This is a genomic window from Glaciihabitans sp. UYNi722, from assembly GCF_040549465.1.
Lineage (GTDB): Bacteria > Actinomycetota > Actinomycetes > Actinomycetales > Microbacteriaceae > Lacisediminihabitans.
This window is the reverse complement of the sequence record NZ_JBEPTL010000006.1, coordinates 56,616-167,259: the sequence shown is the minus strand read 5'-3', so window position 1 is coordinate 167,259 and position 110,644 is coordinate 56,616. Positions and strand designations below refer to the sequence as shown.

At 62.7% G+C, this 110,644-nt stretch carries 116 protein-coding genes, 3 tRNA genes and 3 pseudogenes (2 of these 122 only partly in view); 49 read left to right on the top strand and 73 right to left on the bottom strand.

Annotated features, from left to right (window positions below):
* The 3 genes from ABIB56_RS06600 to ABIB56_RS06590 form a co-directional block, all read right to left on the bottom strand.
* A protein-coding gene (locus tag ABIB56_RS06600; protein ID WP_354568281.1) for an ABC transporter permease crosses the window boundary here: on the bottom strand, positions 1 to 76 show its beginning. 938 nt of this gene lie to the left of the window's left edge; only the first 76 of its 1,014 coding nucleotides appear in the window; it begins with the start codon at positions 74 to 76; its stop codon lies beyond the left edge, outside the window.
* Positions 73 to 1,581: a sugar ABC transporter ATP-binding protein gene (locus ABIB56_RS06595; RefSeq protein ID WP_354568280.1), complete on the bottom strand. Its 1,509-nt coding sequence runs from the start codon at positions 1,579 to 1,581 to the stop codon at positions 73 to 75. The genes ABIB56_RS06600 and ABIB56_RS06595 overlap by 4 nt, the downstream gene beginning before the upstream one ends.
* A gap of 108 nt (positions 1,582 to 1,689) precedes the next feature.
* Positions 1,690 to 2,727, bottom strand: coding sequence for a sugar ABC transporter substrate-binding protein (locus tag ABIB56_RS06590; protein WP_354568279.1), 1,038 nt, complete (start codon positions 2,725 to 2,727; stop codon positions 1,690 to 1,692).
* A gap of 225 nt (positions 2,728 to 2,952) precedes the next feature.
* On the opposite strand from ABIB56_RS06590, the gene ABIB56_RS06585 reads away from it, so the two are divergent.
* Positions 2,953 to 3,672: a GntR family transcriptional regulator gene (locus tag ABIB56_RS06585; protein WP_354568278.1), complete on the top strand. Its 720-nt coding sequence runs from the start codon at positions 2,953 to 2,955 to the stop codon at positions 3,670 to 3,672.
* A gap of 32 nt (positions 3,673 to 3,704) precedes the next feature.
* Here ABIB56_RS06585 and ABIB56_RS06580 read toward each other — a convergent pair whose 3' ends face one another.
* The 4 genes from ABIB56_RS06580 to ABIB56_RS06565 all read right to left on the bottom strand — a co-directional run bounded on the left by ABIB56_RS06580 (position 3,705) and on the right by ABIB56_RS06565 (position 8,696).
* Entirely contained in the window at positions 3,705 to 4,706 is a 1,002-nt protein-coding gene (locus ABIB56_RS06580; RefSeq protein ID WP_354568277.1) for an NAD(P)-dependent oxidoreductase, read from the bottom strand.
* A 209-nt stretch (positions 4,707 to 4,915) separates the two neighbouring features.
* A complete protein-coding gene (rbsD, locus tag ABIB56_RS06575; protein ID WP_354568276.1) occupies positions 4,916 to 5,299 on the bottom strand; it encodes a D-ribose pyranase in 384 nt (127 codons plus the stop codon).
* An 85-nt stretch (positions 5,300 to 5,384) separates the two neighbouring features.
* Complete coding sequence (gene mtnK / locus ABIB56_RS06570) at positions 5,385 to 6,548, bottom strand: S-methyl-5-thioribose kinase (RefSeq protein ID WP_354568274.1); 1,164 nt, start codon at positions 6,546 to 6,548, stop codon at positions 5,385 to 5,387.
* 141 nt (positions 6,549 to 6,689) lie between these two features.
* Positions 6,690 to 8,696, bottom strand: a complete 2,007-nt coding sequence (locus tag ABIB56_RS06565) for a bifunctional aldolase/short-chain dehydrogenase (protein WP_354568273.1) — start codon at positions 8,694 to 8,696, stop codon at positions 6,690 to 6,692.
* Between the two features lie 173 nt (positions 8,697 to 8,869).
* Here ABIB56_RS06565 and mtnA point away from each other — a divergent pair, with 173 nt between their 5' ends.
* A complete protein-coding gene (mtnA, locus tag ABIB56_RS06560; RefSeq protein WP_354568272.1) occupies positions 8,870 to 9,874 on the top strand; it encodes an S-methyl-5-thioribose-1-phosphate isomerase in 1,005 nt (334 codons plus the stop codon).
* 745 nt (positions 9,875 to 10,619) lie between these two features.
* Entirely contained in the window at positions 10,620 to 11,816 is a 1,197-nt protein-coding gene (locus tag ABIB56_RS06550; protein WP_354568270.1) for an IS701 family transposase, read from the top strand.
* Positions 11,817 to 11,918: 102 nt separating this feature from the next.
* Here ABIB56_RS06550 and ABIB56_RS06545 read toward each other — a convergent pair whose 3' ends face one another.
* On the bottom strand, positions 11,919 to 12,401 hold the full coding sequence (locus ABIB56_RS06545; protein WP_354568269.1) for a hypothetical protein: 483 nt from the start codon (positions 12,399 to 12,401) through the stop codon (positions 11,919 to 11,921).
* Between the two features lie 67 nt (positions 12,402 to 12,468).
* Here ABIB56_RS06545 and ABIB56_RS06540 point away from each other — a divergent pair, with 67 nt between their 5' ends.
* The 5 genes from ABIB56_RS06540 to ABIB56_RS06520 all read left to right on the top strand — a co-directional run bounded on the left by ABIB56_RS06540 (position 12,469) and on the right by ABIB56_RS06520 (position 18,123).
* The gene (locus ABIB56_RS06540; RefSeq protein ID WP_354568268.1) at positions 12,469 to 13,644 is read left to right on the top strand and encodes an ice-binding family protein; all 1,176 of its coding nucleotides are present in this window, start codon (positions 12,469 to 12,471) and stop codon (positions 13,642 to 13,644) included.
* A gap of 450 nt (positions 13,645 to 14,094) precedes the next feature.
* Positions 14,095 to 14,970 carry a GAF domain-containing protein gene (locus ABIB56_RS06535; RefSeq protein WP_354568267.1) on the top strand — a complete coding sequence of 292 codons (876 nt, stop codon included), beginning with the start codon at positions 14,095 to 14,097 and terminating at the stop codon, positions 14,968 to 14,970.
* Between the two features lie 281 nt (positions 14,971 to 15,251).
* Positions 15,252 to 16,262, top strand: coding sequence for a hypothetical protein (locus ABIB56_RS06530; protein ID WP_354568266.1), 1,011 nt, complete (start codon positions 15,252 to 15,254; stop codon positions 16,260 to 16,262).
* A gap of 97 nt (positions 16,263 to 16,359) precedes the next feature.
* On the top strand, positions 16,360 to 17,094 hold the full coding sequence (locus ABIB56_RS06525) for a L,D-transpeptidase family protein (RefSeq protein WP_354568265.1): 735 nt from the start codon (positions 16,360 to 16,362) through the stop codon (positions 17,092 to 17,094).
* A gap of 110 nt (positions 17,095 to 17,204) precedes the next feature.
* A protein-coding gene (locus ABIB56_RS06520; RefSeq protein WP_502917570.1) for an IS5 family transposase occupies positions 17,205 to 18,123 on the top strand; the annotation gives its coding sequence in 2 pieces (ribosomal slippage) (positions 17,205 to 17,576 and positions 17,578 to 18,123; 918 coding nt in all).
* 37 nt (positions 18,124 to 18,160) lie between these two features.
* Here the strand turns inward: ABIB56_RS06520 and ABIB56_RS06515 are convergent.
* The 6 genes and pseudogenes from ABIB56_RS06515 to ABIB56_RS06490 form a co-directional block, all read right to left on the bottom strand.
* Positions 18,161 to 19,449 (bottom strand): IS3 family transposase gene (locus tag ABIB56_RS06515; protein WP_354568263.1). Its coding sequence is split into 2 segments (ribosomal slippage): positions 18,161 to 19,176 and positions 19,176 to 19,449, totalling 1,290 coding nucleotides; the frame shifts between segments, so codons are not numbered across the junction.
* 49 nt (positions 19,450 to 19,498) lie between these two features.
* Positions 19,499 to 19,615, bottom strand: coding sequence for a helix-turn-helix domain-containing protein (locus tag ABIB56_RS06510; RefSeq protein WP_354568261.1), 117 nt, complete (start codon positions 19,613 to 19,615; stop codon positions 19,499 to 19,501).
* Entirely contained in the window at positions 19,612 to 19,764 is a 153-nt protein-coding gene (locus ABIB56_RS06505; protein WP_354568260.1) for a helix-turn-helix domain-containing protein, read from the bottom strand. The genes ABIB56_RS06510 and ABIB56_RS06505 overlap by 4 nt, the downstream gene beginning before the upstream one ends.
* A gap of 341 nt (positions 19,765 to 20,105) precedes the next feature.
* Positions 20,106 to 20,654, bottom strand: coding sequence for a transposase (locus ABIB56_RS06500; RefSeq protein WP_354568258.1), 549 nt, complete (start codon positions 20,652 to 20,654; stop codon positions 20,106 to 20,108).
* A 69-nt stretch (positions 20,655 to 20,723) separates the two neighbouring features.
* Positions 20,724 to 21,833: pseudogene (locus ABIB56_RS06495) on the bottom strand (IS4 family transposase); the annotation flags it as partial.
* A 663-nt stretch (positions 21,834 to 22,496) separates the two neighbouring features.
* Positions 22,497 to 22,751, bottom strand: coding sequence for an SDR family NAD(P)-dependent oxidoreductase (locus ABIB56_RS06490; RefSeq protein WP_354568257.1), 255 nt, complete (start codon positions 22,749 to 22,751; stop codon positions 22,497 to 22,499).
* Between the two features lie 324 nt (positions 22,752 to 23,075).
* On the opposite strand from ABIB56_RS06490, the gene ABIB56_RS06485 reads away from it, so the two are divergent.
* From ABIB56_RS06485 to ABIB56_RS06470, 4 genes and pseudogenes are all read left to right on the top strand, one after another.
* Positions 23,076 to 24,008, top strand: a complete 933-nt coding sequence (locus tag ABIB56_RS06485) for a LysR family transcriptional regulator (RefSeq protein ID WP_354568256.1) — start codon at positions 23,076 to 23,078, stop codon at positions 24,006 to 24,008.
* Between the two features lie 167 nt (positions 24,009 to 24,175).
* Complete coding sequence (locus ABIB56_RS06480; protein WP_354568255.1) at positions 24,176 to 25,651, top strand: APC family permease; 1,476 nt, start codon at positions 24,176 to 24,178, stop codon at positions 25,649 to 25,651.
* Positions 25,651 to 26,478, top strand: a complete 828-nt coding sequence (locus ABIB56_RS06475) for a nitrilase-related carbon-nitrogen hydrolase (protein ID WP_354568254.1) — start codon at positions 25,651 to 25,653, stop codon at positions 26,476 to 26,478. Before ABIB56_RS06480 ends, ABIB56_RS06475 begins: the two co-directional genes overlap by 1 nt.
* Before the next feature lie 102 nt (positions 26,479 to 26,580).
* A pseudogene (locus tag ABIB56_RS06470) lies at positions 26,581 to 26,739 on the top strand (IS3 family transposase); the annotation flags it as partial.
* 76 nt (positions 26,740 to 26,815) lie between these two features.
* Here the strand turns inward: ABIB56_RS06470 and ABIB56_RS06465 are convergent.
* The 6 genes from ABIB56_RS06465 to hisD form a co-directional block, all read right to left on the bottom strand.
* Positions 26,816 to 28,468, bottom strand: a complete 1,653-nt coding sequence (locus tag ABIB56_RS06465) for a glycoside hydrolase family 13 protein (protein WP_354568253.1) — start codon at positions 28,466 to 28,468, stop codon at positions 26,816 to 26,818.
* A gap of 188 nt (positions 28,469 to 28,656) precedes the next feature.
* Positions 28,657 to 29,331, bottom strand: a complete 675-nt coding sequence (locus ABIB56_RS06460; protein WP_354568294.1) for a nitrilase-related carbon-nitrogen hydrolase — start codon at positions 29,329 to 29,331, stop codon at positions 28,657 to 28,659.
* A complete protein-coding gene (locus tag ABIB56_RS06455) occupies positions 29,331 to 30,134 on the bottom strand; it encodes a carbohydrate ABC transporter permease (RefSeq protein WP_354568252.1) in 804 nt (267 codons plus the stop codon). The genes ABIB56_RS06460 and ABIB56_RS06455 overlap by 1 nt, the downstream gene beginning before the upstream one ends.
* Positions 30,131 to 30,961: a carbohydrate ABC transporter permease gene (locus ABIB56_RS06450; protein WP_354568251.1), complete on the bottom strand. Its 831-nt coding sequence runs from the start codon at positions 30,959 to 30,961 to the stop codon at positions 30,131 to 30,133. Before ABIB56_RS06450 ends, ABIB56_RS06455 begins: the two co-directional genes overlap by 4 nt.
* Before the next feature lie 152 nt (positions 30,962 to 31,113).
* On the bottom strand, positions 31,114 to 32,448 hold the full coding sequence (locus tag ABIB56_RS06445) for an ABC transporter substrate-binding protein (protein WP_354568249.1): 1,335 nt from the start codon (positions 32,446 to 32,448) through the stop codon (positions 31,114 to 31,116).
* A 63-nt stretch (positions 32,449 to 32,511) separates the two neighbouring features.
* Positions 32,512 to 33,831 (bottom strand): histidinol dehydrogenase, encoded by a 1,320-nt coding sequence (hisD, locus tag ABIB56_RS06440; RefSeq protein ID WP_354568247.1) that lies wholly within the window; start codon positions 33,829 to 33,831, stop codon positions 32,512 to 32,514.
* Between the two features lie 82 nt (positions 33,832 to 33,913).
* On the opposite strand from hisD, the gene ABIB56_RS06435 reads away from it, so the two are divergent.
* From ABIB56_RS06435 to ABIB56_RS06425, 3 genes are all read left to right on the top strand, one after another.
* Complete coding sequence (locus ABIB56_RS06435) at positions 33,914 to 34,129, top strand: LysR family transcriptional regulator (protein WP_354568292.1); 216 nt, start codon at positions 33,914 to 33,916, stop codon at positions 34,127 to 34,129.
* Positions 34,130 to 34,202: 73 nt separating this feature from the next.
* Entirely contained in the window at positions 34,203 to 34,376 is a 174-nt protein-coding gene (locus tag ABIB56_RS06430; RefSeq protein ID WP_354568246.1) for an SDR family NAD(P)-dependent oxidoreductase, read from the top strand.
* Between the two features lie 20 nt (positions 34,377 to 34,396).
* Positions 34,397 to 34,588, top strand: a complete 192-nt coding sequence (locus ABIB56_RS06425; protein WP_354568244.1) for a Rossmann-fold NAD(P)-binding domain-containing protein — start codon at positions 34,397 to 34,399, stop codon at positions 34,586 to 34,588.
* A 1,538-nt stretch (positions 34,589 to 36,126) separates the two neighbouring features.
* Here the strand turns inward: ABIB56_RS06425 and ABIB56_RS06420 are convergent.
* A tRNA-Arg gene (locus tag ABIB56_RS06420) sits at positions 36,127 to 36,201 on the bottom strand.
* Positions 36,202 to 36,405: 204 nt separating this feature from the next.
* On the opposite strand from ABIB56_RS06420, the gene ABIB56_RS06415 reads away from it, so the two are divergent.
* Entirely contained in the window at positions 36,406 to 37,380 is a 975-nt protein-coding gene (locus ABIB56_RS06415; protein WP_354568242.1) for an alpha/beta fold hydrolase, read from the top strand.
* 6 nt (positions 37,381 to 37,386) lie between these two features.
* On the opposite strand, the gene ABIB56_RS06410 is transcribed toward ABIB56_RS06415, so the two are convergent.
* Together ABIB56_RS06410 and ABIB56_RS06405 are read right to left on the bottom strand one after the other, a co-directional pair.
* On the bottom strand, positions 37,387 to 37,884 hold the full coding sequence (locus tag ABIB56_RS06410) for an HNH endonuclease (RefSeq protein ID WP_354568240.1): 498 nt from the start codon (positions 37,882 to 37,884) through the stop codon (positions 37,387 to 37,389).
* A gap of 320 nt (positions 37,885 to 38,204) precedes the next feature.
* Positions 38,205 to 38,897: an iron-dependent transcriptional repressor DtxR gene (locus ABIB56_RS06405; RefSeq protein WP_354568238.1), complete on the bottom strand. Its 693-nt coding sequence runs from the start codon at positions 38,895 to 38,897 to the stop codon at positions 38,205 to 38,207.
* Positions 38,898 to 39,003: 106 nt separating this feature from the next.
* Between ABIB56_RS06405 and serC the strand changes: the two genes are divergently transcribed.
* Together serC and ABIB56_RS06395 are read left to right on the top strand one after the other, a co-directional pair.
* A complete protein-coding gene (serC, locus tag ABIB56_RS06400; RefSeq protein ID WP_354568237.1) occupies positions 39,004 to 40,131 on the top strand; it encodes a phosphoserine transaminase in 1,128 nt (375 codons plus the stop codon).
* Positions 40,132 to 40,134: 3 nt separating this feature from the next.
* A pseudogene (locus ABIB56_RS06395) lies at positions 40,135 to 40,302 on the top strand (DUF2530 domain-containing protein); the annotation flags it as partial.
* Here ABIB56_RS06395 and ABIB56_RS06390 read toward each other — a convergent pair.
* Both ABIB56_RS06390 and ABIB56_RS06385 read right to left on the bottom strand, forming a co-directional pair.
* Positions 40,231 to 40,953 (bottom strand): DUF3027 domain-containing protein, encoded by a 723-nt coding sequence (locus tag ABIB56_RS06390; RefSeq protein WP_354568236.1) that lies wholly within the window; start codon positions 40,951 to 40,953, stop codon positions 40,231 to 40,233. The pseudogene ABIB56_RS06395 and the gene ABIB56_RS06390 overlap by 72 nt on opposite strands.
* Positions 40,946 to 41,326 carry a cold-shock protein gene (locus ABIB56_RS06385; protein WP_354568235.1) on the bottom strand — a complete coding sequence of 127 codons (381 nt, stop codon included), beginning with the start codon at positions 41,324 to 41,326 and terminating at the stop codon, positions 40,946 to 40,948. Before ABIB56_RS06385 ends, ABIB56_RS06390 begins: the two co-directional genes overlap by 8 nt.
* Before the next feature lie 88 nt (positions 41,327 to 41,414).
* On the opposite strand from ABIB56_RS06385, the gene ABIB56_RS06380 reads away from it, so the two are divergent.
* The 3 genes from ABIB56_RS06380 (at position 41,415) to ABIB56_RS06370 (ending at position 45,418) form a co-directional block, all read left to right on the top strand.
* Entirely contained in the window at positions 41,415 to 41,714 is a 300-nt protein-coding gene (locus tag ABIB56_RS06380; RefSeq protein ID WP_354568233.1) for a multidrug ABC transporter ATPase, read from the top strand.
* A 46-nt stretch (positions 41,715 to 41,760) separates the two neighbouring features.
* Positions 41,761 to 43,635 carry a helicase-associated domain-containing protein gene (locus ABIB56_RS06375; protein ID WP_354568232.1) on the top strand — a complete coding sequence of 625 codons (1,875 nt, stop codon included), beginning with the start codon at positions 41,761 to 41,763 and terminating at the stop codon, positions 43,633 to 43,635.
* 118 nt (positions 43,636 to 43,753) lie between these two features.
* Positions 43,754 to 45,418, top strand: coding sequence for a DNA repair helicase XPB (locus ABIB56_RS06370; protein WP_354568291.1), 1,665 nt, complete (start codon positions 43,754 to 43,756; stop codon positions 45,416 to 45,418).
* Between the two features lie 196 nt (positions 45,419 to 45,614).
* Here ABIB56_RS06370 and ABIB56_RS06365 read toward each other — a convergent pair whose 3' ends face one another.
* The 4 genes from ABIB56_RS06365 to ABIB56_RS06350 are packed head-to-tail and all read right to left on the bottom strand — an operon-like array spanning position 45,615 to position 48,631.
* Positions 45,615 to 46,364, bottom strand: coding sequence for a pyrimidine reductase family protein (locus tag ABIB56_RS06365; protein WP_354568231.1), 750 nt, complete (start codon positions 46,362 to 46,364; stop codon positions 45,615 to 45,617).
* A gap of 2 nt (positions 46,365 to 46,366) precedes the next feature.
* Positions 46,367 to 47,173, bottom strand: a complete 807-nt coding sequence (gene folP, locus ABIB56_RS06360; RefSeq protein ID WP_502917572.1) for a dihydropteroate synthase — start codon at positions 47,171 to 47,173, stop codon at positions 46,367 to 46,369.
* Between the two features lie 56 nt (positions 47,174 to 47,229).
* Positions 47,230 to 48,459, bottom strand: a complete 1,230-nt coding sequence (locus ABIB56_RS06355; RefSeq protein ID WP_354568228.1) for an NAD(P)/FAD-dependent oxidoreductase — start codon at positions 48,457 to 48,459, stop codon at positions 47,230 to 47,232.
* A 22-nt stretch (positions 48,460 to 48,481) separates the two neighbouring features.
* On the bottom strand, positions 48,482 to 48,631 hold the full coding sequence (locus ABIB56_RS06350; RefSeq protein ID WP_354568227.1) for a hypothetical protein: 150 nt from the start codon (positions 48,629 to 48,631) through the stop codon (positions 48,482 to 48,484).
* A gap of 121 nt (positions 48,632 to 48,752) precedes the next feature.
* Between ABIB56_RS06350 and ABIB56_RS06345 the strand changes: the two genes are divergently transcribed.
* From ABIB56_RS06345 to ABIB56_RS06335, 3 genes are all read left to right on the top strand, one after another.
* Positions 48,753 to 49,445, top strand: coding sequence for a response regulator transcription factor (locus ABIB56_RS06345; protein ID WP_354568226.1), 693 nt, complete (start codon positions 48,753 to 48,755; stop codon positions 49,443 to 49,445).
* A 45-nt stretch (positions 49,446 to 49,490) separates the two neighbouring features.
* Positions 49,491 to 51,134, top strand: a complete 1,644-nt coding sequence (locus tag ABIB56_RS06340; protein ID WP_354568224.1) for a sensor histidine kinase — start codon at positions 49,491 to 49,493, stop codon at positions 51,132 to 51,134.
* A gap of 86 nt (positions 51,135 to 51,220) precedes the next feature.
* Positions 51,221 to 51,511 (top strand): WXG100 family type VII secretion target, encoded by a 291-nt coding sequence (locus tag ABIB56_RS06335; RefSeq protein WP_354568223.1) that lies wholly within the window; start codon positions 51,221 to 51,223, stop codon positions 51,509 to 51,511.
* 91 nt (positions 51,512 to 51,602) lie between these two features.
* On the opposite strand, the gene groL is transcribed toward ABIB56_RS06335, so the two are convergent.
* The 6 genes from groL to ABIB56_RS06305 all read right to left on the bottom strand — a co-directional run bounded on the left by groL (position 51,603) and on the right by ABIB56_RS06305 (position 56,034).
* Positions 51,603 to 53,231 carry a chaperonin GroEL gene (gene groL, locus ABIB56_RS06330; protein WP_354568222.1) on the bottom strand — a complete coding sequence of 543 codons (1,629 nt, stop codon included), beginning with the start codon at positions 53,229 to 53,231 and terminating at the stop codon, positions 51,603 to 51,605.
* Positions 53,232 to 53,285: 54 nt separating this feature from the next.
* On the bottom strand, positions 53,286 to 53,477 hold the full coding sequence (locus ABIB56_RS06325) for a hypothetical protein (protein WP_354568221.1): 192 nt from the start codon (positions 53,475 to 53,477) through the stop codon (positions 53,286 to 53,288).
* Positions 53,478 to 53,569: 92 nt separating this feature from the next.
* Positions 53,570 to 54,130: a LytR C-terminal domain-containing protein gene (locus tag ABIB56_RS06320; RefSeq protein ID WP_354568219.1), complete on the bottom strand. Its 561-nt coding sequence runs from the start codon at positions 54,128 to 54,130 to the stop codon at positions 53,570 to 53,572.
* Between the two features lie 37 nt (positions 54,131 to 54,167).
* Positions 54,168 to 54,488: a DUF3263 domain-containing protein gene (locus ABIB56_RS06315; RefSeq protein ID WP_354568218.1), complete on the bottom strand. Its 321-nt coding sequence runs from the start codon at positions 54,486 to 54,488 to the stop codon at positions 54,168 to 54,170.
* Positions 54,489 to 54,604: 116 nt separating this feature from the next.
* A complete protein-coding gene (locus ABIB56_RS06310; protein WP_354568217.1) occupies positions 54,605 to 55,564 on the bottom strand; it encodes a DUF2332 domain-containing protein in 960 nt (319 codons plus the stop codon).
* Positions 55,561 to 56,034, bottom strand: a complete 474-nt coding sequence (locus ABIB56_RS06305; RefSeq protein ID WP_354568216.1) for a GNAT family N-acetyltransferase — start codon at positions 56,032 to 56,034, stop codon at positions 55,561 to 55,563. The genes ABIB56_RS06310 and ABIB56_RS06305 overlap by 4 nt, the downstream gene beginning before the upstream one ends.
* A 53-nt stretch (positions 56,035 to 56,087) precedes the next feature.
* Here ABIB56_RS06305 and msrB point away from each other — a divergent pair, with 53 nt between their 5' ends.
* Positions 56,088 to 56,510: a peptide-methionine (R)-S-oxide reductase MsrB gene (gene msrB / locus ABIB56_RS06300; protein WP_354568215.1), complete on the top strand. Its 423-nt coding sequence runs from the start codon at positions 56,088 to 56,090 to the stop codon at positions 56,508 to 56,510.
* A 13-nt stretch (positions 56,511 to 56,523) separates the two neighbouring features.
* A complete protein-coding gene (locus ABIB56_RS06295) occupies positions 56,524 to 57,063 on the top strand; it encodes a nitroreductase family protein (RefSeq protein WP_354568214.1) in 540 nt (179 codons plus the stop codon).
* Here the strand turns inward: ABIB56_RS06295 and ABIB56_RS06290 are convergent.
* Entirely contained in the window at positions 57,032 to 58,021 is a 990-nt protein-coding gene (locus tag ABIB56_RS06290) for a DMT family transporter (RefSeq protein ID WP_354568212.1), read from the bottom strand. The two genes, ABIB56_RS06295 and ABIB56_RS06290, sit on opposite strands and share 32 nt — an antisense overlap.
* 95 nt (positions 58,022 to 58,116) lie before the next feature.
* On the opposite strand from ABIB56_RS06290, the gene ABIB56_RS06285 reads away from it, so the two are divergent.
* Positions 58,117 to 58,190: transfer RNA gene (locus tag ABIB56_RS06285), tRNA-Thr, on the top strand.
* A gap of 17 nt (positions 58,191 to 58,207) precedes the next feature.
* On the opposite strand, the gene ABIB56_RS06280 is transcribed toward ABIB56_RS06285, so the two are convergent.
* Positions 58,208 to 58,915 (bottom strand): TetR/AcrR family transcriptional regulator, encoded by a 708-nt coding sequence (locus ABIB56_RS06280; RefSeq protein WP_354568211.1) that lies wholly within the window; start codon positions 58,913 to 58,915, stop codon positions 58,208 to 58,210.
* 86 nt (positions 58,916 to 59,001) lie between these two features.
* Between ABIB56_RS06280 and ABIB56_RS06275 the strand changes: the two genes are divergently transcribed.
* Positions 59,002 to 59,859, top strand: a complete 858-nt coding sequence (locus ABIB56_RS06275; RefSeq protein ID WP_354568210.1) for an NAD(P)H-binding protein — start codon at positions 59,002 to 59,004, stop codon at positions 59,857 to 59,859.
* A 395-nt stretch (positions 59,860 to 60,254) separates the two neighbouring features.
* On the opposite strand, the gene ABIB56_RS06270 is transcribed toward ABIB56_RS06275, so the two are convergent.
* Positions 60,255 to 60,662 carry a hypothetical protein gene (locus tag ABIB56_RS06270; protein WP_354568209.1) on the bottom strand — a complete coding sequence of 136 codons (408 nt, stop codon included), beginning with the start codon at positions 60,660 to 60,662 and terminating at the stop codon, positions 60,255 to 60,257.
* Positions 60,663 to 60,859: 197 nt separating this feature from the next.
* Here ABIB56_RS06270 and ABIB56_RS06265 point away from each other — a divergent pair, with 197 nt between their 5' ends.
* On the top strand, positions 60,860 to 61,654 hold the full coding sequence (locus ABIB56_RS06265) for an SDR family NAD(P)-dependent oxidoreductase (RefSeq protein WP_354568208.1): 795 nt from the start codon (positions 60,860 to 60,862) through the stop codon (positions 61,652 to 61,654).
* Between the two features lie 153 nt (positions 61,655 to 61,807).
* On the opposite strand, the gene ABIB56_RS06260 is transcribed toward ABIB56_RS06265, so the two are convergent.
* On the bottom strand, positions 61,808 to 62,524 hold the full coding sequence (locus ABIB56_RS06260) for a response regulator transcription factor (RefSeq protein ID WP_354568207.1): 717 nt from the start codon (positions 62,522 to 62,524) through the stop codon (positions 61,808 to 61,810).
* Positions 62,525 to 62,591: 67 nt separating this feature from the next.
* The gene (locus ABIB56_RS06255; RefSeq protein ID WP_354568206.1) at positions 62,592 to 63,503 is read right to left on the bottom strand and encodes a DsbA family protein; all 912 of its coding nucleotides are present in this window, start codon (positions 63,501 to 63,503) and stop codon (positions 62,592 to 62,594) included.
* 245 nt (positions 63,504 to 63,748) lie between these two features.
* Here ABIB56_RS06255 and ABIB56_RS06250 point away from each other — a divergent pair, with 245 nt between their 5' ends.
* Positions 63,749 to 64,843, top strand: coding sequence for an ABC transporter ATP-binding protein (locus ABIB56_RS06250; protein ID WP_354568205.1), 1,095 nt, complete (start codon positions 63,749 to 63,751; stop codon positions 64,841 to 64,843).
* Positions 64,844 to 64,930: 87 nt separating this feature from the next.
* Positions 64,931 to 66,211 carry a DUF4032 domain-containing protein gene (locus ABIB56_RS06245; protein ID WP_354568204.1) on the top strand — a complete coding sequence of 427 codons (1,281 nt, stop codon included), beginning with the start codon at positions 64,931 to 64,933 and terminating at the stop codon, positions 66,209 to 66,211.
* Between the two features lie 37 nt (positions 66,212 to 66,248).
* Here ABIB56_RS06245 and rlmB read toward each other — a convergent pair whose 3' ends face one another.
* The 4 genes from rlmB to ABIB56_RS06225 are packed head-to-tail and all read right to left on the bottom strand — an operon-like array spanning position 66,249 to position 70,377.
* On the bottom strand, positions 66,249 to 67,271 hold the full coding sequence (gene rlmB / locus ABIB56_RS06240; RefSeq protein WP_354568203.1) for a 23S rRNA (guanosine(2251)-2'-O)-methyltransferase RlmB: 1,023 nt from the start codon (positions 67,269 to 67,271) through the stop codon (positions 66,249 to 66,251).
* Positions 67,271 to 68,716: a cysteine--tRNA ligase gene (gene cysS, locus ABIB56_RS06235; protein ID WP_354568202.1), complete on the bottom strand. Its 1,446-nt coding sequence runs from the start codon at positions 68,714 to 68,716 to the stop codon at positions 67,271 to 67,273. Before cysS ends, rlmB begins: the two co-directional genes overlap by 1 nt.
* Before the next feature lie 10 nt (positions 68,717 to 68,726).
* The gene (ispD, locus tag ABIB56_RS06230) at positions 68,727 to 69,905 is read right to left on the bottom strand and encodes a 2-C-methyl-D-erythritol 4-phosphate cytidylyltransferase (RefSeq protein WP_354568201.1); all 1,179 of its coding nucleotides are present in this window, start codon (positions 69,903 to 69,905) and stop codon (positions 68,727 to 68,729) included.
* On the bottom strand, positions 69,895 to 70,377 hold the full coding sequence (locus ABIB56_RS06225) for a CarD family transcriptional regulator (protein WP_354568200.1): 483 nt from the start codon (positions 70,375 to 70,377) through the stop codon (positions 69,895 to 69,897). Before ABIB56_RS06225 ends, ispD begins: the two co-directional genes overlap by 11 nt.
* Before the next feature lie 160 nt (positions 70,378 to 70,537).
* Here ABIB56_RS06225 and ABIB56_RS06220 point away from each other — a divergent pair, with 160 nt between their 5' ends.
* The gene (locus ABIB56_RS06220) at positions 70,538 to 71,092 is read left to right on the top strand and encodes a hypothetical protein (protein WP_354568199.1); all 555 of its coding nucleotides are present in this window, start codon (positions 70,538 to 70,540) and stop codon (positions 71,090 to 71,092) included.
* Between the two features lie 29 nt (positions 71,093 to 71,121).
* Here ABIB56_RS06220 and ABIB56_RS06215 read toward each other — a convergent pair whose 3' ends face one another.
* Positions 71,122 to 71,802, bottom strand: a complete 681-nt coding sequence (locus ABIB56_RS06215) for a winged helix-turn-helix domain-containing protein (RefSeq protein WP_354568198.1) — start codon at positions 71,800 to 71,802, stop codon at positions 71,122 to 71,124.
* Positions 71,803 to 71,834: 32 nt separating this feature from the next.
* Complete coding sequence (locus tag ABIB56_RS06210; protein ID WP_354568197.1) at positions 71,835 to 72,986, bottom strand: sensor histidine kinase; 1,152 nt, start codon at positions 72,984 to 72,986, stop codon at positions 71,835 to 71,837.
* Between the two features lie 165 nt (positions 72,987 to 73,151).
* Here ABIB56_RS06210 and phoU point away from each other — a divergent pair, with 165 nt between their 5' ends.
* Positions 73,152 to 73,805 carry a phosphate signaling complex protein PhoU gene (phoU, locus tag ABIB56_RS06205; RefSeq protein WP_354568196.1) on the top strand — a complete coding sequence of 218 codons (654 nt, stop codon included), beginning with the start codon at positions 73,152 to 73,154 and terminating at the stop codon, positions 73,803 to 73,805.
* A gap of 133 nt (positions 73,806 to 73,938) precedes the next feature.
* Here phoU and ABIB56_RS06200 read toward each other — a convergent pair whose 3' ends face one another.
* On the bottom strand, positions 73,939 to 74,685 hold the full coding sequence (locus ABIB56_RS06200; protein ID WP_354568195.1) for a phosphoglyceromutase: 747 nt from the start codon (positions 74,683 to 74,685) through the stop codon (positions 73,939 to 73,941).
* Positions 74,686 to 74,710: 25 nt separating this feature from the next.
* Here ABIB56_RS06200 and ABIB56_RS06195 point away from each other — a divergent pair, with 25 nt between their 5' ends.
* On the top strand, positions 74,711 to 75,538 hold the full coding sequence (locus ABIB56_RS06195; protein WP_354568194.1) for a class I SAM-dependent methyltransferase: 828 nt from the start codon (positions 74,711 to 74,713) through the stop codon (positions 75,536 to 75,538).
* Positions 75,539 to 75,604: 66 nt separating this feature from the next.
* Here the strand turns inward: ABIB56_RS06195 and ygfZ are convergent, their stop codons facing one another.
* The 3 genes from ygfZ to ABIB56_RS06180 form a co-directional block, all read right to left on the bottom strand.
* The gene (gene ygfZ / locus ABIB56_RS06190) at positions 75,605 to 76,711 is read right to left on the bottom strand and encodes a CAF17-like 4Fe-4S cluster assembly/insertion protein YgfZ (RefSeq protein ID WP_354568193.1); all 1,107 of its coding nucleotides are present in this window, start codon (positions 76,709 to 76,711) and stop codon (positions 75,605 to 75,607) included.
* Positions 76,680 to 77,276, bottom strand: a complete 597-nt coding sequence (locus ABIB56_RS06185; protein WP_354568192.1) for a heme-binding beta-barrel domain-containing protein — start codon at positions 77,274 to 77,276, stop codon at positions 76,680 to 76,682. Before ABIB56_RS06185 ends, ygfZ begins: the two co-directional genes overlap by 32 nt.
* 148 nt (positions 77,277 to 77,424) lie before the next feature.
* Positions 77,425 to 77,715, bottom strand: coding sequence for a hypothetical protein (locus ABIB56_RS06180; RefSeq protein ID WP_354568191.1), 291 nt, complete (start codon positions 77,713 to 77,715; stop codon positions 77,425 to 77,427).
* Positions 77,716 to 77,791: 76 nt separating this feature from the next.
* Between ABIB56_RS06180 and ABIB56_RS06175 the strand changes: the two genes are divergently transcribed.
* The 8 genes from ABIB56_RS06175 (at position 77,792) to pstB (ending at position 86,997) form a co-directional block, all read left to right on the top strand.
* Positions 77,792 to 78,481 carry a response regulator transcription factor gene (locus ABIB56_RS06175; protein ID WP_354568190.1) on the top strand — a complete coding sequence of 230 codons (690 nt, stop codon included), beginning with the start codon at positions 77,792 to 77,794 and terminating at the stop codon, positions 78,479 to 78,481.
* Positions 78,462 to 79,280 carry a mycothiol synthase gene (mshD, locus tag ABIB56_RS06170; protein ID WP_354568189.1) on the top strand — a complete coding sequence of 273 codons (819 nt, stop codon included), beginning with the start codon at positions 78,462 to 78,464 and terminating at the stop codon, positions 79,278 to 79,280. The genes ABIB56_RS06175 and mshD overlap by 20 nt, the downstream gene beginning before the upstream one ends.
* A 165-nt stretch (positions 79,281 to 79,445) precedes the next feature.
* Entirely contained in the window at positions 79,446 to 81,620 is a 2,175-nt protein-coding gene (locus ABIB56_RS06165; protein WP_354568290.1) for an RNA degradosome polyphosphate kinase, read from the top strand.
* Positions 81,617 to 82,567 carry an NUDIX hydrolase gene (locus ABIB56_RS06160; RefSeq protein ID WP_354568188.1) on the top strand — a complete coding sequence of 317 codons (951 nt, stop codon included), beginning with the start codon at positions 81,617 to 81,619 and terminating at the stop codon, positions 82,565 to 82,567. The genes ABIB56_RS06165 and ABIB56_RS06160 overlap by 4 nt, the downstream gene beginning before the upstream one ends.
* Before the next feature lie 159 nt (positions 82,568 to 82,726).
* Positions 82,727 to 83,854: a phosphate ABC transporter substrate-binding protein PstS gene (locus ABIB56_RS06155; RefSeq protein ID WP_354568187.1), complete on the top strand. Its 1,128-nt coding sequence runs from the start codon at positions 82,727 to 82,729 to the stop codon at positions 83,852 to 83,854.
* 67 nt (positions 83,855 to 83,921) lie between these two features.
* Positions 83,922 to 85,088: a phosphate ABC transporter permease subunit PstC gene (pstC, locus tag ABIB56_RS06150; RefSeq protein WP_502917566.1), complete on the top strand. Its 1,167-nt coding sequence runs from the start codon at positions 83,922 to 83,924 to the stop codon at positions 85,086 to 85,088.
* Positions 85,089 to 85,129: 41 nt separating this feature from the next.
* Positions 85,130 to 86,191 carry a phosphate ABC transporter permease PstA gene (gene pstA, locus ABIB56_RS06145; protein ID WP_354568287.1) on the top strand — a complete coding sequence of 354 codons (1,062 nt, stop codon included), beginning with the start codon at positions 85,130 to 85,132 and terminating at the stop codon, positions 86,189 to 86,191.
* Between the two features lie 26 nt (positions 86,192 to 86,217).
* Positions 86,218 to 86,997, top strand: a complete 780-nt coding sequence (gene pstB / locus ABIB56_RS06140; RefSeq protein WP_354568186.1) for a phosphate ABC transporter ATP-binding protein PstB — start codon at positions 86,218 to 86,220, stop codon at positions 86,995 to 86,997.
* Between the two features lie 62 nt (positions 86,998 to 87,059).
* Here the strand turns inward: pstB and ABIB56_RS06135 are convergent, their stop codons facing one another.
* The 3 genes from ABIB56_RS06135 to ABIB56_RS06125 all read right to left on the bottom strand — a co-directional run bounded on the left by ABIB56_RS06135 (position 87,060) and on the right by ABIB56_RS06125 (position 89,461).
* A complete protein-coding gene (locus ABIB56_RS06135; protein WP_354568185.1) occupies positions 87,060 to 87,872 on the bottom strand; it encodes an anti-sigma factor in 813 nt (270 codons plus the stop codon).
* A complete protein-coding gene (locus ABIB56_RS06130; RefSeq protein WP_354568184.1) occupies positions 87,869 to 88,474 on the bottom strand; it encodes a sigma-70 family RNA polymerase sigma factor in 606 nt (201 codons plus the stop codon). Before ABIB56_RS06130 ends, ABIB56_RS06135 begins: the two co-directional genes overlap by 4 nt.
* Positions 88,475 to 88,831: 357 nt before the next feature.
* Positions 88,832 to 89,461 (bottom strand): DNA-directed RNA polymerase subunit beta, encoded by a 630-nt coding sequence (locus ABIB56_RS06125; protein WP_354568183.1) that lies wholly within the window; start codon positions 89,459 to 89,461, stop codon positions 88,832 to 88,834.
* Between the two features lie 105 nt (positions 89,462 to 89,566).
* On the opposite strand from ABIB56_RS06125, the gene ABIB56_RS06120 reads away from it, so the two are divergent.
* Both ABIB56_RS06120 and ABIB56_RS06115 read left to right on the top strand, forming a co-directional pair.
* Positions 89,567 to 89,728, top strand: a complete 162-nt coding sequence (locus ABIB56_RS06120) for a hypothetical protein (RefSeq protein WP_354568182.1) — start codon at positions 89,567 to 89,569, stop codon at positions 89,726 to 89,728.
* 81 nt (positions 89,729 to 89,809) lie between these two features.
* Positions 89,810 to 89,882, top strand: a tRNA-Lys gene (locus ABIB56_RS06115).
* A gap of 77 nt (positions 89,883 to 89,959) precedes the next feature.
* On the opposite strand, the gene ABIB56_RS06110 is transcribed toward ABIB56_RS06115, so the two are convergent.
* The 16 genes from ABIB56_RS06110 to ABIB56_RS06035 form a co-directional block, all read right to left on the bottom strand.
* Positions 89,960 to 91,225: a DUF6575 domain-containing protein gene (locus ABIB56_RS06110; protein WP_354568180.1), complete on the bottom strand. Its 1,266-nt coding sequence runs from the start codon at positions 91,223 to 91,225 to the stop codon at positions 89,960 to 89,962.
* 457 nt (positions 91,226 to 91,682) lie between these two features.
* Positions 91,683 to 92,822: a tyrosine-type recombinase/integrase gene (locus ABIB56_RS06105; protein WP_354568179.1), complete on the bottom strand. Its 1,140-nt coding sequence runs from the start codon at positions 92,820 to 92,822 to the stop codon at positions 91,683 to 91,685.
* Positions 92,822 to 93,076, bottom strand: coding sequence for a hypothetical protein (locus ABIB56_RS06100; RefSeq protein ID WP_354568178.1), 255 nt, complete (start codon positions 93,074 to 93,076; stop codon positions 92,822 to 92,824). Before ABIB56_RS06100 ends, ABIB56_RS06105 begins: the two co-directional genes overlap by 1 nt.
* Positions 93,077 to 93,310: 234 nt before the next feature.
* Positions 93,311 to 93,964, bottom strand: coding sequence for a recombinase family protein (locus ABIB56_RS06095; protein ID WP_354568177.1), 654 nt, complete (start codon positions 93,962 to 93,964; stop codon positions 93,311 to 93,313).
* Positions 93,964 to 94,290: a hypothetical protein gene (locus ABIB56_RS06090; RefSeq protein ID WP_354568175.1), complete on the bottom strand. Its 327-nt coding sequence runs from the start codon at positions 94,288 to 94,290 to the stop codon at positions 93,964 to 93,966. Before ABIB56_RS06090 ends, ABIB56_RS06095 begins: the two co-directional genes overlap by 1 nt.
* Positions 94,291 to 94,491: 201 nt before the next feature.
* Positions 94,492 to 95,172: a hypothetical protein gene (locus tag ABIB56_RS06085; protein ID WP_354568174.1), complete on the bottom strand. Its 681-nt coding sequence runs from the start codon at positions 95,170 to 95,172 to the stop codon at positions 94,492 to 94,494.
* Positions 95,173 to 95,255: 83 nt separating this feature from the next.
* Positions 95,256 to 95,684, bottom strand: a complete 429-nt coding sequence (locus ABIB56_RS06080; protein ID WP_354568173.1) for a hypothetical protein — start codon at positions 95,682 to 95,684, stop codon at positions 95,256 to 95,258.
* 197 nt (positions 95,685 to 95,881) lie between these two features.
* Positions 95,882 to 96,241: a hypothetical protein gene (locus ABIB56_RS06075; RefSeq protein ID WP_354568172.1), complete on the bottom strand. Its 360-nt coding sequence runs from the start codon at positions 96,239 to 96,241 to the stop codon at positions 95,882 to 95,884.
* Positions 96,238 to 97,449 (bottom strand): AAA family ATPase, encoded by a 1,212-nt coding sequence (locus ABIB56_RS06070; RefSeq protein ID WP_354568170.1) that lies wholly within the window; start codon positions 97,447 to 97,449, stop codon positions 96,238 to 96,240. Before ABIB56_RS06070 ends, ABIB56_RS06075 begins: the two co-directional genes overlap by 4 nt.
* The gene (locus ABIB56_RS06065) at positions 97,446 to 98,285 is read right to left on the bottom strand and encodes a toprim domain-containing protein (RefSeq protein ID WP_354568169.1); all 840 of its coding nucleotides are present in this window, start codon (positions 98,283 to 98,285) and stop codon (positions 97,446 to 97,448) included. The genes ABIB56_RS06070 and ABIB56_RS06065 overlap by 4 nt, the downstream gene beginning before the upstream one ends.
* 41 nt (positions 98,286 to 98,326) lie before the next feature.
* Positions 98,327 to 98,527 carry a helix-turn-helix domain-containing protein gene (locus ABIB56_RS06060; protein WP_354568168.1) on the bottom strand — a complete coding sequence of 67 codons (201 nt, stop codon included), beginning with the start codon at positions 98,525 to 98,527 and terminating at the stop codon, positions 98,327 to 98,329.
* Positions 98,528 to 98,579: 52 nt separating this feature from the next.
* Positions 98,580 to 98,951 (bottom strand): hypothetical protein, encoded by a 372-nt coding sequence (locus ABIB56_RS06055; protein WP_354568167.1) that lies wholly within the window; start codon positions 98,949 to 98,951, stop codon positions 98,580 to 98,582.
* Positions 98,952 to 99,160: 209 nt separating this feature from the next.
* The gene (locus ABIB56_RS06050; protein WP_354568166.1) at positions 99,161 to 99,622 is read right to left on the bottom strand and encodes a hypothetical protein; all 462 of its coding nucleotides are present in this window, start codon (positions 99,620 to 99,622) and stop codon (positions 99,161 to 99,163) included.
* A gap of 61 nt (positions 99,623 to 99,683) precedes the next feature.
* Entirely contained in the window at positions 99,684 to 100,109 is a 426-nt protein-coding gene (locus ABIB56_RS06045) for a hypothetical protein (RefSeq protein ID WP_354568165.1), read from the bottom strand.
* On the bottom strand, positions 100,109 to 100,345 hold the full coding sequence (locus tag ABIB56_RS06040) for a hypothetical protein (RefSeq protein ID WP_354568164.1): 237 nt from the start codon (positions 100,343 to 100,345) through the stop codon (positions 100,109 to 100,111). Before ABIB56_RS06040 ends, ABIB56_RS06045 begins: the two co-directional genes overlap by 1 nt.
* 13 nt (positions 100,346 to 100,358) lie before the next feature.
* Positions 100,359 to 100,607, bottom strand: a complete 249-nt coding sequence (locus tag ABIB56_RS06035) for a hypothetical protein (RefSeq protein WP_354568163.1) — start codon at positions 100,605 to 100,607, stop codon at positions 100,359 to 100,361.
* A 184-nt stretch (positions 100,608 to 100,791) separates the two neighbouring features.
* Between ABIB56_RS06035 and ABIB56_RS06030 the strand changes: the two genes are divergently transcribed.
* Complete coding sequence (locus ABIB56_RS06030) at positions 100,792 to 101,010, top strand: hypothetical protein (RefSeq protein WP_354568162.1); 219 nt, start codon at positions 100,792 to 100,794, stop codon at positions 101,008 to 101,010.
* A 154-nt stretch (positions 101,011 to 101,164) separates the two neighbouring features.
* Positions 101,165 to 101,878 carry a PASTA domain-containing protein gene (locus tag ABIB56_RS06025; protein ID WP_354568161.1) on the top strand — a complete coding sequence of 238 codons (714 nt, stop codon included), beginning with the start codon at positions 101,165 to 101,167 and terminating at the stop codon, positions 101,876 to 101,878.
* Positions 101,879 to 102,284: 406 nt separating this feature from the next.
* On the opposite strand, the gene ABIB56_RS06020 is transcribed toward ABIB56_RS06025, so the two are convergent.
* From ABIB56_RS06020 to ABIB56_RS06010, 3 genes are all read right to left on the bottom strand, one after another.
* Positions 102,285 to 103,376 carry an ABC transporter substrate-binding protein gene (locus tag ABIB56_RS06020; RefSeq protein ID WP_354568159.1) on the bottom strand — a complete coding sequence of 364 codons (1,092 nt, stop codon included), beginning with the start codon at positions 103,374 to 103,376 and terminating at the stop codon, positions 102,285 to 102,287.
* Positions 103,377 to 103,437: 61 nt separating this feature from the next.
* A complete protein-coding gene (locus ABIB56_RS06015) occupies positions 103,438 to 104,334 on the bottom strand; it encodes an ABC transporter permease (RefSeq protein WP_354568158.1) in 897 nt (298 codons plus the stop codon).
* Positions 104,331 to 105,191: an ABC transporter ATP-binding protein gene (locus tag ABIB56_RS06010; protein WP_354568156.1), complete on the bottom strand. Its 861-nt coding sequence runs from the start codon at positions 105,189 to 105,191 to the stop codon at positions 104,331 to 104,333. The genes ABIB56_RS06015 and ABIB56_RS06010 overlap by 4 nt, the downstream gene beginning before the upstream one ends.
* Before the next feature lie 163 nt (positions 105,192 to 105,354).
* On the opposite strand from ABIB56_RS06010, the gene ABIB56_RS06005 reads away from it, so the two are divergent.
* On the top strand, positions 105,355 to 106,962 hold the full coding sequence (locus tag ABIB56_RS06005; protein WP_354568154.1) for an ATP-binding protein: 1,608 nt from the start codon (positions 105,355 to 105,357) through the stop codon (positions 106,960 to 106,962).
* Positions 106,959 to 107,663: a response regulator gene (locus ABIB56_RS06000; RefSeq protein ID WP_354568152.1), complete on the top strand. Its 705-nt coding sequence runs from the start codon at positions 106,959 to 106,961 to the stop codon at positions 107,661 to 107,663. The genes ABIB56_RS06005 and ABIB56_RS06000 overlap by 4 nt, the downstream gene beginning before the upstream one ends.
* 48 nt (positions 107,664 to 107,711) lie before the next feature.
* On the opposite strand, the gene ABIB56_RS05995 is transcribed toward ABIB56_RS06000, so the two are convergent.
* Positions 107,712 to 110,234 (bottom strand): CDP-glycerol glycerophosphotransferase family protein, encoded by a 2,523-nt coding sequence (locus ABIB56_RS05995; RefSeq protein WP_354568150.1) that lies wholly within the window; start codon positions 110,232 to 110,234, stop codon positions 107,712 to 107,714.
* 342 nt (positions 110,235 to 110,576) lie between these two features.
* Here ABIB56_RS05995 and ABIB56_RS05990 point away from each other — a divergent pair, with 342 nt between their 5' ends.
* On the top strand, positions 110,577 to 110,644 hold the start of the coding sequence (locus tag ABIB56_RS05990) for a glycosyltransferase family 39 protein (RefSeq protein ID WP_354568148.1). The gene runs 1,483 nt beyond the window's last position; only the first 68 of its 1,551 coding nucleotides appear in the window; it begins with the start codon at positions 110,577 to 110,579; its stop codon lies beyond the right edge, outside the window.

Below are 110,644 nucleotides of genomic sequence, written 5' to 3'. Positions count from 1 at the left end.
TGAGAGTAGCTAAGTAGGCCCTGCGCCCGTTTGTGGTTTTGGTCGACTCATCAATGGTCGCTGTTGTCCTAATCATGATTCCAATCCCATTCCCGTTGTGGCCCAGTGCGTAACTATTTCTGAAGTTGCCTGATCCCGCGGGAGATCAGCAACCGTACGGCCGCGGAACATGACCACGACGCGGTCGCTCATTCCCAGCAGTTCAGGGAGCTCGCTTGAGACCATGACGATGGCTGCACCTTCGCGGGCCATGGTGATCATGTGACCATAAATCTCGGCCTTGGCGCCTACATCAATGCCTCGTGTGGGCTCGTCTAACAGGATGATGCGAGGGTGAGAGGCGGTTGCTCGGCCCAAAATCACTTTCTGTTGATTGCCGCCTGAGAGCGTCCCAGCCATCTGCCCGATACTGGTCGTCCTTACGCCGAAGCGCTTTACGGCGGCGTTGGCGAGAGCCTTCTTTTTGGCCGCGTTTACAAACCCCCACCGAGAAATTCGTCGAAGGTTAGATAGAGCGATGTTTTCACTTATCGATGCCTCCATAACCAAGCCCTCCAGTTTGCGGTCTTCAGGCACGTAGATCACACCGTTCGCGAGAGCGTCAGTAGGCGATTTCAATTTGCGTGCGCTGCCTCCCACTCGTACTTGACCAGCTGAATATGATTCGGCGGCCGAAATTGCTTTCAAAAAGTCAGTACGTCCCGCCCCAGCGATGCCGCCGACGCCGACAATTTCTCCTGCCCGCACTACCAAGCTCGCATCCCGGACAAGCGGGGCACTGACCAGGCCCGATACCTCAAGGACAATCTCACCAATTTCCCGTTCCTTCCATGGAAAGAAATCGTCGAGATCTCGATCTACCATTGCCCTCACCATCGCGGCCTCATCCCAATCCGCGATTGGACGCGACGCGACCGCGGAACCATCCCGCATGACCACTGCAGAATCTGCAAGTTCGAACACCTCTTCAAGGTGGTGTGAGATCAGAACAATGGCCAGATTGCGCTTCTTGAGAGCCTTGACAACTTTGTAGAGGTTTTCCACGTCCTGGCTTTGTAAGGCGGCCGTGGGTTCATCCATGACAAGAATCCGGGCATCCCTGACGAGAGCCTTTGCTAACTCGACGAGCTGACGTTTATTCAGCGGCAAGTCACCTACGCGAGTGTCTGGGTCGACTGCAGCCAGCCCCACCTCCGAAAGAGCTTCACGCGCTCGGTCTCGAGCGAGCCCGCGCCGTAGGAATCCAGCCTTCGAGGGAACTCGACCGAGAAAAAGGTTCTCCATAACGCTCATGTCGTTCACCAAGCTCAATTCTTGGTAGATCACCGCGATGCCAGCACTAATCGCTGCGCTGGTGCCGGCTGGCAGCTCTTTCCCTTCTACTAAAATCACCCCTTTATCGGCGTCATAGGCTCCAGATAGAACTTTCATCAACGTCGATTTGCCGGCACCATTTTCTCCGACCAGCCCGAGCACGTGGCCGGCAGGAACTTGAAGGTCGACCCCACGTAAAGCTTTAACGCCGGGAAAGGATTTTTCGATCCCACGCATCTCGAGCAGCACATCACCTTCAACAGCCATAACTTGCCCCGAATTCATAAGCGTTCCTTTGCAAATATTGAGGTGGCACCAGTTCAACCTGCGCAAACTGGTGCCACCATCACAGTGCCTCGCTCGAGTTCACTCTTACTACTTGATTTCAGCAGACCAAAGGCCGTAGGCCTTCGCCTCTGGGCCGTCGATGTTCTTGGAGTCGAGCAAGAAGGTTGGCCAGGCGTAGGTCGCCGGGACAGTTTTCCCCGCAACGTACTCGGAGACGAAAGTCAGCGACTTTTCTGCCATCTTGATTGGGTTTTGTGAGATGGTGGCGTCCTGCTTACCTGCGCGAATTGCGCTCAGAGCCTGCGCCGTGCCGTCGATTCCGATGATCGCGATGTGGCCAGGGTCACCAATTGGCTTGAAGCGATTCGCACCATCAATTGCGCGCTCCGCTCCGACGGTGTTGTCATCGTTTGCGCCGAAGACAGCATCAATTTGAGAGTTTGCCTGAAGGATGTTCGTCATGGCGTTCAACGATTTTTCTTGGTCGAAACCACCTTCTTGCTCAGCAACGATCTTGATTCCTGGATAAGCTTTAAGGCCTTCTTTGAAGCCTTTGTCACGATCCGTAGCAGCAGTTGTTCCAACCAGCCCCACGAGGTTGACGACGTTACCTTTCGCAGAGCCGTTTTTTGCAGTCAGCGTCTTGGCAATCCAATCGGCCGCTGTTTTCCCGGCCGCGACGTTATCACTGGCAACGAAGGACGTGATGGTCCCTCCGTCACTTCCACGGTCCAGCGTAAATACTGGGATCTTCGCAGCGTTGGCTTGCTTCACGGCAGGCGTGATGGCCTTCGCGTCGATCGGGCTAAGGATGAGAACATCGATTCCCCGGCTGAGCAGGTTCGTCGCATCATTGAACTGCTGGCTGGCGTCGCCGTTTGCGTTCGTGGAAATGAGCTTATAGCCAAGCTTTTTTGTCCCCTCGGAAATGCCTTGATTGAGGCCGACAAAAAACGCGTTGGTCAGAGTTGGACCGGCGTAACCGATGACAATCTGATGATTGGGCTTGGCACTGGACCCAGTGCCAGTGCCTGACACCGAGGCGCAACCTGAAAGCGCCAATACGACAGCGACCGCAGAAATGCCACCCTTGATTAGAGGTCGGCTCCACTTGTGAAACTGCATTTAATTCTCCTTTGAACTTTCTTGGTGAAAGGTGCATGCGTGTTAGCCCTTACAACTCGAACCTCTTCGCATAAAGTGCATCTATATGCTGCTAATTGCCCCTTTGAACATCCTGGTTGTCAGATATCCGACCGCCGCTGGCCAGCTATTATCTCGGAATCAAAAGGACCGGTCCCGCACTCGCACTATGTTGTATGACAACGTCTGAAATGTCAAGGAGAAGATATGCCGGGTAAAAAGCCAGGACTTTCCGGTGGAATTGCTGCGTCGATCAAGTCGGTGATTCGTGCAGGCGAGTGGCAGCCGGGAGATAAACTCCCTACCGAGGCAGCGCTCGGGGAGACCTACGGCGTATCCCGGCCAACCGTGCGGACAGCGCTGAAGGAGCTCGAGGTACTGGGGCTAGTCCGGACCCAACATGGAATCGGTACTTTTGTCGTGTCGCGACCGAAAATTCGCTCAGGTATCGAGAGACTCGCCTCGATCACCGATTCAGTTAGAGAATCCGGCAAGTTACCGGGCATGATTTATGGCAGACGTACGATTCGCCCCGTCACGCTGGACGAAGCGGAGAAAATGTCCCTCCCAAGTAACACAGATGTGTTGGAACTTCGGCGCCAAGTTACCGCTGACGGGGAGACAGTCGCATACACCTACGATCTCATACCAATGCATGTGTTCCCACAAGACTTCGAAAGCTCAGAACTTCAGGGCTCAGTCTTTCACTACTTTGAAACAAAACTGGGCGTCCACGCCACATGGAGCGTGGCAGAGATCCACGCAATCGAATCGAGCCATGTTGGCTGGGGACCGGATGCTGATAAGCGCCGTTTGTATGTCCTGCTCGACCAACTTCAGTATGACCAAAACGACCGATTGGTGATGTACACACGCGCCTACTTCATTGAGGGCCGTTACGCCTTCACGCTCATTCGACGAGCGTAATCACAGAACGGAACGGCCCTGCACGGCCAAAATTATTCCCGAAGATCCACGCCAGCGTCCTCGGCGATCACTTTGATGAAGGCAGACGCATTCTCGCTGGCGTAGCCGGCCTCCACGGCGCGTTGGATGACATTACGGGTAGCGCTTGCTGCCGGAATCCGGACACCCACGCGATCGGCAAAATCACGAATGAGGTTCGCATCTTTAAGCATGAGATCCAACGCGAAGTCTGGGCTATAGTCCCCTGCAAGAACATTGGCGCCCACGCCGTCGTAAATGGGCGAGCGGAAATCGGCAACATGAATGACACCAAGTACGTCTGACAAGCGAAGGCCAGCTTTCTTAGCGAGCGAGAGTGCTTCGCCGAGTGACTCCAGCTGCGCCGCCACCAAGAGATTCCCAACCAATTTCATTCGCACGCCGCTTCCAGCCTTACCCATGTAGTGCAGGGTTTCGCTGAGAGGCTCGAGAACTACACGCGCGGACTCAAAGACCTCCTCATCACCGCCGATGACGATCCACAAGCCTCCGCTGGCAGCCTCGCCACGTGTTCCGAAGACTGGTGCGTCGAGGAAGCGAATGCCGAGGCGAGAGTACTCTGCCGCTTCGTCTGCACTCGTATTCGTGTCGATCGTAGAGAGGTCGATCACGATGGTGTCCGAAGAAGCGTTCGCTGCGATTCCGTCTGCGCCGAACACCACTGCTTTGACAGCTTCGTCATTAGAAAGGCAGTAGAGCACAAATTCGGCCCCTTGAACCGCTTCGGCGATAGATGACGCACGTTTCGCTCCCGATCTCTCAAGGTCAGCGCCCGCGCTCTGAGTACGGTTCCAAAAGGTAACCGAATGACCGCTTTTTAACAGATTGGCTGCCATCCCGCTGCCCATCGTCCCGAGTCCTATAAATGTAGCGTTCGCCATGAATGTCTCTCCTATTAGATGTCGCTTGTTGTCGTACAACGATTGTCCTTCTGCCGGATAGGCAGGATCGGATGAGCTAGATACTTTGCTTTCCGATAAAATGATGTCATACAACTGCACCTATTTGTGATATTCGAAACGAATAAGGACTACCGCGAAAGAATCGACCCAACGTCGGCACTTTGTAATTCACCAAAACACTGAGATTCCCAATCGCCCATTTGACGTCATGCTCGAAATGCAAGTCGAGTCCGATGAACACTGCACGCTGGGACCTCTTTGTAAGAATCGACCCGGTTCTGGAGCGATGCTCATCAGCTGAGTCAGAATGGCACGCCGCAGGTCAGCGCGGCGTTGGCATACGCCGTCGCCTCGCCTGTCCGAATAAACACGCGGGCACTGGTAGCCATTTGCTTGAGATCGGCATGGCTGATGAACTGAATTTCGCCAAATCGTGCTGACAGCCAGCTCTCAGCTTCTGTTCCCCTGATCTCAGTGGCTGCGACGCAAGCCTCAAACACCACTTCTCCAAGTAAAGCGTCGAGCACCTGCTCGAAGCGGGGGACACCGTGCACAAGCGCCAGGTCCACCACCGTTACCCCCCGAGGTATCGGGAGCCCGCAGTCGGCGACGATAACGATGTCCCCATGACCAAGTCGACTGATCGCGCTGTTCAACCCGGCGTTTAAGATTCCGCCCTTTTTCATTCTGCGACCTCCGACAGTCGATAGGTAAGAAAAGAAGCAAGAAAGCAAGTGCTGGCCGCCCCGTTAAATCAATGGTGTTGTCTTTTTACAAAGCGTCCTTCCGTGTTGCGCGAAGCCAAAGGTCCTCGGCGCTGCCAACTGGAAGCCCGAGCGTGAGTAGCCGCGCACTGTCAAGAACGCGCTGACGTGCCACAAACCGTTCGTTGAGTGGCAATGTGTCAATATCGTTTACATGTGCGAGTCCCACCATGCGCCGTATCATCTCCATCGCGGCAAAGTCAGCTGAATCCTGGACAAGCGAGACCAAGAAAGATTCACGCCATGGCTCGGTCGCCGGCCAAAGGCTTCGCACTTCTTCGACAAAGGTGGACCAAAACTCGCTCGCATACTCATCGACTTGGGCGACAAAGAAATCGTTTCCGAGTAGTTCATGTCTGAGGCGAGCAAAAGCAAGATTTGCGAATAGATTGCCGATGTCGTAACCCATTGGTCCAAAGAAGGCGAATTCCGGATCCATAACTCGAGGATCGTCCTCGGCCACCATAATTGACCCTGTATGAAGGTCCCCGTGGATGACGGCCTCGGCGCGTGTCTTGAAAAGAAACCGCAAGTAGCTTGCCTTCTGTTGGAGCGTGCGGTCCCGTCGAAGCTGCTCAGCGATGGGAATCGCCGCCTCATCGAGAATGTTCGACTCAGCGTCGATGTAAGGGGCGGTAAAGACGAGGTCTTCGCTAATGGCGCACAGATCTGGATTCACGAAGCGCATCGAAAGCGCCTTGCGTTCGGCAGACGGCATCAGGATGTGGCTCGTGCCGAGCAGGGTCCGGGCACAGTATCGTCCAATACCGGCGGCTATCCCTGCAACGTGCTTCCCTCCAACAAGCGAGGTCCGCCATACGGTGTGCCCCACCAGATCTTCCAGTATCAGCAAGTGCATCGATTCATCGCGAAGACGCACCACGGGAGTAAGCCCAGGAGCAAGACGTCCGTGCAATTCGAGCGCTTCGGCTTCAATTCGGCTGCGGTCGAGAGTGAGTGGCCAGCCTTCGCCTGCTGCCCGGAGATAAGGGACAGCCTGCTTTACGATTATGCTTGACGGCTGCTGGTTCGCACGCCCGTGAACCCGGAACACCAAATTCAGGTTCCCGTCACCGATTTCCTCGGAACAATCCGGCTCAAACTCGGGTCGCCACCGACGCACGTATTCACATACGCTCTCTCCATCGAGGGCCCGGTACTGGGTAGACATTGAATTGCTGACCCTTTCTCGAACTCATGTTTAATCGCGGGATTGGAAGTGGTCGTCACGGGTTCAACCAGTCTCTACCGGTTGCTAGGGTCGAAATGGAGTAAGGCTCGCAGCGGGCGGGTTCCTTCTCATTTCACCTGGCTAGACCACGCGCTGATTGCCACCGTCGATCGGTATATTCGCCCCAGTCGTTGCACGGAAGGTATTCGAGCACAGCTCCGCGACGGCCCGTCCAACGTCGAGGCTTGTGATTTCGAGGTGAAGGAGATTGCGGCGCTTGTAGCTGTCTACTGTCATTCCATAATTTGCAGCACGCTCCTCGAGAAGTGCGGGTGTCCAAAGCCCTGTATCAAATACAGCGTCAGGGTGCACAAGGTTGACGCGAATCCCATCGGGCGCCCATTCCAGGGCCGCTACTCGGGCGAGTTGAGCGGCAGCCGCTTTACTGGCGGAGTAAGCCGAAGCTCCCGGGCCGGGGGCCGTGATGTTCTTACTGGCTATCAATACGACTCGTCCACCATTGGGTGCGAGGGCAAGATAGGGATGCACTATTGTGAAAAGCCTTGCCACTGCGCTGACGTTCACATTGAAGCTCTGCAGCCATACCGATTCGTCGAGTGAAGCTATGGGCGCGCTTGCACCGAACACACCTGCCGCAGGCACCAGAATATCGATCCCACCGAACCGGCGAACAGCTTGGCTGATCGAACTGCGAAGTTGATCGACGTCAGAGACGTCGGTTTGAACGCCAAGCCATGCATCGTTAGCGAAGCAGTCGACTATCGTCGGGCTCAAATCGAGGCCAATTACGGCAGCTCCTTGCTCCAGCAGGATCTCGGCGCAAGCACGCCCAATCCCGGAAGCGGCGCCTGTCACGACCGCGACCTCACCTTGAAACCGCTTGCGCGATGCTCCCCGACGTAATTTGGCCTGTTCAAGCTCCCAATATTCGACGTCGAAGACGTCACCTGCAGGAAGAGCACGATAGCCGGATTGCCTCTCGGCCGCGTCAATGATGTCAATGGTGTGTAGATAGAGATCGGCGGTAATTTTGGCGTCCCCAGCCGAATCGCCAAAAGTGATGAGACCCCACTCTGCATCGAGCACTACCCGGGGCGCTGCATCTAGTTGCTCGATCTTCGATCCGCGTCGATAGCGATTCTGCTCAAAGTACTCGCCATAATCCCGCGCATATTTCTCTAGATCGCGACCTATCATCGGCAGTCGCTTCGTGCGAAGGACATGGTCGGGCGTGGCCGGTCCAAGCATCGCCTTACTCGATACATCCTGCGAAGCAGCGAAAAGTCGCGAACGCGAGGAGGGACTCTGGGCTGCGATCAGCGCGCGACCTGCGATGACGCTCGCATCGAGGCGAAATTTCGCCAGCTCCAGCGGAGTCCCCGGTTGGTTAGGGTCATTTGGGTCCTTTCCCACAGGGAAGGCCGCATATTCCTCGGCCATTCCGATAAGTTCGATGTGACGAACGTAGGTCCCTTCGGCATTCACGCCAAATGTGAATAAACCGTGATGCAGTAGGACTACGCCTTCGGTGCGAGACGTCACCAACTTTGGCCAAAGTTCAGCAGCAAGATGAGCTAGGTCGAATCCAGGCATTACGTATGGAAGCACTAGTACTCGATCCCCATAGAGTTCCTCGACGCGGGCTCTTCCGTCGGTCTGATTCATGACAGCTAGCAATGCATCGGCGTGCGAGTGGAGCACAACGCGTGCTGGGATCAGAGCATGCAGTAGGGACTCCACAGAGGGGTCTGGTGCCGCCGCATCGAGCCTGGATTGTCGGAGTTCGTTCATCATTTCGCTGTCGCTCATTTGTCCCACGCGAAGCAATTGCGCGAGCCGAGACTGCCTCAGCGGCGTGAAACCCGAGTTTTCGATTGTGGCAAGATCTGACCCGCTCCCTTTGACATAAAGCACATCTACTAGTTCGCCTGTGATGTCAATGATGTGATCTTTAATCGACGTGTTTCCACCCCCGTGAAGTACAAGGGCCGGATCCGATCCGAGCAGCCGAGAGACGTAGGTAAGTTCGTCAAGCGAACTGGCGAACGGTTGAGTGTCGTGAAGCCAGCGGTTCAGCATATTTTTTTCCTGATGTCGATCGGCGCGCAGGTACCTGTTGTCTGACAAGCATGGCTTATGGAATGATTAATGCAAGGTTCTTCGGCCGAAAAACTTTGGAAACCCTTCCTGTTGGCACAGCGTTCTCGGCGGTTCGCCTTGGGCAACAGCGAGTTTCGCGGGCCAGGGGAAGGTTATTCTTTCGTTTACGCTCAATTAGTCATACGACAACCGGGATATAAATGCGAACAATTGACTGGATTGATGGTGCGATTGAGATCATCGATCAAACCGCGCTTCCTGACAAACTCTCGATGCTCCGACTAGAGAGCCATATCGAGCTGATATCGGCGATTCAAAGACTTGCTGTGAGAGGCGCGCCTGCACTCGGCGTCGCTGGGGCGATGGGAGTCGCCCTAATTGCAGCCGACTCGCGATATACAAGCGACGAAGAGCTAATCCGATCGGCGGCGAAATCGCTCCTCGAAGCCAGGCCAACCGCCGTAAACCTGTCCTGGGGGGTCGAACGGGCCCTCCGCGAGATTCCTCATGGTCCCGAAGCTGTGCTACGAACAGCTCTCGAGATCCGAGACGCCGAACTGGCCAACAGCCTCGCTATGGGGGCTCGTGGAAGTGATTTCATCCAGGATCTTATCCAGGGTCCGGTTAACGTCATGACAATCTGCAACACAGGCGGTCTAGCGGCCGTCGAGTACGGCACGGCCTTGAGCGTAGTTCGATCACTGTTCGACGATGGTGCGCTTGGGACGGTCCTGACATTGGAGACGAGACCATTACTTCAGGGCGCGCGACTCACTGCTTGGGAGTTGAAACAGCTTGACATTCCCTTCCACCTCATAGTGGACTCGGCTGGGCCATTTCTTCTCAGTCGGGGTGCGGCGAACATCGTTCTTATCGGGGCTGACCGGATTGCAGCGAACGGAGATACCGCCAACAAGATCGGAAGCTATTCACTGGCCTCTGCGGCGGCGCGCCTAGCCATTCCATTCATTGTCGTTGCCCCCGAATCCACCGTGGATATGAGCACCGCGACCGGGGAGGAAATTGAAATCGAAGATCGAGGTTCTTCAGAGATAACATCATTTTCCGATAGGCGTACAACGCCCGAAGGCGTCGAAACCATGAACCCTGCATTCGATGTCACCCCCGTGGAATTGATTACCGCCCTCATCACGGAAAGCCGGGTAGTGCGGTTTGATATGGGTGAAAGCCTCGGAGTGAATTAGAGCCTCGAGCCGCGGATCGATCTCTACGTTTATCCCCTTCGAGTCGCTACACGAATCACTGAAGCGGGCCTGCTTACCAAACGGACAGCGGGCCGCCGGGTCGATGGGCCGCGCGGGCGTCCGCGGTGATGACGCTGCAATATTTCGCGAACAACGCAGTCAGTTCTGGTTCTTGGGACTCTGACGACTAACTTGCGTTCCCCCGGCGACGGCTCGCTCAATGATCGATTGTCGGATGTCTGAGGAAGAGTAAGAATGCCACAGCCGTTGTCGGGCCAGCGGGAGTGCCGTGTTGACGGTTGCGCTCGATGGACGGATCGTCTTTCGAGTATCGGAATCTCAGATGCCATTGTCGTCCAACGAGCGCAAGTCCTACCGGATCTATGCCCTCGTTGATCCCAGCACAAATGTTGCCTATTACGTCGGCCAAACCGCGGGCACGCTCGGCTATCGCCGGCTTGACCATGTACGACTGAACTCGGCACGACTCCCGGCACTGTGCACCACCGACTCAACCGAATGGGCATATCGCGTCGGCCGTTTAGCATGACTTGCGAGCAAATCGAGCAAGCGGTTGGACTTCGGAAGCAAGGAACGTCGGTGCAGAAGATCGCTGCGGAACTTGGGTTCTCCTACAACACGGTTCGTAAAGAATTGATCCTCCACGGAATGCAGTAACTAGTGGTACTTGGTTAGGTCGGTGTGTGGGCTTTTAATTCTGGATGGATCCTGTTAATTTTTTGGCATGGATTCTGGTGAATTGACTCAGATTCGCGCCGAGCTCGACGAGTTTGTTGATGAGGTGTTCGCGTCGTTGCCGCGGAAGGACCAACGCGGCAAGGGCGGCCTGTATCTGCAAGGCTTGATGTTGGAGGGCTGCCGGAAGTCGATGCAGCCGATGGGCGACCGACTCGGCGTCGATTACCAGCAGTTGCAGCAGTTCGTGTCCTCGTCGCCGTGGCCGGTCGAACCGGTGCGGCGGGTCCTGGCCCGCAAGGCGATCGGTGTGATCGGGCCTGAAGCGTGGGTGATCGATGACACCGGATTCAAGAAGGACGGCACCGCCTCCCCGTGCGTGGCCCGCCAGTATTCTGGCACTCTGGGCAAGATCGGCAACTGCCAGATCGGAGTATCTGTCCACGCGGTCACCGACGACGCCTCATGCCCGCTGGACTGGCGGCTGTTCGTGCCGGAATCCTGGGACGATACCTGCGCCGAGACCAATGAACAGGCCGACGCCATCGCGGCGCGCCGCCGCAAGACTCAGATTCCCGACAGCGTGCGGCACCGCACGAAGTGGGAACTCGCGCTGGAAATGCTCGACGAGCTCGCCGTCTGGAGTCACCGGCCGCCGCTGATCTGCGCCGACGCCGGCTATGGCGAGATCACCGATTTCCGGCTGTCGCTGACCGAGCTGATGGACTACACCGGGCGTGGACCCAGGCCGCGCACAATCCGCTACCAGCAGGCACCCGTCCAGGTCAAAGAACTCATCACAAGCCTCGGCGAAGGCGCCCTCACCGACCTCATCTGGCGGCACGGCACCCGCACCAGTCCCGGTAACCCGCAGGCCGCCATGTCGAGCCGGTTCACTGCCGTCCGGGTGCGGCCCGCGAACCGGAACATCCCTCGCCAGCCAAACGGGACGCTGCCCGCGTGCTGGCTGATCGCCGAATGGCCCCAGAACGCGACCGAGCCCACCGACTACTGGCTCTCCACCCTCCCGGAGAACACCTCACTGGCCGAGTTAGTCCGGCTCGCGAAGATCCGCTGGCGAATCGAGCACGACTACCGCGAACGGAAACAAGGCCTCGGCCTGGCCCACTTCGAAGGCCGCACCTGGCTCGGCTGGCACCACCACGTCACCCTCGTCACCGCCGCCCAACTCTTCGTCACCAGCCTGCGTCTGGCCGCCGACCCAAAAGCAGCCGGGGCAGCCTGAGCTTCCACGGAATCCTCCGCGAACTCCAGATCGCGGTCATCCAGATCCTCGGACACTGCCCCTACTGCCAACAACGCGCCGGACCAACCCAACCAAGTACTACTAGTCGTCTCGGCGTTTGAAGTTCAACAGAATCTGCACCATCTTTGCCGGATCCATTACCGGATGAACTTCGCTGAATATGTAGATTCGCTTCTTTGCGTTCTTTGCGTTCTTTGCGTTCTTTGCGTTCTTTGCGTTCTTTGCGTTCTTTGCGTTCCTAGCACGAGGCATGACGTTCACCTGCTCTCGATATTCCTCGAGCCGTTTGCTTGCGGCCCGGAGCTTAGACAGGGCTCGGCCGGCGCGCTGTGGAAGTGAAGGATCGAAGGAGGAGATGTCCTCACGGTGCATGATGAGCTCTTTATCGGTGAGCTTCTCATTCGGAGCGAAGTACGTGAAGAGTGTCCACTGCTCGGTCGGCGTCAGGAGGAAGAAGGCATTCTCTGACGCATCACGCCAGTGATCACGAAGTTGGTGACACAGAGTCAACCAAACCGACAGGAGACCCTTTCGTAGGTGTTTGCGGGCCGGCGTGGTAGACATCGTCTGCGGGGATTGTGTCGATGCGGGGTGTCGACGGGTTGGTCCGCCTAGTCGGACGGGGTTGCTGATGATCAGTCGTAGATCGATTTCACGTTTTTGGGTGCTTTCGGGCGTGGGGGTGGTGTGCGCCTCTGTGGTCGTGCTCGGGGCCGGCGCCGCCGAGGGTGCAATGGCGCTAGCGGGCCCCGTGAACTTGGGTACCGCTAGCACCTATGGGGTGCTCGGGGCGAGCACGGTGACGAATACCGGTCCGACGGTAGTGGACGGGGACGTTGGGCTCTCTCCCGGGACGAGCATGGCCGGTTTCACTGGCGCCCCCAATGGCTCCTTCACGGGCACGTTGCATCAGACGGATGCCGCTGCCAGGCAGGCGCAAGCCGATATGACGACCGCCTTTAACGCGGCAGCCGGTCTCACGCCGACGACGTCAGGTTTGGCGGAGTTGAACGGCTTGTCGTTGACGCCAGGGGTGTATGCGGGCGGCGCGTTGAAGTTGGCTGATACAGGCGCGTTGACGTTGGCCGGGAATGCGACGTCAGTGTGGGTGTTCCAGGCAGCCAGCACTTTGACAATCGGTTCGGGGACACGGATCACGATCACCGGGGGCGCGACTGCGTGCAACGTGTTTTGGGAGGTAGGTTCCTCCGCCACTGTGGGCACGGCTGCGCAGTTCCAGGGCACGGTCCTGGCGAAGGATTCGATCACGGCCACGACTGGTGCGACGGTGGTGGGGCGCCTGCTGGCGAACACAGGAGCGGTGACTCTTGACACGAACACGATCACGGTCCCGGCGGGCTGCCCCCCGGTATCGACAAGCCCGGTGATCACCTCCGGAACGCCGGCGAACGGTATGGTGGGGACACCATATTCGTTCACGGTGACAGCTACCGGCAGCCCCGCACCAACTTTCGCTGTGACATTGGGGACTCTTCCTGCAGGATTAGTCCTGAACGCGACGACGGGCGCGATGACGGGCACACCGACGATGCCCCAGTCCTCGACCTTCACGATCACCGCCTCGAACGGGGTGACGCCGAACACGTCTGTGGTCTACACGACGGTGATAACACCCACCGCGCCTGCCGCGACACCGGTTCCCACGCCCCGCGTGGGGTCAAGCGGCACGGGAGCTGAAACACTCGCGTCCACGGGCAACGACCCCACCCTTGCACTCACGGGTGCCGCGGCGTTGCTGCTGGGCGGAACGGCACTGATGGTTTCCGGTCGCCGCCGACGTGCCTGAGCTCACACGTTCCCGGTCGCTGCGGCGGTCGACACCAATGCTAGGGCAGGGGCTATCTTGGCACGGGTGGGCTGGCTGGGCCCGGTCGATGTGTGAGACGGCGTGAGAATGCGTGGGTCGGGGCAGTGACACGATGACGGCAGATTTTCTCCTTCACCCGTTCCTTCGGCCCGTGATCGGCGCGTGGCTGCGAAGCAGTCGGTATTCGTGGTGGCGGTCACCCATCGCTGATGACTCCCCCCCACGCTCACGCACCGGGTACCGACCCGGACCGGATCCTTCTGACGGGGGACGGGGTCTCCGCTGGACGGGGGGTCCTCACCCACGACCTCGGGCTGCCCGGTTTCCTGGCGCGCGCGTTGACCCGCTTGACAGGCCGGGCCACCGACGTCGACGTCCTCGTCGCACCGCAGATGATGATTTCCGGATGTTTTTCAGGCGATGAAGATCATGAAACTCCGCCGGTTTGACGCGATCGTGTTGTCCCTCGGCGCGAATGACGTGCTGGCGTTGAAGCCCGTCAGCGGGTGGGAGCGGACGCTGTCCGCGCTCCTTGACCTCATCGAGGCCGACACCGCCGGTGAGACGAAAACGTTTATCCTCTCCGTCCCGCTTTTCCAACAAAACCCCCACTTTCCGAGGGTTCTGGGCCGCATGGTGGACCGTCACGTGCACCGGCTGAATTCGGCGACGCAAGCGGTGATCGCCGGAAGACCCAACGTGGTGTTCGTACCATTGACCGAAGGTGCCCGTCAGGCGGAGGGTTCTCATGCGTATCAACGGTGGGCCAAGGAGTTGGCGCCACGAATATCGCTCGAACTGGACGCCCCAATACCCCGCGGCGGCTCGCGAGACCACGTCCCCGAGGAGGCGGCCCGCCAAGACGCAGCCCACCTGCGGATCCTCGCCCATCCGACGGGCGACGCCGCCCTGAACAGGTTGACCGAGAGTGTAAGAACCATGTTCGGCACGGCGGCCGCAGCGATCACTCTGATCGGCTCCGTCACCCAGGTCACCGTCGCCGCCACCTGCATCGCTCACGCCACAATCCCACGGTCCGACGCTTTCTGCGACCTCACGATCCGCCACGACGAGCGCTTCGTCGTCCAAGACACCCGCGCCGACCCGCTCTTCGCCGACAACCCTTCGGTGACCGGGCCGCCGGGAATCCGGTTTTACGCCGGCTACCCAATCGAATCACCTGACGGTTTCCGCGTCGGAGCCCTGTGGATCATGGACACAAAACCGCGCCTATTCACCAGTGAAGACGCCGCGATTCTCCGCATCCTTGCCCAACAAGCCCAAGAACAACTCTGGACTGGATAACCACGCACCTGGCCGCCGTCCTGTTCCAGGTCACAGGATCATGGCTGCGTCGGTGTCACCGGTTCGAAGTGCCGCCAAGTGGTGTGGAAGATCTTGTTAGCGATGTGGCATTCCAGGCTGCGCCTGATGTCGCGGTCGAAGTTTCCACAACACCGCCACCTGCGGTATAGCCCCCCTTTTGTGGGGGCGCCAAGACTCCCCGGCAGGTCTAGTGTGACGAGGAGGTAGGGGATCCTTGAGTTCTTCGTGCCTCAACTATTCCTTCAACAATTGGACATCCCATGCAACACCGCACCCGCGTCCGCTTCGCCGCTATCGCTTCCACGTCCGCCCTTATCGCTGGCAGCGCGTTCGTCGCCGTCGCTCCGGCCAACGCCGCCACGGCGAGCTGCTCGACCGCGCAGGCGACGTTCACGGCTGACGTCACCGCTCTTGGTAACAACCAGGCGACCCCCGCGCAGTTGCAAACAGCTTTGGCAAATGTGCTCACCGCGCAGGCGAACCTGGACGTGCTCGTCAACGCGGTGAACCCGGCGACGGTCGCAACGGCACGGGCGAACCTCGCCGCGGCCATCACCGCCCAAAACGCGGCTCAAGCGACCCTGAACGCAGATACGGCAGCCGGCGCCCGCGTGCCTGCTGACACTGCAGCTCTGGCTACCGCGAACGCCACCCTGACAGCGGACCAGGCCACACTCACCACCGACACTGCCACCGCGAACGCCGATGCTGCCGCTCTGGTGACCGCGCAGACCAACCTGACGAACGCGCAAGCAGCTTTGGCTGCGGGAACTGGCACTCAAGCGCAGGTCGATGCGGCCCAGGCCACGGTTAACACTGCGACCACGGCGAACACCACAGCGCAGCTCGCCGTCACCAACGACACCGCCGCGGTCACCGCAGCGACCACGGCCCGCGACACCGCACAGGCCAACCTCACCGCCGATACCGCAGCTGCGGGGAACGTCGCCGCGGACCAGACCGCCTTGAACACGGCAACGGTCGCCGTCACCACGGCGCAGACCAACCTGGACGTGGCACTGAACACGAACGCCATCCTCGCCGCGCAGGTGACCCTGGCCAACGACCTCAACACGGCCCAGACCCTCGCCTCGAACGCGGCACTCACCGCCAGCATCGCCACCTTGAAGGCCGACTACGCCACCATGATCAACGCCTGCGGCGTCAACGTCAGCATCACCACCACCCCGGGGACCGGGGCGGGGGCAGCAACGCTGCCCGTTGCGACCGTGTCTAACCCGGTCAACCGCGCCGCCACCTTCACCGGCTGACCCGCCCACACCTCGGGCCGGGAACTGTCGCGCAACACGCGACCACTCCCGGCCCGAGCGCTGCCCACCCCAGCACAACCACTCGACAGGAGACCCCATGCGACGCTCCCGCATCGCCGTGACAACGACCATCCTTGGGCTCGCCGTCATGCTCCTCACCGGTTGCGCCACCACCAGCACCACACCGCCCAACCCGGTCGCCACTGGGCCAAACACAAGCACACCCACCGAATCCCCCGCACCCTCTGTCGGTACCGCCGCGACCGCACGTATCAGCACTGTGCCCATCTACAACCACCCGGACGGCAAAACGACAGGAAATTTCTCCAACCCACAACCCACCGGGGCGCCCCTCACCTTCCTCGTAGTCGACTCCCAGCCCGGCTGGATCAAGGTCGACCTTCCCCAACGCCCGAACGGGTCAACCGGATGGGTCAGCGCTGCCACTGTCACCCTGAACCGACTGATCTATCGACTTGTCGTGTCCACCGAGACCAACACCCTCGTCCTGTACAAAAATAGCGCCCCGATCAGCACTTTCACCGTCGCCACCGGCACCGGCGGCACACCCACACCCCACGGAAACTTTTACCTCACCGAGCTGCTGCGCCCCACGAACACCGGATACGGCCCCTACGCATTCGGCCTCTCCGCCTACTCCGACGTCCTCAGCAGCTTCGGCGGCGGCCTCGGACAAATCGGCCTCCACGGAACCAACGAAGCCTCCAGCATCGGCAAAGCCGCCAGCCACGGATGCATCCGCATGAACAACACCGAAATCACCACCCTCGCCACCCTCCTACCGCTCGGCACCCCCATCACAATCAACTAGGTAACCCACCCAGTAGCGGCCCCGCAGCAGGAACGCCGAGACGACTAGGGCGTGTCTCCCATATGGGGGGGTGTTAACGCGCGAAACTGTTGGTCGTGTCTTCTGTTTCGGTGTCTCGGTCTCGTGTGCTCAGTGATTCGCAGTGGGATCTGATCAGGCCTTTGTTGCCCTCGAACGTGGGCAGTCGGGGTCACCCGTTCGGGGATGACCGTCAGATCGTTGACGGGATTATCTACCGGTTCCGCACCTCGGTGCCGTGGCGGGATGTGCCGCGGGGCGAGTTCGGGCCGTGGCAGACGGTCTGGAAACGGCACCGCCGTTACGCGGGCGATGGCACGTGGGACCGGGTGCTGCACGCACTGCTGGCCCGTGCGGACGCGGTGGGGCTGATCGATGGGAACGTGTCGGTGGACGGGACGATCGCTCGCGCGCATCAGCATGCGACGAACACGACTCGCCCCGATCAGGACACAGGGGGCACGATCGAATCACAAGAATCTGCGACTGAGTGAAGGTGAACCGCCCGGTCACGGGGTCGGCCGGTCCCGCGGTGGATTGACCACGAAGATCCATCATGCCGTCGACGGGAACGGGCTTCCGTTGGCGATCGTCGTCACCGGCGGGCAGCGCAACGATGGTGCGATGCTCGAGCAGGTTCTGGACGACATCCGGGTGCCGCGTATCGGCGGCGGCCGGCCACGCACCCGCCCGGACCAGGTTGCCGCTGACAAGGCCTACGCCAGCGGCGTGAACCGGCGCATGCTCAGTGCTCGCGCGATCACCGCCGTGATCCCGGAGAAAAGCGACCAGATCGCCTCCCGCAAACGCAAAGGCAGCACCGGCGGCAGGCCACCCGCGTTCAACTCCGACGCATACAAAGACCGCAACGTCGTCGAACGCTCCTTCGCACTGGTCAAGCAATGGCGCGGGATCGCGACCCGTTACGACAAACTCGCCATCACCTACCGTGCCGGCGCAGTCCTCCACGCCTGCCTCACCTGGGCAACCCTATTGGGAGACACGCCCTAGTTATCGCATCCCTCGGAGCATTGAATCGTCCCGGGTTTCATGCCGCTGTTTTGTTGGTGGCTTCGTCGGCTGACGGGCCGGTTATATCAGCGTAATAGTTACGCTCGTATTCCTCGGGGGGGATGTTGCCGAGGAAGCTGTGGAGCCGGTCGTTGTTGTACCAGCTGACCCAGTCGAAGACGATCTCCTCGACCTCTGGCAGGCCTTTCAGCGGTCCGGTGCGGAAGGGCGAGCTCTTACTGATTGCTTCGTTCTTGAACAGCCCCATGACCGTCTCGGCGGCTGCGTTGTCGTATGCGTCGCCGACGGATCCGATCGATGCGGTCAGGCCTTCGAGTGCGACGGTCTCGGTGAAGCGGATGGATGTGTATTGGGATCCGGCGTCGCTGTGATGAATCATTCCTGGCTCGATCGGACGGCCGGTGTGGTCGCGACGCCACAACGCCATTCGCAGGCATGCCTCCACGAAGCTGGTGTCTTTCACCATCGAGGCCTGCCAACCCACGATCGCTCGAGAGAATAAATCGATGGCGAACGCGACATAGACGAACCCTGCCCAGGTGGCGACATAGGTGAAATCGGTCACCCAGGTGTGGTTTGGCCGCGGGGCGGTGAACTGCCGGTTCAGCATGTCGCCGGCACGAAGACCGTTCTTGGCGGGGATCGTGGTGACAGTCTTCCGCCCACGAACGAGTCCGTTCATGCCCTCGTCACGCATGAGACGGTCGACGCTGTGTTTGGACACGCCCGGGAATCCCGACCTGGCCAGCCATGCCGTCATCTTCCGCCGACCATACAACACCTCGGGACGTTGCCGGCCCCGACCGTCACGTTCCCGAAGGGCGCGCAGGACCGCGACCAGGGCAGCGTCGTCGATAGTCCGCGCTGATGGGGCGCGTCGTCTCCAGGCCCGATACGACCGTGGGGCGACGGCCACGCCCTGCTGATGCAGGACGTGACACGTCGACTCGATCCGGTGGCCGCAGGCTTTCATCTCATCAATGAACTGGACGATCAGCGGCGGCGAGGGTCGAGCTCCCCCGCGAAGAAAATTGATGCCGCTTTCAGTATTTCGTTCGCTTCTCGAAGATCACGGTTCTCGCTCTTCAGCTTCTTGATTTCTTCCAGCTCCGCACTGGTCGGGCCGACCTTCGCTCCGGTATCAATTTGTGCTTGCACCACCCACCTTCGGAGCGTCTCGACCCCGACATCCAACTTCGGGGCCAACGCTTTGCAGGCAGCGAACATCGTCGGATACTCCGACAGGCGATCCAGGGTCATCCGAACGGCTCGATCGCGAACCTCGGGAGGGAATTTCTTAGGCATGAAACGCATCCTTTCACCAGAAAGAAAGCGGCACGAAACCCGGGACGGTTCACATCAACTCCTTACGTACCGTGTTGTACGAAAAGCCAAGTCTCGCAGCGATCTTCTGCACCGACGTTCCTTGCTCGCGGAGTGCGGCGGCTTCCTCGATTTGATCGTGAGTCATGCCAAGAGGCCGACGTGCAACACCATCCGATTGAGTCGATGATGCACGGTGCCGGGAGTCGTGCCGAGTTCGGTAGCTATTTGACTTGGGGTGAATCCAGCCTCGTAAAATGCAGCTATCTGCTCGTTTTGCTGCTGGGTTAGGCGCAATACCGTTCAGTTAAGTGTGAGGATGTGGATTTGTGGCCCGTGCAGGGGTTGCGGCCAGTGGCTGTGGTGCTCGCGTTTGGCGGCCCATTTGAGGACTTTGCGTTTGACGACGCGCGGGTTTGAGCGTTTCCGGCGGGCGGGATTGAGTCGCTTGGCCAACCTGCGGATCGCTTGACGCCAGGCGGTTTCTGCCCGGTCAGGGTGTTGAGGGGGAAAAAGCGCCCTGCTCGGTTGATCGGCGGGCGATGCGCAGGGCTTTGATGAAGGAGACCCGGTCCGGATCGCGCCCGGCGTGGGCTGAGCTGCTGCGGGGATTTCGGACAGCGGATTTGATTGATTTTCTACGCTGCCGTGACCGGCTGTTGGTAAGCGTAGTGGACTTCGTTGGGGCGGCGGTAGCCGAGGCCGGAGTGCCGGCGGCGACTGTTGTAGAACCCCTCGATGTAGCGGATGATGTCGCTGCGCGCCTGCGTCTTGGTGGCGTAAACAGTCCGGTAGACGCGTTCGTTTTTGAGCATCGAGAAGAACGATTCCGCCATGCTGTTATCCCAGCACACACCCGTCCTGCCCATCGAGGAACGCATCCCCAGGCTGGTCACCAGGGTGCGGAAATCGGACGAGGTGTAAACGTCTTTTTTCAGAAACGCGGTCTCCGCCTTCAGCTCCTGATTTTCCCGCTCCAACTCCTTCAGACGGACCCGCTCCGACACCGTCAACTCGGTCTCGGTGCCGCCGTTAGCCTCCCGGTACTTGATCAGCCAGTTGCGGAGAGTCTCGGGGCCGACACCGTAAGCGAGCGCGACGTCCTTGATCGGTTTCGAGGTGGAGATCACCTCACGGCATAACTCGTCTTTGAACTCCTGAGTGAATCGCCTACGTGATGCGGACAAGCTGCTCTCTCTTCCAGTAGCGCCCTCATCATAAGAGGGCCCACCGTCCGAAATCCCCGCAGCAGCTCAGGCCGTATCGGCCATCAGCGTGTGGATCGCGTAATGGCAGCAGAGGTGTCCCCAGATTTCCTGTTGGACAAGGTCAGGGGACTTGGAACGCAGCACGGCCCGGGCTCCGCGCTGGTGGGTTTTCAGCTCGTCAAAGGTGTTCTCGATCTCCCACCGTTGCCCATAGACGGCCGCGAGGTCCTCGGCGTTGGCGACTTCCGGGTCAAGAATCGTCGTCAGCAGTCGATACTGCTCCGGGTTGTCGCGGCCGTCATCGATCGTGTAGTCGATCACCCTCACGAGCAGGGGCTCGGTGCTCTGGCGATTCGTGCCCGACGTGGGAACGATCCGCGCCAGCCAGGACCCGTCCTCGAGGGTCTCCAGGTACTTCGGCCGGAGATTTGCCTTCACCCGCCAGAGCAGGTCCGCTCCGGTGTCGGCCGCCTGTTTCCAGAGGGGGAACCCGTAGAACCCGCGGTCGCTCAGCACCAGCATCCCCGGTTGCAGCCGAACGACCAGCTCCCGCGCCAGCTGAACCTCCGACGTGCGGCTGGGCCCAACCTCAGCGTCGAGGATCGCATGGGTGCCGCACTCCGCCAATGCCACCACCCGGGCCTGCGGGAAAGCGGACTTCTCGCCCCGGCTTGAGCTGGGGCGGCCGAAGAACTCGTCATTGCCCGGCGTATTTGCCAAGTCCAGGACTGTCCCGTCGATCGCGACCAGGCGCCTGCCCGCCAACCACGATCCCGGCGTGTCCGGGCCCGCCAGGGGCCGCGCCACCCGCTGGAACAGGTTCCGCACTGGCTCGAACCCCAACCGGGCCCGAGCCTGGAAGATCGCCGACTTCGACGGCGGCGACCATGTTTCCGCCCACCCCGACGACCACGACAGCCCATCCGTCAACTGTTCGAACACATCCTCATACGAGCCCTCGGAATGCAACGCCATCCCGATCGAGAAGTACGCCATCACCCGCGCCGGCAACGCCCGATGCCGCACCTCCGTGCGCCCAGCCGCCGCGATAACCTCATCAACGACATTCGCAGGGAACACCCGCGTCAACAGGCCCACCGACACGAGATCAGACAAGCGACGATCGGACTCCGGCTTTCTCCAACCAGTACGAGGCATACCCCAACAATACCGCCCGAAACCTTAACTGAACGGTATTGGGGTTAGGCGCGACGGCCCACGAACGCTGGACACGGGCAGTCGTTTGACCCGATCACCACTGGCCCGTTTACAGAGGTCACGAATCTCCTCCACCTCTGTTTCTGAATTCAAGTAGCGTCCCAGCAGGCGCACAATGTGATGTCTCAGGACATTGTGAACGGCTGAACCCGGGACGGTTCAGCACCCCGGCCCGCGACATTCACCGCGGACTGCGCTCCTTCACCCGCACCACCATGGCCAACCTGCCCACCTGGAGCACTGGCATGGAGTTCGCCACCCACATGCTCACCCACGCCCACCATCAGCACCTACGCATCACCGAAACCCCCATCACCCTCCCCCCGGCCCCAGGACGACGCTCCAACCTGCACCCACTACGCGACGGACTTCGCCACCTCGCCGCCATTGCCCGGGAAAGCCTCCGCAGACGCACTCCGCACAAACCCACATCAACGGTCTGAAAACCCGGTGGAATTCGGGCAGATGAAGCGGTGACTTCGTCGAGGAAGGCCTCAGCGGCAGCGCGGCCGGATTGAGTTTCTCTTGGCCGGCAGTCGCAACCGCCGGGGGAATCAGCTCGGTAACTTCGACGCCAGTGCCGGCGAGGTGGGCACGAAGCGATTAGCTGTATGCGTGCACGCCGGCCTTCGATGCGCCGTAGGTGGGCATGAGCGGGTACGGTAGGAATCCGATGCCGGAGGTGACGGTCACAATGTCACCGCTTCCGCGTGCGATCAGGTGCGCGGTGAACGCGTCGATCACCCTGGTCGTGCCGAGGAGGTGGAGGTTGATGGTCGTTCTGACGTGGAGGCCTTCGACGCTGACTTCCTCCCAGACGGCCGTCTCAAAGCCTTCATGGTCGTAAACATTGGGCATCCGGGAGAGGGCGCGTTCCGCAACCGCCTCCCCACAAGTCGTCGACTTCGTCTAACTAACTGCTCTCGAAAGGTGAGTGTGCGATCTCGACTTAAATCCGCCGTGTTGTCAATTCGCGTTTCGTGAGCTGATCCGTCAACAACCATAGGCACGCCATAACACCCCAAATCGATCAGCGCATCCTACGGACTCCAAGTCGAGGCCCCAGAACGGTAACGGCGCCGATTAGCCTGAAACACCCATAACTAAACGGTATTGAGGCTACGAGGCGGGGCTGCTCTGAGGCAACGAGGAGTTCGCCTGTCGAATCGATAGGGTAAGCCTATGACCCTGAACCAGCTCAGAGCCTTCCTCGCGGTCCACCGCCTCGGTTCCTTCTCGGCGGCGGCCGTCGAACTAGGAATGACTCAGCCGTCGATCTCGGAACTCGTCCGACGGCTCGAAGAAGAGTACCGACTCAAGCTCTTCGTGCGCGGGTCTCGCCGACTCGGCACGACCCCCGCTGGGCAGAATCTGCTGCCGCTGGCGGAGCAGGCGGTGCAGGCCGCAGACCAGGCCCACCGCACGCTGCGATCCGTCTCCTCGCTAACCGGCGGCGTCGCCATCTTTGGTCTTCTCCGCAACGCGAACTATTACTTTCTGTCGCAGCTAGTCGAGACGTTCCACGTGCGTCACCCCGATGTGCGCCTCAGAATCGTCGGCCTGAACTCGGTCGAGGTAGCCGACGCGGTCTCGTCCGGTGACCTCGAAGCGGGTCTAGTGGTCCTTCCCATCGACAACGAAGGACTCCACGTCACCCCCCTCATCCGCAGTGAGGTTCTGTTCGCCTCGGCGAATCCGGCGCGGGTCGCGCATCCGGTCACGATTAAAGATGTCGCAGCGAACCCCCTAGTTCTCTACGACGCACACTACGGCTGGCGTGACCCCACTCGCCGCCAGCTCTGGGAACGAGGCCAGCTGGCCGGAGTCGAGTTTGATGTCTCGGTGGAGGTCGAACATGTCGAGTCGGCGCTCGGAGTTGTTGCCCTCGGATCGGCGGACACGATCGTCTCCAAGGCGATCGTGCAGAGCGACACGTTCCCGAACGGCCTGTTCACAGCCCGCTTCGCCGAACCGCTCTTCGACACGATCGCGCTCGTCCGGCGCAATGATGCCGTGCTCTCCCCGGCTACTCGCGAGATCGCGCGCGTCGCTCGCTCGATCCTGCTGGAGCATACTGACCCCGCCGACAGGGTCAGCGACCTGGTAGAACTATAGGCGAACCCAATGGCTGAGCAAAGACATTTCCTACTTGTCATGGAGCAACGCCGGTCCCTAGCGTGTGACTACGCCTTCTGACAGGCGCGCGTCGCCCCGCCGTGCGAACTGCGCCCCACCCCGACAATCACCCAGCAGCCATCGGCCGCCCCACCTGAGGAGCCAGCATGACAACGGAACAGACGAAGACAACGACCGGCGGATTGAAGCGGGAGCTCAAGGTTGCCGATGCCGCCGCGTTCTCGGTCGGCCTCATCGGGCCGGTAGGCGTGATGGCATTGCTCGGCGCGGGAGCGGCCAGCATTCTCGGCGGTGGCGCCACCTGGGCGTTCATCTTCGCGCTCGTCGCGGTCGCTCTTGTGGCGTACGGCTTCGTGAAGCTGTCGCGCCACATCTCGCACACCGGATCTGTCTACGCGACGGTCGGCCTCACTCTGGGTGCGCGCTCAGGTTTCATTGCCGGATGGTGTCTTTTTCTGGCCTATGTCACCATTGGGGTCGGCTCGGGAATCGAGATCGGGCTGTTCGTGCAACAGCTATTCAAAGACCTGGGCTCCTCGTTCGAACCAGACTGGATTTGGGTCACGATCATCGCTCTCGTGCTGGTCGTGCTGCTGGGCCGGCGGGAGGTGCACGTCATCACGCGCATCCTGCTCTACGCGGAACTGATCGGCGCAGTCTTCGTCACGATCCTCGACGTCATCATTCTGGTTCGCGTTGGCACCAACACCGCGCCTGGTGGACAGACTTTCTCGTTGAAGTTCTTGGAGCTGCCTGCCGGCACTGACATCGGCGTGATCGCGGCGGCGGCCGTCTTCGGATTCCTCGCATTCGCCGGATTCGAGGGCGCAGCAACGCTCGGCGAGGAGACGTCGAACCCAAAGCGCGACATCCCTCGCGCATTCAAGATCGCCCTCACGGTAGTCGGCGCCTTCTACCTGCTGTCGATCATCGCGCAGTCGCTCGGCTACGGACTGGACGCTGCGGGTATCAAGAAGTTCAGCGGATCGAGCGCACCCTACGGCGAGCTCGCAAGCGCGTACGTTGGCAACTGGCTGGCCGACATCCTGACCCTGGCAGCGACCATAAGCCTCTTCGCCATTTTCGTGGGCACACTGTCGGGCGCGGCCAGAGTACTCTTCGCCCTGACCCGCGATTCCGGCGGTGGGAACAACCCGCTCGCCAAAACGGCCAAGAACGGAGCTCCCACGAACGCGCTCACTGTGGTCGCGGTCCTCGCGCTCCTGGTCATCGTCATCGAACGATTGACGGGTGCTGCGGTGCTCGACGCGACGTTCTGGGCCCTGACTATCGGTACCATTGCGCTGCTCGTCGCCTATGTGTTGGCCACGGTTGGTGCGATCCGATTCCTGTTCTTCAGCAAGAAGACCGTGACGCCGAAGTGGCAGATTGTGGTTCCGATCCTCGGGGTGGTACTGGTTGGCTACACCCTCTACAAGAACGCGGTCGGGCTGGATGCCCCGTACAGCTACTTCCCGTACATGGTGGCCGTGTGGATCCTGATCGGACTAGCCATCTCCTTCCGGCCAGGCCTCACTGCCAACATCGCAAAGCAACTCGATGCCATGAACACCCCCGTCCCGGATGTGGCCAGCGCGGAAGAAACAGTCGGCAGCAACTGATGGCCATAGTCGCTGCCCTCCAGCTCGCACCCGTCCTCGGCGACTTCGAAGGCAACCGCTTGAAGGCGGCGACCGCCATCCGTGAGGCACTCACTGCCGGTGCCGATCTCATCGTCCTGCCAGAACTTGCGACCTCGGGCTACGTCTTTGAGACCGTCGATGAGCTACGAGCGGTCGCCATTCCCCGTGACCATGAGATCTTCACAGAATGGGCCGCACTGGCCGCATCGCGAGCCGGAACGGTCATCGTCGGCGGGTTCGCCGAATCGGGGGACGACAGCGAACTCTTCAACAGCGCGGCAATGGTAGACGCTGACGGCGTGCGCACCGTCTACCGCAAGGTTCATTTGTGGGATCAGGAGAAACGGTACTTCACGCCCGGCAACGAGGCTCCTCCCGTTGTCCAGACCTCGCACGGTCGAGTCGGGGTCATGATCTGTTTCGACCTCGAGTTTCCGGAGTGGACGCGTATCGCGGCTCTGGGAGGCGCTGACATCCTCGCCGTGCCAACGAATTGGCCGTACATGGAGCGACCTGCCGGCGAGCGAGTCGCCGAAGTTCAGATCGCGATGGCTATGGCGCGGATCAATCACATGGCTATTGTCTGCGCTGACCGATCCGGCATCGAACGCGGTGTCGCATGGAATGAGGGTTCGAGCATCATTTCAGCGGACGGCTGGGTCATCGCCGCTGTCGGGCCGGGGGTAGGAGCGACGTTTGCCACTGTCGACCCTCGACTCTCAACTGATAAATGGCTCGCCCCACTCGCCCACGCGTTCGACGACCGTCGCCCCGACCTTTACAAGAAGTTCACTCCTGCGAAGTAGGTGCGCCAGCCTATGTTTCCCACCGCGAGTCAACTGGACTCGGGTCAGTCCCGTTCGGCAGAGACGGCCGCAAGGTGGTCGGCGGTGGCGGCTGCCGGGTCGAGGACGGTCGAAGACCTCGAACTTGCCACCCTTGGCGGGGTGCACTGGCACAACACCCAGCGCCTTCACGGCTACCCCGGCGACATCCCACCGGCCGAATTCGAGACTGCGTTCTATGCTGAGCAAACCGACCACCCGCAGGCGGTCGAAATCAGATAGCGCCAGTCTCCATCAAACCCAGAGCGGTTCAGATCCGAGATCTGTCTGTAACGGCGCGTCGGTCCGGTCCAATAAATCAGTCTTGGATCCACACGGTCATGTTCGGGTGAATGATTCTGGTGTTGGCGGTAGAAGGATCTGATGTCAGAACGATTTTCGCCTCCTCCGGCAAAGCGGACGATGTTCCGGAGACATTGGCGATGACGGTGATATTACCGTTTCTAAAAGATACAAAGCCAGTCTTCGGGTGGTTGGTCCAGACGACTTTGCCCCCTCCTAGTTGTAAACGTCGGCGGATCTCGAGTGCCGACCGGTAAAAGTCAAGGGTGGAGTGAGGGACGTCGACCTGCGAGGCGACGGAAAGGGGTGCGTAATACACGGGGATTGGTAGCCACGTCTTGTCGGCGTCGACGGACGAGAAGCCGTAGGAACCGGTGGTGTGGTCCCAGGGCAATGGGACTCGACAACCGTCGCGTCCGCGGATTCTGCGCTTCGATCTTTCCCAAATAGGGTCTTGGCGCGTTGAGTCCGGGAGGTCGGTCACCTCTGGGAGTCCAAGCTCTTCGCCTTGGTAAAGGTATGCAGAGCCCGGAAGTGCGAGCATGAGGGCCGTCGCAGCGCGGGCTCGGCGAAGACCAAGTTCGCGATTGGGTTGTGGATCGTCGGATCCTACGCCATGTTCGAGTGCCACCAGCCCCTCGTAGCCGAATCGGCTTGCGTGCCTCATCACGTCGTGGTTCGACAGCACCCAGGTGGTGGGTGCTCCGACTGCCTCGTTCGCCGCGAGCGAAGCGGTAATCGTCGCTCCGATGGCCTCGGCATCCCAAAGCTGCTCGAGGTAGGCGAAGTTGAACGCCTGGTTCATCTCGTCGGGGCGGACGATACGTGCAGTCCGCTCGGGAGGCAACCATGCCTCGGCGCAGAGAATCCGAGACCCTTCGTAGGAGTCGAGGATCCTCCGCCAGGCGCGGAAGATCTCATGGATCCCCTCCTGATCCCACATCGGAGGCATACGCCCCTCAATGGGCTCGACGACACCGTGAGTAGGGTGCGGCCAGTCCGGCAGACCGGGCGCCTTAACCAAGGCATCGCAGACGTCCACGCGGAAGCCATCCACTCCGCGATCGAGCCAGAAACGAAGGGTGGTTTCAAAATCGTCGCGGACGCGTGGGTCGTCCCAGTTCCAGTCGGGCTGCGACTCGTCGAAAAGGTGGAGGTACCACTGTCCAGGTTGTCCGTCGGGCTCGAACACTCGTGTCCAGGCGCTGCCCTCGAACATGCACTCCCAGTCGTTCGGCGGAAGGTGGCCGACCTCACCGAGGCCGTCGCGGAAGTGGAAAAGAGCACGCTCGGGTGAACCGGGAGCCGCTCTGAGTGCCGCTTGGAAGGCCACGTGCTGGGATGAGGTGTGATTGGGGACGAGATCGACGACAACTCGAATTCCGAGAGAATGAGCTCGTCTAATAAGGGCATCGAAGTCATCGAGGGTGCCAAAGTGCGGGTCGACGTCGCGGTAGTCGGCAACATCGTAGCCACCGTCTCGCTGCGGCGACGGATAGAAAGGCGAGAGCCAGATGGCATCGGCACCGAGCGAAGCGACGTGGTCAAGCCGACTTGTGATGCCGGGTAGGTCGCCGATTCCGTCATCGTTGCTGTCGGCGAACGACCGAGGGTAGATCTGATAGATGACAGCAGTCCGCCACCAGGTGTCGTCAGTGAGGTCGATCATGAAGGTCCTTTGGCGTAAATGTCGACCCGGCGGTCGGCCAGGAGATCGTTGTGGGAGGGCGATTGCCTTGTCGCGCGCGAGGTGCAGGAAAATATCGCCGCTAGCCGTCTCGGTTCCACGGGCTCCGACAGATGATCTCCGCCCGCCCCAGGTCGCTGAAGCTTTAACCCATCCGAACTGGTCGATGATCACTGTGCCCTCAGTCCATCGTTGGCCGCGCTCGGAACCCGTGCGATCGCAGCAGAAAATAAAAACGCCGTTCGCTGGCGGCGCCGCTTGCGCGTGATAATCTCGGCCGCACGCTCATCGTCGGGGTGCTCGCCGAGAGGCCAATTTGTAGGCACAACGACCAGGTAGGCGCCGTTAACGGCGAGGGTTCGAGGCATCTCGCTGGACTCCAGGTCATAGCAGATGAGGATGCCGATTTGTCCAGGCGCCGTGTCGATGACGGGCGCAGGATCTGAGCCGAGCTGGAAAAAGAGGGTTTCCCTGTCCCAGAGATGGGTCTTTCGGTAGTCGGTCAGAACTCCGGCGGCGCTGATGACCTCAGCGCTTTTCCAGAGAGTTTCTCCTGGGCCGAGTTCACAGAAGCAGACGATGACGATCGAGTCTGTGCCATTCAGCAGCTCAGCTATCTCTACGAATAACTTGTCCTCGGTCGCGAGCGCTAGCCCGCGCGCCTCGGCGGTTAACTCAAACATGTAGCACGACGTAGCCAGCTCGGGCAGGACAATGATGTCACCGCGATCAGCGATGGCGTGTCTGACCGCTTCCAGGCATTTGGCGCGATTCGAAGTCGGATCAGTCACCGACGGATCCAGCTGGGCACAGATCATTCCGGCGGCCGGCATCGGCTGCTGCATCACTTGACGGCGCCAGATGTAAGACCGGTAATGAGGCGACGTTGCAGGACCACGTAGGCGATGATGATCGGCACAGCCACCAACACGGCGGCTGCCGCTGTGACATAGGGATTACTTGACCGATCAGTTCCCGAGAAGAAAGATAGCGCAAGAGGAGCGGTCTGCACAGCCTGATTGTCTGGTATCAGGATGAGCGCGAGTAGGAACTCGTTCCAAGTGAAAAGGAACAGGATGGTAGACAGCGTCGCAATGGCCGGGCCGGCGATCGGGAGAAGCGCGAGCCGTAGGGTTTGCAGGCGCGAGGCGCCGTCAAGACGTGCGGCTTCCAGGATCTCCTCGGGCACGGATCGGAAAAATGCGCGCATCCAGAAGACACCAAGTGGTACTGACAGCCCAATCTGGGGCAGGATCAACGCCCAATATGTATTGATCAGGCCCCAGCCCGACAGCATCTGATAAAGCGGCAGCACGGTCACCTCATAGGGCAGGACCAGTCCCACCAGCAAGACACCGAGAATCAGCCGGCCGCCGGGGACGCGCATGGTGGCGAGGGCGTACCCGGCAAGGCAGGAAATGATCGCGGTGATCAAGACCACGCTGGCGGCGACGAGCGCGCTGGAGATAAGGGCGGAGGCGAAGTGGCCGCGGTTCCAAGCGATGGAGAAGTTGCCCCAACCGATGCCGGGTCCGGACGCTTTCTGAAGGGACGAAATGATAATTGAGCCGAGAGGATAGACGGCGAAGAATACTGCGATCACCAGTAGCGTGTGTGTGCCGACGGATTCGCGGACGCTGATCTTCATCGGGCGCTCCCGTCTCTTTGGATTCGGCGCAGGGACCGGGTTCGGCGGGGGTGGGCTGATGGTTCGCGAACGGCAACCTGGACGATCGCGACGACGATCAGAATGATGATCGTCAAGACCACGGCGAGGGCGGACGCCTGGCCGAGCTGACGATTCTGGAAGGCATCAAGGTAGACATAGAGCGAGGGGACGGTCGTCGATGTGCCGGGCCCGCCTCGCGTGGTGTTCCAAATAAGGTCGAAATTGCGCAGGGCGAACGTGATGGTCAGGATCAGCGCGATCGAGACCTGAGGGCGCAGGGCCGGCAGAGTGATTGCGAAGAATTCGCGAACCGGACCAGCCCCATCAAGACGCGCCGCCTCGTAGAGCGACCGATCGATCGTGACGATGCCGGCGAGGAACAGGACCATACAGAGGCCGTATTCAACCCAAGTGCCGATAAGACCGATCGACGGAAGTGCTGTGTTGAAGTTCCCCAGCCAACTCGTGGCAAACGCACCCAGACCAATGTGTCTCAGCAGCCAGTTGACAGGACCATCTGACGCGAGCATCCCTCGCCACGCGACGGCGACCACAACGCTTGAGAGGATTTGTGGCAGGAAGAGCAGCGCACGGAAGACCGTGAGTCCGTAGATCCGGATCCGAGACATCGCGCCTGCCAAGAGAAGCCCGATGCAAACGGGGAGAGCTGCGTAGAAGACGAGCAGCAGCAGCGAGTGCCCGAGGGCCGCCCTCAGATTCGAGTCGGCGAAGACGTTGACGTAGTTCGAAAAGCCTGCAAAGGTGGCGACGGTCAGACCGTCGTAGTTGTAAAACGAGGTCTGCACGGAGACACAGATCGGATAAATGACGAAAATCGCGAAAAATGCTAGGGCTGGCGCGACGTACGGCAAGCTAGACCAGGTCGGTCCGGTCAGGCGGGAGCGCCGTCGCGGCCCCGTGGGGACAGCGACGGCGCTCCGCCGATGGGTGACGAAAGTCACTTGTGGCCTTTGACCCAGGCGGCTTGTACAGTTTTGGTGAAGTCCTCACTGGACGTGCGTCCGGCCATCACTTCCTGCAGGCCGCCTCCCATGACGGTGAGCATGTCGGTCGTTGTCCAGTCGTAGTAACCCACCTGTGTGCCCGCAGCGATGGTCTCCTTCAAAGCCGTCAGGGTTTCTTCTTGGAGAGGATCCTTCGACGTGACGCCGTCGGTGATGACGGGAAGTCGGCCAGTGTCAAGGATTTCCTGACCGACGGTCGGCGTGTGGAGCATGTCGAGCCAGGCGATCGCAGCGGCAGTCTTGTTCGTCTTGGAGCTGATGTGCCAAGGCGATGCGGTGGCGCCGACACCACCGGAGGTCAGCGACGAAAGCCCGAACTCCGCGGATGTGAGCGACGCACCGTTCCAGGAACCGCCGACGAAGAATACGCCGTCGCCCTTGGCAAACTTCGCGATGGCATCTTGGTTGCTCAGCCCGTCGTAACCGCTCCCGAAGTAGCCAGCCTTCGCCCACACCTTCATCGTGTCGGCCGCCTTAACATTCCCAGACGTCTCGAAAGTCGAGCCAGACTTGCCGCCGATCCAGGCGCGAATGCCTGCGGGCGTCTGATCCGTCACCGCGATGTCGCTGAAGATATGCGTACCGGCGTACTGGTCAGAATTGCCGAGCATAATCGGCTGCATACCCGCTTTCTCGGCGGTCGGAAGGTCTGTCTCGAGTTCGGCAATTGTTGTCGGAGGCTGGAGACCGAGAGCCCCAAGCTTGGACTTGTTGTAGTAGATGCCCTGGACCTCGCTGATCGGTGACATGCCATACAGCGCCCCGGCACCGAAGGTGGTTCCGGCCGCATTCCACTTGGCGGGATCGAGGGTTGAAGCCCCGGTGCCAGAGTTCCACCCGGAGACCTTCGCGACGTCATCGAGGGGGCGGACCAACTTCGCCTTCACGAGAGCACCGTCGACCGCGTAGCCGATGTTGCCTTGGAAGACGTCCGGTGCACTCGCACTCGCGGCGGCATTGACTACCGTGGACACGAGGTCGTCGAAGCTCTTGTAGGTGATGTCGACAGTCACGTTCGGGTACGTCTTCTCGAACGCCGGGACAACGTCTTTCATTAGTGGCTCCTCGGCTTGGTCGGCCCACATTTTGAGAGTCGTCTTGCCGAGCTTCTGGACGTCGGCGACCGAGACCTTCGACGAGATCGTCGATCCCGCCGGCGCGTCCCGGGCTGAGCCGGCGCCGGGGGCTGCGCAACTAGATAGGACGAGTGCGGTGGCGACGGCGCCGACCGCGAGGACGGTTAGCCGAACAGTGCTGGTATTTCTCATGACTTCTTCCGGATGGTGTGGGAGGCGGGAGTGCTTCGAAGGATGGTCGCAGGGCGGATTGGGTCAAGAGGCATAGTTGGCAAGGCGCATAGTGGCGGTCGCCTGGTGAGCTGTCATTCCCTCACTGGCGGAGATGACGTCCACGGCACTGGCAAGTGACGGAGTCGCTTCACGAGCAATTCGCTGGAACGTCAGCGGCTTAAGGTAACGCGAAACGGAGAGCCCTGCGCTGTGCTTTGCGCCGCCCGCAGTCGGCAGCGTGTGGTTAGTACCTGCCATTCCTTTATCCGAGTACGCGACGGTGCTCCAAGGTCCGACAAAGAGTGACCCGTAGTTGGTCAACGTTTCCTGGTACCAGGCGTCATCTTTCGTCTGGAGTTCAAGGTGCTCGGGCGCGAACTCATCCATGACGAGAGCGGCATCCTCGCGGCTATTGACGAGGACAATGGAGCCGAAATCGTGCCAAGCTGGCCCGCAGATCTCTGCGGTGGAGAGGGTTGCGAGCTGGCGTTCGACCGCTTCGAGAACGGCGCGGCCGAGCGCCTCGGACGTCGTCACCAGAGCTGCAGGCGAGGTGGGACCATGCTCAGCTTGTCCAAGAAGGTCCGCTGCCACTGTCTCAGGGTTTGCGCTGCCGTCGGCGATTACGGCCACCTCGCTCGGTCCGGCTAGGAGGTCGATCGCGACCGTACCAAAAAGCTGTCGCTTCGCCTCGGCGACGAAGGCATTACCCGCCCCGACCAGCATGTCCACGGGATCTTGCCCCAGTAAACCGAAGGCCATAGCGGCGAGTGCCTGGACGCCTCCCAGAACATAGAGGTGATCAATCCCCGACAAGTATGCTGCATACGCGACAGACGGGTTGACGCCGCCATCCGGCTGCGGAGGCGTGCAGCCGATAACCGTCGGCACGCCAGCCACCTTGGCGACCCCAACGGTCATGAAGGCACTTGCGGTGAGCGGAAACCGGCCAGCGGGAAGATAAGCGCCGACAGCGGCGACGGGGACGTACTTCTGTCCAACGACGAGGCCAGGCAAGATTTGCGCCTCGAAGTCAGTCAGGTGCGCACGCTGGAGCGCGGCGAACTGCTTTGTACGGACCGATCCGAGCTGGATTGCCTCGCGGAGGTTGGGTGCGAGCCGGCCACCGATAGTAGCGAGTTCGGCGGAGCTGAGCTCGAAATCGTTGCGGTCGGACCCATCGAGTTTCATCGCATAGCGACGGATAGCATTGATGCCGTTCGTGTTAATATCGAGAAGCATCGCACTTACGGTCTCGGCAACGCGTGGGTCACGCTGCGCCTCCGGTGCATCGACGCCCGGTGCTTTCAGGTGAGTGAGACGATCGCCGTGCTGGGCCAGGAAGCGGGGACTCAATTTCATGAATATAAGACTGTCGACACCCGCAACCCAGGACAAGGCCGATTTAACTAAGGCGTAGCATAGGGTAACCCTATGACGCTGGATCAACCTCCGCGCCTTTTTGCGAGTCGCTTCACTCGGAACGTTAGCGGCGGCCGCCGCCGCCGTCGGCATGACTCAGCCTTCCGTGTCCGAGCTGGTTAAGCGCTTCCGGATCCACCTCACTACGGTCTCTTCCCACCCGAAGCGGGCAAACAAGTTCCTCGCCCAAGCATCCATACGAAGGGAAGTAGCCCAGCGCGATAGACCCTCACCATGACCATCCAGATGCCCTGTTCCGACACCTCTATGAGGGGCCGGAACATCGTCGTGCGCCGATATTGGTCCACTTCATGGTCACCTTTTGGTCCGAACGTCGATGGGGCCGTATCGTCAATATTTCCAGCGGCATCGTCGCCTCACCCCACAGCATGGTGGGCAGCGACGCCTACGCCACATCCAAAGCAGCCCTCGCAGCCCACACCCGCAGCCTAGCCGCGGAAATCGAGGGAAGCGGTAGACCGTGAACGCGTACCGTCCAGGGAGCGTGGACACCGCGATGCAGGAATGGATTCGCAACCAAGATCACGAACGGATCGGAGAAACCCTCTCCCAACGGTTCCGGCAGAGTGCCGCCGATGGGGCGCTGATCACCCCGGAAACCTCAGCTTCGACCTTGATCGACCGACTATCCCGACCCAACAACGGTGCCATTTGGGACGTGAACTACACGCGGTAAGCCCTACACATCAGTGACGTTCGAGAGACACCAGGGACTGTTGATGATTTAGTTGACTCGTTGACGTGCCCCATCGTCAACCAAGGAATGAACCTCCTCGGCAGCAGTATCCCGGAGCGAATTTCACGAGCCAGGGATCGAGCCGCTGAGCTTCCGGCTACCCAGCAGGAGGAATCTGCGCGGCAAAGGAGCTCGGGGTGACACCTGATTTTGCGTCAATGGGTGCCCGAAACAGAGACGACCAGCGGGCACTCCCGCACAAACATTGGCATCAGCGCCGTGTCGAAGCTCGGGTGTCGCATATAGCCCGCCCGGATGAAATTCTCACTCCCCGTACCTCATACGCAACAGCTTGCTGCATCGCTCACGCTCCATTTGGTGACCGCCGTTCAAGATCATTTTTGAGATTTGGATAATCCGGATGGCTCAAAGTCGCGCCCCGAGCAGATCGGGTCGATTCCAAATACCTAACCCGTGAGGTCCGACACTCCGATGACAAGGGACATCGCTGGTCGCGATGGTGGAGCGATCAGGGTGCTCTTCGGAACGCTCAGCCGTCAGGCTCGCCGCAGCGGGGCCCACCGGTTCGCTCGCCGTCATGCTCGACTGCCGCGCCGTGTGCGGCGGACCGCGCCCCGGTGGCGCTGGCCGGCCATTGGCAGTCGGATCGCTCATCGTGACGTTCTCCGATCCGCGGTGCGCGGATCGCGCTTCGCAGCGGTGGCCGATCCGGTGAGGCTTTTCAGAATGCTCGTTCGGGGCACTCAGGGCATTCAGGGCGGCGGGTCTCGGCAGTTCGGCGTCACGGCGGCGTGCTCACCGCCGCCCTGGCAGGGCTCCGCTATTCGGAACTGTGGTCTTGATGCTGGACGATTCGGTGGGTCCCCAACTGCTGGTCGTGAGGGTCGACTCGACGGCTCGCTAGCCCGCGCCGATCACTTCGAGCGCGTGCACTTTACTAAATCGCTGCGACGGTCGTCACGCCTGCCGGTATGAAATTCCATCGCCAGTTCCATACCAAGAAGGGCCCCGGCGGTGCCCGCGAGGTTATCTTGCCGGAGTGGATACTCCCTACAATTCGGCAGCGCCTCGAGTATTCGGTGGATAATCCGGATGGGCTCCTTTTCGCTACGCGGAACCACACGCTTTTGTCGCCTCACAACGTTCGTGAGTCTTGGCGAAACGTCCGCGACGCCGCCAGTCTCGGCTGGGTCAGCCCCCATAACCTTCGGAAGACTGCTCTGTCGGAAATCGATGCCGTCTTCGGCATCGAGGCCGCCAGCGGATTTGCGAATCACACCTCCACCTCAGTGACCACGCGCCACTACGTCGGCAAGAAGGTCGCTCCTGCGTTCGACGCTCGGGCGCCCTGGACCGGCTCGCGCCCCAGACGGTGCTGCGGCTTGTTGAGGACGAACAGGCCGCTTCTTAGGCCGTTTCTCATCCGCATCTGAGAATTGCTCCACGTTCAAAAATCAGAGTAAACCGGGTTTGGGCCTAAATCGGCCCCGTTTTACACCCATGAATCCCCGTACTTCTGGTGCCCCTGGAGGGACTCGAACCCCCAACCGTTTCCTTAGGACGGAACTGCTCTTCCATTGAGCTACAGAGGCTGGCCTGACGAGTTTAGCCGAGGCATCCGCTATCTGATGGTTGTGACGCCGTCGACGAGCTGCGGCGTGACCGGCGCGGAGCTGAAATGACGTGCCCCGCCGGGAAGAGCGTGGCCAGGGTGCCGAGACGGCCGCCATATTCCATCGACACCCGGCGCGCGGCTGGCCCGATGTTAAACTTGCCCGATCGGTGAGGAGCGTGACGTGGAGAGACGCAAGCCCCGCACAGCTGCGCGCACCGACGTCGACGTGAGCCGCGTCTACGACGGCGACATCTACGTGCGGGTGAACTCGATCGGCACCGGCGGCATCCGGCCGTTCGTGCTGGTTCCGGGCATCGGCGTCTCGTCCACCTATTTCGAGAAGTTGGCGCCGCACCTCAACGAGTTCGGGCCGGTGCATGCCCTCGACCTTCCCGGGTTCGGTGGTGTGCCGCATCCGCCGAACGCCCTGTCGATCCCCGCCTACGCCGACCTGGTCGGAAAGGTGATCGACGAGCTGCACCTCGAGGATCCGATCGTGGTCGGGCATTCGATGGGCAGCCAGATCGTCAGCGACCTGGCGTCGCGGCGCCCCGAGCTCAGCACGCTCGTGCTCATCGGCCCCGTTATCCACCCGACCGAGCGGCGGGTGCTCACCCAGGCCATGCGCCTCCTGCAGTCCAGCTGGTACGAACCGGCGACCGTGAAGGTGCTCGCCGTCAGCGCCTACCTGTTCTGTGGCTTCCGGTGGTTCTCGCGCATTCTGCCCAAGATGATGGCGTTCCCCATTGAGGAGCGGTTGCCGCATGTGAAGGCGCACACGCTGGTCATTCGCGGCGAGTTCGATGCCGTCGCCCCGCGCGACTGGGTCGAGCAGGTCGGCGAACTGCTGCCGTCATCCAAGCTGTGGGAGATCCCGGGCGCTGCCCACTCCGTCATGTACGCACACGCCGAAGAGGTGGCACGACTTTGCGTCGAGCACGCGCGCGAAATCGAGGCCGGTGACGACGACATCCTGCATGTGCTCGGCGATCATGAGCCGAAGGACGACCCCGTTCCCTCGATCGCGGATGCCGCCAAAGCCCTGAAAGGTCGCATCACTGAGACGGTGGGCGTGATCCAGGGCGACGACGACAAGATCGAAGAGGGCAAGTCGCAGACCGCCGAGGCGATCGACGAAGAAGCCGGGGAACGCTGAGTCGAGCTACGCGGCGGGCGCCAGGAACTCTTCCCACGTGGCCTCTGTACGCTCCACACCGCGCACCAACCACGACGTGCCGTGCGGCGGCTTCGGCCGCACGCGCAGCGTCCAGTTCATCTCGTTCGGCGTGTGATTGCCTTTCACGTTGTTGCAGCGCAGGCAGCAGGCCACCAGGTTCTCCCAGCTGTCCTGCCCACCTCTCGAGCGCGGCAGCACATGATCGATCGTGTTCGCCGACCCGCCGCAGTAGGCGCAGCGTTGGCCGTCCCGCCGCAGCACACCACGGCGCGACACCGGGATCAGCCGCGAATTCGGGATGCGCACGTAACGGGTGAGCAGGATCACCGATGGGCGATCGTACGACCCGCTTGACCCCCAGACCGGATGCTCGGCATCCGCAGCGACGATCGTCGCCTTCTGGTTCATCACGAGCACGAGCGCTCGCTTGAAAGACACCACGGCAAGGGGCTCAAAGCCCGCGTTGAGGACCAGCGTGCGCATTCTCATCCTTTCGAATGCCTGCACGGCTTGCAGGCAGATCGATGCACCCTGCTACTTCCAAGAATTAGGAGCGAGCGGACAAACAAAAAGGCACTGGCAGTACGACAGTGCCTTGTGCTGTAGCGCGCGAGTGACCACGCGCCGCTGACTGCTGTGCCGTATGAAAAAGAACGCGCACGCATCCACGGATTGGATGGTGCGCGATTTCAACATTCGGCTCTCCCGAAATCAACTCTCAGAATTGCAAGAATCCTAGGGTAACCCAGAATCGACGCACCCCGGATCGTGGGCGCGCCGGTTCATCAGGCGTTAAGCGGCTGTTAGATGCCAACGTAGACGTGGATCGCGACCTCGTTCGGCAGCTCGATGCCCTCGTCCTGGCCTTCAACTTCCACCAGCACGTACGACCCGGCACGCGAGAAACTCGCCTTCGCCCCTGGCATGACCCCGGCGGCACGCAGCTGCTCTAAAAGCTCTACCTCGTACTGCACCGGCTCACCAAGGCGACGGATGACACCCTTCACCGGTCCGACGGCGCCGAGCACGAAGTTGACGATGTTGACCACGCCGTCGGAGAAGTTTCCCGCGGGGTGGTCGCCCAGCTCGTCGAGGCCTGGGATCGGATTTCCGTAGGGGGACTGCGTCGGATGCTCGAGCATCTCGATGATCCGGCGCTCGACCGACTCGCTCATCACGTGCTCCCAGCGACAGGCCTCCTCGTGAACGAGGGCCCAGTCCAGGCCGATCACATCGGCGAGCAGTCGCTCGGCCAGGCGATGCTTGCGCATAACGTGGATGGCTTTGCTGCGACCTTCGGCGGTGAGCGACAGGTGGCGGTCGCCTTCGACCACGACGAGTCCGTCACGTTCCATGCGACCGACAGTCTGCGAAACGGTGGGGCCGGAGTGTCCAAGGCGCTCGCTGATGCGGGCACGCAGAGGAAAGATGTTCTCTTCTTCGAGTTCGTAGATCGTGCGCAGGTACATCTCGGTGGTGTCGATCAAATCCGCCACGTGACCTCCACCTTTCCGCGTACGACTTCTCAGGTAAGCCTAACCTGCGTGGGTGTCGCGGCATTCCGGCAATAGCGGCCGAAACCCGGGCAATAGAATTGGCCACATGCCGGACTTGACGATCCCCACTGACCTGCTGCCCGCCGACGGACGATTCGGCGCCGGACCATCCAAGGTCCGACCGGAACAGCTCGCCTATCTCTCCGGTGCGGGGGCTGCGATCCTCGGCACCTCGCACCGCCAGGCGCCGGTCAAGAATCTGGTCGGACGCGTGCAGACGGGGCTCTCCGATCTGTTCCGGCTTCCCGACGGCTACGAGGTCGTCATCGGCAACGGCGGTTCCACCGCGTTCTGGGATGCCGCAGCCTTCTCGCTGATCAGCAAACGCAGCGAGAACCTCGTCTTCGGCGAGTTCAGCTCCAAGTTCGCCCAGGCGGCGAGCGCGCCGTTCCTCGAGGCGCCGCACGTGGTCAACGCCCCGGCCGGATCGCGCAGCGAGGTCGAGATCGTCGAAGGCGTCGACGTCTACGCCTGGCCACATAACGAGACCTCCACCGGGGTCATGGCTCCGATCACCCGCGTCGTCGGCGACCCTGGCGCCCTCACCGTCATCGACGCGACCAGCGCGGCCGGTGGGGTCGACTTCGACGCCTCGCAGGCCGACGTCTACTATTTCGCCCCGCAGAAGAACTTCGCCTCGGATGGCGGCCTCTGGTTTGCCCTTTTCTCCCCCGCCGCGATCGAGCGGGTCGAGCAGATCGCGGAGAGCGGACGCTGGATCCCCGAGTTCCTGAGTCTCAAGAACGCCGTGGACAACTCACGGCTCAAGCAGACGCTCAACACTCCCGCGCTGTCCACGCTCCTGCTGCTGGAGAACCAGGTCGACTGGATCAACGGCAACGGCGGGCTCGCCTGGGCGGATGCACGCACCAGAGAGTCGTCGTCCGTGCTCTACGACTGGGCGGCATCCGTCGACTATGCCACGCCGTTCGTGGAGAACCCGGACCATCGCTCGCAGGTGGTCGTCACTATCGACTTCGACGAAAGGATCGACGCGGCGGCCGTCGCTAAGACGCTGCGCGCCAACGGCATCGTCGACACGGAGCCCTACCGGAAACTCGGACGCAATCAGCTTCGCGTGGCCGTCTTCACGGCGATCGAACCGGATGACGTGCGCAAGCTGGTGTCATCGCTCGCCTATGTAGTCGAGCACAGTGTCAGCGAGAGCCTGTAACAAATGCGACTGCTAGTGAAGGACTCCGAACGCAGGCCGGATCCGGCCCCCGTTCAGACCGACGACCGCAAGGCGATGCTCACGGGCCTCATCCTGTGGCTAGTAGCCCTTGTCGTGTTCCTGAGCGTGCTCGGTCCACTCGTCGCCGCCGGCAACATCTGGTGGCTGTGGGCCTGCGTCGCCGGACTCGTCATCGGCGTCGTCGGACTCATCTACACCATCCGCAGGCGCCGCTAGTTCGTCATCGTCCTCAATGTGATCGTCGATGTCCACGCCGTCGAGGTCTCCCCCGTGCAGCACGTCGCTGCCGAGGTCGTCGTCGTCTTCGTCGTCATCCGAGTCGTCGTCGTCATCGTCATCGTCATCCGCGTCGTCGGAGTCGTCGTCTGCGTCAGCTCCGACCGCGTCCTGTGCCGTGCGGTAGTCGGCAAGCCGGTCGACCCACGGAATCCAGGTCGGCGACAACAGTGCGTCGTCACCGGGCGTGAGCTCGGTTTCGAGCGCGGTCGGCGCTTCGCCGTCGACGTGGGCGATGCTGACCGTCCAGCGCCAGCCGGGGTAACCGGAGAGCAGGGTCTCGAAGTAGACGGTGACGACACCGTCGCCCTCGTCGATCGAGCCGAGGCGGTCGCCGATCGACTCGGCTGAGGTGATTTCGAGCAGGGCGGCATGGCCGAGCTCGAAGTCCGCGTCGGTCGCGACATCCACGGCAGGGCTCGCGGACTCCGGTGACTCAGCAGATTCGCGGTTCTCAGCAGATTCGCGGTTCTCGACCGACTCAGGCACGTCGACCGACTCAGGCACGTCGACCGACTCAGGCATCGAGTTCGTCTGCCACCTTGCGCAACATCGCGGCGATGGTCTTGCCGTGCTTGCTGTCGGGGTAGCGTCCGCGCTTGAGGTTGGAACCGACACCGTCGAGAAGCTTGACCAGGTCCTCGATGATGATGGACATGTCGTCCGCCGGCTTGCGGCTCAGTTTGGCCAGGCTCGGTGGCGCCTCGAGAACGCGCACCGAGAGCGCTTGCGCCCCACGCTTGCCGTCGGCGATGCCGAACTCGAGCTTGGTGCCGGCCTTGACCGATGTACCGGCGGGCAGCGCAGAGGCGTGCAGGAAGACCTCCTGGCCGTCATCAGAACTGATGAAGCCGAAGCCCTTCTCGTCGTCGTAAAATTTGACCTTGCCGGTTGGCATGGCAATACCTCTTTCGCTTGAACTTAAGCCGTAAGCCTACGGGCACCTGGTGCCCCTTATCCTTGTGACTGTGGCAAAAGAAACCCCAGTGACCTTTCATCGTAACGAACGTGTGCTCGCATTCATGATGCTCGCAATCGTCGGACTGTCAATCCTGGCCTTTCTCTCCGTCATCATCGGCACCGCTGCGGGTCTCAACGCCAGGGACTTCGCCGGCGGGGTCTGGCCGGCGGTGTTCACGCTTCCCCTGATCGGCCTGCCGATCGGATTCATCCTGATCATCGTGCTGCTGGTCACCACGGCCAGGCGACGCGGCCGCGAAGCCAAGGCTGAGGAAGCCGCGAACCTCGCCAAGCGGGGTTCCAGCCCGGCCAGGGGCAAGAAGTAACCAGCAGGTCGGCACAACAACGAAACACGGAGAACAGGTGGGCGCTATGAGCAACACGCTCTCGCTCGCCACGCGCCTGAGGGGTATGCCCGATGCGGAGCTCGCCCAGTCGATGCGCGATCGGAGCATCAGCGCCTCCGGCGTCAAAGACTTCTTCGACCTGGCGGAGGCCTTTCTCGATCGGGCGTCTATCCAGCAGATGCTCACCAGGCTCGACCGCGAGACCCTCGCCGTGCTCGCCGCTATCGGCCAGCTAATGGAAGAGAGCGGACCACCAACGGCAACGGATGTCGCGGCTCGTCTTGAATCCATCTCCGGCGCCTCACCCTCCGTCGAGTCGATCGCCGAGCGGGCCGCAGTGGCGACGACCCTCCTCCTGTTGGAGGCGGAGTCCAAGCGTTTCGCCGCCTACGAGAGCGTGCGCGAGCAGTTGCGCTCCTGGCCTGCCTTCGGGCTGCCCGGCCTCACCGAACTCGCCGGCGGCAACCCGCCCGCTGCTCTCGAACCGGTGCCCGACGTCGATCGTCGGTTCATCGACCGACTTGGTGCCGAGCGCGCCTTCGCAGCGACTACGGCCATCACTGAGCTCCTCGCCGAGGTCGAACGCGAACCTGCCCGCGAGCTCGCCAAGGGCGGTGTCGCGCTCCCCGACAGCAAGCGGCTGGCCAACGCCATGTCGGTCGACCTCGACTCCGTCGCGACCTTCCTCGCCGTCGCCGATCGCGCGGGGCTGGTGGCAAGGCAGGGCGGCAACTGGATGATCACCGAGCGCGGCGGCGCATGGCTCCTGGAGTCCACCGGAGGGCGCTGGGCCGCGCTGGCCGCCGCCTGGTTCGAGCGGCTGCCCTCCGACATCCGCCAGCTGCTCAGCGAACGGACCCATGCTCTCTGGGGCCAGGGCCTTCGCGGCTACGTCGACTGGCTGTATCCGGCCGGTGGCGACTGGATGGACGAGCGCATCGGTGTCTACACCCGCGATGCCGAACGGCTCGGCATCACCGCGAACCAGGCACCGACAGGTCCCGGCTCACTGCTTCTCGCGGATAGCGTGGACAGGGCCCTGGCGGCGATGTCCACACTGCTGCCGGCCGAGGTCGAGCAGGTCTACCTGCAGCATGACCTCTCGGTGGTCGCGCCCGGTCCCCTCACGCCGCGGGTGGATGCGCGCCTTCGCACGATTGCCGACGTGGAGAGCCGCGCCCTCGCATCCAGCTACCGCGTGTCCACCTCGAGCGTCAACCGCGCGATGGCGTCCGGCGAGACTGCGGAGTCCATGCTCGACTTCCTGCGGAGCATCTCCCTCACGGGCATCCCGCAGCCGCTGGACTACCTGATCGCCGAAGCATCCGGCCGCTACGGACAGGTGCGCGTCGGACCGCTCGACGAGGCAGGTTCTGAGGCTGCGACCTATATCCGCTCCGACGACGAACATCTGCTCGGCACGATCATGGTCGACCAGAATCTCTCGGCCCTCGGGTTCCAGCGCCGAGGGCAGCACCAGCTGCTCAGCCGTTTCTCGCTCGATGTCGTGTTCTGGTCATTGAGCGACGCGCGCTATCCGGTGGCCGCCGAGAACCGCGCGGGAAACATCGTGTCGCTGCGACGCCAGCGCACCGCACGCGTCTCCGCCGCCGCATCCGTCGACCCGGTCAGTTCGCTCATCGAGCGATTGCGCATCGGCGGTGAGCCTGAGGGAGACGAGACGGGGCAGGCCTGGCTGGTCAGGCAGCTGGATGTCGCGATCAAGGCCCGCGCGAGCCTCACTGTCAGCGTGAGAATGCCCAACGGCTCCATCGTCGACTACCAGCTGGAACCGACGAGCGTCGGAGGCGGACGCATGCGGGCCCGCGACAAGAAGTCGGCCATCGAACGAACGCTGCCGCTTTCCAGCATCGCCGGACTCGCCCCGCCCGCCCTCTGAGCCAGCCCACCTTGCATGCCCAGCCCAGTGCGCAGCCTGGCCCGGGTAGACTTCTTGGGTGAATAGCGCGCCCGACCCTCAGACTCTGGCGACGACCCTCACCTCACCCGCAGCCCCGATCGGTGGCCCGCTCATCGTGCAGAGCGACCGCACCGTGCTGCTGGAGGTGGCTCATCCGGCCGCCGAGGACGCCCGCCACGACCTCGCCGTTTTCGCAGAACTCGAGCGAGCACCGGAGCACATCCACACCTACCGCATCACGCGGCTCGGCCTGTGGAATGCCCGCGCTGCCGGCCACACCGCCGAGAACATGCTGGAAACCCTGGAGCGTTACTCCAAGTTCCCGATCCCGCAGAGCGTCGCCGTCGATATCGCCGAGACCGTCGGCCGCTATGGACGCCTGGTGATCGAGCGCGACGAGAACGGCACGCTCATCCTGCGTTCGACGGATGCCGCCGTGCTCAGCGAGATCGTGCGTGCCAAGCGCATCGCACCTCTCCTCTTTCTTCCGGAAGACCAGCGCGGACGCGGGCCGGCCATCGACCACTACGAGATCCAGGCCTGGGCCCGTGGACAGGTGAAGCAGGAGCTGGTGAAGCTCGGCTGGCCGGCAGAAGACCTCGCGGGCTACACGCCTGGCACTCCGCACGAGATCGCCCTCGACGAGACCGAATGGTCGCTGCGCGAATACCAGAACCAGGCCATCTCCAGCTTCGTGGATGGCGGATCGGGTGTCGTCGTGCTCCCCTGTGGCGCGGGCAAGACCCTGGTCGGCGCCGGCGCGATGGCCACCGTGAAGACCACGACGCTCATCCTTGTGACCAACACGATCTCCGCGCGCCAGTGGCGCAGCGAACTGCTGCGGCGCACCAGCCTCACCGAAGACGAGATCGGCGAATACTCCGGCCAGGTCAAAGAGGTCAAACCGGTCACCATCGCGACCTACCAGATCCTCACCGCGAAGCGGAAGGGCGAGTATGCCCACCTCGCGCTGCTCAACGCCCTCGACTGGGGGCTGGTGATCTACGACGAGGTGCACCTGCTGCCCGCACCGGTCTTCAAGCTCACCGCAGAGCTGCAGGCCCGCCGCCGACTCGGCCTCACCGCCACCCTCGTCCGTGAGGACGGCCGAGAAGGCGACGTCTTCAGCCTGATCGGTCCCAAGCGATTCGATGCCCCGTGGAAGGAGATCGAGGCTCAGGGCTTCATCTCCCCAGCATCCTGCTTCGAGGTGCGGATCGACCTGCCGCAGCAGGAGAGACTGGAGTACGCGGCATCCGCCGACGACGAGCGCTACCGCCTCGCCGCCACCGCACCGGCCAAGCTCTCGGTGGTGCGGGAACTCGTCGAGAAGCACAGGGGCGAACGCATCCTGGTGATCGGCCAGTACCTCGACCAGATCGACATGCTCGCCGAGGCACTCGACGCACCCAAGCTCACCGGATCAACTCCGATCGACGAACGCGAAAGGCTCTACCAGGCCTTCCGCGAGGGCTCGATCACCACCCTCGTGGTCTCCAAGGTCGCCAACTTCTCGGTGGACCTGCCGGAGGCCACCGTCGCCATCCAGGTCTCCGGATCGTTCGGTTCGCGCCAGGAGGAGGCCCAGCGTCTCGGTCGCCTGCTGCGTCCGAAGGAGTCTGGCCTGCCCGCCAACTTCTACACGCTCGTCGCCCGCGACACCGTCGACCAGGACTTCGCCCAGAACCGCCAGCGCTTCCTCGCCGAGCAGGGCTACAGCTACACGATCCTCGACTCCGACGGGCTCGGCGCCGCAGCCTGAGCTCGTCCGTCGCGGCATCCGACAGCCGCATTCGAACCACGGCATCCGTCCGCCGCATTCGAACCACGGCATCCGTACCGTCGCATACGAAAACGCAGGAGATTCGCGGATTCTGCCCCGCTTCGGTGACGTTGGCCGCCGTAAAGACCGCCATCTCCTGCGTTTTCGGCAGAAGCCGAATCGCGGCGGGGCGGAATCAGCGGCGGCGCGTGTAGCCCAGCAGCAGCGTCGCCTCGGAGCGAAGCACCCGTGCGAGCTCGAGGCCGCGCGACTCCGGCAGCTCACCGCTCGCGATACGTCGCGCGTCGCCGGCCTCCAACTGCGGACTCACGGTCAGGCAGAGTTCGTCGACGGCATCCGCTGCCAGCAGTGAACCGAACAGCGACGGACCACCCTCGCAGTGCACCTGGGTGAGCCCGTGCTCGTGCAGGACAGAGAGCATGGCTGAGACATCGAGTGCGTCGTCCCCGGCCACGATCACGTCCGCAACCTCGGCGAGTGCGCGGCGCTTCTCTGCCGGCGACTCGCTCGTCGTCACGACGACCGGGCGTACAGGGGCATCCGTGAAGATCGGCGACGCGGCGTCGAGGTCGAGGCGGCCCGAGACAATCGCGAAGACCGGATGCTGCGGCAACCCGGCTGCGATCCGCCATTGCGCGGCGGCCTCCTCCAGCCTCATCGGGCCGTAGCCTTCGCCGCGAACGGTCCCGGCTCCGACGAGCACCACGTCGCACAGCCTCCGCAGCACGTCGAAGAAACGCTTGTCGGCATCCCCGCCCAGGCCGCCAGAGAGACCGCCATGGGTTGCCGCTCCATCCACGCTCGACACGAAGTTCACCCGAAGCCACGGCTCGGTGCGGTCGCCGCGGAGGAGGGATGCGGCGAGCGCGTCGTCGCTGAGGTCGGCGTCCACGGCAGGCCAGAGAGAGTCGATCTGCGCGGCCATGGTCACTCCAGGTTGTGTCGGGCGTACACGGGTTCGCGAAAACCAAGCACAGCCTCGGTGAGGCGCACGGCGGCGACCGCGGGCACGACGTCGTGCATCCGGATGATGCGTGCACCCTTCATGATGCAGATGACAGCGGCCGCAAGGGACCCTTCGAGCCGCTGGCCCTGCTCACGATCGAGAGTCTCGCCGATGAAATCCTTATTGGAGACCGCCACCAGGGTGGGAAGACCGATCGCGACGACCTCCTCGAGACGGCGGGTGATCTCCAGCGTGTGGAAGGTGTTCTTGTTGAGGTCATGGCCCGGATCGACGATGAGCCGCTCCAGCGGCATGCCCGCCTCAACGGCACGCGCGACCCGATCACGCAGGAACGCGATCACCTCCGCGGTGACATCGTCGTAGTGCGGCCGCGGCGGCTCACTACGCGGCGGGGCGAGGCTGTGGGTGAGCACGAGATTCGCTCCGGAATCTGCGACCGTAGACGCCATGTCCGGGTCGTAGAGTCCGCTGGTGTCGTTGATCACACCGGCGCCGGCGGCGATACTGAGCCTGGCGACCTCGGCGTTCACGGTGTCGACGGAGATCACGACATCCGTGCTCGCGTGGATGGCCTCGACCAGCGGCACGATGCGGTCGATCTCCTCGGCGACGCTCACGGCCGGTCCGCGGCCGAACGGCACGCCTCCCACGTCTACCCAGTCCGCTCCGTCGTCGGCAGCCCTGACCGCCGCGGCGACAGCCTTGTCGAGGGCGAAGGTGGATCCTTTGTCGTAGAAAGAGTCCGGCGTGCGGTTGATGATCGCCATCACCACGACCTGGCGCGAGAAGTCGAAGCTGCGCCCGCCGATGATCCGCTCCACCACTAGAGACTATCGAGCGGAACACTCTCGTCCGCGAGCTTCGCAGGATCGACAGTCCTGCCCGAGCGGATGAGCGTCTGCACCGCCTCGTTCACGTCCCAGACGTTCACATTAATCCCAGCGACCACCCGGCCGTCGACCAGCCAGAAAACCACGAACTCGCGCTTGTCGCGGTCTCCGCGGTAAACGAGCTCTGCGCCTCTGGTGAGCGGCCCGTATCCCGAGTACTCCATGCCGAGGTCGAACTGGTCGGTGTAGAAGTAGGGGATCTCGTCGTAAGAGAGGCCATGCCCGAGCATCGATTTGGCCACCGCGGCACCGCTGTTCTGCGCGTTCGCCCAGTGTTCGCTGCGCAGCCTCTGCCCGATGACCGGGTGATACGTGTTGGCGACGTCCCCGGCGGCGAAGACGTCGGGATCACTGGTTCGCAGCGATGCGTCCACGAGAATCCCATTGTCGACATCCAGGCCCGCGGATGCCGCGAGCTCGACGTTCGGCGTGGCGCCGATGCCGATCACCACCAGGTCTGCGGCCACCGTCTCTCCGCCGTCGAGCACCACCCCGGATGCTCGCCCGTCAACCTCGACGATGCTCGCGACCCCCACCGACGTGCGCAGCAGCACCCCGTTCTCTTCGTGAAGGTCAGCGAACATCTGACCCAGTTGGTCTCCGAGAGCACTGGAGAGAGGGATCGCCCCGTGCTCGAGGATGGTCACTTCGTTGCCGAGTGTGCGAGCTGTCGCTGCGACCTCCATCCCGATCCATCCGGATCCGATGAGCACGACGCGCTTGCCGCCATCCTTCAGCGCGTCATGAAGCGCCGTCGAGTCGTCGATGGTGCGTAGATGGTGCACGCCATCCAGATCGGCGCCCGGAATGTCGAGTACGCGTGGTGCGGATCCGGTGGTGAGCAGCAGTTTCTCGTAGTCCACCGTCTCGCCGCTGGACAGGGTGAGGCGATGCGACTTCAGGTCGAGACCGACGACGGTCTCCCCCGTGGTGAGGTCCACGCCGTTTTCGTCGTACCAGGCCTGAGGATGCACATAGGCCGAGTCGAGATCGGCCTTTCCGCTGAGGTAGTCCTTGGACAGCGGCGGACGGATGTACGGACGATACATCTCCGCGCCGATCAGCCGCACCTGCCCGTCGAAGCCCTCCTTGCGCAGGCCCCCGGCGGCGGATGCCCCGGCCAACCCTGCCCCGACGATGACGAACTTCTGGTCCTTCGACATGTGCGCATCCTTCAGTTCGATTTCACTTCTGTGCTGCTCCACAACGCCAGCAGGTACCGGGGAGGGGACCTTCGATGAGCGCGCCGCATTCGGTGCACACCCTGTCGAGCCAACAGACCGGATCGCCGACAGGGATCACCTCTGGGGCATCGTCGTCGTCGCTGTTGGCCACGTTCCGACTGTAGCCCTGGCTCGTCTCGAACGAGTGGGTCGCGAAAGTCCATCGCTCCCCACGAAGGCCGGAGTCACGAGACTCTCAGAAATCGCCCAGCTAACGCGCAGATACTGGTCGCATGAGCGATGGCCCCAAGATCCTGATTGTTGATGACGAACCGAATATCCGCGACCTGCTGACGACCAGTCTGCGCTTCGCCGGTTTTGCGGTGCGAGCGGTGGGGAACGGTGCACAGGCCATCTCCGCGGTTCTCGAAGAAGAACCCGACCTGATCATCCTCGATGTGATGCTGCCGGATATGAATGGCTTCGGTGTCACCAAGAGGTTGCGATCGAGCGGTTACACCTCCCCGATCCTTTTCCTCACCGCGAAGGATGACACCGAAGACAAGATCACCGGCCTTACCGTCGGCGGCGACGACTACGTGACCAAGCCCTTCAGCCTCGATGAGATCGTGGCTCGCATCAAGGCCATCCTGCGTCGCACCATGCAGGACGAAGAGGATGCCATCATCCGTGCCGGCGAACTCACCATGGACCAGGACACCCACGAGGTGACGATCGGCTCAGAGCAGATCGAACTGAGCCCCACCGAATTCAAACTGCTGCGCTACCTGATGCTCAACCCGAACCGTGTGCTCTCCAAGGCGCAGATCCTCGACCACGTCTGGGAGTACGACTTCAACGGGGATGCCGGCATCGTGGAGAGCTACATCTCCTACCTTCGCCGCAAGCTCGACCAGTTCTCGCAGGAGCCTGTCATCCAGACCAAGCGCGGTTTCGGATACATGCTCAAGGCCGCGAGAATCTAGCGCATCAGGCCGCGGCCAGTTTGGCCACGTAACCTTGGGATCCTGATGCACGAACACGTCTCGAGCTGGTGGAGTTCTGTCTCCCTGCGCACCAAGATCACCGGCGTGACGGTGCTCCTTGTGACGCTCGGGCTGCTCGTCGCCGGCGTCGGCACCATGACGGTGCTGCGCAACACCCTCACCAGCGATGTCGACCGCAAAGTCGAGATCGCCGCAAAGGGCGTCACCGGAGTCGTCGATCCGAACGATTCGACTCGCTGCACCCAGACGAACGCGGATCCCAACACCATCTTCGCGATCCTCGACGCGAACGGCGACCTGCTCTGCAGCAACAAGAAGGATGCCGACAGCAGCATGCCGCGGCTGACCAACCTGGCGCTGCCCTCGGTGCTCAAGTTGAGTGCTGGCACCTTCACCGTCTGGGACCGCAGCCACGCCGAGCAGTGGCGTGCCAAAGCTGTTCCTGCCCAGACTCCGGACGGCGACTACGCCACGATCGTCGTCGGCCTCAGCCTCGCCGAGACCAACAGGATCATCGGAAATTACGTTACGACCTTCCTCGGGTTCGGGCTCTCGGTGATCATTCTCGGGGCTGCGCTCACCAGACTGCTCGTCACGTCCACCTTCACGCCGCTGCGGGAGGTCGAGGCCACTGCGGCCGCGATCGCCGAGGGCGACTTCAGCCAGCGACTCCCCGGGGCGACCCCGAACACCGAGGTCGGTCGCCTCAACCGCTCCCTCAACACCATGCTGAACCGCATCGACCGAGCCTTCGCCGATCGTGCGCGCACCATCGAGCAGATGCGGCGTTTCGTCGGCGATGCGAGCCACGAGCTGCGCACTCCCCTCGTCTCTGTTCGTGGCTACGCGGAGCTCTACCGCATGGGCGCGCTGCAGAAGCCGGAGGATGTAGCCCAGGCGATGGAACGCATCGAGAAGGAAGCCATTCGGATGGGCGAGCTCGTGCAGGATCTGCTCGAACTGGCCCGCATCGACGAGGCCAAGCCTCTCCAGCTGGGACCGGTCGACCTCGTGCCGATCGCCAGGGATGTGGCGCTGGACACCATGGCCTCCGCGCCGGACCGTGACGTCACCGTCGTCGTCGACACGGCACCGCCCAGGGTGGCGAAGGAAGCCCAGCCCGAGTTGGCTTCGACAGCTGCCTCTGCGGCGACCGGCCCGATCGCTTTCGCCGGAGCACAGCTGGCACGCCTTCGCCGGCGTCCGGTGCGCGCCGGGCAGCCGAGCATCGTCGTGCCCGATGCACCCGTTGTAGAGCCCCCGACCGCCCCCGCGATCGTGCTCGCCGAGGAAAATAAGATCCGCCAGGTTGTCACCAACCTGATGGGCAACGCCATGCGATTCACCCCGGCCGGCAGTCCGATTGAACTGGCCGTGCATGTCGACCCTGCCCGACGCACCGCGATGCTGGATGTCATCGACCACGGTGAAGGCGTACCGCCGCAGATTCGCGACAAGATCTTCCAGCGCTTCTGGCGCGCCGACACCTCGCGCACCCGCGAGACCGGCGGAAGCGGACTCGGTCTCGCCATCGTCTCCGGCATCATCGCCTCGCACAAGGGCCAGGTGACCGTGCTCGAGACGCCAGGCGGCGGAGCGACTTTCCGCATCACACTTCCTCTCCTCCCCGACGGCTACACCCCGCCAACGGCCCCCACAGCGCCGTAGCGAGCGGATGCTGCGGCATCGCGACGCCTTACCGTGGCTGTCGACCAGGGAGACATCCATCCCCGGCACGACGAACGGGAGACAGAATGACGCGCTATCAGGTCGACAGCGAAGCGGTACTCGGAGCAACGGCGGCCGTGCGGTCGACGATCGGCCGCATCCAGGCGGAGGTGAGCGGGCTGCACGGCCAGCTCGACAATCTGCAGGGCTCATGGACTGGGCAGGCAGCCACGGCGTTCCAGGCGGTGGTCATCGATTGGAAGGCGACGCAGCAGCGCGTGGAGGAGAGCCTCGCGGCGATCAGCCAGGCGCTCGGGCAGGCGGGGCAGCAGTACGCGGACATCGAAGCATCCAACGCACGCCTGTTCAGCCACTGATGTTCAGCCGCAAGCTATTCAGCCGTCGAGACTGATCGGTTAAACGGAAGAAGGGCGGCTCCTCGCGGAACCGCCCTTCTCCTGAGTGAGCTTAGAAGTCCATGCCACCCGACGGGTCGCCCTGCGGAGCAGCGACCTTCTCGGGCTTGTCGGCGACGACGGCCTCGGTGGTGAGGAACAGTCCGGCGATCGACGCTGCATTGAGCAGAGCCGAGCGGGTGACCTTCACCGGGTCATTGATTCCGGCAGCGAGCATGTCGACATACTCACCGGTCGCGGCGTTGAGGCCCTGGCCGGCTGGGAGGTGACGCACCTTGTCGACCACGACGCCAGGCTCGAGGCCGGCGTTGAGGGCGATCTGCTTGAGCGGAGCATCGATGGCGACGCGCACGATGTTCGCACCCGTTGCCTCATCACCGGTGAGGCTGGTGATGTCTGTGCTGGCGAAGGCGACCTCGCCGGCCTGGATGAGGGCGACGCCACCACCGGCGACGATGCCCTCTTCTACGGCTGCCTTCGCGTTGCGAACGGCGTCCTCGATGCGGTGCTTGCGCTCCTTGAGCTCGACCTCGGTCGCGGCTCCGGCCTTGATGACCGCAACGCCACCGGCGAGCTTCGCGAGACGCTCCTGGAGCTTCTCACGGTCATAGTCGGAGTCGGTGTTGTCGATCTCGGCGCGGATCTGCTTGACCCGGCCCGCGATGGCCTCGGCGTCGCCGGTGCCCTCGATGATCGTGGTCTCGTCCTTGGTAACGACGACCTTGCGGGCACGACCGAGCAGATCGAGGGTGGCATTCTCGAGCTTGAGTCCGACCTCCTCGGAGATGACCTGTCCGCCGGTGAGGATCGCGATGTCCTGTAGCTGCGCCTTACGACGGTCGCCGAAGCCAGGCGCCTTGACGGCGACGGACTTAAAGATGCCGCGGATCTTGTTCACGACCAGGGTCGCGAGAGCCTCGCCGTCGACATCTTCAGCAATGATGAGGAGCTGCTTGCCCGACTGGATGACCTTGTCGACGATCGGCAAGAGGTCCTTGATGTTGGAGACCTTCGAGTTGACGATCAGGATGTAGGGGTCTTCGAAGACCGCCTCCTGACGCTCGGGGTCGGTGACGAAGTACGCCGACAGGTAGCCCTTGTCGAAGCGCATACCCTCGGTGAGCTCGAGCTCGGTGCCGAAGGTGTTCGACTCCTCGACGGTGACGACGCCCTCCTTGCCGACCTTGTCGATAGCCTCGGCGATCAGCGCGCCGATCTCGGGGTCACCGGCGGAGATGGACGCAGTGGCCGCGATCTCTTCCTTGGTCTCGATCTCCTTCGCGCCGGAGACGAGAGCAGCGATGACGGCCGTGACGGCCTTCTCGATGCCACGCTTCAGGCTGATGGGGTCTGCACCGGCTGCGACGTTACGGAGGCCTTCGCGAACGAGTGCCTGGGCGAGAACGACCGAGGTGGTCGTTCCGTCGCCGGCGACATCATCCGTCTTCTTTGCGACCTCTTTGACGAGCTCCGCACCGATCTTCTCGTAGGGGTCGTCGAGCTCGATCTCCTTGGCGATGGAGACGCCATCGTTGGTGATCGTGGGGGCGCCCCACTTCTTCTCAAGAACGACGTTGCGGCCACGTGGGCCAAGCGTCACCTTGACAGCGTCGGCCAGGATGTTGAGGCCGCGCTCGAGGCCACGACGGGCCTCCTCGTTGAAAGCAATGATCTTTGCCATGTGTGTTTTTCGTCCTTCCGGGACGCAAGTAAAATCAACCGCTATTGGCACTCGCTACACGGGAGTGCTAAATGATTCTGGCACTCTGACCCTGAGAGTGCAAGTGAGGTTACAGCTGGCCGAAACCTCAGCCGGGGCGACGAAGGCGACCGATCCGGCGAGCGGCACCAGCTCGATCCAGGTGTTGCCCGCGGCGAGCCGCACTGTCGCACCTGTGCCATCGACGAGTTCCTCGAAACCCCCCATACCGACGGCCGAGCAGCGGACGAAGGCGTCCTGTGCTCAACTCTTTAGGGCAGTGAATCCGTAGCCCTGTTCAGAGTTGAACCATTTCGCGGTCAGCCGGCAGGAAGCACGTAGTCGCTACCGAGAACGACGGTCAACGGAGCCTCGGTGTACGCGTCCGAGAGCGCGACATCACCAACCTTGAGAGATAGCACGAGCGCCCGAGCGGCACCCTCGTTGGCCGGGTCGCTGTAGTAGACGATGGTCTTCTTGATGGTGGTCGACGACGCGCTCGCTCGGGTACCGATGTCGGGCGATGCGCCACCCCAACCCTGGGTGACCAGGTTGTTGCCCGCGCCGACCGCCAGTCCAGCGGTGGAGGTACCGTTGAGCACCGTGATCGCGATGGTCGGGTTGAGCTTGGCTTCGGCGGTCGGACTCACGGAGGGCGTGGGCATGGATGATTTCGAGGGAGCCGCGGCGAATGGCAGGTCGATCCTGCCGGTGACCACGGAGAGGCCGTAGAGACCGCCGGCCACGAGTACGCCGGTGGCGAGCGCCGCCCAGGCGAACGCGATCCAGCCGCGGCCCTTCCGTGCAGGGCCACGATGAGCGCCCGTGCGCAGCAGATCGTCGGGCACGCTGTCGAAGCGGTCTTTGGGGTAGGTCGCCATTATTCTTCCGGTTGGTCTGGGCTGATGGTCCGGTGGACTACCGCTGGTCCGTTGTGGGGTCCGGTGTCCCGAGGACTCTCGCCGATCGCGCCGCAGTGCGCGCATCCCGCAATCGCCGAAGTCTCTTGACGAGCATCGGGTCGAAGACGAGAGCACCCGGAGCGTCGAGCGTTGCGTTCAGCAACTGATAGTACCGGGCGGCGGAAAGACCGAACTCGGCCCTAATCGCCTCCTCCTTCGCCCCGGCGTGCTTCCACCACTGGCGTTCGAAGTTCAGGATGCTCTGCTCACGAGCCGAGAGCTCAGGAACCGACGGCAGGACCGACGGTCTGCTGTCGCGCTCAGGCTTCGCTCCCACAGCGCTCCTCTGGGACTCGGTTCGGGCTCGGTTCAGGGCAATACTATGGCTGGCTTGCTGGGCGAACCCGGCATGACTCTCCCTTCAGCCGGATTGGCTTCAGGCGGATTGGATGCTCAGAGCCAGTCGAGCGTCTGGCCGTGCGGACCGGTGAACGCCAGAGGTCTCTCGTTGAGCGCGAGGACGAACCTGCCACGCGACGCTGCGCCTTCGGGCAGTGCGTCCCTCACCATGGGCAACCCGCCGACGCCCTCGAGCGAGATCCAGTCCGCTCCGAGATCGTGTACGGCATCGACGAAGCGCATCCGCTGCTCGAACGGGAGATAGACAAGCACTGCGCTCGTCACGACGACGAGAGTGGCGTTGGCCGGAGCCTGGGCGGCCAGGGAGGCGAGCATGTCTGTCGCGTCGCCCCTCACGAGCAGCGGTGGATCCTGCCTGGCGATCTCGACGGCTGCACGCTGGCGCTGCCTTCGATCCTCCTGTTCCGGCCAGACCAGGGTCTGCAGCCAGAGCACGTCGCCCTCGGAGCGCACATTGAGCGGATTGAGGTCGATGCCCGCACGCCAGACGATCTCCGGCAGCTTGACCGGGATCGGGACCTCACCCGTCGTCACGCAATCGAGCAGCACGGGGCTCTCACCGCCCCGCGGATGCAGCGGCTCCTGCCCGTCATAGCGGTAGCTGTACCGGTCGGGGTAGAGGCAGAGGCCTGCACTCGCTCCGACCTCGAGCAGTGCGAGTGGGCCGTCGAGGAGCCCCAGGGCCGGGAGCAGGGTCGCGCACCTGCGCGGTTCGTTGGTCTGCGTCATCCGCACGATGGCTTGCCCTGCAACCTCCGGCCAGTGCGACAACAGCCAGGCACGGAATACCGGATACCCACCCTCCGGGGATCCCAGCAGGCGGGAGACCGCGAAGATGAGGTTCGGCTGGCGCTTCTGCAGCGGCAGCGTGTCGATCAGCCTGATCATTTCTTGGTCATCGGCGACGGAGAGCGCCCACTCCTCGTAGATGGACGACTGCCCGCGTGCCTCGATCTCGGCGAAACTGCGGTACCACTCCGCCGTACTCCTCACGCAGACTGCTCGAGTGTTGCCGGACGATACATCGAGATGTGGTCGATGTCGGCCTCGCGGTAGACCTCGCCGAAGGCTTCGAAACCGAATTTGGCGTAGAGCGCGGTGACGTAATCCTGAGCGTGGAGGAGCATGGGTTCGCGGCCGAAGCTAGCAATCACCTCACGCACGAGTACCTGGGCGAGACCCTCACCGCGACGGTCGGCCCGCACGACCAGCCGTCCGAGGATGCGGTGCGCGTCCAGGTGCGATGCATCGTCGTCATGCAGAAGGCGAAGATACGCGGCTGTGCCATGATCGTCACCGATCCAGAAATGCTCGGTGGACGGCTCGCGGTCACGATTGTCGAGTTCCTCTTCGTCGATTCGCTGCTCCACATAGAAGACATCCGTTCGCAGCTTCAGGAACGAATAGAGCTCCGTGGTTGTGAGTTCGCCCCACGATTTTCGCACTACGGAACATTCGGGCATGTTCCCGAGTTTAATGAACTGAATGCAGCTGTGAAGGAAAGGAAGAATCACCCATGAATGCCAGCGCCGACTCAACCAACTATCCTCTCGCCAAGTCCGATTCCGAATGGCGCGAGGAGCTCGACCCCACCCGATTCTCGATCCTTCGAGAGGCAGCGACCGAGCGTCCGTGGTCGGGCGCACTGCTCGATGAGAAGCGCTCCGGCGTCTACACCTGTGGCGCCTGTAACGCCGAACTCTTCGCCAGCGGCACAAAGTTCGACTCCGGATCCGGGTGGCCGAGCTTCTACGAGTCACTCAACCCCGACGCCGTCATCCTCAAGACCGACAAGTCCCTCGGCATGACCCGCACCGAGGTACTCTGCGCCAACTGCGGTTCCCACCTCGGACACCTCTTCGACGACGCCTACCAGACGCCGACCGGCGACCGTTATTGCCTCAACTCTCTCTCCCTCAACTTCAAGGAAGAGAATTAGCCACCACACGCCGGTGCTAGACGCCGTCAACCGGCGGCGCTCCCAGCCGAAGGTGACCGAGGCGGCGCCCAGCCACGACGAACTGCTTCCCCTGGTGGCAGCCGCGGCCGGTGTGGCCGATCACGGCTCTCTTCGCCCGTGGCGGCTCATCGAGTTGCGTGGCGACGCCCGCGAGCGCCTTGGCACGGCCTTCGTGGCTGCGACCAGCGTTGACGGTAAGGAGGCGGCGAAGCTCGCGGGAAAGCCGCTCCGCGCTTCGCTGCTCATCGCCGTGGTGGTCACGCATCGGCCGAGTTTCAAGGTCGCAGAGTGGGAGCAGGATGCCGTGGCATCCGGTGTCGCCCACACGCTCAGCCTGCTGCTCGACGAGGCCGGCTGGGGCGTGATGTGGCGCACTGGCCACCTCACCCGCACGGCACCGGTGCGGGCGATGCACCAGCTGGACGACAACGAGGAGTTGCTCGGCTGGCTCTACATCGGCGGCCTGCACGACGACGCGAAAAAGGGCGAGAAAAAAACCGTCAACGCGCGAGAGTTCGTGACTCAGCTCTGATCGCTCGTGAGGGTACTGCCGCGAGTCCCACCGCGAGCAGGGTGAGGATCGTTCCGGCGATGGTCGTCCAGGCGACCAGGTGCCCGGGGATCGGCGCCACCCGGTCGAGCACCAACGAGGTGGTGAGCTGTCCGGCGATCGTGCCGAGTCCGAGCAGTAGCACGCCGGTGATCCGCACCAGGATCGAGGCCGCGGCGATGAAGCAGACGCCGATTGCTCCCCCGACGTAGAGCAGCGGGTTCGACGGAAGATGCGTCGGCCAGCCCACGAAGCTCGAGTGCACCACGGTGGCGATCAGCAGCACTGTCGTTCCGACCACGAAGTTGATGAAAGTCGCGGTGAGTGCCGATTCGGCCAGTCCGCGCACCTGCCCGTTGACAGCCTGCTGCCAGCCGATGCCGAGGCCCGCGAGGAACGGCATCGCAAGTGCCCAGATCGGGATGCTGCCGACCAGTTCCGACGACACCGCCCAGATGACCGCGGCCAGCGCGATCGCCGAGCCGATCAGCCTGGTCCAGGTGACGGCCTTCGCAGCCATCGTGCCGAGACCGCTGCGGTCGATGAGCAGGCCGCTGATCGTCTGGCCGCATACCGTGGCGACGGTGAACAGGGCAACCCCGAGCAATGCGGCCGTGAGCCCCTGGGAGAGCACGAGAAACGCCCCGGCAGCACCCCCGCAGACATGCCACCACGGTATCGACCGGCTGCCGAGAGCCAAAACCACTCGCCCCAGTCCGCGACGTCCCGGCGCCCAGAACAGCATCACGATCACCAGGATCACGAGGCCGGAGCCGAAGGAGATCAGCGCCGCCGTATAGCCGTCCCCGAGCTCCTTGCCCAGTTGCCCGTTGATTCGCGACTGCACAGCCACGAAACCGCCGGAGATGACGGCGACGACCATCGCTGTCACGAGAGCGGTTCTGGAGGTGGCCGGAGGCGCGGGAGTATCGGATGTCATGGTGGGATCGGGTTAACGCTACCGGCCACTTGGGTGCCGAACAGCCGCGCTGACCGCGCACCGGTACGCGGCCAAGTAATATGGGACGGTCATTCGCCCCCTTAGCTCAGTTGGCCAGAGCACCGCTCTTGTAAAGCGGGGGTCGTCGGTTCGAATCCGACAGGGGGCTCTTCGAATGTCTGCCCACTAGGAACTGCTGACGCGGTCGAGCCAATCGTCGAGGAGTGCGCGCTCTGCGGGGCTGAACCCTGCAAGGTCGGGCAGTGCAGCGCGCAAGGTCACGGCTGCGTTGACGAGCCCGCCTGGACCTTCCGCGCGGGCGTCGACGAGGATGGTCGCACACACGGACTCCCATGCGAGGTCCGTGAGTGACTCGTCGCGCTCATCCTCAGGTTGGTCGATGAGGGTGAATACGACGCCGGTGCCCACCGCGCGGATGAGCTCGACGGCGCGACGCTCGGTCACACGTAGCCGTCCCGCCTGGGCGACCCGGCGCACCCGTTCGCTCAGGATATGTATTCCGGATTCGGCGACAGATCGCCCCTCGGGAGTCTGCTGCGCCGTGTGCATAAGACGGAACAGGGCCGGGTTCTCAAGACCGAAGCCGATATGCAGGTTCCACCCGGCACGCAAGTTGTCGATGGGATCGTCGTCGGCGTCGACAGGTCTTTTCTGTGCCATGTAAGTGACAAAACCGTGTTCCGCCACGGCATCGAGAAGTCCGCTCTTGTCGCCGAAGATCCGGTAGATCGTGGGGGCCTGAACGTCTGCAGCGTCGGCCACTGAACGAGTGGTAACCGCATCCGGTCCTTCGGAGGCGAGAAGGTGGGCGGCTACTTCGATGAGTCGGTTACGCACGAGGTCGCGAGAGGACTGAACTATAGGATCATTCATGTTATCGAGGATATCAGTAGTTTGTTATCACACCAGTATCAGTGATAGCTTATCCATTGAACCACTGATAACAACTGGAGTAATACATGATCGTCATCACCGGCGCTACCGGCGCGCTTAACGGCGCAACCGTCGACCACCTTCTCGAGCGGGTTCCCGCCGCGGACATCGCCGTCGCCGTGCGCGATGTCGCCAAAGCCCAGCGCTTCGCGGACCTTGGCGTCGCACTACGTTACGGGGACTACGCCGAACCAGGTTCGCTCACGACCGCTTTCGACGGAGCGGATCAGGTGCTGCTCGTGTCGTCGAGCGACCCTGGCGCCGACGCCGTGAGTCTGCACCGCGCCGCGATCGACGCGGCAGTCGCCGTGGGCGCTGGCCGCATCCTCTACACAAGCCACCAGGGGGCCAGCCTCGAGAGTCCCTTCCGCCCCGCACGCGACCACGCGGCAACCGAGCAACTGCTGGCCGATTCGGGCATTGCCTGGACGTCGCTGCGCAACGGCTTCTACGCGCACAGCCTCAACTGGCTGATGGGTCCATGGCGCGAGACCGGCACCATCTTGGTTCCCGCCGATGGCCCTGTCTCCTGGACAGCCCGCGAGGACGCAGCTGAAGCCGCTGCCGTCATCCTCGCCTCCGATGTCGCCTATGACGGCCCCACGACACTCACCGCCAGTGCCGCGCCGACCTTCGAAGACATCGCCGCCATCGCCTCCGAACTTACCAGCCGCGAAATTACCCGTGTCGTCATGGACGAAGAAGACTGGATTGCCCGTCAAGTCGCTCAGGGCACCAAAGAATTTGTGTCGCGCTTCAGCCTCGGCATCTATAAGGCGGCGCAGGAAGGCCGCTTCGCGGGTGTCGACCCACTGCTCGCCGAGCTGCTCGGTCGCGAACCGCGCACAGTGCGCGAGCTTCTCACCATGCCAGCCGCTCGATGAGGGGTGGATGCAGGCGACTCCCCAACGTCCGCCCAGGGCAGAGGACGCCTCAACTGCCCGTTGCCTCATCCCACCAGACAAGAACACGCGTACCGAAGAACGTCAGCCATTTCGACGGCTCGCCGGGCTGCCGAATGAGGAGCAGGGCCTGGCCACGGGCCTTACCTCGATGACCCAGCAGATCGCCCTCACCGTCGGCATCCCGCTCCTGAGTTCAATAGCCGCGACACAGACCATCCAGTTGGCCGGTATTCACCTCGCACTCGGAGCCAACGTGACTGTCACCCTCGGCAGCGTCGTTCTCATCTGGCTGGGCCTGCGCAAACGACAGATTTCTCATCGCCACCTCTGCGCGGAGGCAATGAACCACTCCCAGCCGGGCGCGGTCGTCGCAGTTACTTCTTCTCCCGCGCCAGCAGGTTTTCTCCGACCTTCGTCCACCCGGGATGTTTATCCGTGTTGGTTTCCACGATCCTGATCTCGTAGTCGTCATTGCTGGTCGTGAGCCCTGAACCACCACAAGCGCCAAGCCACGACTGGTCGGAGCCATAGGTCAGGAGGCAGACGCCGATCACCTTCCCTCGTGCCAGGTAGAGCTCCACGCCGTCGTAGGTCCCGACAAGCCTCGCGCTGTCTACGTCCATGCCGTCGGATGCATAGCCAGGCAGGGTGGACGGCAACGCGTCCTCCGAGGTCGCCTTGCGATCCAGGTCGGAATACCCTGGGTCGGAGACGCAACCGACGAGTGTCAGGCCGACGATCGCGACGAACAGCACAGAAACGGCGCGACTGCTCCGCATCATGAGGACTCCTTCGGTTCTGTAGAGCCTACAGCGAGCCGCAGTGGATCCCACGAAACCAGCGCGTGGTAACCACCGATCGATCCTCTGCCGCGGAATCCACGAAACGAGGCCGGCCCTGTGGAGTAGAACAAAAGAGCAGGTTGACACGCTCCGTGACCGGCCGCCATCCGTCGATGGTCACCACGAAAGGAACATTCATGGATTTACAACTCACCGGCAAACGGGCCGTCGTCTCCGGCGGAAGCAAGGGCATCGGCCTTGCCGTCGCGCGCACCCTCGCGGCGGAGGGCGCCGACGTCGTGATCTCGGCGCGTGGCGAGGAGGTGACCGAGGTCGCCAATGCGCTCGCTGCGGAATCCGGACGCCGAGTTCTCGGCATTCGGGCCGACACCAACGACGACAGTGCGGTGCGAGCCATGGTCGAACAGGCGGTCTCCGAGTTGGGCGGGGTCGACATCCTGGTCAACACCGCGGCCACTCCGTGGAGCGCGGACAAGAATGTCAGCACCATCGAGACCACCGACGACCTGATGCGAGGCGAATTCGAGACGAAGGTGCTCGGCTACCTGCGCACCGCGCGTGCGGTCGTGCCGTACATGACGGCACAGGGCTGGGGCCGCATCATCAACATCAGCGGCCTCGCGGCACGCAATGCCGGCAGTGCCGCCCAGACCTTCCGCAACATCAGTGTCTCGGCGATCACCAAGAACCTCGCCGACGAGCTCGGACCCCAGGGCGTCAACGTGACTGTCGTACACCCGGGGATGACGCGCACGTCGGCCTTCACCGCGCGCCTCATTGCCCAGGCGGAGGCCGAAGGCACAACTGTCGCGGAGCTCGAGAAGTCGCTGGCCAAGAACACCGTGCGTCGGATCATCGACGCGAGCGAGCTGGCGGATGTCGTCGCCTTCCTCGCATCGCCCCGCAGCATCGCGATCACCGGAGATGCGATCGCGGCGGGCGGCGGCGTTCCGGGGCCTATCTACTACTGATTGCTAGAGCCGCCCGGTCAACCGCCGGTCCTTGAAGCGCGTCGGGGGCGTTCGGCGATGGCCATGCAGCCCTAATCCAGCCCCAGGGGCAGTCGAAGCGCGGAATTCTCGATTTCTCTGCTGCCGTCGTTCACGAACTGAGCGGCGGTACCTCTAGGCGTTGACGCGCCATTCGCCAGCATCCGAGACCCGGACGATAGATGATTCGTCGCCATCTGTTCTGTCCAGCAGGCGGTGGAGCGCCCTCGAAACGGCGACCTCGCTTTCGGAGACTCCTGCCTTGCGCAGCTGTGCGCTGATCTCGTGCGGCGCCAGCGGCTCCCCAACGCTCACCAGGATGCGCAGCAACTCGAACTCGACCGGGTCGAGCAGAAGCGCGTCACCGGCACGCCATGCGTCACCGGTCTCCTGGTCGAGGACGATCTCCCCGACGACCATGCTCGACGCCATCAGCCCGGAGCGTCGGAACACCCTCGTCAGGCGGCTGACGGCGTCTTCGAGACTGAAGGGTTTAGTCAGGTAGTCGTCGCCGCCCGCGGCGAAAGCGGCGATCTTGTCGTCGAGAGAGCTGCGACCGGTGACGAAGAGGATCGGGGTGCTGTCGCCGCGCTCGCGAAGGGTCGACGCGACGACGATGCCGCTCATGTCGGGAAGCATGATGTCCAGGAGGATGGCGTCAGGATGGAAACTCTCGACGGCTGCCAACGCACCCTCACCACTCACCGCCACCTCGATCTGCCAACCCTCGAGGCCCAGCGCGAGCTTGATCACCTTCGTGAGCGGCTCTTCCTCATCGACGATGAGAACGCGCACCGGCCGGAGCGCTGCGTCGCGCGACAGGTCGACGGCGAAGGAGGAGTCTGAGGTCACTGCATTGCCTTTCGGGACCGACTGTCGATCAGGTGGGGAGACACCGGTCCGAGCATCCGACCGTGCGCTAGGGCGTGGCCGACGGACTGGGGCTGGACGGCGTGCTGTCGGAGAAGGTGTCTCCCACAGCCTTGACGACCGCATCGGAGAAGGCAGTCGCATCATCGGTTGCGCCGACATACTTTTTACCGTCGATGATCACTGTGGGGGTGTTCGCCACCTTTTTCACATTCGAGTGAGGGATCGGGCCGGTGGCCGCCCTGGCGCTCGCCGCAGACACCCACGACTTGAAGGTCTGGTCTTTGATGCACTTCGTCACCGAGCTGAGATTCTTGACGCCGGCCCTGTCTGCCAATTTGGCGAGCTGGGCGTCCGTCAGCCCTTCTGTGCCTTCCTTCGGCTGGTTGGCGAAGAGCTCTGAGCTGTAATCGAAATAGGTGTTGGGCGAATAGTTCGCCACACAGGCCCCCGCGTTCGCCGCCCGCGTGGAGTACTTCTTGCCGAGGGACTGGAAATCGAGGATGGAGATCGGATGGACCTCGTAGGTTGCCGCGCCGCTGGAGACCCAGGTCTTGATCTGGTCGAGGTTAGTCGACTCGAAGGTGCCACAGATCGGGCACTGATAGTCGACATAGACCTGGATGTCGACGACATCCTTCGCGTTCGTGGCCGACGGAACCGGCTTGGCATTCGGCTGGAGGGCGGCCGTCGGCGCCGCCTTGAAGTCTCGGCCGATTTTGATGCCGTCACTCAGCATATTGAGCGGTCCTGGCCCCGCGGGCTTCACGGTATTCACGAAGAAGAGGGTGATCACGGTGACGATGGCGAGGAGTACCACGACGAGACCGCCCTGGAGCAGGAACTTGCTGCGGCGCTCTTTCTTCTTCTGCTCGATACGCAGAACTCGCGCCTTCTCACGGGCAACTTCACGCCGCTGGTTCTTACTCAGGCGATCGTCGCCAGAACCATCGTTACTCATCGAACCTCGCTCTTGATCAGACGTCTTTTCGGCTTCGGGCCGAGGCAGTCTGCTGTGCTCGGGAGCCCTATGAACAGTAGACAGCCAGTCTGGGAATTAGCCAGACGGTTGCTGGAACAGCCTAGCCAGCGACGGGGCCTGCATTTCCGATGAACCCTGTACAGGTGCCATAATGGCCCTGCACTACCCATCCATTCACTACGGATCGTCCGGCACGTACCTGCCGGTGAAGGAGAAGCACCCCCATGGCATCTGTCACCTTTGACAAAGCAACCCGCCTTTACCCTGGCTCAACCCGACCGGCGGTCGACTCCCTCGACCTGTCCGTCGCCGATGGCGAGTTCCTCGTCCTCGTCGGCCCCTCCGGTTGTGGAAAGTCCACCTCCCTGCGAATGCTCGCCGGCCTCGAAGAGGTCAACGACGGCAACATCCTCATCGGCGACCGCAACGTCACCGACGTTCCGCCGAAGGATCGCGACATCGCGATGGTCTTCCAGAACTACGCTCTCTACCCGCACATGACTGTTGCCGAGAACATGGGCTTCGCGCTCAAGATCGCCGGCATCAACAAAGACGAGCGCGCCACCCGCGTTCTCGAAGCGGCCAAGTTGCTCGACCTCGAGCCCTACCTCGCCCGCAAGCCGAAGGCGCTCTCCGGTGGTCAGCGTCAGCGCGTCGCCATGGGTCGCGCGATCGTTCGCCAGCCCCAGGTGTTCCTCATGGACGAGCCGCTGTCGAACCTCGATGCCAAGCTGCGTGTGCAGACCCGCACCCAGATCGCGTCGCTCCAGCGTCGTCTCGGTGTCACCACCGTCTACGTCACCCACGACCAGACCGAGGCGCTCACCATGGGTGACCGCATCGCCGTGCTGAAGGATGGCGTGCTGCAGCAGGTTGGATCACCTCGCGACCTGTACGCGAACCCGAAGAACGTCTTCGTGGCCGGATTCATCGGCTCGCCCGCGATGAACCTCTTCACCGCCGACCTCGTCGAGGGTGGACTCAAGTTCGGAACCGCGGTTGCCGCGCTCGACCGCGCCACTCTCGGGGCGACCAACAACACCAAGGTCACCATCGGTGTTCGCCCGGAAGACGTCAAGGTCTCGACTTCGGGCGATGGCCTCCAGGTCAACGTCGATGTCGTCGAGGAGCTCGGTGCTGACGGTTACCTCTACGGTCACACCGACATCGACGGCGGTCGTGTCGACATCGTCGCCCGTGTCGATGGTCGCGTGCACCCGAACGCCGGCGACACGGTGTTCATCACGCCGACCGCTTCGCACATCCATGCGTTCGACATTGAGTCGGGCGAGCGCCTCAGCAAGGCAGTCATCGACTAGTCGATAGTTTCACCATTCAGTGCGGGCGACGTTCACGTCGCCCGCACTGTCGTTAACGGGGCATTCGTGCCCGGATAGGCTCGGCTCATGAGCGGTTCACTCAACATCACCTCGGCCACTGTCGATCCGGCGTTGCTCGACCTGCCGTGGAACCTCCCACTGGACGTCTGGCCCGACAGCGTGATTGCCGCGCTGCCCAAGGGAATCTCCCGCCACCTCGTGCGCTTTGTGAACCTGAGCGGCTACGTGATCGCGATCAAAGAGACCTCCTCCGAGCTGGCCAGGCGCGAGTACGAGATGCTCCGCACACTGCAGAAGCTCGACGTGCCGTGCGTCGACCCCCTCGCTGTGATCACCAACCGCACGGATGACGAGGGCAACGATCTCGAGTCGGTGCTGGTCACGCGTCACCTCAAGTTCTCGCTCCCCTACCGCGCCCTGTACTCGCAGACGCTTCGCCCCGACACCGCGACCCGGCTGGTGGACGCCCTCGCAGTATTGCTGGTGCGCCTGCACATCATCGGCTTCTTTTGGGGCGATGTGTCGCTCTCGAACACCCTCTTCCGCCGCGACGCCGGGTCTTTCGCCGCCTACCTCGTCGACGCCGAGACCGGCCAGCTCTACGACGGCCTCTCCAACGGCCAGCGCGAGAACGACCTCGAGATCGCTCGCGTCAACATCGCGGGCGAGCTGCTCGACCTCGCCGCCGGTGGTCGTCTCGACGATGAGGCAGATCCCGTCGAGGTGAGCAACGGCATCGTGGCCGCATACCGCAACCTGTGGAAGGAACTCACCGGATCCGAGTCCTTCTCCTCCTCCGAACGCTGGCGCATCAACGAGCGTGTCGAGCGACTCAACGAGTTGGGCTTCGACATCGAGGAACTCGCCATCAAGACGGATGACGCGGGTAGCCAGGTGCGCATCCAGCCCAAGGTGGTCGACGCCGGCCACCACCAGCGACGGCTTCTGCGGCTCACCGGCCTCGACGCCCAGGAGAATCAGGCCCGCCGCCTGCTCAACGACCTCGATTCCTACACAGCGACCTTCAAAAAGAAGGGGCTCGACGAGGAGATGGTGGCCCACGAGTGGCTGGCCCAGGTCTTCGAACCCGTGATCCGCGCCATCCCCAGGGAATTCAAGGGCCGGCTCGAGCCGGCAGAAGTCTTCCACCAGCTGCTCGATCACCGCTGGTATCTCTCGCAGAACGAAAACCGGGACGTACCACTGGCCGAGGCCGTGAGTTCCTACGTCGACAACGTTCTGCGCCACCGCCGTGACGAGGCCACGATCATCGAGCCGCCGACCGGCACCATCACCCTGCCGATCCAGGTCGTCTCCGACGAGAACGACTGGCGCTCCACGGTCTAGAAGAATCGGTCGCTGAGCCGGTCGACGACCGCGAGAGCTACTTCTTTGCGCGCTGCTTCGAGATCTCGTAGAGGGTGACGCTCGCCGCGATGCCCGCGTTGAGCGACTCTGTCGAGGCCGAGATCGGCACGGAGACGATCGCATCACAGGTCTCGGTGACCAGGCGCGACAGTCCCTTGCCTTCGCTGCCCACCACGACGACGAGCGGCTCTTTCGCCCAGGAGAGTTCCGGCAACGGGGTATCTCCCCCGCCATCGAGGCCGAGAACGAATACGCCACGCTCTTTGAATGCCTTGAGCGTCTGGGTGAGGTTCGACGCCATGGCGACCGGCGTGCGGGCTGCCGCACCGGCCGAGGTCTTCCAGGCGGATGCGGTGAGTCCAACCGAACGACGCTGCGGCACGATCACACCCTGGCCACCGAACGCGGCGACCGAACGGATGATCGCACCGAGGTTACGCGGGTCGGTCACACCATCCAGCGCCACCAGCAGCGGCACCTGGCCGCGCGAGACGATCTTCTCGAGCAGGTCGGTCGGATGGGCGTAGTCGTAAGGCGGGACCTTGAGGGCCAGCCCCTGGTGCACGGAGTCGAAGCCGGCGAGGCGGTCAAGCTCCGGGCGCATGACCTCGAGGATCGGCAGGCCACGCTTGGTGGCGATCTGCATGACCTCTTTTACCCGATCGTCGTATTCGATGCGGGTGGCGATGTAGAGCGCCGTCACCGGGATCTTCGCGCGCAACGCCTCGAGTACCGAGTTGCGGCCGGTGACGACCTCGAACTCGTCGGTCTGCTTGGGACGCTGCTGCCCGGCCGGACGCTGCGCCGCGCCGGTGCTCGACGGACGCTTGGCCGCCTGTCGCTGTCCACCGGCGGCCGCGAATCGGTCGTTGGCGGCCTTGCGCTTTCCTGCAGGATGATAGGGGCGGTCCTCGGCCTTCGGCGTGGGCTTCTTACCCTCGAGCGCCTGTCGCCCCTGTCCGCCGGAACCGACCTGCGGTCCCTTGCTCACCTTGCGAACGGCACCGGCACGCGGCTTGTTCGCTCCACTGCTCTTCATTAGTCAAGACTCCAATGTGACCCCGTCGGGGTATCTTCGATCTGGATGCCCGCGGCAGACAGTTCGTCGCGGATGCGATCGGCCGAAGCGAAATCACGCGCCCGGCGGGCCGTGCCCCTGTCTTCGAGGAGTTTCTCCACGAGTGTGGCGAGTGCTGCACTCGCCGGTTCATTTGCGGCAGTCTGCCACTCTACGGCCATCGGGTTGATTCCGAGAACCTCGGTCATCGCGAGCACGCGCCCCTGGATCTCCGCCGCACTCCCAAGGTCCTCGGCATCCAGCGCCGCGTTGCCCGCGCGAACCTGCTCGTGCAGCACGCCGAGCGCCTGCGGAATCGACAGGTCATCATCCATGGCTTCGGCGAATTCGGTCGGGATGATCTCGACTCCCGTACCGCCGAAACGGGTGTCGGAGAGTCGCCGTTCAGCACGATCGAGGAAGACCTGGATGCGGTCGAGGGCCGCCTCCGCCTCGAGGAGCGCGCCGTCGTGGTAGTCGATGGTCGAGCGGTAGTGGGCAGAGCCGAGGTAGTAGCGCACCACAAGCGGATGCGCCTGCTGGAGGAACTCGGCGGCGAAGATGGAGTTGCCGAGCGACTTCGACATCTTCTGGCCGTTGACGTTGACGAGTCCGTTGTGCACCCAGTGGTTCGCGAAGGCGTGCCCTGCGGCGGTGGACTGCGCCAGCTCGTTCTCATGGTGCGGAAAGCGCAGGTCGAGGCCGCCGCCGTGGATGTCGAACTGCGTTCCGAGATACCGTTCCGACATGGCCGAGCACTCGATGTGCCAGCCAGGGCGCCCCTCTCCCCATGGCGAGGGGAAGGCTGCCGACGCAGGCTCCTCCGGCTTGTGGCCCTTCCAGAGGGCGAAGTCGCGGGCATCCCGTTTCCCCCTGGACTGCGCACCCAACGACGGTGCATCCGCAGAGGCCGCCATGTCATCCGGCCGCTGGTTGGTCAGTTCGCCGTAGGACGGCCAGGAAGCCACATCGAAGTAGACGTCGGCCGAACCGTCGTCGGCGACATAGGCGTGACCACGCTCGATGAGCCGCTCGATGAGCCGCTGCATCTGCGGGATGCTGGCGGTCGCGCGCGGCTCGTAGGTGGGCGGCAGGATGCCCAACTGCGTGTACCCGCGCGTGAACTCCAGTTCGTAGCGGTAGGCGAGGGCCCACCATTCTTCTGTCGAAGCGTTCGCTGAGCCTGTCGAAGCGTTCGCCAGGATCTTGTCGTCGATGTCGGTCACGTTGCGCACCAGGGTGACGTTGTAGCCGCGATAGGTCAGCCAGCGCCGCCACTGGTCGTAAACGAGGGCGGAACGCAGGTGGCCGATGTGCGGCGAGCTCTGCACCGTCGGCCCGCAGACGTAGATACCGACTTCGCCGTCGACGAGAGGAACCAGGTCGGCCAGGGCCGAAGTCCTGGAATCGTAGAGGCGCACAGTCACAGGTGACAGCTTAACGACTGCGTTGCAGCAGGGCCGTTGCTATTACGGCCACCCCTTCGCCGGTGCCGGTAAAGCCGAGGCCATCCGATGTCGTCGCAGCGATGCTCACCGGTGCGCCGACGAGACCGCCGAGGTAGCTCTCGATCTCGGTGCGCCTGGCAGCGAGCTTCGGATGATTGGCCACGATCTGCACGGCGACGTTGCCCACCGAGTAGCCGGCGCCGGTCACAAGTTTCACCGTCTCGGTGATGAACACCTCGCCGTGAGCACCGGCGAATCGCGCTTCCGAGGTTCCAAAGCGACCTCCGATATCGCCGAGACCGGCTGCGGAGAGCAGCGCATCGCAGATCGCGTGGCTGACCGCGTCGCCATCGCTGTGACCGGCGAGACCGATCTCGTCCGGCCAGTACAGGCCGCCGAGCCAGAGCGGATTCGAGTGATCGTAGGCGTGCACGTCGATGCCGACGCCGGTGCGGATGCCACTGCCGCCGCCCGCGATCGACTCGGCCCGCCGCAGATCCCACGGGGTGGTGATCTTGAAGGCCCGGGCGTCGCCGGTGATCACGGAGACCGGATGTCCCGCAGCTGCGAACAGCGCGGCATCGTCGGTGTAGTCCTCGGAGGCTGCGGCGTAGGCAGCGACGAGATCGTTGCGCGGGAAGCCCTGCGGGGTTTGCACGGCGACCAACTCTGAACGGTCGATGGTCGCGACGGCGAGGCCGGCATCCATCTTCTTGATGGTGTCGGTGACGGGCAGGGCAGGGATAACGCCCGCCGAGGTCTCGATGACGGCCGCGGACACCGCCTCGAAAAGACCTGCCGGAGCGAAGGCGCGCGCGGCATCGTGCACCAGAACGACCTTGATCGAGGGAGCCAGCGCCTCGATCCCTGCGGCCACCGAGCCCTGCCGGGTCTCCGCACCGGCGACGACCTGGATGCTGTCGATGGCTGCACCAGCCACAGCACGTGAGATGCGGCGGACATCGTCGAGCCGTGCCATCGGTGCGACGACGATCACCTGCACGGCGAAACTCATGGCGAAGATCGAATCGAGCGCATGCTCCAGGATCGGTCTGCCCGACACCGCGACGAGAGCCTTCGGCTCGGACCCGCCGAGCCTGCTGCCGCTTCCGGCAGCAACAACGATGACCGCTACGGTCGTAACGTCGTTGCCGCCACTAGGAGGCAAGAACCTCGTCGAGAACGATGGAAGCCTTCTCTTCGTCGGTCTTCTCGGCCAGGGCGAGTTCTGAAATCAGGATCTGGCGTGCCTTCGCCAGCATGCTCTTCTCGCCAGCCGACAGCCCACGATCCTGGTCACGGCGCCAGAGGTCGCGCACCACTTCTGACACCTTGATGACGTCTCCGGATGCCAGCTTCTCCAGGTTCGCCTTATAGCGGCGCGACCAGTTGGTCGGCTCTTCGGTGAACGGTGCGCGCAGCACCTCGAAGACCTTGTCGAGACCGTCTTCACCGATGACGTCTCGCACGCCGACCAGGTCCACGTTTTCGGCCGGAACCTCGATGACGAGATCGCCCTGCGCCACGTTCAGTTTGAGGTAGAGCTTCTCTTCACCCTTGATAATTCGCGTCTTTACCTCGACGATGGTTGCCGCGCCGTGATGGGGATAAACGACAGTTTCGCCGACTTCGAAAAGCATGGACTGACTCCGTTCACTGGGGATCCAGTTTACCACAGGGCCTCTCAGACAGCCGGGCCGGACAGCCGCGGCCGTCGCGGTCGATAGGCTAAACTGGTAGAAGGTTTCCGCGGGCCCCAGTAGCGATGCGAAGCCGTTTTTTCTTGTTCTGGAGGGTTCTGTGCGAGCACGCATTGCTGCATCCGTTGTTCTTGCGGCGGCGCTGTTGCTGTCCACTACCGGGTGCACGTTCTTCTCGGCGCAGGCCACCCTCAAGCACTACGACCCGAGTGACGGAGTCGGCGCGACTGTCGGCGACATCAAAGTGCGCAACGCCCTCCTGCTGAGCAAGAACGGTGAGCGGGCCAGCTTTCTCGTCAACCTCATCAACGACAGCCAGAACACCGAGACCGTGCTGATCCAGTACGACGGCGCCAACTCGAATGGCGATGCGGGCAAGATCGACACCAGGGTCACTCTCGACGCGGGCGAGGTCAAGACCTTCGGATCGAAAGACACCCGCCAGCTCGTCTTCAACGGCATCGACACCAAGGCCGGTGCGCTGTTCCCAGTCTGGGTGCAGTACGGCAACACGACAGGCAAGCAGCTGCTCGTGCCGGTGCTCGACGGTAGCCAGGCGGAATACAAAGGGTTGCTGCCCTCCCCGAAGCCGAAGCCCGCCGTCACGCCATCGCCGACGCCGACAACGTCGCCGAGCGCCACGACCACCCCGTAACTTCGGCTGGCCGCCGATGGCGAGCGGTCTCAGGCTTCGAAGCGGTACCCCAGACCGCGAACGGTGACCAGCATCGTCGGGTCAGAGGGTGCCTTCTCGATCTTCGAGCGGATGCGCTTGATGTGCACGTCGAGAGTCTTGGTGTCACCGAAATAGTCGGCACCCCACACCCTGTCGATCAGCTGGCCACGGGTGAGCACGCGCCCAGAGTTACGCAGAAGCACCTCGAGCAGCTCGAACTCCTTCAACGGCATCGCCGTCTCTGCACCGCGCACGGCGACGGTGTGACGCTCGACGTCCATGCGCACGTCTCCGGCCTCGAGTACGGCGAGATCCTCATCGTCGTCCTCGACACGACGACGCATCACTGCGCGGATGCGAGCGAGCAGTTCCCGGGTGGAGTAAGGCTTGGTCACGTAGTCGTCGGCCCCCAGTTCGAGGCCAACCACCACATCCACCTCGCTGTCCTTCGCGGTGAGCATGATGATGGGCACCTGGGAGCGGGTGCGGATCTCACGGCACACCTCGGTGCCTGGAATGCCGGGAAGCATCAGGTCGAGCAGCACCAGATCACTACCGTTCTTGCCGAACTCGGCGAGCGCGGTGGGCCCGTCGGCCGCGATGGTGGTCTCGTATCCCTCTCGCCCGAGAAGAAAGGCGAGGGGATCGCTGAGCGATGATTCGTCTTCGACGATCAAAATGCGGGTCACAGTGTGGCCTCCGTCTGGGTTGTCATGAACACTCAGGCTTCCTTCAGTGATGCCTGGGCGGCCTGGGAGGCCTCCGGCAGGCGGATGGTGAACGTTGAACCACTGCCGGGCTGGGACCAGACCCGGATGTCTCCGCCGTGGTTCTGTACCACGTGCTTGACAATGCTGAGGCCGAGACCGGAGCCGCCGGTGTGACGGGAACGGGCAGGGTCGACGCGGAAGAAACGCTCGAACACCCTGTCGCGATCGTCCTCCGGGATACCGACCCCCTGGTCGGTCACCGCAATCTCGACGATGCCATCGGCGTTGGTCACACCGATACCGACTCGCGAGCCCTTGGGCGAGTACTGGATCGCGTTGGCGACGAGGTTGTGCAGCGCGACGCCGAGCAGCGGTTCGTCACCGTAGACCTCGGCTCCCACATCCCCTCCGCTGGCGATCTCCACGCGATTCGAGTCCGCGGCGACCCTGTTCTGGTCGATGGCCATGGCGACCACGTGATCGATGTCGACGACCTCGGGTTTGGTGAGGGCATCCGCGGCCTGCAGCCGGGAGAGTTCGATGATCTCCTGGGTGATGCGGGCGAGACGATCGGCCTCCTTGGTGAGTCGCTTGGCGAAGCGCCGCACCTGGTCTGGCTCGTCGGATGCCGCCTGCAGCGCCTCGGCGAGTAGCCCGACAGCGCCGATCGGGGTCTTGAGTTCGTGGCTGATGTTGGCGACGAAGTCACGTCGCACTTCGTCGAGACGGTAGGACTCCGTGCGATCTTCGGCGAGCAACAGAATGTAACGCACGCCGAGCCTCGCCACGCGCACGAAGAGATAGATGTTGGCATCGCCGAACGGACCACGAGCCAGTTCGAGTTCCTGGGCGACCGGATCACCAGAACGACGGACCTGGTCGACGAGTGCCACGAGTTCCGGATGCACCAGTGCCTGGTTCCAGACGAGGCCGAAGGCCATGGCTCCCGGGCTGGCCTTGACGACGTTGTTCGACGGGTCGAGCACGACCCCAGCGGATTCGAGTGCCTCGATGACCTGGTCGATGCCGTCCGGAACCGCCGTGCTCACAACATCCGCTGCCCGTTTGCCCCGCCGGGCAGACACCGCGAGAACGCCGACGACGCCAGCGCCGGCAACGAAGCCGAAGACCAGCGACAGCGGCACCAGCCAGGCGGAGTCCATAGCGACTAGATTAGTTACATCTCAGGAGTAAACCCGCGCGCAGCGGTAACCTCCGACGGTACTTTGGGAGTTGTTCAGGCGCCCATCACCGACTGTTAACCTGCGGGGAGCAGTGTGGCCTGAACTGTGCGGGCAACACCACCCGCGGCGAAAGGGACGTGAACGATGCGCGAGGTATTCCAGCAGGAACTGGCAGAGGTGCAGGAGCGCCTCGTCGAGATCTCCGGCTTGGTCGCGATCGCGATCGAGAACGCGACCACCGCCTTCAACCAGTCGAATGTCTCGCTCGCCGAGACTGTGATCGACGACGACGCGAAGATCGACGACGCGGCGATCGCACTCGATGAACTGGCCATCGACATCCTCGCCCGACAGCAGCCTGTCGCTCGGGACCTGCGCATCGTCGTGAGCGCACTGCGCATCAGCGCGTCACTCGAGCGGATGGGCGACATGGCCGAGCACATCGCCCAGCTGGCCCGCTACCGCTTCCCCGATAAGGTGGTGCCGAAATCACTGCGCGGAACCTTCTCCGAGCTCGGCCGCCTCGACGTACAGATCGCCAACAAACTCACCGAACTGCTGCGCACAGAGGACGTGCGTCTCGCCGAGGAGATCCGCAACGACGACGACCAGATCGACGCGCTGCACCTCAGCGTCTTCGATAAGGTGCTCGGCGAGACCTGGAAGGGCGCGGCCGTCGACACCGTCGACTCGACCCTTGCCTCCCGCTACCACGAGCGTTTCGCCGACCATGCGGTGTCCATCGCCAAGAAGGTGCAGTACCTCGCTACCGGCGACTGGGTTACGGTCGGCGCCTGAGTTCCCGCGAAACGCCCGCTTTACGATCATCCGCGCACAACTCGCTATACAGATATTCGCGCACAAACGGGGCGATCCGGCCAAAGTGGATCAATGCGGTGACCCGGATGGGCCGGATTGACCCGTTTTCGCGCTACCTCTTGTTGCCCTGCGCGGCCACGGCGGCAGCGCCGGCGGCAGCAGCATCAGGGTCGAGGTATTCGCCGGGTTTCGTCGGCAGGAAGTCGGCGCCCAGCTCGTAGACCAACGGGATGCCGGTAGGGATGTTTAGCTCGGCGATGTCCGCATCCGAGATACCGTCGAGGTGCTTGACCAACGCGCGCAGCGAGTTGCCGTGGGCGGTGACGAGCACGGTCTTGCCCGCGGCGAGGTCGAGCTTGATGTCGGACTCCCAATAGGGCAGCATCCTGTCGATCACGAGTTTGAGGGATTCGGTGCGCGGCAACTCGCCGTCGATGTCGGCGTAGCGCACATCATGGGCCTGCGAGAACTCGCTGTCGTCGTCGAGCGGCGGCGGCGGAACGTCGAAGGAGCGACGCCAGGTCATGAACTGCTCCTGGCCGAATTCCGCGAGGGTCTGCGCCTTATCTTTGCCCTGCAGCGCGCCGTAGTGGCGCTCGTTGAGGCGCCAGCTGCGCTTGACGTCGATCCAGTCGCGGTCGGCGACATCGAGAGCGATGTCGGCGGTGTGGATGGCACGCTTCAGCACGCTCGTGTACTGGATGTCGGGCAGCAGGCCGGATGACGCCAGCAGCTCGCCGGCCCGTCGCGCTTCGGCGCGGCCCTGGTCGCTCAGGTCGACGTCAACCCAGCCGGTGAAGAGGTTTTTCGTGTTCCAGTCGCTGTTGCCGTGGCGCAGCAGGATAAGCCTGTAAGTCATGCTCCAACTCTAGTTAACTGGGGTCATGCCCATCGGCTCGATCACCCGCGGAACAACCGGAACCAACAGGTTGCGCCGTATCGACCGTTGGATCGCGCAGCTTCCGGTGCTCCGCCGCTCCCCTGCACCCCTGGTCGTCGACCTCGGCTACGGCGCTTCGGCGACAACCCCCTTGGAGTTGCACCAACGGCTCAGCCGCGTGCGGCCCGATGTCGAGGTGATCGGCATCGAGATCGATCCGGCGCGAGTGAAGCTGGCGTCAGCATCGGCCAGGCCCGGCGTGAGCTTCCGGCTTGGCGGGTTCGAGGTGCCGTTGCCGCCGGGTCGGCTTGCCACGGTCATCCGTGCTCTCAATGTGCTTCGCCAGTACGACGAGTCGGCAGTGCTCGACGCCTGGAAGCGCATGGTCGCGCGGCTCGAGCCCGGTGGCGTGCTGGTCGAAGGCACCTGCAACGAGGTCGGCCGCGTCGCCAGCTGGGTGGATGTCACGGCAGAAGGCCCGCAAACCCTCACGCTCAGCCTCCGCCTCGCCGACCTCGGCTCGATTGCTGACAAAACAGGGCCGTCCCTGGTGGCGGAACGGCTGCCCAAGTTACTCATCCACCGGAATGTGCCAGGCGAGAAGATCCACGCATTCCTGCTCGACCTCGACCGGCACTGGCAGCTGAACTCCCCGCTCTCGGTCTACGGCCCGTCGCAGCGCTGGATCGCGACCGCGCAGGGCCTCGCGGCGGAAGGCTGGCCGGTGCTCGGCGGCCGCTCACGCTGGAAGCTCGGCGAACTCACCATCGCCTGGCCCGCGATAGCGCCCACCGGATTCGACTGGGGAACCGCCGCTTCGCCGACTTGGTAGTTGTGGCGACTTGAGCGTCGGACGAGGTCGCCACAACCACCAAGTCGGCCACTCGGAGGAGCGCCACTAGCGCTTGACTGCGCCCAATCGAGGCAGGCGCGGCACGTTGGCCGCGGCGCCGGCATCCGGCGGCACGACGATCTCCTGGGCAGCTGGAACAAGGATTCCCTCGGCACGAACAGCGAGTTCAGCGGAGGGGTCGGTGGAGCGCTTGATCACCGCCAGCGCGATCGGTCCGAGCTCGAAGTGCAGGGCAACGGACGTCACGAGACCCACGACCGTGTCGCCGAGAACCACTTCGTCGCCCTGCTTCGGCAGCACGGCATCCGACCCGTCGAGGTGCAGCATGACAAGTCGTCGCGGCGGATGCCCGAGGTTGTGGACCTTGGCTACCGTCTCCTGACCGCGATAGCAGCCCTTGCTGAGATGAACAGCAGACCGCAGCCAGTCCAGCTCGTGCGGGATCGACTTCTCGTCGACCTCCGTGGCAAACCGCGGGCGCCAGGCCTCGATACGCAGAGCCTCGAGCGCCAGGATGCCGGCGAGAGACAGATCGACGCCGGTCAGGTCGTTGCGGGTGATCAGCACCTCGCTGTAAGTCCAACCGGCCGACGGGTGATCGGCAATCTGCGCATACTGGTGGCCACCGGGAACGACGGAGACCCACGGGTCGTGCCAGACCAGCGGAACGCCGTTCGGTGAGGCGACGGGAAGCTCTGGGGAGCCGAGAGTGCCGATCGTCGCGAAATCCTCCGTGCGATCAGCGAGTTCCACGCGCAGCATGAAGCGCATCTTTCCGAGCCAGGCGAAGAGACCGGGGGCCTCATCCCGTTCGACAAGGAGCCAGAGGGTGACACCGTCGTCGACGAGGCGAACCGCGTACTCGAGCCGACCGGTCGGATCGAGCAGCAGTGTCTCGCTCGACTCCCCCGGTGCCAACCCGGCGACGCTCTGGCTGGTGAGCGAATCGATCCAGGTCAGGCGGTCGGCGCCCGTGATGGTGAGCACGGCACGGTGCGAGAGATCCACGATCGCGTCACCGGCGGCCAACGCGCGCTGTTCGGCAAGCGGGTTGCCGTAGTGGGCCGCGACTCCGGCATCGCCGTCGGCTGCTTCGACCGCGCCAGGTCGCGCCAGGAAGTCACTCAAGGCGTGCCAGCCGACCGGATGCATGGGTCGCGAGTTCCTGGCCGAGCGCCGCGATATCCCATGCCCAGAGCAGGTGGTTCTCGACGAGGCCGTAGATGCGTGTGGACGCGGTGTGCTCCTTCGAGGTGACGGAGCGCATCACGGCATCCGTCGCCAGGTCGATGCGGGGACCCTTGACCTGCCCCACGTAGAGTTCGCTGACCCCGCCCGGATGCAGGATCGAGACTTCGATGTCGAAACCGTCCGACGCGTTGCGCAGGGTTTCCACCGAGCGGGCCGTCGTGAAAGGCTGCACGCCGACGCCGGGTAGGAGACCGGGGCCTGGATCGCCGTCGGTCGCGTTGCGACTGAGCCGCCAGTATCCCGTCTCGGTGGCGAGCGGGGTGAGGTTCTCATCCAGCAGCCAGGTGTACGAGGTGTAGTTGAGATGCGGAAGGCCGTCGTGGCTGAAGCTCAGGCGATGGCCGAACTCATAGTTGCGGGTTTCTTCGCTGACCTCGTAATTGACCACGCCGGTGCCTTCCCAGACCCCGATGAGCCAGGAGAGGGGAACGAGCTCGGCCGGAAGGTTGGCGTCAAGCTCGATCATGAGCGCGCCCTGTCATGAGAGACGGCGATCAGCGCTGGCCGCGGAAGAGGTTGTAGACAACCACGACGGAGACATAGGCGATCGCCAGTGTGGCCAACACGAGCAGGCCGATGAAGAACAGTTCCAGACCGAGGTACATGGTTCGATTCTATGCCGAGGTCAGCTGCACAATGCCCAGTGTGAGGGTGGCGATTGCGAGAATGACGACGGAACCTCCGAGGCTCGCCATCATCCGGTTGACGAGTCCCTCTTTACGATCGAGCGAGAGCTGGATGCAGAAGGTAACGATGGCCGCGCCGACGAGCACGATCGGCACCCAGGTGAGATACTGCCCGGTCGGCACGATGACGCCGATGAACACTGCCCCGAGCACGACGAGAATCCACACCGGAACCACGCTGCGGAGGGCCAGACGTTGGGCCGGCTGGTCGATGGTCACCCACCCATCTTGCACCCTCGCGCCGAACAGCCGCTGAAAGTGCCTTTAGACTGTGGTCTGGCACTTGGAGGACCCGTTGGCGCAGCTATTGATCCTGACTTCTGCCGTCGACAGCGACGTCTTACCGGCGCTAGGGCTTCTCAGCCACCGCACTCGACAGATCCCCGCTGAGCCGGCATCCCTCATCACTGCGCCCAGCTGCGATCTGATACTGGTCGATGCACGCACGGATCTGGCCAGCGCGAAGTCCCTCTGCAAGATTCTCAACACCACCGGCGTGAACGTTCCGCTGATGTTGATCCTCACCGAGGGCGGCCTCACTGCCGTGAGCGCGGACTGGGGAATCGACGATGTCATCCTCGAAACGGCTGGACCGGCCGAGGTGGACGCCCGCATCCGCCTGGTCGTCGGACGCCAGGCGCTCGACAAGACCAGCAACAAGATCCACGCCTCAGGCGTCGTCATCGACGAGGCCAGCTATTCGGCCAAGGTGCACGGGCGCCCGCTGGATCTGACCTTCAAAGAATTCGAGCTCCTGCGGTTCCTGGCGACGCATCCGTCCCGTGTGTTCACTCGCGAGCAGTTGCTGAGCGAGGTCTGGGGCTACGACTACTTCGGCGGCACCCGAACCGTCGACGTGCACGTGCGACGCCTGCGCGCCAAGCTCGGCGACCTCGAATCACTGATCGGTACCGTGCGTAACGTCGGCTACCGCTTCAACGTCTACGAAGACGACACCGAACGACTTGCCTCCGTCAACTCCTGACCTGGCGCTCGTGCTGCGCATCGCCGAGGCGGCGCGTGCCGCAGACGGCCAGCCGCCGTTCTCCGACCAGAGTCTCGTCGACCTGCGCACGGGCGCTCGCCAAGCGCTGCTGATCGGGGATGCCGCCGCGGCGATCGTCTCCCCCACCGAAGCAGAGTTGGTCGTGGCTCCAGCCGACCGGCGACACGGTCACGGAACGGCACTGCTCGAACGAATCATTGCCGAGGCCACCGGCGAACTCCGTATCTGGGCCCATGGAGATCACCCGGCCGCCCGTGCCCTGGCGGCCAGCCATCGCCTCGAATCGATGCGGGAGCTGCTGCAGCTGCGCATGCCTGTGCCCGTCGTCGCTCCGATCGCAAGTGATCATTTTCAGCCAGGCAGGGACGAGGATGCCTGGCTGGCCCTGAATGCGAAGGCCTTCGCCTTTCATCCTGAGCAGGGGTCGGTGAGTCGCGCCGACCTCGACGAACTGATGTCGGAGGATTGGTTTCTCAGCGACGACTTCTTGCTGATCCGCGACGGTGCTCGGATGATCGGCTACTGCTGGCTCAAGGTCGAGGTCGCCGGACCCCATCAGCGCAGTGGCGAGTTCTACGTGGTCGGCGTCGACCCCGACCGGCAGAGGCAGGGGCTGGGGCGCCGGCTGATGGATGCCGGCTTCGCGCGGCTTGCGGAACGCGGCATCCGCACCGCCTCGCTGTATGTCGAGGCCGACAACGTCGCCGCAGTGACGCTCTACCGCTCCCTGGGCTTCGTCGACCACTCGGTCGACATCCAGTACGCGCTCACGCGCTGATCTCACGAGCGCTGTCGGATCGGCGCAGCGCTGTCGGATCGGCGCAGCGCTGCCGAAAAAGCAGCAGCGCTGCGCCGATCGGACAGCGCTATGGCTCGAGTCGCGTTTACCCCGCGTTCACATCACTCGCGATACTCACGAAGAGTGAAGTGGGATGATGAGGAGATGGACAGCGAGACCTATCTGAGCGATGCGGGGCTCGCCACCGACAGCCTCGACGACGACTACGACTCGAGTTGGGTGGATGACGGTACGCTCCCGCCCGAGCGTTACCTCGACCGCGAACTGAGCTGGCTGGCCTTCAACACCCGCGTTCTCGAACTCGCCGAGGACCCTGAGTTACCGCTGCTCGAGCGAGCGAACTTCCTCGCGATCTTCGCCAGTAATCTCGACGAGTTCTTCATGGTGCGCATCGCGGGACTCAAGCGCCGCATCCTCACCGGACTTGCCGTACCGACCAATGTCGGCACCGCACCCACCGAGGTGCTCGCGGTGATCCAGGACCGCGCTCACGAACTGCAGGCACGCCATGCCGCGGCCTTCCGCGACCTGGTCAAGCCCGACCTGGACGAGGCGGGCATCCATGTGGAGACCTGGGCGGACCTCGGTCCGGCCGATCGCGAATCACTCGACGAGATCTTCTCCACCCAGATCTTCCCGGTGCTGATGCCGCTTGCGGTGGACCCGGCGCATCCCTTTCCGTACATCTCCGGGCTCTCACTCAACCTGTCTATCCGGGTGCGCAACCCCAGGATCGGCAAGGAGGAGTTCGCCCGTCTCAAGGTTCCGCCGATGCTGCCACGTTTCGTGCTGCTTCCGGATGACGGCAGCGGCCAGCAGCGCTTCATCCCTCTCGAAGACCTCATCTCCAATCACCTCGGCGACCTCTTTCCCGGCATGGAGGTGCTCGATCACCACGAGTTTCGGGTGACCCGCAATGAGGATGTCGAGGTCGAGGAAGACGAGTCGGAGAATCTCATCCAGACTCTCGAGCGCGAATTGCTTCGCCGGCGTTTCGGCCCGCCCATCCGCCTCGAGATCACCGACGACATGGACGACCTCACACTGAGCCTGTTGGTGCGCGAACTCGACATCACCGAGCAGGAGGTCTATCGCCTGCCCGCCCCGCTCGACCTCGGCGGCCTGTTCGAGATGTACAAGATCGACCGCCCACGCCTCAAGTACGGCAAGCATGTTCCGACGACGAGCGTCAGTCTCATGCCAACCGAACCCAATGCGGCACCCGATATCTTCGGTTCAATCGCCAGGCAGGACATCCTGCTCCACCACCCCTACGAGTCCTTCGCCACGAGCGTGCAGGCCTTCCTCGAACAGGCCGCCGCCGACCCGAACGTGCTGGCCATCAAACAGACCCTGTACCGCACCTCCGGCGACAGCCCCATCGTCGAGGCGCTTATTGCGGCAGCCGAAGCGGGCAAGCAGGTGCTGGCTCTCGTGGAAATCAAGGCGCGCTTCGACGAGTCGGCGAACATCAGCTGGGCTCGCAAGCTCGAGAAGGCCGGCGTGCACGTGGTCTACGGGCTGGTGGGGCTGAAGACCCACTGCAAGCTGGCGCTGGTGATCCGCCAGGAGGGGGGAGTGCTCAAGCATTACAGCCACATCGGCACGGGAAACTACAACCCTAAAACCAGCCGTATCTACGAAGATCTCGGACTGCTGACCGCGAGTGGAACCGTCGGCAAAGACCTCACCCGACTGTTCAACGAGCTGTCGGGGTATGCCATCGAGAAGAAATTCAAGCGCCTTCTCGTGGCCCCGCTGCACCTGCGTAAGGGCCTGCTCAAGCGCATCAGGACCGAGGCTGAGAACGCCCAGAACGGACTGCCCTCCGGCATCCGGATCAAGCTCAACTCGATCGTGGATGAGGCGATCATCGATGCCCTCTACCGCGCCAGCGAGGACGGCGTCCCTGTCGAACTCGTCGTACGCGGCATCTGCGTGCTGAAACCCGGCGTCGAAGGGTTGAGCGAGAACATCAGGGTGCGCTCCATCCTCGGCCGCTACCTCGAGCACTCGCGAATCTTCTCCTTCGTGAATAACGGCGACCCGCAGGTCTATATCGGCAGCGCCGACATGATGCACCGCAACCTGGACCGCCGCGTTGAGGCGCTAGTGCGGCTCACCAGCCTCGACCACCTGCGCGAGATCGACGAAATGTTCGACCTCGCCATGTCGGAGGAGACCTCCTCGTGGAAGCTCGACGGTGATGGCGGCTGGACCCGCCACCACCGCGCCGATGATGGTTCACCGCTGCAGGACATGCAGAATGTTCTGATGCGACGGATCAGCCAGAGAAAGCGCGTCGGAGTCAGCCGGTGACGGCCGCAGGACCTTCCGTAGTGCTCGCCGCCGGCGCAGTCTGCTGGCGAATGGTGGACGGTGAGCCCCAGGTGCTGCTCGTGCACCGCGAGGAACGCGCAGACACCTCGCTGCCCAAGGGCAAGGTCGACCCCGGTGAGACGCCCCCGCAGACCGCTGTGCGTGAGATCGCGGAGGAGACCGGGCTCTCGATCACGCTCGGTGCCCCGCTCGGAACCACCGAGTACACGCTGCCTGGTGGCCGAGAGAAGATCGTCTACTACTGGGCGGCGGAGGTGACCGATGACATTGTGGCGGCATCTACCTTCACTCCGAATCGCGAGATCGCCGCTGTCGAATGGCTCTCAGTCACAGCGGCCCGCGCGGCTTTCAGCTATGAACGCGACCAGGATGTGCTCGACCGCTTCGCCGAGCGAGTGAAATCCGGCACCACACGAACCTTCCCGATCATCGCACTGCGCCATGGCAAGGCGGTGCCCCCGGCAAGCTGGGACGGACCGGATGCCACCCGTCCGTTGCTCCATCACGGCCTCGAGCAGTCCCAGAGTGTCGCCCCCGCCGTCGCGGCCTGGGGTCCGAAGAAGCTCCTGAGCAGCCCCGCAACGCGCTGCCTCGCCACTATCGAACCGGTGGCCACCCTCACAGCGCTGCCGGTGAAGCCGTCACCCGGCCTCAGCCAGGATTCCTATGAAGACGGCACGGCGAAAGTGCGCAGCATCGTCGCCAAGCGTCTGAAGAAACAGGAATCCGTGGTGCTGTGCAGCCACGGTCCGGTGCTGCCGGCGATCATCGACGCGATAGCGGATGCCACGAACACTCCGCTCGATGCACCGCTGCGCCGCGCGGCCATGCTGGCGACCTCGGAGTTCACTGTTCTGCATATCTCGATCGATCATCCAGAGAACGGCCTTGTCGCCGTCGAAACCCACGGCCCCGCCGTCGATTAGCCAGCTGTTCGCGTTGCGTTAACGCTCCGTTCACCTGGTGGCGCGACCGTGGTAAACCTCCGCCCATAACGTTTCTTTGAGACCGGCACCGGTCTGTCCGGCAGCGGAGTTGGCTTACATTCCTCGCTCGCCGTGATCACCACCCCCGAAGGGAACACAGTGAAGTTCAGAAATGCAGCAGCAATGGGGGCAATCGCCATCACCGCTGCGATTGCTCTTTCGTCCTGCTCCAGCACCACGGACGCGGGCTCGACCGGCTCTCCCAAGCCTTCCGCAAGCACACCGGCCGTCGACAGCACGCTGACCGGCACGCTCACCGCCGGCGGTTCGAGTGCACAGGCCAACGCCCAGACCGCGTGGACGGCGGCATTCACCGCCCAGGCCAAGGGCGTCACTATCAACTACGACAAGTCCCAGGGCTCTGGTGGTGGCGTGACCAACTGGCTCGCCGGCAGCTACGACTTCGCCGGCTCCGATGCGCCGCTCAAGCCTGCGCAGGCCACGGCAGCAGCGACCACCTGTGGCGCGGATGGCGCGATCAACCTCCCCGTCTATCTCGACGGCGTCGCGATCATCTACAACCTCGACGGCGTCAAGGACCTGAAGCTCTCCTCGGCCACCATCGCCAAGATCTTCAGCCTGAAGATCACCACGTGGAACGACCCGGCGATCGCTGCGGACAACTCCGGCGCGACCCTTCCGGCCACCCCGATCACCACGGTGACCCGTTCCGACGGATCCGGCACCACGCAGAACTTCACCAACTACCTCAGCACCGTTGCCGCAGCTGACTGGACCTACCCGGCCAGCAACGCATGGCCTGTCGCAGGGTCCAGCGCCCAGCAGGGTGGTTCCGGCGTGGTGAACACGGTCAAGGCAGGCGCCGGCACCATCGGATACGCCGACCATAGTGCCATCGGCGCGCTCACCAGCGCATCGATCCAGGTCGGCACCTCGAAGGACTTCGTCGCGTTCAGCGCTAAGGGCGCCTCGGCTGCCTTCTCGGCTTCGGCCGGGTCAGCGGACTCGACCGTCCAGGGTGACCTCGCGCAGAAGCTCGACTACACCAAGATCACGGACAAGTCGGCCTACCCGATCCCGCTGCTCTCCTACCAGATCATCTGCAAGACCTTCAAGTCGGCCGACCAGGCAAAGCTGACGAAGGCCTACGTTGGATTCATCGCCAGCGAGGTCGGCCAGAAGGTCGCCGCCACCAACGCAGGTTCCGCTCCGGTTCCCGCCGCGATGCTGGCTAAGATCCAGACGAGCCTGAAGCTCGTCAAGTAATCGCACCACAGCACCTCGCCTCTCGGCGCTGTGTCACCCGAACGCCGGCCTCTCGAGAAAGAATTCAGTGAGTACCAACGAAACTGTTCGATCCCGTCAGAGCGCTGGTGTCACCACGACCGGTCCCCGCTCCCCTGGTAAGGGAGCGGGGCCGGCCCGTGTTAAGTCCCGGCCGGCCGACCGCATCTTCTTCGGCTTGAGTTTCGGCTCCGCAGCTTTCATCATGGTGATTCTCGCGGCAGTCGCGATCTTCCTCATCGTGAAGTCTCTGCCGGCGATCACCGCCAACTGGGAGACCAACTCGGAGCTCAATTCCGGTCCGACTGCGGGCTTCGCGAGCTTCTGGGCCTACGTCGCACCACTCATTTGGGGCACACTTTTCGTCTCAGCGATCGCACTCGTGGTCGGCGCTCCCGTCGCCATTGGAATCGCCCTCTTCATCTCGCACTATGCACCACGGCGCATCGCAGGCATTCTGGGCTACCTCGTCGACCTGCTGGCCGCCGTGCCGTCCATCGTCTTCGGACTCTGGGGCATCATCGTCATCCGCCCGCTGCTGCTTCCCCTCACCGACTGGCTGAACCACAACCTCGGCTGGATTCCCCTCTTCAGTGGCTCGGCATCAAGCACCGGCTCGACTATCCTCGCCGGATCGATCGTGCTCGCCGTGATGATCCTGCCGATCATCAGCTCCATCTCGCGCGAAATCTTCCTGCAGACCCCCATCCTCCACGAAGAGGCCGCCCTCGCCCTCGGCGCGACGAAGTGGGAGATGATCAAGCTGGCCGTCTTCCCCTACGCACGATCGGGAATCGTGAGCGCCACGCTCCTCGGCCTCGGGCGTGCACTCGGTGAGACCATGGCCATCGCGCTGATCATCTCCCCGTCCATCGGATGGTCGCTGCGCATCCTCACTGAGGGCCAAAACTCGCAGACAATCGCCGCGAACATCGCCCTCAACTTCCCGATCGCGAACACCTTGCAGCGCGACGCTCTCATCGGCACCGGTCTCATGCTGTTCGTGATCTCACTCGCGGTGAACATGGTTGCTCGCTTGATCGTGGTGCGCACCGGCCCGGGGGCAAGCGCCAAGAAGCCGCGCAAGAACCGAGTGCGGTCGAGCGCAGCCGCGGGCAGTGCGCCCGAAGCCGCATCCACCGCGGCTGTGAGCTTTGAGGTGCGCCCCGAAGCAGCGTCTCCGACACCCGAGCACCCAGGAGGTACCCCCGCGTGACCGCAACTCTCGGAGCCAAGACTCGTCGGCCACAGGGCCCCATGGCCAACGGCCTTGTCTCAGGGCAGCTTCCCCGGTTTGTGGAGTTCTATATTCTTGCTGGCGCCCTGGTGCTCAGTGGCGGGTTCTTCGCCTTCATGGGCTTCAACCTCGGCGGCTGGATCTTCATCTCGATCATCGTCTATCTGATCGCACTCGCCACCATCTCGACGCTGGCAGAGAACCGACGCAAGGCCGTCGACAGGATCGTGCGGAGCCTGGTTTCCATCGCCTTCCTGCTCGCCATCGCCCCCCTGATCTCGACGCTCTACACCGTGGTCGCCAAGGGTATCGGAACGCTCAACTGGACTTTCATCAGTCAGACCGGTGGTGCCGTCTTCGACCCGACGACCCTGAAAGTCGCCGTCACGGCCGGCGCGCTGCAGGCCGTCGTCGGAACACTCGAGATCACCGGGATCACGGCCCTGATGTCGATCCCCATCGGCATCCTCACGTCGATCTACCTGGTCGAATACGCGCGGCCCACCCAGTGGATGGCGCGTACCGTCACCTTTCTCGTCGATGTCATGACCGGCATCCCCTCGATCGTCGCCGGCCTCTTCGCGCTGTCGCTCTTCACCCTGATCATCGGACCGAAGGCCTTCAGCGGTTTCTCCGCATCCGTTGCGCTCTCCGTGCTGATGATCCCTATCGTGGTCAGGTCGTGCGAGGAAATGCTCCGGCTCGTGCCTCACGACCTACGTGAGGCATCCTTCGCCCTCGGGGTCTCCCGGTTCTCGACAATCGTCAAGATCGTGCTGCCGACAGCCATCGGCGGAATCATCACCGGCGTGATGCTCGCCATCGCCCGCGTGATCGGCGAGACCGCGCCGATCTTCATCGCGGCGAGCTTCACCGACAATTTCAATGCGAATCCCTTCTTCGGGCCGATGCAGACTCTCCCGGTACTCGCCTACACCGGGTACAAGTTTCCCGGCCAGGACATCGCCGCATCCAATGCCTCATCGTGGGGTGCGGCGCTGCTGCTGGTGCTCATCGTCGTGCTGCTCAACATCATCGCGCGAATCATCGCGAAGTTTTTCGCCCCCAAGGGCGCCTGGTAACCCGGCCGGAACAGACAGGATCTCGAGTGTCAAAGCGTATTGAAGTCAACGACCTGAGCGTCTTCTACGGAGATTTTATGGCCGTGGAAGGTGTCTCGATCACCATCGAACCTCGCACCGTCACCGCCCTCATCGGCCCCAGCGGTTGCGGCAAATCGACCTTCCTCCGCACCCTCAACCGTATGCACGAGGTAATCCCAGGCGCTCATGTGGAGGGCGAGGTGCTGATCGACGGTAACAACCTCTACGGACCAGGCGTCGACCCTGTGCTCGTGCGCCGCCAGGTCGGCATGGTGTTCCAGCGGCCGAACCCGTTCCCCACGATGTCGATCCGCGACAACGTGCTGGCCGGTGTCACGCTCAACAATCGCAAACTCTCCAAGTCGGATGGCGACGCTCTCGTGGAGCAGTCGCTCCAGAGAGCCAACCTCTGGAACGAGGTCAAGGACCGCCTCGACAAGCCCGGCATGGGACTCTCCGGTGGGCAGCAGCAGCGCCTCTGCATCGCCCGCGCAATCGCCGTAGCACCCGACGTGGTGCTCATGGACGAGCCGTGCTCGGCCCTCGACCCGATCTCCACCCTCGCCATCGAGGACCTCATCGAGGAACTCAAGCAGGACTACACGATCGTGATCGTGACCCACAACATGCAGCAGGCCTCACGCGTCAGCGACCGCACAGCTTTCTTCAACATCGCGGGCACCGGCAAGCCGGGAAAGCTCATCGAGTACGACGACACCAACACGATGTTTTCGAAGCCCAGCGTGCAGGCTACTGAAGACTACGTGTCCGGCAAATTCGGATAGCCGCCAGACGTTAACGATGAAGGGCCCGACCGCAACGGTCGGGCCCTTCATCGCGTTAGTGCTCAGGCGCTGGCGAGAGCGAAGATCGGCGCGCTGGTCGGTTTCTTCGATCCGCCGTTCGGTTCGACGGTGATACCCACCGTGTCGCCGCTCGACATCTTGCCGTCGAGCACGCGGACTGTCTTGCCGGAGTCAGCAGCGCTAAAGGTACCGGCGGGCGTCGCACCCGACTTGTCGATGTACCAGAGCTCGTAGGTCTTGTCACCAGACAGGGCCGGAAGCTTGTCGATGATCACGGCAGATCGCTGAAGGTTGGCCGACCAGACCAGCGTGGCCTTGCCGCCGCCAGCGACGGACGCCTCAGCACGCTGCAGATCGCTGGCACCGGTCAACTCGCCCAGACTCACCACCGGCTGCGAGATCGGCTGGTTGCTGGCATTGTTGGACAGGCCGAGGATGGCGCCACCGGCGAAGAGCGCGACAGCAGCCGCCGCGGAGACCAGGACGGTCACCGGCCGGATGTACCAACGGGTGTTCGCCTTACGCTCGGCAGAGCTGGTCGGCATGTCGATTGTACGGATCGCTCGCTCAGTGGCCGGTGACGGCACAGCCACGAGTGTCGGCTTGGAGGTCACGGGGGCCAGTTGCGGCGTGACCGCGATCTGGGCCATGAGCTTCGCCTTGAGATCGGCGGGAGGGGCCATGGGCTGGGACGCAAGGCCCAACACGACAGCAGTGTCCGACAGGGATGCCACTTCAGCCCTCGCCTCTTCGGAAGTCATCAGGTACGCCTCGAAGCGGTCTCTCTCCGCTTCATCCAACGCACCGAGCGCATAAGCGCCGGTCAACAGGTGAAGTTCGTCGCGTTCGGTCACGACGCCACCCCCAATTCATCGCGCAGACGAATCATCCCGTCGCGCAATCGTGTTTTCACCGTGCCGATCGGCACGCTGAGTAGTGTGGCGACCTCGCTATGGCTGTAGCCGCCGTAATACGCCAGGGTGACGGCCTGACGCTGTAGTTCTGTCAATTGCGACATCGCTTCCTTCACCCTTTCGTGTTCGATAGTAATTTCTACGGTTTCTGAAACGTTGTCGTAGTCGGAGACGTAGTCCCTGATTCCGATCTTCACGTCCCGATCCCGGCTGGACTGGGATGACCGGATCCGGTCGACGGCACGCCGGTGCGCCATCGTCAGGATCCAGGTGGAAGCCCCGCCCTTGCTGGGCTCGTAGCGAGTCGCAGACTGCCAGATCTCCAGAAAAACTTCCTGGGTGACCTCTTCTGACTGCGCATGGTCAACAAGCAAGCGTCGGATCAACCCTAAAACTCTCGGGGAAATCTCGTCGTACAGGAGGCCAAAAGCCACTTGGTCGCCCTCCGCGATCCGACCGAGAAGCTCCTCCTTGGAGGCAGGCTGGTCAACGGACTCAGAGTCCTTGCTGCGATCTATCTCCCGGGGCACAAGCTTAAGCATGTCAAACAATCCGCTCGCTGGTGCGCATCGGGAGATATTGGCAGAACTTGAACCGTTCGAATTTCGCTTCAGTGTTCAGTTGTATGCGACCCAGACGGCGCGAAACAGTCGTACCGAAGTACGAATGATCGCTCTGACTGTTGGTCACAATGAATGTTCGGGGGCATAGCCTCAAACGGATTGGTCTATGCCGACATACCGAGGGAACACCCAGCTTGGAAGGGTGAGCCAGGCCGCAGAACGCCTCTCGGCGCAAGGCCGCTCGAAGCGGCGAATATTGGAGCCCGGGGTTACTGCGGCCCGGCGGCGGCCCTTGCGAGCCACCAGCAATAGTACCCCGTCGAGGCGAGGGAACTCTCAGTCGAGAGTGCCCGAACACCAGAGTCGCGCGCAGGAGGTGAACTCGGATGCCGTCTGCGAGAGGCGCAGTGCTCGCGTGGTGAGTTCGGAGCCGCGCTCTGACGAGGTGAGGTCGACGTCGTCGGCGACGCTGGTGCATCCGAGGCTCATTACCCGACAGAAAGCGGCGGCGCGATCCAGAGCGATGCCGAAATCGCCCTGGAAGAGTCCACGGAGGATCTGATCGGCGAGGGCCGTGATCTCGGCTGGTCCGGTAGGTGCCGTGGCTCCTGCGACGACCGGGTCGATGCTGGTGGCGAGCTCGCTGCCGCGCTGGTAGAGAAAACTCGTGCCTTCGGCATCCTGTCGCACCATGGCCCGCATGAGATAGATGCGCCAGAGCGCACCAGGAAGGCTCCGCGGGTTTGCCCGTGACCAGAGTTCTGCCACCGCGTCGATTCCATGTTCGTCGGTGAAAGCGACGAGACGCTCGACCACGTCGTCCTCCGGGCTGTCACGCACGCGACTCACCAGCGCGTGGGCTGTGTCGTGGGCGACACGACTGATCTGGGCGGGGTCTTCCCCGCCCTGGAGGCTCTCGAACTTGGCGCCGGAGAACTTGGTTGGCTTATGGAACTCGTCAGACATCCGCTCCAGCTTATTGATCTCCGACGCCAATACTCGCCATCCCCTTGCCGCCGGTGGCATTGCGAGTATCGTGCAATTTGGGGGTCCGACCAACAGGAGGCACCAATGAACATTCTGCTCATCGTCATCGTCGTCGTCGCTATCGTGCTCGCCATCGTCGGCGGACTGGTGGCCTCGCTCAAGTTCCTGCTGTGGGTGGGCCTCGTACTCGCCGTCATCGCCATCATCGCCTGGTTGATCAGGATGATCTCGGGTCGTAGAGCCTGACACCAGCTCGATCTTCACCCCGATGCTCTCTCGACAAGGGCGGGATCTCGACAGGAGAAATCCACGCTAGATTTAAGTCGCGGGCCTCTAGCTCAGTTGGTAGAGCATCGGACTTTTAATCCGTGGGTCGTCGGTTCGAGCCCGACGGGGCCCACCGTATTCATTGGGATGCAGGGCCTTCGGGCCACGTGGCGGGAAGAAATCCCGTCCGGAACCCGTCCAACGCTAGCTTTACTGCCAAGGAGCAGACATGTCGCTCGCTGTTGAGAGCACGCTAAAGGTTGCAGGGACGGGCGTCGCGTCCGTTGCTGGCGAAAGCTGGTCCAGTACGTAGCGTTTCTTCGTCTCGTTAATGGCCTTCTCGACAGTCGAGTACTCGCTAAGTACGACGTCGTAGACATTCATGAGGGTGGCGTGCTCGACCTGCGACACGGCACGCTCTCCGACGCGACCGTCATAAGACTCTTGGTCGAACAAGTCACGAAGACCGAACTCGCGGTTCTCGAAATCACCGGCGAACAGAACCATTCGCCCTCGAATCTCGCGGGCTTCAGGAGGAAGAAGCTCTTTCAATAGGCTCTTGAGGTTATTGATCTGCTCGTAAGTCAGGCTTTGGCTTTTGACGTTTCGCGCAGAACTAGCGGAGGCGACCGTGACGCTGCTGGCTAGGCCGTCGAGTTCGTTTACAAATGCCCGGAAGCTCTTTGCCGCACGGGGCTTGAGATCGAGCAGTTCGTTTAGGAGCGCCTGGGGTTCGATATCTACTGCCAGCAAGTTGACGAGTCGCTCGCTCACTTTGGCGATGGGCGAGTCTCCGAACAAATCTTCGCGTTCTGCCGCACCTAGCTCGATGACGAAACTAGCTGCGGTTAGCTCGACAACATCTGTGTCCATGCGTGCCTGCACCTGCTTGGTGAAGCGTCCGTCCTGGTGAGGTTCGGTATCTAGTTCCACCAGCCCAAAGTTGTCGAACACATTCTGGACAGCATTCAGTAGGGCCGCGACCTTGCGCGTCCTTGCCTCAGAAGCAAAGGTGTTGGGATCATCGATCTCGATGCGGAATCGCGCTCGACCTTCTTGGTAAGACTTCCTCGCCAGTTCTTCGAGAGAAACGGCTGGAGGATGCGTTGCCTCTTTGAGCGAGAGGTGGAAATCGTCGGCGGGTAACCAAGCGTCATTCAGCTGCGATCTGCTGATGACACTCACCTCGTCGGCAATCGAAAGGTCGAAGTGAAGCTTGACTAGGTACTCGAATCCTTCCGGATGCGCGAAGGCTTCTCGGACGGGCAGACCACCGGAACGTATGACGGATAGCCGAAGCTTTGAGACAGGCACATAGAGCCACAAGTCAGAATCTTCGAGTCCTGCAGCCCACTCCGCCAAATAATCTTGGTCCGTTTTGGATCGCAAGCTAAAGAGGCGTGGTCCGTCGTAGTCGACGAACACCTCACCCATCTCAAGCTCACCGAGGATAGTGTCCATCGGAAGCCAGTTCATGGGAGCACCACGAAGCCTGACCAGGCCACGTCCCCAGTAGGTCGCCACCAGCTGTGATGGCTCGCGTGGCGCCCACTTGCCGTGTGCTCCATGGCGCCAGAGCCGGTGATATCGCCGTGTGCGATCATCCTCATTGCTCTTGTCCCGCCAGTTGCTTTTTGCACGTCTTCCATATCTTCACGATCAGCGAATACGCTGCATGACGCTGCTTGCGCTTCTTTCGCATCGGACCACGATCGTCTGCGCAATCCTGAGTCAAACTCTTCTCGCCAACTGGAGAAGTCGGACTCCTCCACGGGAGCGTGGGTCACCAGCCTGAAGAACGTTCCCGACGACGGCACAGCGCTCGCCGGCGGGCAGTCGCTTGGAAACCAAGCGGGCCACGTCATCGAGCGTCCCCGGAGTTGCTGCTGTGCATGAGCCAGACTCTATCGGAATGCCGCCTTACCTCGTGAGGCTAGCTCGTGCGGCTGACATACTCGCTGAACTGCGCCACGTGCTGCGAGTAGTCACTCGGGTACAGGTGGGCGTAGATGGTGTCGGTGGTCGTGATGCTCGCGTGGCCGAGCCAGCGGCTCACCTTGTACGGCTCGAAGCCCGCAGCCAGCCACAGGGACGCTGCGGTGTGCCTCAGGTCGTGCACTCGCATCTCCTGCAAGCCGAGCGCCCGCAGCGCAGGGCGGAAGTAGTTGCGGCGGAAGCTGCCCACATCGAGCACGCGGCTGTAATCCACCTCGGCCACTCCCCCGACCTTGCGCCCCGGCCAGAGCAGCGCATCAGGGTCGCCGCTGCGGGGATGCAGCATCCGATACCGGCGCAGTTCTGCGATCAGCGTTGCATCCACCAGCGGAACGTCCCGCGTAGAGCGCTTCGACTTCGGCGTGCCTACGATCCATTGCGCGTTGATGCGTTGCATGGTCTGCCGGACGCTTACGTGCCCGTGGGCCAGGTCGAGGTCCCGCACGCGCAACCCGGCCAACTCCCCAGCCCTCAGGCCGGTGTAGGCCGCGAAGCGGACCATCAAGCCGTAAGGCTCCTGCGAGTCCAGCCGGGTAGCGATCGCTTCCACCTGCGGGACGGTGAGGAACACCGGCGCGAACTCGGACGCCGTCTCGGGCTTCGGCAGACGAACCCCGTCGCAGGGGTTGTAGGTCAGCAATCGGTCGTGGATGGCGTGCCGGAACACCTTCTTGAGCGCGACGTAGTGGTGATGGACAGTCGCCGGGGCCAGACCTTCGGCTGCGAGCGTCACGACCCACGCCTGCACTTCTGCACGGGTGACCGTCGATGCCCGACGAGACCCGAACTTCGGCAGAATCCGCTTATCGTAGATCGCCCGGTAACCCAGATTCGTCCTTAGCTTCAGACCCGGCGCGCTGGCGAGCAGGCTCGCCTCAACGATCTCACGGAAGGTCTTGGTGTTCTTCACCAGGGTGTCCGTAGTGTTGCCTTCGGCTAGCTCGTTCTCGACTTTCAGGGCGAAACGCTCGGCTTCCCGCTTGACGGCGAAGGTGCGTTGCTTCTTGGTCTCGCCCTGCCGCCAGTGCACTTCATAGGCGACGCCGGATTTACGCTCCACTTGGGCCACGTGCGCCATCAGGTCACCACCAACACTGTTGCGTCGGGGTAGAAGGTGCCGTAGAGCGCAGGGGAGACGCGGGAGATAGATGAGCCGTACGGGTGCGCCCAGACCTGCAAAGTGCCGAGGACGTCGACCCGGTCAATGCGGGCGACGGTCCAGGGGTACTCCTCGGCTCCCGGCATCGATACGGAAGGTCCAACCGTCGCGAGGGCGCGGACCTTGTTGCCGGTGGTGAGGGCGGAGACGGGCGTTGCGGTGTAGGTGGTCATGATTACTGCTTTCTGTTGTGCTTGTTGGTGGCTATTGGAGTCACGCGAGTGACTGGATCGTCGTTCTTGAAGCTGATTCGCCACGCGTACTCGGTCACCGGAGTCCACACGTACCGAGCTCGCAGGTGCACACCGCGACCCGTTGCATTGCGGACGAATACTCGGGCTGCGTTGCCGGGTGACTCAAAGAACACGTCTCCGACTCTCAACTCGACAGCGAGGATTCGCTCCGTCCTAGACCTCGGCAAGGTGCACCTCCGGAGCGCTGGCAGTGGCGAATGCGCGGCGGACTGTGGACTCCTGCCAGACGGGCAGACCCGTGGGCGAAAGGACACCTTCCGCAGTGAGTTCACCGGCGATGCGGCCGAAGCTGGAGCCTTCTGCCCTCGACAGCACGATTCGGCGGAGGACTCCTGCCGGGATAGCGGACCGGCGACCGTTATACAGTCCACGGGCTGATCGCGCTGCGAGGGCATCCTTAGTACGGCTGGAGATCATCTCCCGTTCCAGCTCAGCGAACACCGACAGCATCTGCGCCATAGCGCGACCGTTGGCGGTGGTGAGGTCGATAGCTCCGTCGATAACGCAGAGGGTCCAGCCTTGCTCCTGCGCGGTGTTGATGACGGCGCTCGCGTGCTGAACAGAGCGAGCGAGCCTGTCCAGCTTGGCCACGACGAGACCGTCTGCCTGTCCGCTCTCCAGAAGGTCCAGAGCACGACGCAACTCGGGGTTCACCTGCTTACCGGAGCGACCGAGGTCGGAGAGGATCTCCACAGACCACCCACGTCGCCGGCACTCGGCGTTGATCGCGGCGACCTGAGCCTCCACACCCAGTCCGGAGTTGGCCTGCTCCTCTGTGGACACCCGCACATAGCCGAGAACGTGCATCAGACCACCTCGCTCTGCGTGGCCTTGGCGACGACCTTACGAGCGACCGGCTTCTTGGCGACGGGCTTCTCGACCTTCGGGGCTGCGGCCTTCCGCTCGGCACGCGCCTTCTCGTCGGCTGCCTTGCGGGTAGCGACAGCGGCGATGCGCTTCTGGTTCCCGGCGCTCTTCTGGAACGTGCCGCGCAGCACGCCGGAGAGCTGTACCGACATGGGGTCCACGTCGTACCCGGTCTCAGCCTTCAGCCATGCGGTGTACTCGGACATGAGATGGCTGATCGGCTTGGCGGCCTGTGCTGCGCGAGGGGCAATCTTGTTGATGGTCATGGTGGTCTCCTTGTGTTCGGTTTGAGGCGTAAGGCGTTGACGGACGTTTCCGCCTGAAGTAAGTAAGCGCCAGCACTCAGCAACTTCACTACTACCTCCCAGAAATCGGCGCGTAAGGGCTTAGAAATCATCCGGTCAGGCCCTTGCCTGAGATCGGGGGCAAACAGCCGCATTTGGGCCTCGCTGTGAGCGCCTGGCACATTAGGAGCCGTAAGGTCCCTCGATGTCCGGTCCCGAGACGTCCCGCGTCTGCCGAGGAGGCTGGTTACGCACCACGGCTCGGGCCTTCACCGTGGGCGGGGCGACAGGTGCACCCGAGTATCCCTGCTTCTTGCGCAAGGTCCGTTGCCGCTCCAGTTGCTCGCTGAAAGCATCGTGCGCAGCCTCGATAGCGGCCTGCTCATCCGGAACAATCACCGCATCCTCGACAACCTCATTCTTCGTCGGCGTTGCAGGTCCGTCCGGGTAGACGACGAACAACTCCTGCAAGTCGGCTTCCCATTTCGGCATCTGCCCGACCATGACCTCGACCTCCTGCTTGCCGTTGACTCCGGCTCTTGTGAGAAGATCCTGAGCAATGCTCGATCTAAGCTTAACGTCGATCTTCGGGTCCGCCATGAACTCCACGAGCATGTCTGCTGCGTAGCCCGAGGCCTGTGCAATGCGCTTAGCGGCTGCAGTTTTGGCCCGGCGAGTTGCACCCCCATGGACGACACAGACTGCCATTCCGAGCGATGCCCATCTGCCGCATCGCTCGCCGGTGGCTTTGCTGGTTGCAGAACACTTCCGTCCCGGGGCCAGATACTTGCTTTGCAGGTCTACCTTCAGGTCTGCTCTACGTTCAGGTTGCGACACCTTCCTCACGAACTTCTTCTCTGACATAACTGCACATTCCTTTCGTTAGCCCGAGCGGGCAGGTGCAGACCGGAATGTCCACACCTGCCCTACTCAGGGTTTGTTGTTTGTTACTGCTGGCGGAGCCGGAACTCCTCGTTGTCGAAGTAATGGAGTTCGCTCACTCCGTCTTCGCTTACTGCTTGCGTGCCGAACCAACCCTCTGCAGTCAGCGAAGTAAGTTCCTCCGAAAGCACCTCCTTATCGACTCCTGATTCCTCGTACTGCTTGAGAATCTGCCTTCTGCTGATCCCTTTGGCCCTGTACACGGCATCGAAGATCAACTCCATAGGTTCCTGACCGTTGGTGTCCCGCTCCTCGCGCCCCACCCGCGACCCTTGGCGCTCGTGGATTAGTCGGAAGAACTCCGAAGCACTCGGGCGAGCCTGCATTTTTTGCCAGTGCTGGAAAATAGAGCTGGTGGCCTGTTGTGTCGCCTTCTCCATCTCCAACTCCAGTAGTTCCGCTTCGAGCGCTATCTCGATAGTTGTATTAGTCATTTCTTGCTCCTCAGCATTAATTTGTCTTGCACTTACTGCGGACTCGTTGAGTCCGCCCTCGACTTTTGTCGGAGGTATTTGGGTTGTTGCCGTCTCCCTCAGGTTCAAACCTCTGGGTACCCCTAACGGGGTATCCCGGTTTGATACCAGCGGGTTACTTTGACCCGTGACCCGCTAAGTAACCCCGGGTCAGCGGGTCACGGGTTACTTTCTGAGTGATTTTTCGCGCTCTTTGCGGATATGAGAGTCCACTTGCTCCCGGGCGTCGTCCGGCGTGGGGCGTCCTCTCCGGGCTTGAGGATCCAGTAGTAGGCGTTGGATGGACCCTGCTTGTGGATATGGCTCATCGTCATCAGCTCGCCATCCTCCATAAACGCAGGCTCAATGCGGCGCGAGTTGAAGTCCGCAGGATGGCGCTCGTCCCCTGCCCAGACCTGCACTAGCCACCCCGCTATCGGGTCGGTGTGTTGATTGAATTCGTCGTCGAACAGCCACGCGCAGTGCACGCGCCAGCCCGAGTCGGTGGAAGGGTGAAAGTCGAACGGTTCGTAGCTCATGCTGGTGACTCCATTTCATTTAGGTAGTGCTTCTGAGGTGAGTTTTTGGCCTCACCGGTCTTCTCCACTCGCACCACTCCGGAACCGATAAGCCGGTCCAAGGCCGTCTCCAACAACTCCGCTCCTACCCCTTGCGACTTGCACGAGGCGAGGACCTTAGCCCGACCGAGGCCCGGTGTACTGCGGATTGCCGAGGAGAGGAGTTCGTCCGCTCGGGTGAACTTCTGCTCGGCCTTCGCTGCGGAAAAGTCCAGAGAGATGGCCGCCTTTTGGGCCTGTCCGGAGCGAGCCTTACGCCCGGAGTAAGAGACGGCGTTGTGATGTTCGAGGGCCTGCAACACCAGTGATTTGCCTACCGGGGTCGGCTCCAACACCAGCGCGAGCTTTTCGGTGTTCTTCTGCTTCTCTTGGACTATGCCGACGAGGCCGTCCTCTAAGGCCTCCATGCGGATATGCGCCCCCGCTCTCATCCGCATAAAGTCCGCACCGCGCGACCGGCCTTCGGCAGCGTTGGTGTGATGACCGACGACGACGGCGATATCGAGGTACTGCGCGAGGGACCGCAGCCCCCGCGTGAGCTGGTCCATACCGTCGCCGTTCTCGTCGCCCGTCATGAACTCCACTGCGGGGTCGAACAGCACCATCACTACGCGTTGCCCGGTCTGCTGCTGAAAGCCGAGCACCGTGCGGATTACCGCAGCCACGCCCGTCGGGGTCGTCATGTCCACGAACCGCGCTAGGGATCGCCCATCCGTCAGTTCCTCACCGGGGTAGAACTCGCTCCACGCAGCAATACGGTCCTGGAGCTGTTGGAGGCCTTCGCCCTGATAGAAGAGAGTGCTGCCCTGCTCTACGGAGTTGCTGTGCCAGGAGCCTCCTGCCCGTACCCGTCGGGACACGTCTAGGAGGTTGAAGGTCTTCATGACCCCGGGCGCTCCGTACACGCAGGAGTAGAACCCTCTCGGGAACCACCTATCGACTATGAAGCTGGGCGGGTCGAGAGCGGCTATGTCCTCGTCGGAGAGCATGTCCTCAAGGTGATCGAGGGCGATATCGTCCGCCACGAGGAACATCTGCTCGATCTTGGCCAGTATCTCGTCAAGAGGTTCCGCGTTGGATTCGCTTCGCACTGCTTCGACAGCCGCTATCCAGTCCTCGCGAGTGACATTGTGTTTCATCACGAGGTCTGAGAAGTCGAGGCCGCTCATTCTGCTATCTCGAATCTGGCTATGTCGAGGATGCGAGCGTTAGCCCCGACTGCCAACAGCAGCGGGAGGATCTTTTCCGCGCCTGCGCGCCCAGCGTCGTCGGCGTCGTAAACGATGAACACCTCACGACCAGACAACGGAGTGAGGTCCTTGGGTGGGTTGGGGGCTCCGCCTGTTCCTGTCAGTGCGACGAACTCGCCAGCCAGAACCTGATTCGCCAGGACAACGTCCGGCTCGCCCTCGACAAGGAGCACCGGAAGGGTGTTCCCGCGCAGCGCCTCCAGCGGATAGAGGATGTTTGTGCCGTGCCCGGGGAGATTCAGAGTCTTCGGACTGCCTCCGGGCAGATAACGACGAGTGTTGATGTACGGACTGAAGCTCGGTCGCACTGGGAAGGTGTAACGCTGCCCGTCCCACCCGAGCAGCCAGCGCTTAATGCTCTCGATGGTGAAGCCGCGCACATCCGTGAGGTACGCGAGCCGCTCCGCGCTGCCCGGATGCATGAGATTGTCATGCCACTGCTGCGGGCGGTCCTGATTCTCCATTGGCTTGTGCTTGATTGGAGCCTTCGGAGTGGTCTTCTTCGGCACCGCTGACGCCGCAGGGGCAGAACCTCCCCTTAGCGACGAGACAAGCGTCAGCACCGAACCGCCGTGGTTGCCCTTCAAGCAGTTCCACTCGCCTTTGCCAAGGTTGACACTAGCCGACGGCGAACGGCTGTCGTCGGGGTCCTCGCACACAGGGCAGAACATGCGCTGCTCTCCATCATCGGAAACTGCACCGACGAAGAAGGGCGAGAGGATTGCCTGGATTTGGGAGGGGGCGCGTCGTTTCATGACGCGCCGGGATGGCCGGGCGCTGCTCATTTTCCGACCGACTACTTACTGGGGTTGAAGGTGACAGACGCACGCCACGCGTCGAGCATGGCGACGGTCCAGTAGCACCGCTGACCCTGCTTGATGTAGGCGATCTTGCCTTCGGTTACCCAGCGGCGCAGTTGCCTTGGGGTAGCCGATAGATAGGTGCTGGCCTCGTCGTAGCCGAGGAGGAGTTCTGGCTCCGGAACCTGCTTGGACATTTCTAAACCTCTTACTCAAGTTGTGCTTGAGCGGTCGAGGTTTAGTGGAGGTCTAGCGCGTTATCGCCTCCAGCCCGACCGCGTTGGAATGCGCGGCGAGCGAGGTGTTTGGGGAGTTGGGTGAGGCACTGGCGAGGACAAGATCGGGGGCAGTCGAGGCGATAGGCGCGGACGCAGCGTTGCGTGCGACGAGCCGGGACACGTGCTCTTGGTGCGCGATCGAGGAAGGCATAACTAGGGCGAAGGCGAGGGTGCGCGCAGATGCGATCCGCTCCGAGTGCTCAGCCTCGACCCAGTAGGTCCAGTCGTCGCCGAGGTTGACATAGGTGGACGCACGGCGCATTTTGCGCGACTGCGCTGGCATGTCACTCGGCGCGGTGTACTCAGATTTGACTCCCCGCAGAACGAATGTTGATGACTTCATGTGCTTCCACCTCCTCAGGTTGTTTCGGTTCGTTTAAGCCTACGGCTTTACTGCTGTGGGCGACTCTGGGCGACCCGACAGAGATGACCATAACCCATCCGAGGGCCAATCCTGCAACTTGATTCTGAAGGCGAAGGCAGCGCTGCGGCGCGGCGCGTTCAAAGCGGGCAGGAGCGGGCAGACTGGGTGTAAAATCCTCTGTTTGCACGTCATCGCACTAGCTCCAAGCAGCGGGTGTGCAGGCGCATTGTCCGGCGGCGCATCGGGTCTGCTGGGGATGCCTCCGCTGAGATCCAAATCTGGACCATGTCCAGTTCATCTAGTTGGCGGAGCAGTTCCCAGCCGCGCCGATTCAGCTTCGCCGGGTGCTCCGGCCAACCGAGGCGTTGGAGGATCGAGGCGAGTTCGTGACCGCTGGTGCCGTGGAGCCAGCCGCGCTGTTCCATCAGGCAGAGCCGATACTGCGCCTCGTTCAAGATCGAGTTGCCTGCGGGGAGGTCGGCGAGATTCGGCACGACCACCCGCAACGTTGACTTTTCGGTATCGGTCAGGTGCCGCGTCGGAGTGACCAGCGGGGCGAGAAGTTCGACAAGGTTGAACTGGACCCATGCCGATCGCTCGTAATACGCGCCCATAGTGGTCGCTGGGGTAGAGTATTGAACGTTGCTCATTTCTGAAACCTTCCTTGGAAGCCCCCGGCCTCGTTAGCTGGGGGCTTCCTGCGTTGAGGGGCTATAGGTCCGGTCGGAGGACGGGGAACTTTTCGAGCATGCCGAGGTAGTTGGCATACGGGTCCGCAGCCTTCTCCTCTAGCCATTCGCTCTCGCGGTCGATGCGGTCGAGCTTGGCGGTGACCTCCGCCACCCGTGACTGCAACACCGCGTAGCGCGCTCCGGCTTCACGTGGGGCGACCCGGTCGGTGTAGTCGAGATCGTTGCGCAGAGCGTTCAGCTCAGCCGACAGTTGCGCAGCCTCGGAGAGCGACCCCTGACTCGCGGCCAAGAAGTTGTTCGCGTTCTCGACGGTCCACGCCTCGACCTGTCGGACTTTGTCGAATACGGCCTCGTCCACTGCGGTGACAGCAGCGCGCTCGTCGGCGGAGTTGTTGTACTTGCGTGCTCGGGCGTTCTGCCGAGCCACGTGCGGGCTGTCCTTCATCAGATTCGTGCCCCTCGGTTTACTTCGCGCTGCTCTCGGGCCAACCCGGTGAGCCGCTGCCGAGTGGCCTCCCTCGCGTCGAGGTCGGCGAAGGTGGTCGCGGCCTGGTCTTCGAGCTTGGCCAGCTCGTAGCTCAGGTCGGCGCGGGCTGCTGCCGTCTCCTGTCGCCGCTGCCGGAGCCGGTGACCGATGGCCGGTCCCGCTCCCGCCGGATATTTGGGTAGTTCCATGGACATGATTCGCTGCTCCTTATTCGGTGAAGGTGGCCTTCTGGACGCGAGTGCGACCAGAGGTTTTTGTCGGGCTGAGGGTGTCGTTCAGCTCTGGGTAGAGCACCCCGACCCCCGACAGGAAGGTGTGCAATCCGTTGCGCACGAGGGTCGCCTTGCTGACCCCGCTCAGCGCAACGAGCTGCGTCAGGGCGTTGTCGAGGTTGGGCGAGATGGTGGTTTCGAGCACTACCGAGTTGTCTCCGGCTTGCTGTCCTCGTCGTCCCATGAGTTTCACTCACTTTCTGTTAGTGAGGTAAATCTACCCGGTAAGTTGTCCTCCCCGCTGGAGCGCCCACCCCGGCAAATCCCAATTAGCGAAAGGCCAATGTCGAGCCGTGAGTGCACATTGCGGATCGAGCGGGGAGAACACACTCCGAGCGAGGCTTAGGGCTCAACAAGGGAGACAACAAATGGGCAAGCGATACACCAACCAGAGCGGCCGAGAGCAGTTCACCGAGTACGGCGGCGGCAGCGACAACCGCACCACCCCAGACGGGCGACGCGTCCCGCTGACCGCGAGTCAGGCAGCGCGGGAGATGCGTCAGGAGGGGCTGGCTGAGCGGATCGGAGAGACCGACTACGACACCGGCGAGCGTCAGGTCGGCAAGCGCACCTTCCGTCCGAGATAGCCGACTGAAGACTGGCTAGCTCAGCCGCGCCTCCGTTTCTAGGGCATTCGGGCGTCTAGAGCCATCCTTCTGAGCCGGAGACGTGTTACCCGAACTGGGGCGAGCGATACTCGTGTCCTCGCCAATAAGCTCGATCTGACTCGAAAGCAGACCCATGCGAATTAGCAACCATTCAGCACTGTCGATCAGGCTCGCCGCTGTGGCAGTCTTCGTCGGGATGGCGCTCGCCATCGGAGCAGGCTCGACCTCTGCGCTTGCTGCCGAATCAGGTGCCAGCAGCCACTCCGATTCGGAGGTCAAGGTCGTAAAGACCATCAAGGTCCCCAAGGTCGTCGGCAAGTCCGGCGACAAGGCGAAGAAGGCTCTCGCGTCTGCTGGGCTCAAAGCGAAGTTCCTCGCGCCGAAGGGCAGTTCCGTTTGGTTAGCCGCGAACTGGAAGGTCAAGTCTCAGTCTCCGAAAGCGGGCACGAAGGCGAAGGTCGGCACCGTCATCAAGCTGAAGGTCGTCAAGCGAGCTATCTCCGTCGCGACGTCGCCTGCTGTCGACCCAGCGCTGACGGCAGAGTTCGAGTCGGAGCTCAAGGCGCAGATGGGCGTGAAGTCGAGCTTCGCGGAACTTTGCACCGATCCGACATTGTGGGGGTGCTACGTCAACGGATTTACGCAGCCAGTGCCCAACACAATTGTGGTCACGTTGCAGATTCCCAATGACGCCGACGCGCGGGTGATGGGAGCCAGGGCAGCGACCGCAATGTTCTCGCTAGTAGGAACCAAGCTCACCTCGCTCAAATTTGTGCAGGTAGTGGCGACGGACGGTTCGTCGCTAAAGATCGCTGCTCGGAGTGAAGTCCCGCTCCTGAATCAATAGCGGCCTCTTTGAACAGCCGGTCCAAATCCGGTCGGACCACGCCTCTCTGAGCTAAACCGAGGTGGCCCACGCGTATCCGGTAAGGCCTCACAAATCCCTGAGATTCGGGGCGAGATCGGGCGAAGCAGGGCCACGGCGGATCAAGTTAGCCTGAACCAGAGACCCTACTACTTCGGTCTTTTAATCCGTGGGTCGTCGGTTCGAGCCCGACGGGGCCCACCCTCATGATCGCCGAACAGGCCACTGTAGACGCCGAGTGTCATCGCTGCAGGAGCATCTGGCTGAGGAAGCTCGGCGGTGGCACGCTCTCGCGGCTGGGAGAGTCGAACCGCTGAGCGACAGGAAACAGCCCCCAGGAACCGCCCGTGCCGGGCGATTCCGAGGGGCCGTCATCCGGCAAAGCGGATCAGCCCTTGGCGCCGGCCGGGGTGGTCGTCGGCGTGATGCCCAGCTGCTTGAGCGCGACGTTCACGTAGTCGTTGGTGAACGTGTCGGTGAACTTGATCTTCGAGGTGTCGACGCCGATCGCGTTCTCCATCTGGAAGACAGTCTTCGGACCGCCGGCCGGCATCAGGCCGTCGGGAAGAAACTGGCCGTAGTCCTGTTGGAGACCCTTCACGTAGTCCGCCTTAGAGATCGTCGCGTTTTGCACGAACGACTTAGGCAGCTTGTCGGCGACATCCTGGGCGGTGTGGGTGCTCATCCAATGCATCGTCGCGGTGAGCGCCGTCACGACCTTCTGCACGACAGCCTTGTGGGAATTGACCCAGGACTCCTGTGCCAACAGGCCGGCAGCGGGCCAGGCACCGCCGAGGGCCGCCTTGGCGCCCTTCGTGCTCGCGAGGTCGACCGCCGACGTCGCCAGCTTCTGCGACTCGAGCGCTCCGACGGTGGGCTGCGTGGTCATCACGCAATCTGCGCTACCGCGCTGAATTGCCGCGATAGCAGTCGCACCGGCGTGGACGACTACGGTCTGATAGTCGGTCTTCTTGACGCCGGCCTTCGAGGCGATGAACTGAGTCAGTTCATCGGTGCCCGAACCGAGGTCGGTCACGCCGAGCTTCTTACCTGAGAGGTCGGTCGGCGATTTGATGTTCGCCTTCGGGCTGCACATGAGGCGCTCACCCGGCGCTCCCGAGAGCTGCATGAGGTTAATGACCTTTTTGCCCTTGGACTGGAAGTCGATCGCGTGGATATACCAGGCGCCCGAGAGATCCACCGAGCCGGAGACCATCGCCTCCTCCGCTCCGACACCACCGTTCTGCTCGGTGGAGAGCTGCATGTCGACACCGTACTTCTTGTAATAGCCGAGGCTCTCTGCCAGCTGATACGGGAGGTAGATCTGCTTGTCAATGCCTCCTACCATCATTTTGACGACCGGGAGGGCGGCGCTCGAACCCGAGCTCGAGGTGGACGGACTGCTGCTGCAACCTGCGAGTCCCAGCGACACTGCTGCTGCTGTTGCTGCGACGACAGCGACGATGCTGCGCTTGTTCATCTTGTGTGATTCCTTTCATGGTGCCGGGGGATTCCGGCGGACTGGTGGGGAACGGGGAGACTCAGATCGCCTGCGCCTCGTAGCGCGACGGCGGACGCCACTTGAGAACGACCTTTTCCAAGAGGGTGATGAGGTACTCGGCGCCCAGCGTGACGACGGCCATGATGACCATGCAGGCGAACACGGTGTTCGGGTCGAAATGCCCCTGGGCTTGGCTGATGATCAGGCCGATGCCCTTCTGGGCCCCGAGCACTTCGGCGACGAGCGCGCCGATGATGGCGAATCCGAATGCGGTGTGCAGGCTGGCGATAATCCAGGTCATCGCCGAGGGGATGGTGACATGCCGGGCGATCTGGAGAGGCGAGGCGCCGAGCACACGCACGTTGGCGACCAGGTTCTGATCGACCTCGCGAACACCCTGGTAGGCATTGAAGAAGACGGCGAAGAAGACCAGCACGGCGGCGAGGAGGATCTTGGGAAAGATCCCCAGGCCGAATGCCACGATGAAGATCGAGCCGAGCACGATGCGTGGCACCGAGTTGACGACCTTGATGTAGGGGTTGAGCACGTCAGAGAGGTAGCGGTTCGAACCGAGCAGGATACCCAGGATGATCCCGCCGACGGTACCGAGCAGGAAGCCGTACAGCGCCTCCTGAACGGTCACCCAGATGTTTTCCCAGATCGAGCCAAACGCGGTGCCCTCCGTGAACAGCACGACGAGACTGTTCCAGATGTCGCTCGGCTGACCGTAGAAGAACTTGTCGACCCAGCCGACGGTCGTGAACCACTGCCATCCACCGAGCACGACGATGATGACGAGCGCGCGACCGGTCCACACCCAGGTCGTCCTGCGTTTGCGGGCGCGGCTGGCCGTCTCGTGGAGCGACGACTCGGACTGCAGCAGAGGGATTGCGGCCGCTTCGGCCTGAATCTCGTTCTGCTGCCTGAGCACGCTCATGCCGCCACCGCCGAAGAAACCTCGTACGCCCGAGTGACTTCGTCTTTCAATGACGCCCAGATCTGACCCTGGATCTCCTGGAAGCGCGGCTCGTGGCGCAGTGTCTGCACATCGCCGCGCGGGCGCGGCAGGTCGATGTCGAAGGTGTCTTTAATGGTGCCTGGGCTGCTGGTCATGATGACCACTCGATCCGACAGCGTCACCGCCTCATCCAGATCATGGGTGATGAAGAGCACCGAAGGGCGCAACTCCTCCCAGAGGTGGAGGAGTTCGCCCTGCATGATCGCCTTCGTCTGCACATCGAGCGCGCCGAATGGCTCATCCATGAGCAGGATGCGCGGCCGGTTGATCAGCGCGGCCGCCATTGAGACACGTTTGCGCATGCCGCCGGAGAGCTGGTGGGGGTAGCGGTCCTCGAAACCGGCAAGACCTACGCGGCGCACCCAGTCGAGCGCGACCTTCGTCGCCTCCACTTTCGGAGTGCCCAGCAGGATCGGGCCCATCATCACGTTGCCGAGCACTGTCTTCCAGGGAAAGAGCGAATCCGCCTGGAACATGTAGCTCACGCCACTGGTGATGCCGTCCACGCGCTGGCCACCGACCAGCACGGAACCCTCGCTCGGGCGTTCCAGACCGGATACCTGCGCCAGAGTCGTGGACTTACCGCATCCGGTCGGGCCGACGATCGCACAGAACTGGCCGGGCTCGACGGCAAAGCTCACGTCGTTGATGGCCGTGAACGTCTCGCCCTTCGGGGTCAGATAGCGCTTGGTCAGGCCGATGATGTCGATGCGAGCGGCATCGTCCATTCCGCCGGCGCCGGCGCTCCGTGTCGCGGGGGGTAGGGGTGTGCCCATGCGCTTAAGACCTCTCTGTCTATGTGGTGCGTGTGTCAGGAATCTTGCCCCCGCGCACCGCCCTCCGTCGCGCTTGTGCGCCATTCGCCTGTTCTGCGCATTACCGGGAGTTTCCTGCATTCTGATCAGATGCGGGTTGGGTCGAGCGCGGCGATAATGAAGCATGATGCGACGACGGATCAGAAAACTCTCGAGCCAGATCTTCCTGGCGCAGTTGGTGATTCTGGTCGTGTCCCTCGCCGTGGGCTTCGCGCTCTTCGCCGCCACCGCTCGCGCCAACCTCGATCACGAGTACCAGTCGCGAGCGGCGGCGATCGGGCAGGCCTTTGCCGAGAATCCATCCGTGCAGGAGTGTATGGCGACTGAGGATCCGGCCTGCCAGCCGATGCTCCAGACCGTGTCTTCAGCGACCGCTGCCCGCACCGGCGCCTCGTATGTGGTGCTCATCGACATGCAACGGATCCGTCACAGCCACCCCAACGCCGAGCTCATCGGAAAGCAGGTCTCGGAGCCCATCGTCGCGCTCGACGGCAAGGTGCACCTGGGGGTGGATGCGGGTGCGACCGGCGTCAACGCCAGCGCGCGTGTCCCTCTGTATTCCCTGGCCGGGACCCTGATCGGCGAAGTCTCTGTGGGTATCCAGGAGAGTTCGGTCTCGAGCGAGCTGCTGGCCCAGCTGCCCACCTACGGCATCTGGGTCGCCGCGGTGCTCGCCATCGGCGCTCTCGCGTCGTTCGCACTGGCCACGATCCTGAAGCGGCGCACCTTCGGCCTCGAGCTCGATGAAGTGGCGCGGCTGTTCCAGGAGCGCGAGGCCACGCTGCACGGCATCCGGGAGGGAGTCATCGCCCTCGATGCGGCGGGCCGGATCACCGTGATCAATGACGAGGCCCGGCGCCTGCTTGGCCTGCGATCGGATGCCATTGACCACCGCCTCGACGAGATACTCGGTGAGGGTCCGCTCTCGGAAGCGCTCGCCGGTGCCTCCGTCGTCGCTGACGCCATCGTCGTCACTGACGACTACTGCCTGGTGATCAACCGGATGCCCGTCGTTCTGGCTGGTCGACCGCACGGTTCCGTTGTGACCCTCCAGGACCAGACGAACCTGGAGGCACTCACGCGGGAGTTGGATGGTGAGCGCAGTTTCACCGAATCGATCCGGGCGCAGCAGCACGAGTTCGCCAACCGCCTGCATGCGATCGCCGGCCTGCTCGAACTCGAACGACCAGGGGAAGCCCTCGAGTACATCGAGGAGATTCGCGGCAGCACCGCCGACTTCGATCAGACCCTGCGCAGCTACATCGAGGCCCCCCAGATCGTCGGGCTGCTGTTGGGCAAGGCGGCCGAAGCCCACGAACGTGGCATCGACTTCACCATCTCGCCCGAATCCCGACTGAGTGAGGCTCCCGGCCACGTGCAGGCGCTGACTACGATCCTCGGCAACCTGATCGACAACGCCTTCGACGCCCTCTCAGAGAGCCGACCGCCGCGGCGAGTTGCGGTGAGTGTTGTGGAGGCGCTGGAATCGCTGGTCATCTCGGTCAGCGACAGTGGCCCCGGGCTGCCCGACGGCGCTATCCCCCAGATCTTCAGCAACGGCTATACGACCAAGCGAGGCTCGGTAGTGCGGCATATCGGACTCGGTCTCTCTCTCGTTGAAAGGACGGTCGGTAGGTTCGAGGGGTCGATCACGGTCTCCGAGGGACCGGGTGCCACGTTCACCGTGGTACTGCCGCTCGCGCCCGTTCCCACCCCACAGGTACTCTCATGACTCCTGAGCCGATGACCGTCCTCATCGTCGACGACGACTTCCGTGTTGCCTCCCTGCACGAAGCCTTCGTGCAACGCATCGAGGGTTTCCGCGTGGTCGGCAAGGCACACACCTCGGCCGAGGCGCTCAAGCTCGCGAAGTCTCTGCAACCCGATCTCGTTCTCATGGACATCTACCTCCCCGACGTGGATGGCCTGCATACGCTGCAGGAGATGCTCCGGTGGCCGTCACCACCCGCCGCGATGGTGATCTCGGCGGCCAACGACGTGATCAACGTACGCGCAGCTCTGAGACTCGGGGTGACGCACTATCTGGTCAAGCCGTTCAGTTTCGCGCAGCTCGCAGAGCGGCTGGTCGCCTACCGTGACGCATCGGCCCACATCGACGAACTGCCTGACGAAGCGACCCAGGGTGACATCAACCACATCTTCGACCTGATGCGACCCACCGCTGCACCGCTGCGCCCTGAGCTCAGCCGCCTGGCCCCGACGCTCCAGGGCGTGTATGACGCGCTCAATGCCAGCAATACACCCCTGTCAGCCACCGAGATTGCCGAGGATCTCGGGATGAGCCGTGCCACCGCCCAGCGTTCCCTTACTCAGCTCGAGCAGAGTGGTGCGATCGCGCTTGAGCTGCGCTACGGCCGAACCGGTCGTCCGGAGCACCGCTATTCACTCCGCCGACGGAGGACCGACCAGTAGAGGTTGGCACGACAACCCCGGGCTAATTAAGGCTGTCACAGACAACGATCACCTGCTCTTCTGTTCGAGCCCACTTCGCGTGCCGGTTACCAGATGAAACTCGAGCACCGCGGCTCGGTTGTATGCATTCCCATCGAGGAATGACCTCGGCACCTCTCCCCTCAGGAATGCACGCATTCCTTCAGCGAGTCCTTCATCGCTCTGCGGCACGATCCGAATCGCCGAATCGGGGAGTGCATCGTGAACTGAGTCAAATTCCACCGAGATGATGGGCGTACGCGCGAGCGCGGCTTCGAGAAGCACCATGGGCTGGCCCTCGTAGTTGCTCGAGAGCACGAAACAATCGGATGCCGCCAGCACCGGGAATGGGTTGGGAAACGGCCCGACGACGAACGCGACGAGCGACAGGCCGAGACTGTCGATGAGCGCCTGAAGTTCGACGCGAAGGGGACCGTGTCCGATGATCATCAGCCGAACAGCGGAGTGCTCTCGATAGACCTCGGCGAAGGCGCGGATGAGTCGCGCCTGATTCTTCTCCGGAGAGAACCGTCCGATGGTCGTGAACCACACTGTGTCGACTCGCTGAAGCTCATCGATCCAACGTCGATCATCCTGCTCGAGTATTTGGTCTTCAGTCTCGTAATTCGCGACCGACGACAAGGGACTCGCGAGGCCCTGTCGTACATGTGATTCGTCCACCAGGTTGCGGGCGAAGGCGAACGATTCCGGATTGACGCTGTATCGGGCGCCGAGCGCTTCTCTGTTGATCCGCCGGAGGCTTTCGGACACGGAAACCAACGAATCGAAATCCTGATACAGGCTGAAGACCGCGGGCAGGGTGCGCATCATCCGCCGTCGACTTCCCACGAATCGGCTCCTTTCCAGAGCCAGATCATTGTGCAGCCAGATGGAGCGGAATCCGCCGGGGGAATGAAGCAGCAGGGACGCCCAGAACGCGGTATACCCGCTGAACTCCACGACCGACTCGAATCGCGCGTCGCCGAAACAACGCGCCCACTCGGTGCGCCACATCCGTTGTTCTGTCGCGGTCTCCGGTCGCCTTCGGAGCGCCGGATACCGCTCCTGCAGTCGGCGAAACAGGTGGGTGAGCTTGCTGCCGTTCATCCCGCCGACCCGGTGGAACTGTCGAACCTGCGGTGGTATCCGCCGCTGGTTCGACAACTGCTGAGCGCCACGGGGGCGGTTGAAGACAACGGAGACGTCGTACGCGCTGTGATCGATCGCGCTAAGCAGATTGAGTGCCGAGTTCGTGATGCCGTTGGAACGCATGCCGCCAAGGCTCAGCAAAATCGACGTTCGGGGATCCTCGGCGAGGGACTTCGTTCGAGCATTCAGGGTGAGGCCACGGAAGACTACGTCGATGACCCGGCGCGCGGCGCCGCCATCATCAGAGGATACGAAGCGCGCTTTCCAATCCTCCGCAGCGGCATGGGGCCTGCTGTCGTCAGCGGCCAGGGAACGGACCGCCCGGCCCACCTCCGAAACGGTATGCGCCACAGGTCCGGGAAGCTCGTCAAGGGGAAAATACAGGCCACGGGATGCGGAGTAATCAACGTCATCCGGGGTGAAGAAAACCACAGGTCGGTCGAGCGGCAGAAAGTCGAAAAAGATCGACGAATAGTCGGTGATCAGGATGTCGGTGAGACCGAGCATCACGTTGGTCGGTATGTCGTTCGACACCAGGATCTTGCGAAACTCGGGCCTGTCCGCCGCGAATCGGTGCACGACCTGATGTGTCTTCAGCAACACACGGTAGGCCTCTCCGACCTCCGCCTGAAGCGCCTGTACCTCTAGGAAGAGTTCGCTGGCATCGTCGGCAGGGGAACTGAAATCCGTACCCTTCCAGGTCGGCGCGAACAGGATGATGGTGCGGTCGCCGAGCTCGATTCCCGCGCCCGTGAGTCGCGATCGGGCCTCCGCCGCTTCTGCCTCGTTCATGAACTGCCGGTCAACTCGGGGGTATCCCTCTTCGACTACCATTCCGCGAAAGGCACCGCGCAGCTTGTAAGCCTTTTCGTACATCTGCTCGGTCATGAAGGAGTTTTGGGAGAGCAGAAAGTCCGCAGCAACGAAGTTTCGCACTGTATTCGCGGAGTCGATGGCGCCGTCCGGCATGTCATAGCCCATCCGCTTCAGCGGAGTGCCATGCCAGGTATTGAGGTAGATCTGGTGGGGCCGCTTGCTGAAATCCGCAGGAAAAGTTGCGTTGTTCACCAGATACTGACTGGTCGCGAGAGCACGGACATAGGCAAGGGAGCGGCGGCGCACGAAACGCACCCGCCGATCGCGGGCGAACTCCGCCTGTACCTCACGGTGCTCCCGCAAACTGTTGAGCACCCAGATGTGGCGGAGCTCGGCGAGGTCGGGTGAGCGGAGCACCTCCCGGAAGATCGCTTCGGGGTTGCACAGCATGCCATTGCCTGCGAAGGACTCGTACAGCACGACTCCCGGTCGCAGACGACCGCGTCGGGCGAATGCCTGAAGTTCGGCCCGCCCAGCAGCAGCCAACTTCCTGAGCAACCGTCGCAGCCGCCGGAACACTCGTTTCATGGCGCTTCCCTCACTCGAACCAGCCGATCAGAATATTAAGGGTGCGAGAAAGTCGCCCAGGATTTTCTAAGGATTCGCGCAGGCCATCTTTTCGAAAAGGATCACCAGTCTTAGAGGCATCTGGGCAGTCCCCTGAAAAGCTCGCCCAATGAGAACAATTTAGCGTAGGGAGGCTCATGATGGTATGGCTCATTGTTGGAGGTATCGGCATTCTGGTCGTTGTCGCCGCCGCCTGCGTATGGGCAGTCGTTGCGCTCCTGGCGGAAGTGGGGGACGAACAGGACCCTAGTGCAGACGATTCCGATTTCGACAGCACCAACGAGCCGCCGCGAGGACGTAGCCGTGTCATACGATTCTAAACTTCGTGATCGCGGGCAGGAGGCTGTCGTCGCGCTTACGCGCAGAAGGCT

Excerpts from the sequence above, each read along its gene's own strand:
- hisD (WP_354568247.1), bottom strand. The coding sequence starts at position 33,831 with ATGAAATTGAGTCCCCGCTTCCTGGCCCAGCACGGCGATCGTCTCACT.
- ABIB56_RS06355 (WP_354568228.1), bottom strand. The coding sequence starts at position 48,459 with ATGTCGAAGGACCAGAAGTTCGTCATCGTCGGGGCAGGGTTGGCCGGG.
- ABIB56_RS06290 (WP_354568212.1), bottom strand. The coding sequence starts at position 58,021 with ATGACATCCGATACTCCCGCGCCTCCGGCCACCTCCAGAACCGCTCTC.
- ABIB56_RS06480 (WP_354568255.1), top strand. The coding sequence starts at position 24,176 with ATGACAACGGAACAGACGAAGACAACGACCGGCGGATTGAAGCGGGAG.
- ABIB56_RS06055 (WP_354568167.1), bottom strand. The coding sequence starts at position 98,951 with ATGAAGTCATCAACATTCGTTCTGCGGGGAGTCAAATCTGAGTACACC.
- ABIB56_RS06540 (WP_354568268.1), top strand. The coding sequence starts at position 12,469 with ATGATCAGTCGTAGATCGATTTCACGTTTTTGGGTGCTTTCGGGCGTG.
- rbsD (WP_354568276.1), bottom strand. The coding sequence starts at position 5,299 with ATGAAAAAGGGCGGAATCTTAAACGCCGGGTTGAACAGCGCGATCAGT.
- ABIB56_RS06025 (WP_354568161.1), top strand. The coding sequence starts at position 101,165 with ATGCGAATTAGCAACCATTCAGCACTGTCGATCAGGCTCGCCGCTGTG.
- ABIB56_RS06430 (WP_354568246.1), top strand. The coding sequence starts at position 34,203 with ATGGTCACCTTTTGGTCCGAACGTCGATGGGGCCGTATCGTCAATATT.
- ABIB56_RS06050 (WP_354568166.1), bottom strand. The coding sequence starts at position 99,622 with ATGAGCAACGTTCAATACTCTACCCCAGCGACCACTATGGGCGCGTAT.
- ABIB56_RS06280 (WP_354568211.1), bottom strand. The coding sequence starts at position 58,915 with ATGAATGATCCTATAGTTCAGTCCTCTCGCGACCTCGTGCGTAACCGA.
- ABIB56_RS06165 (WP_354568290.1), top strand. The coding sequence starts at position 79,446 with ATGGACAGCGAGACCTATCTGAGCGATGCGGGGCTCGCCACCGACAGC.
- ABIB56_RS06105 (WP_354568179.1), bottom strand. The coding sequence starts at position 92,822 with ATGGCGCACGTGGCCCAAGTGGAGCGTAAATCCGGCGTCGCCTATGAA.
- ABIB56_RS06000 (WP_354568152.1), top strand. The coding sequence starts at position 106,959 with ATGACTCCTGAGCCGATGACCGTCCTCATCGTCGACGACGACTTCCGT.
- ABIB56_RS06010 (WP_354568156.1), bottom strand. The coding sequence starts at position 105,191 with ATGGGCACACCCCTACCCCCCGCGACACGGAGCGCCGGCGCCGGCGGA.
- mtnK (WP_354568274.1), bottom strand. The coding sequence starts at position 6,548 with ATGTCTACCCAGTACCGGGCCCTCGATGGAGAGAGCGTATGTGAATAC.
- ABIB56_RS06535 (WP_354568267.1), top strand. The coding sequence starts at position 14,095 with ATGAAACTCCGCCGGTTTGACGCGATCGTGTTGTCCCTCGGCGCGAAT.
- ABIB56_RS06390 (WP_354568236.1), bottom strand. The coding sequence starts at position 40,953 with ATGCCTGAGTCGGTCGACGTGCCTGAGTCGGTCGACGTGCCTGAGTCG.
- ABIB56_RS06125 (WP_354568183.1), bottom strand. The coding sequence starts at position 89,461 with ATGTCTGACGAGTTCCATAAGCCAACCAAGTTCTCCGGCGCCAAGTTC.
- ABIB56_RS06015 (WP_354568158.1), bottom strand. The coding sequence starts at position 104,334 with ATGAGCGTGCTCAGGCAGCAGAACGAGATTCAGGCCGAAGCGGCCGCA.
- ABIB56_RS06250 (WP_354568205.1), top strand. The coding sequence starts at position 63,749 with ATGGCATCTGTCACCTTTGACAAAGCAACCCGCCTTTACCCTGGCTCA.
- ABIB56_RS06460 (WP_354568294.1), bottom strand. The coding sequence starts at position 29,331 with ATGCAGCAGCCGATGCCGGCCGCCGGAATGATCTGTGCCCAGCTGGAT.
- ABIB56_RS06270 (WP_354568209.1), bottom strand. The coding sequence starts at position 60,662 with ATGATGCGGAGCAGTCGCGCCGTTTCTGTGCTGTTCGTCGCGATCGTC.
- ABIB56_RS06060 (WP_354568168.1), bottom strand. The coding sequence starts at position 98,527 with ATGTCCAAGCAGGTTCCGGAGCCAGAACTCCTCCTCGGCTACGACGAG.
- ABIB56_RS06120 (WP_354568182.1), top strand. The coding sequence starts at position 89,567 with ATGAACATTCTGCTCATCGTCATCGTCGTCGTCGCTATCGTGCTCGCC.
- ABIB56_RS06305 (WP_354568216.1), bottom strand. The coding sequence starts at position 56,034 with ATGCCCGAATGTTCCGTAGTGCGAAAATCGTGGGGCGAACTCACAACC.
- ABIB56_RS06275 (WP_354568210.1), top strand. The coding sequence starts at position 59,002 with ATGATCGTCATCACCGGCGCTACCGGCGCGCTTAACGGCGCAACCGTC.
- ABIB56_RS06110 (WP_354568180.1), bottom strand. The coding sequence starts at position 91,225 with ATGAACTGGCTTCCGATGGACACTATCCTCGGTGAGCTTGAGATGGGT.
- ABIB56_RS06210 (WP_354568197.1), bottom strand. The coding sequence starts at position 72,986 with ATGGACTCCGCCTGGCTGGTGCCGCTGTCGCTGGTCTTCGGCTTCGTT.
- ABIB56_RS06005 (WP_354568154.1), top strand. The coding sequence starts at position 105,355 with ATGATGCGACGACGGATCAGAAAACTCTCGAGCCAGATCTTCCTGGCG.
- ABIB56_RS06490 (WP_354568257.1), bottom strand. The coding sequence starts at position 22,751 with ATGCCCAATGTTTACGACCATGAAGGCTTTGAGACGGCCGTCTGGGAG.
- ABIB56_RS06590 (WP_354568279.1), bottom strand. The coding sequence starts at position 2,727 with ATGCAGTTTCACAAGTGGAGCCGACCTCTAATCAAGGGTGGCATTTCT.
- ABIB56_RS06320 (WP_354568219.1), bottom strand. The coding sequence starts at position 54,130 with ATGGCGACCTACCCCAAAGACCGCTTCGACAGCGTGCCCGACGATCTG.
- ABIB56_RS06070 (WP_354568170.1), bottom strand. The coding sequence starts at position 97,449 with ATGAGCGGCCTCGACTTCTCAGACCTCGTGATGAAACACAATGTCACT.
- ABIB56_RS06550 (WP_354568270.1), top strand. The coding sequence starts at position 10,620 with ATGGATTCTGGTGAATTGACTCAGATTCGCGCCGAGCTCGACGAGTTT.
- ABIB56_RS06335 (WP_354568223.1), top strand. The coding sequence starts at position 51,221 with ATGACGCGCTATCAGGTCGACAGCGAAGCGGTACTCGGAGCAACGGCG.
- ABIB56_RS06100 (WP_354568178.1), bottom strand. The coding sequence starts at position 93,076 with ATGACCACCTACACCGCAACGCCCGTCTCCGCCCTCACCACCGGCAAC.
- ABIB56_RS06375 (WP_354568232.1), top strand. The coding sequence starts at position 41,761 with ATGAGCAACACGCTCTCGCTCGCCACGCGCCTGAGGGGTATGCCCGAT.
- ABIB56_RS06095 (WP_354568177.1), bottom strand. The coding sequence starts at position 93,964 with ATGCACGTTCTCGGCTATGTGCGGGTGTCCACAGAGGAGCAGGCCAAC.
- msrB (WP_354568215.1), top strand. The coding sequence starts at position 56,088 with ATGAATGCCAGCGCCGACTCAACCAACTATCCTCTCGCCAAGTCCGAT.
- ABIB56_RS06225 (WP_354568200.1), bottom strand. The coding sequence starts at position 70,377 with ATGCTTTTCGAAGTCGGCGAAACTGTCGTTTATCCCCATCACGGCGCG.
- ABIB56_RS06130 (WP_354568184.1), bottom strand. The coding sequence starts at position 88,474 with ATGCTTAAGCTTGTGCCCCGGGAGATAGATCGCAGCAAGGACTCTGAG.
- ABIB56_RS06040 (WP_354568164.1), bottom strand. The coding sequence starts at position 100,345 with ATGTCCATGGAACTACCCAAATATCCGGCGGGAGCGGGACCGGCCATC.
- ABIB56_RS06475 (WP_354568254.1), top strand. The coding sequence starts at position 25,651 with ATGGCCATAGTCGCTGCCCTCCAGCTCGCACCCGTCCTCGGCGACTTC.
- ABIB56_RS06525 (WP_354568265.1), top strand. The coding sequence starts at position 16,360 with ATGCGACGCTCCCGCATCGCCGTGACAACGACCATCCTTGGGCTCGCC.
- groL (WP_354568222.1), bottom strand. The coding sequence starts at position 53,231 with ATGGCAAAGATCATTGCTTTCAACGAGGAGGCCCGTCGTGGCCTCGAG.
- ABIB56_RS06485 (WP_354568256.1), top strand. The coding sequence starts at position 23,076 with ATGACCCTGAACCAGCTCAGAGCCTTCCTCGCGGTCCACCGCCTCGGT.
- ABIB56_RS06510 (WP_354568261.1), bottom strand. The coding sequence starts at position 19,615 with ATGACTCACGATCAAATCGAGGAAGCCGCCGCACTCCGCGAGCAAGGA.
- rlmB (WP_354568203.1), bottom strand. The coding sequence starts at position 67,271 with ATGAAGAGCAGTGGAGCGAACAAGCCGCGTGCCGGTGCCGTTCGCAAG.
- ygfZ (WP_354568193.1), bottom strand. The coding sequence starts at position 76,711 with ATGCATCCGGTCGGCTGGCACGCCTTGAGTGACTTCCTGGCGCGACCT.
- ABIB56_RS06080 (WP_354568173.1), bottom strand. The coding sequence starts at position 95,684 with ATGACTAATACAACTATCGAGATAGCGCTCGAAGCGGAACTACTGGAG.
- phoU (WP_354568196.1), top strand. The coding sequence starts at position 73,152 with ATGCGCGAGGTATTCCAGCAGGAACTGGCAGAGGTGCAGGAGCGCCTC.
- ABIB56_RS06325 (WP_354568221.1), bottom strand. The coding sequence starts at position 53,477 with ATGGGGGGTTTCGAGGAACTCGTCGATGGCACAGGTGCGACAGTGCGG.
- ABIB56_RS06455 (WP_354568252.1), bottom strand. The coding sequence starts at position 30,134 with ATGAAGATCAGCGTCCGCGAATCCGTCGGCACACACACGCTACTGGTG.
- ABIB56_RS06595 (WP_354568280.1), bottom strand. The coding sequence starts at position 1,581 with ATGGCTGTTGAAGGTGATGTGCTGCTCGAGATGCGTGGGATCGAAAAA.
- ABIB56_RS06085 (WP_354568174.1), bottom strand. The coding sequence starts at position 95,172 with ATGTCAGAGAAGAAGTTCGTGAGGAAGGTGTCGCAACCTGAACGTAGA.
- ABIB56_RS06065 (WP_354568169.1), bottom strand. The coding sequence starts at position 98,285 with ATGAAACGACGCGCCCCCTCCCAAATCCAGGCAATCCTCTCGCCCTTC.
- ABIB56_RS06090 (WP_354568175.1), bottom strand. The coding sequence starts at position 94,290 with ATGACCATCAACAAGATTGCCCCTCGCGCAGCACAGGCCGCCAAGCCG.
- mtnA (WP_354568272.1), top strand. The coding sequence starts at position 8,870 with ATGCGAACAATTGACTGGATTGATGGTGCGATTGAGATCATCGATCAA.
- ABIB56_RS06075 (WP_354568172.1), bottom strand. The coding sequence starts at position 96,241 with ATGAGCTACGAACCGTTCGACTTTCACCCTTCCACCGACTCGGGCTGG.
- ABIB56_RS06020 (WP_354568159.1), bottom strand. The coding sequence starts at position 103,376 with ATGAACAAGCGCAGCATCGTCGCTGTCGTCGCAGCAACAGCAGCAGCA.
- ABIB56_RS06245 (WP_354568204.1), top strand. The coding sequence starts at position 64,931 with ATGAGCGGTTCACTCAACATCACCTCGGCCACTGTCGATCCGGCGTTG.
- ABIB56_RS06545 (WP_354568269.1), bottom strand. The coding sequence starts at position 12,401 with ATGTCTACCACGCCGGCCCGCAAACACCTACGAAAGGGTCTCCTGTCG.
- ABIB56_RS06030 (WP_354568162.1), top strand. The coding sequence starts at position 100,792 with ATGGGCAAGCGATACACCAACCAGAGCGGCCGAGAGCAGTTCACCGAG.
- ABIB56_RS06365 (WP_354568231.1), bottom strand. The coding sequence starts at position 46,364 with ATGGCCGCGCAGATCGACTCTCTCTGGCCTGCCGTGGACGCCGACCTC.
- serC (WP_354568237.1), top strand. The coding sequence starts at position 39,004 with ATGCCGGACTTGACGATCCCCACTGACCTGCTGCCCGCCGACGGACGA.
- folP (WP_502917572.1), bottom strand. The coding sequence starts at position 47,173 with ATGGCGATCATCAACCGCACGCCGGACTCTTTCTACGACAAAGGATCC.
- ABIB56_RS06045 (WP_354568165.1), bottom strand. The coding sequence starts at position 100,109 with ATGAAGGACAGCCCGCACGTGGCTCGGCAGAACGCCCGAGCACGCAAG.
- ABIB56_RS06035 (WP_354568163.1), bottom strand. The coding sequence starts at position 100,607 with ATGGGACGACGAGGACAGCAAGCCGGAGACAACTCGGTAGTGCTCGAA.
- ABIB56_RS06465 (WP_354568253.1), bottom strand. The coding sequence starts at position 28,468 with ATGATCGACCTCACTGACGACACCTGGTGGCGGACTGCTGTCATCTAT.
- ABIB56_RS06340 (WP_354568224.1), top strand. The coding sequence starts at position 49,491 with ATGCACGAACACGTCTCGAGCTGGTGGAGTTCTGTCTCCCTGCGCACC.
- ABIB56_RS06530 (WP_354568266.1), top strand. The coding sequence starts at position 15,252 with ATGCAACACCGCACCCGCGTCCGCTTCGCCGCTATCGCTTCCACGTCC.
- ABIB56_RS06185 (WP_354568192.1), bottom strand. The coding sequence starts at position 77,276 with ATGATCGAGCTTGACGCCAACCTTCCGGCCGAGCTCGTTCCCCTCTCC.
- ABIB56_RS06345 (WP_354568226.1), top strand. The coding sequence starts at position 48,753 with ATGAGCGATGGCCCCAAGATCCTGATTGTTGATGACGAACCGAATATC.
- ABIB56_RS06195 (WP_354568194.1), top strand. The coding sequence starts at position 74,711 with ATGCCCATCGGCTCGATCACCCGCGGAACAACCGGAACCAACAGGTTG.
- ABIB56_RS06385 (WP_354568235.1), bottom strand. The coding sequence starts at position 41,326 with ATGCCAACCGGCAAGGTCAAATTTTACGACGACGAGAAGGGCTTCGGC.
- ABIB56_RS05995 (WP_354568150.1), bottom strand. The coding sequence starts at position 110,234 with ATGAAACGAGTGTTCCGGCGGCTGCGACGGTTGCTCAGGAAGTTGGCT.
- ABIB56_RS06255 (WP_354568206.1), bottom strand. The coding sequence starts at position 63,503 with ATGAGTAACGATGGTTCTGGCGACGATCGCCTGAGTAAGAACCAGCGG.
- ABIB56_RS06585 (WP_354568278.1), top strand. The coding sequence starts at position 2,953 with ATGCCGGGTAAAAAGCCAGGACTTTCCGGTGGAATTGCTGCGTCGATC.
- ABIB56_RS06410 (WP_354568240.1), bottom strand. The coding sequence starts at position 37,884 with ATGCGCACGCTGGTCCTCAACGCGGGCTTTGAGCCCCTTGCCGTGGTG.
- ABIB56_RS06200 (WP_354568195.1), bottom strand. The coding sequence starts at position 74,685 with ATGACTTACAGGCTTATCCTGCTGCGCCACGGCAACAGCGACTGGAAC.
- pstA (WP_354568287.1), top strand. The coding sequence starts at position 85,130 with ATGGCCAACGGCCTTGTCTCAGGGCAGCTTCCCCGGTTTGTGGAGTTC.
- ABIB56_RS06265 (WP_354568208.1), top strand. The coding sequence starts at position 60,860 with ATGGATTTACAACTCACCGGCAAACGGGCCGTCGTCTCCGGCGGAAGC.
- ABIB56_RS06445 (WP_354568249.1), bottom strand. The coding sequence starts at position 32,448 with ATGAGAAATACCAGCACTGTTCGGCTAACCGTCCTCGCGGTCGGCGCC.